Below are 115,343 nucleotides of genomic sequence, written 5' to 3'. Positions count from 1 at the left end.
AGCTGATGCGCGGTAACCTGGCCTTAAAAACCGCACCGGGTCAGGGCAGTACCTTTACCGTAACCTTACGGACGAATCAGCTCAGTCAGCGTTACTCGCTTTCACCACTGCCTGAATGGCAGAATAAACGGGTCTTGTTGTTTGACCCTCACCCTGTGAGTCGTCGCGCCAGCGCGCATATGATGAAAAGCCTGGGGGCCCGGGTATATTGCGTGGAAACCCTGGATTATCTGCAAACCCTTAACGACCATTTTGATTATTTGTTTGCCGTGTTACCTGCTTTTAAAGCCACCAGGCGTGAACAAATGCTCGAAGCGCTATGCGTATTTAACGCCGACAAACGGGTTTTGTGGTACTCCGGTGACGAGCCCCTTAGCCATTTTCCTGCTTATATGAATGATTTCGAAGCGCAAATCAGAATGCCGCTGACCATATCGAAACTGGATGGGCTACTGCACGGCAATATCAAAGAGAAAGTGTCGCCACAACAAAGCAAACTGAATGCGTTACCCAAAGCCCGCATCCTGGCAGTGGATGATATGGATATGAACCTTAAACTGCTCGACACCTGGCTGGCAGATTCACCGGTTCAGCTTACCCTGTGCAGCGGTGGTCAGGAAGCGGTAAACCGGTGTAAAAACAACGAATACGACCTGATTTTAATGGATGTACAAATGCCCGGCATGGATGGCTTGCAAGCTACCCGGCATATTCGTAAAACCACCTTGAATGGCGGTACCCCCATCATTGCGGTAACCGCTCATGCCTTCAAAGAGGAGCAGGAACGACTGTTATCATCGGGGATGGACGATTATCTGCCCAAGCCTATCGAGTTCTCAACCTTACTCAACCTGATTAAGCGCTGGTGTCAGGGGGTTGATAACAGTCCCATGGCACTGCCTTCGCTGGATTGGCAGCAAGCCTTAAAACGGGCAAATCAAAATCGCGAGCTGGCGATGGAGCTACTGAGCGAGTTCGTTCGCCACCTGCCTCTGTCCACAGAAGCGATTCGACGGGAATGGGATGCCCGCAATTTTAAAGGCGTGCAGGATGAAATCCATAAATTGCATGGCGCCTGTTGTTACACTGGCGTACCAAAGTTACAGCAGTTGGCCAACGAAATGGAAAGCGCACTTAAGTTAGGCAATCACTATGAAGCATCAGAACTGTTGCCTACGATTATTCTGGAGTGCGAAATAGCCGCAGCGCAGGCCAATAAGTTTATTCAGGACAATAAGAGCGCCTGAGCTTCGGCCTACTCCCCTGACTGCGCTTGCAGCCGCGCTTGCTGACACTGGCGCAGCAGTCCAACAAATTCGCCGGGCTCGCGGTCCAGATCGCTGGCCGAAATAAACACGTCGTAGCCAAGTATTTCGCGAACTGCCATCATACGATTTGCCAGAATAGCTTTTATCCCGGTTAGGGTCTGGCCACTCTCCAGCACATAGGGTTTATCTTCAAACAAGCTGTTGCTGTAGCATCCGCCCGTGGTACAGGAAGTATCCTGACTGTGAAGTAACAGCGGGCGCTGCTCAATAATAATATGTGATGCCAACCGCGGTGAAATAGTAAGCAGGAAATCGTCGTAACGCTTAAGCTTAAATCCAACCATATCGAGGGTAGCGAGCTCAAGGCCACGGTTAACACGCGGACAATCAACCCGCTGAATGTCGTCCCAGGCGATCTTCCACTGCCCGCAGCGGTGCTGATAGCTCACTTTGTCGCGACCAATCGCCAGGCTGTGTTCGGGTTCGCGCAGTTTAAACCAGCCAATCAACAGCGTTACAATACCTGCACTTACTGCAAACATCAGCGGCAGGAACAGCCACTTAGGCGCAACGGCCAGCACCACGGACGCAAAGAGCACCACACCAATTCCTAGCAACAAAGTCGTCAGGCCATTACGTTTGGCGGTGGATCGAATCAGAATGTGTTCATCGCTGGAAGACATAGAAATACACCAGAAACATTAAAATTGTCCAGATGACATAAAGTCGCATGCGGCGACACACCGGACAGGTGGTTGACCACCAACCCGGTTTAGTCTGCTTTTCACTCGTCAAAGATGACGTTTTGCCGGATGTCTTACCCTCAAACTTCTGCATCGTTTAACGCTCTCTTTAAACGGTCGGCTCTGATAAATAGTTTATCATGGGCCGCCAACTATCTATTGGCAATATTTACGCACGGCGATATGATCCGGCGCAACGATAATCCGCACGGTAGTGAGCGATTTTTGCTACACTAGCCACAAATAAACAAGGCCTCAGCGAAATCTATGTCGATTTTCACCGGAAATCATATCCTTTCAGTTTCTCAGTTTGATCGCGATGCGATTGAACGGGTCTTCAGCGTCGCCGAAAGCATGGAACCCTACGCTAAACGTCAAAAAAGAACCACGGTTCTTGATGGAGCCATTCTGGGTAACCTGTTCTTTGAACCCAGTACCCGAACCCGTGTGAGCTTTGGCACCGCCTTTAACCTGCTGGGAGGTGAAGTACGTGAAACCACCGGTATGGCAAACTCGGCATTAGCCAAAGGTGAATCGCTATATGACACCGCCCGGGTTTTAAGTGGTTATTCCGACATTATTGCCATGCGTCACCCGGCCGCAGGTTCGGTAGCTGAATTTGCCGAAGGCAGCCGCGTACCGGTGCTAAACGGCGGCGACGGTGCTAATGAGCACCCTACCCAGGCATTACTGGATCTGTTTACCATTAAGCGTGAACTGCAGTTTAACAATAAAACCATAGATGGCCTGCACATCGCCATGATCGGTGACTTACGTTATGGCCGAACCGTTCATTCACTGTCTAAACTGCTGTGTTTATTTAAGAACGTTCGTTTTACCCTGATATCACCGAAAGAGTTGGCAATGCCCGACTATATTCTGAGCGCCATTGAAGATGCGGGCCATTCATTAAAAGTGACCGATCAGCTGGAAGGCAACATGGATGCAGATATCTGCTACCAGACCCGAATTCAGGAAGAACGCTTTCCGTCTCAGGACGAAGCCAATAAATACCGCGGTAAATTCAGACTCAACCAGTCAATTTATACCCGGCATTTTCAGTCAAAAACCGTTATCATGCATCCATTACCCAGGGATTCCCGGATGGAAGCCAACGAACTGGATAACGACCTTAACCTCAACCCTAATCTGGCAATTTTCAGACAAACCGATAACGGCGTGTTAGTCCGTATGGCCTTATTTGCCCTCACGCTTGGCGTGGAAGATCTGGTAAGTCAGTACGAAAAGCCTGTCATCTGGTATAGCAATAAGAGCTAAAACACTATGCAACGATCTGAACAACTATTTGAACGCGCCCAACTTTCTATTCCAGGCGGCGTAAATTCACCGGTGCGCGCATTTAAAGCGGTTGGTGGTACACCACGCTTTATCGAAAAAGCGGATGGTCCCTACATTTATGACGTTGATGGCAAACAGTACATCGATTATGTGCAGTCCTGGGGCCCCATGGTTCTGGGTCACAACAATGACAAAATTCGCGAAGCCGTCATTCATGCTGCCGCTTCAGGTTTAAGCTTTGGTGCCCCTACCGAAGCCGAAATCATAATGGCCGAAAAAGTCCGTGAACTGGTACCATCAATGGAAATGGTCCGCATGGTTAACTCCGGCACCGAAGCAACTATGTCGGCCATCCGCCTGGCACGAGGCTACACCGGCAGAAATAAACTGGTTAAGTTTGAAGGTTGTTACCACGGTCATGCTGACTCCTTGCTAGTAAAAGCAGGTTCTGGCGCACTGACACTGGGCGTGCCCAGTTCACCCGGTGTCCCCGCTGATGTAGCCCAGCATACGCTGACAGTTGAATACAACAACCTGGCCAGTGTAAAGGAAGTCTTCGCCGAAGTGGGCGATGACATAGCCTGTATTATCGTTGAACCGGTAGCCGGTAACATGAACTGTATTCCGCCGGTAGAAGGTTTTCTGCAAGGTTTACGCGATATCTGTGATGAATATGGTGCCGTGTTGATTTTTGATGAGGTCATGACCGGTTTTCGGGTCAGTCGCGGTGGCGCTCAGGAACGCTATGGCATTACGCCGGACCTCACCTGTCTTGGCAAAGTCATCGGCGGTGGTATGCCAGTGGGGGCTTTCGGTGGTAAAAAGGCTATCCTCACTCATATTGCGCCTACCGGTCCTATCTATCAGGCGGGTACGCTGTCGGGTAACCCAATCGCCATGGCCGCCGGTCTGGCTGCGCTGGAACAAATTGCCCAACCAGGCTTGTATGAACCCATTTTTGCCAGCACCAAAGCGTTAGTAGACGGTTTTCAGGCTATCGCAGATGAGCACAATATCCCGTTCACCACTAACCATGCCGGCTCCATGTTTGGTTTATTCTTCACTGATGTCGAAAAAGTGGTGAATTATCAGCAAGCGATTAACTGTAATCAGGAAATGTTTAAACAATTCTATCACGGCATGCTTGATGAAGGTGTGTATCTGGCGCCGGCGTCTTACGAAGCGGGCTTTGTGTCCAAGCTGCATGATGCTGAGATTGTTAACGCCACCTTAGCGGCAGCGCGCAAGGTATTTGCCAATTTATAAGGCCCTGATGGGCCCGGGAACATACTGATAATGACCATTGCATTGGCAATATTGCTGGCGGCCCTGGTGCTGTACGGCGGTATTGTCACTCTGATGCTGCTGCGGCAGCGCCGAAAGATGCTGCGAATAGCTCGTGCAGCCAGTCGCGTTATACCCGAAACGGTTATTCGCAACGACGACAGTGAGCAGCGCTTTTTAGAGAAAGCCGACGAAGCAATGCGCCTCAATCAGACGTTTCAGAAGTTTGTTCCCAGGCAATTTGTCGACCATTTTGCAAAACACGGGCTGGACACCCTGGAACTGGGCCGCGCAGATGAAGATGAAGTAGCGATTTTATTTTGCGACATTCGCGGATTTACCGGTTTATCTGAGAAAATGAAACCCCAGGAGCTGATGAATTTTCTCAACTCCTATTTTCTGCGTATGAACGATCCAATCCATCAGAATGGCGGCTTTATCGACAAGTTTATCGGTGACGCCATTATGGCGTTATTTGATCATCCCGGCGGCGCCGGTCCCGATAAAGCAAACGATGCTGTCAATGCTGCGCTGGACTTACAGGAAGCCCTGAACATCTATAATCACCATCGGGCCAATTGCGGCTATGAAGGGATAAAAGTTGGCGTGGGTGTCCATTTTGGCCCGGTTATTCTGGGCACCGTTGGCAGTGATGACCGCATGGACACCACGGTAATAGGCGACAGCGTTAATATCGCTTTCCGCCTGGAAGGCCTGGCGCCGAAATATAATGCCGACATTGTTATTAGCGCGCAAACGCTGAAAGCGGTTAGTCAGAAACAGAAAATTGATTGTCGGGTGCTGGATTTGGTCCGCGTTAAAGGCCGACAGGCGCCCATTCGTATCTATGAAGTGTTAAATCATCTGGACGATAAAACCCGCAAGCAAAAGCTTGCCGTGGCGCCTTATATTCGCGACGGTCTGGCGTGTCGGATGACCCGGGACTGGGATGAAGCACTAGGTCATTTTAATACGGCGCGATTAATTTCGCCTGATGACAGCTTGATTCAACACCATATCCAGATTTGTAAAACGATGATGCACAGTGATCTCCCGCCAGACTGGGATGGCGCTGTCGCGCACTAACAAGGAAATCATTATGGCAGGTGTGAATATTTCACTCATTTTACAGTGGTTAGTGCTGGCAGCAGTTATTCTGGCCGTGGTGGGATTTGTTTTAGGCAAACGCAAAACCGGCAAGCCTGTGCTTACCGCTTTGTCGCTGGGCATTTCTGCCTTTGTACCTATCGTCGCTGTGGTTTACCTTATTTTTCTGCTCAACAAACCGGATATCAATCCGGCCGGCTAAACAGAGCCACAAACAAAAAAGCCGAACGGGCAAGTGGAAACCCGTTCGGCGCTCGTCACCTAAACCCGATTATGCATGCTCAGTAGTGCGAAGAGCCTGGATCCGTTGTTCCAGCGGTGGGTGACTCATAAACAGTTCAGACATACTGCGTTTACCAGCAATACCAAAAGCCATCATGCTGCCTTCCAGCTCACTTTCCCGATTCGTTTTTAACCGCTCGAGCGCAGCAATCATTTTTTGTTTACCGACCAGTGCGGCAGACCCGCTGTCAGCTCTGAACTCTCGCTGACGAGAAAACCAGAACACGACGGTGCTGGCCAGGAAGCCAAATAACAACTCAAGCACAACCACCGTCATCATGTAGGCAAAACCACCAACGGTTTCGCCATCTTCCTCGTTTTGCATCAGGTTGCTAATCAGCCCTGCTACAACACGGGCGAGGAAGATAACAAAGGTGTTAACCACTCCCTGAATCAGGGCAAGGGTGATCATATCGCCATTGGCAATGTGCGAAACCTCATGAGCCAGTACCGCTTCCGCTTCATCCTGGGTCATGTTTTGCAATAAGCCGGTTGATACTGCAACCAGCGCATTATTGCGGCTGGCACCAGTAGCAAAGGCATTGATTTCGGGCGAGTCATACACGGCCACCTCGGGCATGCCAATACCCGCAAGATTTGCCTGGCGCTTAACGGTCTCGACTAACCACTGCTCGGTGGCATTTACCGGACGGTCAATGACTACCGCTCGGGTAGAACGCTTTGCCAGCCACTTGGACATAAGCAAAGAAATAAAAGAACCGCCAAAACCAAACACAGCCGCAAATATCAGCAGTCCCCCCAGACTCTGGCTATTTATCCCCAGCACGCTAAAAACTACGCTGAGCACAATGCCAGCCACCAGCACAACAGCCAGGTTTGTTATCAAAAACAGCACTATACGTTTCATTACAAGCCTCTTCACTCAGAAACAAAAGACATACTAACCCGCATAAAAGGTGGCTATTCTGCAGAGCAACCTTGTATGCGGGTTTGTATCACCATAAGTGCATTATATAAGGACTAATCATGTAAGTTAAAATCGTATATAACTTACATATGATCAGGTTATTCCTGATCTAATAGAGGGCGAGTTGTGCTAATCACGCAACGCTTTGACCAGTTGCAATACGGCGGGGTGGGTTAATTTACGTTCCGGAGAAATCGCGTAAAGCTGCTCGGTTACCCGGTTAATTACGCCAACCTTATGTAATCCGAATTGTTTTTCCAGTTGGGTAGCCAGCAGTAATGGTGCAGCAAAGGCACCAAGTCCTTCCTGTGCAAACGCCAGCATCAGCGCGCTGTCGTCAAACTCGGCAGTAAAGTCCGGTTGGATGTCCTGGGCGCTGAACCAGCCTAACAACTGCTGCCGAATGAGGGACTTTTTGCCTTGCAGAAGAAAAGGCGCGCTATTTAACGAGGCTGGAAAATTCTCGCTTAACCCTGCGACTTTATCGGCGGCCGCAAAAACCGCCATAGGAGACTCGGTGATCTGGTGACTGTAAGCCTTAACCCGACTGCCGGTTTGAATAGGTTGGTCCGATAACACCATATCCAGTCGGTTAACCGCCAGATCGCTTAGCAACGATGTCAGTTCACCCTCACGACAAATTAGCTTTACCGGTAATTGCAGTACGGGTTTAAGCATTTCGTACACCAGTGTTTTAGGTAATACATCCGTAATCCCTACGGTAAAACTCTGCCATTGATTGTGCTGCTGACTTAGAACAGATTTTAATTCTTCACCCAGGCTAAAGATGTCTGCGGCGTAGCCTTGCACCAGAATCCCCAGTTCCGTTGGCACCAGCCGCCGGGACTGGCGGTTAAACAGAGGAGAACCGATAGTATCCTCCAGCGCGCTTATCTGACCACTGATGGTTTGTGGCGTAATATGCAAAAGCTCACTGACCCGGGCGATAGAGCCGTGCTCTGCCACCATAAAGAAATAATACAACTGGTTATAATTGATAGGTGTCATCAGAGATACGGGCGCTTATAGCTTTGCCTGCTGCTTTATAAATGCAATGGAAGGGGCGAAAAACGCACCTCCGGTTTCAGCCGCGGTATAGTCCAGCCAGCGATCGTATTCGCCGTCGCCCGAGCCGTATATCTGACTGTCGAGCATGCGTTTAAAAGGTTTTGAGCTGGCCGCACATATTACCGAAAACAGCCCCTGGGTATTCATATCGCCATAGGGCATACCCTGCTTAAGCAATTCTGCATTGCCTTGATCGGATATTGATGCACGCACACTATGGGAGGAAGGATTGCATTCTACACTGGGCAAATTATGCTCCCTGGTTGTTCCCATAATTTGCTCTTGCTGACGTTCGGATAAGCTTTGCCAGCGGCGTAGATCATGCCGGAAACGCTGAACGTGGACATAACTGCCGCCATTAAACTCGTTTTCTTCATCGTTGATAACCGCCACCTTGGCTCGTTGCAGGCCACGGGGATTGTCCTGTGCGTACAGGAAGCCGTTCAGGTCGCGGCCATCCAGATAACGAAAGCCCTGGATTTGCTCCACCAGCTCCACATGTATCCGTAACAGCTCCATTATTTCCAGCCCCATGGCGTAACAAATATCGATGCGGTCAGCACGGATTTGAATAAATAAATCGCAGGGCGTACTCGGCGCTACGCGATCTTCACTTTGCATGTCGGGAAAAGGGGTTAGCTCGACAGGAATTGCGCCCGGATAAACCTCGCTCCAATAATGACTGCCAACCGCAATAACACCAGACACCATAGCTTCGTAGTGTTCGTTATCGTAGTAATCAATCACCTCAAGTACGCGACCTAGTTTTGCCCGAACAGCCTGGGGATCGTCGTCAATCACATTCAACAGCAAATACTGAGCATGCAGATTAGGTTCGGCACAAATCCCCTTTTGTGGTTGCGACATATATCGTATTCCTGCTGTTGTTTTTAAACCGGCCGCTAATAACCGGCAGCCTGGCCATCTTTGCGACTTTCTGATGCACCAATGTATATCTGTTTATCGGCATCATAGAGTATGGCTTGATAGCCACCGTAAATCCCTAACTTATCTTCAATGCGATGCCCTCTTTCCTGTAATTCACGTATTGAGGTTCGCGGTATACCACTTTCCAGGCTCACCGAGCCACCGTCTTTCATTAAAGCACCGGTCGGGCTGCTGGAGCCGGTATGGATGAATCGCGGCGCGTCCCCGGCTTCCTGCAGATTCATACCAAAGTCGATCAGATTAACAATGATTTGTGCATGCATTTGCGGCTGCGTAGCGCCGCCCATCACGCCAAAGCTAAGCCATGGCTTTCCATTGCGTGTCACCATAGCCGGAATGATAGTATGGAAAGGTCGTTTAGCAGGTTTGTATTCGTTATTATGGCCCGGCTCCAGGGTAAATAACTCGCCACGGTTTTGCAGAATAAAGCCCAGTTCAGGCGGTGTCATGCCAGAGCCCATTCCACGATAATTGCTTTGAATTAGTGACACCATATTACCTTCACTATCGGCAACAGTGAGGTAAACAGTATCACCATCAATTACCCCTGCATCATAGCGCTTAGCCGCCTTCTTCGGATCAATCAGCTGACGGCGCTGTTGCGCATAGTCTTTACTGATTAAACCGTTGACCGGCAACGTATTAAACGCCGGATCGGCGTAATACCGGGCTCTGTCCTCGAAGGCGAGCTTTTTAGCTTCGACAAAGGTATGAATGTAATCGGCTGAGCCAAACCCCATGCCTTCGATATCGTATTGCTCCAGAATATTCAGAATTTGTAGCGCTGCGATACCCTGCCCGTTAGGAGGCAGTTCCCATATGTCATAGCCCCGATAATTGGCCGCCACCGGCGTCACCCATTCTGAGGTATGAGCCGCTAAATCGTCATAGCTCAGGTAACCGCCTTGCTCTTTCATATAGGCGCCTATGACACGGGCGATATCCCCTTTGTAAAACGCGTCGCGGCCGCCAGTAGCAATTTTTTCGTAAGTCGCTGCCAGACCGAGATTTTTGAAAATATCGCCCTTTTTAGGGACTTTGCCCGACGGCAGAAAAATATCAGCAAAGCCCTGATAATGGCCGATACGTTCAGCGTTCATTTGCCAGTAATACGCCACAACTTCACTTACCGGAAACCCTTTTCGGGCATATTCAATAGCCGGCGACAACAGAGTGGTCATTGGCAATCGGCCAAATTTTTCGTGCAGTTCAAACCAGCCGTCGACAGCGCCAGGCACCGAGACTGGCAAAGGGCCGAACGAGGGAATTTTAGTCATCCCTTGTTGCTTAAAGACGTCGGCCGTTAATGACCGCGGTGAACGGCCGGAAGCGTTCAGACCATACAATTGCTTCGTTTCTGCGTCCCAAACCAACGCAAACAAATCGCCACCGATACCGCTGCCGGTTGGCTCAACCAAACCCAGCATGGCATTGGCCGCAATGGCTGCGTCTGTGGCGGTGCCTCCTTGCTTAAGAATATCCAGCGCAACCTGGGTGGCCAGTGGCTGACTGGTCGCCGCCATGCCCTGAGTGGCAATCACTTCGGAGCGTGTGGCAAATGGCGCACCGGTAATGCGATCGTAAGCCAGCGCCTGAAAGCCCGGCAGACATAAAAGGAAGAGGATTAGACAGACTGATTTCATTGGATTTATTAGGGGTCTGTTAAATATGTTCAGCATACCTGCTAAATCGGTTACTGAGAAGTGCTTTGCCCGATAAGAAAAACCCCGCAAATGCGGGGTTAGAGTCGAAGTGATGTAGGCTTATTATTATTAGGTTTAGCTGCCTAATCTATAATGTGTCCGAAGAATATTAACGGCCACCAGTGAAGTCAGGATAAGCTTCCAGACCACATTCACTGATATCAACACCTTCAAATTCTTCTTCTTCGCTAACACGTACACCGATAACCGCTTTGATAATTAACCAAACTACCAGGCTGGTTACGAATACCCATACGAAGATAGTCAGAGCACCGATGATTTGACCAGAGAAAGTCGCGCCGCCAGTTACAGGAACCAGTAACAGACCTAACAGACCAACAACACCGTGAACAGAAATCGCACCTACCGGATCATCGATTTTCAGTTTATCCAGAGTGATGATGCTGAATACTACCAGGATACCACCCAGGCCACCGAACAGAGTCGCAGTCAGAGGAGTAGGAGTAGAAGGCTCAGCAGTAATTGCTACCAGGCCAGCCAGAGCACCGTTAAGCGCCATAGTCAGGTCAGCTTTACCGAACATGATGCGAGCAACGATAAGTGCAGCGATACAACCACCAGCAGCAGCAGCGTTGGTGTTCATAAATACCACAGCAACCGCGTTAGCGCTTTCTACAGTAGCAGTAGCCAGTACAGAACCACCGTTGAAACCAAACCAACCCATCCACAGGATGAATGTACCTAAAGTTGCCAGCGGCAGGTTTGCACCTGGGATAGCGTTTACTTTGCCATCTGCAGTGTATTTACCTTTACGAGCACCCAGTACCAGTACGCCAGCTAATGCAGCAGCGGCACCAGCCATGTGAACGATACCAGAACCAGCGAAGTCAGAGAAACCCAGGTCGCCCAGCGTATACATACCGAATACCGCTTCGCCACCCCAGGTCCATGCACCTTCCATTGGGTAGATGAAACCAGTCATTACTATTGAGAAAGCCAGGAAAGCCCACAGCTTCATACGCTCAGCAACCGCACCAGATACGATTGACATAGCAGTTGCTACGAATACTACCTGGAAGAAGAAGTCAGCAGCCGGAGCATAAGTCGCTGGCTCTTCAGCTACACCAGTTGCACCGTCAGCCATGATGCCGCCCAGGAAAGGAGCCCAGTCGCCACCGCCGTACATGATGCCGTAACCGCAAATCATGTACATGGTACAAGCAATCGCAAACAGTGCGATGTTCTTAGTTAAGATTTCAGTTGTGTTTTTAGCACGAACAAGGCCAGCTTCCAGCATAGCAAAACCTGCAGCCATCCACATTACCAGTGCGCCACAGATCAAAAAGTAAAAGGTATCTAACGCGTACCCTAATTCAAAAGTTGTTTCCATTATGCTTATCTCCGCAAATTTCTCGTCGACTGCTCTTACAGTGCGTCAGTATCTGTTTCGCCAGTACGAATCCGGACAGCGCCTTCAAGATCGTAAACAAAGACCTTGCCGTCACCGATTTTGCCGGTTTTCGCTGCACCTACGATGGCTTCTACCAAACGTTCTACCTGATCATCCAGAACAGCTATTTCCAGTTTGACTTTAGGCAGGAAGTCGACCTGATACTCGGCTCCGCGGTATAATTCAGTATGTCCTTTTTGACGTCCGAAACCTTTCACTTCGGTAACGGTCAGGCCGTCAATACCGATTTCTGAAATGGCTTCACGAACATCATCCAGCTTGAATGGCTTGATGATTGCTGTGACTAGTTTCATGTGTTGCTCCCAAAAAAATAGTGGTTTGCTACCAGTGTTCATGTTGTGCGAGATTGACTATAACAAGCCCTATGCCACAAATTAAAAACCTTATAAATCAATAATAAGGGAATTTTTTGTTATATTTTCTTACATTTTTTCGCACCATTTTGATGCGCACCAAACGCTTCGCACCATTTTGGTGCTAATGCTATTTATCTTGCATACCTTTTCTTTTATCGCATTGAACTCACGTACAAAACCCCGGTCTATCACGCATGGAAAAACTGGATTTTGCCTGCGCCGGGCCCACACGTTTTACCCCAGCACAACCAGCCCGTAAGCAGGCTGGCGGTTTGCTGTGGTTAATAGCCGGTTCAGTAGTAATCCACCTCATGGTACTGGCCTTTTTGTCTTTTTCATCGCCCGTTGAACAACCGCATCGGGACAAACCGATTAACGCCGTTTTGTATGTACCCGCCCCGAGGATCATACAATCCAGGGGATCAGACTCACTCTCCGAGCCTTCGCCGCAAAAAGACCAGGCAGCCATGGCTGAGACAGCAGCTAAGGAACAGGCTGAGATAACCGTAACGTCAGACAATACCCTGGCAGACCCGGCAACAGTGACTGAACAGAAATTTACTGAATCGGTTCCTACATTGCCTCCGGTAACAGAAGGGCAAATACTAACGCAGGCAGAAAACAGCCCGGCTCAGGCGTCAGGACGCATATCCAGCGCGATAAGCAAAGCAATTAGCGGCCGACAATTACAGCAGCACAATGAAATGGCGACTCAAGCCGCACGGGAACGTCGTCAGCAATTGATTTCACCGGACCTTAAAATTGGCGAGTACACAGCGCCGAAAAAAGAAGTCGGCGAACATCAGATTAATTGTGATAAAGGATTAAACAGCACTTTCGCTTTTATCGCGAGGGGCTTCGGGGGTAAGATTACCTGCACTCGTCGCAATGAATTTCAACAATTTATTGATAAACGACAATACAAACAAAACGACCAATAAGGAAATACCTGTGGCCGCAGCCAATTTACTAGCTCTAATAGACGATATTGCCACCCTGCTGGACGATGTTGCCATGATGTCGAAAATGGCTGCCAAAAAAACCGCCGGGGTACTGGGCGATGACCTGGCGCTTAACGCCAATCAGGTGCAGGGGGTAAAACCCGACAGAGAAATTCCGGTAGTGCTGGCGGTCGCCAAAGGCTCCTTTATTAACAAACTTATTCTGGTACCAGCAGCACTGCTTATCAGTGCTTTTATTCCCGTGCTGATCACCGTTTTATTAGTGTTAGGAGGCTTGTATCTGTGTTTTGAAGGCGCAGAAAAGCTGTTACATAAGTTACTTCATCAGGATGAGGAAGTCCCGGACACAGCAGAGCGTCTGAATAACTTAGCCGACACTTCGCTGGATTTAGTCCAGCTGGAAAAAGACAAAATTAAGGGGGCTATTCGTACCGATTTTATTTTGTCGGCAGAAATTGTTGTGATTACCCTGGGCAGTTTGCAAGGGGCCGATCTCACTACCCAAATACTGGTACTTAGCGGCCTGAGTATCGCTTTTACTATCGGCGTTTACGGCATTGTGGCTGGCATTGTTAAAATGGATGACCTGGGCCTGTATCTGCTGCGTAAGTCATTAACCGGTTCTTACAATACCAGCCAACGGATAGCCGGGCGCTTTTTGCTGACCGCAGCACCGATACTCATGAAAGTGTTATCGGTGGTGGGTACCATAGCCATGTTTTTGGTTGGTGGTGGTATCCTGACCCATAGCATTCCGTTTTTACATCATATTGCCGAAGCCGTAACACAGTGGGTGCCCAGCCTGTCGCTTCTGCTAAGCATTACTTTTGATGGCGTTGCCGGCGTGATTGCGGGTGCAATCATTGCGCTTGCCATCACTGGCATCAGCAAAATTCGCCAGAGCGCATAGCTTTCATTTTCAGGCAAAGGTGGCTTTAGTCAAAAAAGCCACTTTATTGCTAATAACACTACTTTTTAGCTTTTATTCCTTTCTACCGAAATAATCCTCTTTCCGCAAAACCATAAAATTATCAAAAATTTCATATAGTTAATAAAAATTCGACCGAGTGGCACAACTATCGCTAACTAATCTTCGACTTAGTTAAACAGATGGCCTGCTCGGTGAGCATGTTCAGGCCGGGACAGGGTACAGGGCAGTTAGCAAAGCGCTTTCTGGTGTGCCCTCAATGAACAGCGAGGTTCAAGGATATGATCACTTACAGTTTTTTAATTTGGCTTTTGTTGGGTCCGGTACTGGCGTACATCGTTGCGCTGGGCATTGTTAACGGCATCCGTTACCTGTTTACTTCTGACTCATTTAGTCACTAGAGCTTCCCTGGACACTCCCGTAGTGCCACTTCTCAGGAATTGCAGATAACTGCAATTTCCTGAGTTTTTTATTTTGTAATTTCCAATTACTTTAAGTTACCCGTCTGATACCACCAAGTAGATGGTGTGCTCCGCAAGCTGATTTGTTCGTGTGATAGTAGGCTTAGAAATTTGCTTTAAATAAGATAGGTGTTTCAGCATTTTGTCGGGGTGCCGACAGCACCAAGGGGCGTAATGCGACGCCCCTTGACCCCCGCAGTTCTTACTCACGAGAAAACATACTGTCATCGGGCAGGTAAAACCTATCGTCCAGAGAGGGCTCCCTGCCCTCGCTGGACGGAGGCGTCGTCCATGACGCCTCTACGCTTTTACTTTATCTGCCCAATAACAGTATCTCGCTCAATAAGAACCAAATACAAAGCTGCTTTACACACCTGCCGTACACTTCAGGGAGTTAAGTAGTGCAGATTCCACTAAACCTGACTAACCAATTACCCACCAAACAACCGTTCCCACCAGGACTTTTCCCTGGCCTTTTCGGCCGGTGCTTTTTCTCCCGGTTGACCCGCGCAGCCCTGAGCAGGCGGCAGCGCTTCAAGCACGGCAGGCACACTCATACTGCCCTGACATCCGGCCGTAACTACCACACCGGTTTGAGCATCAAAATGGGCTATACCGAGACCGTTAGGGAAACGCCGGGATAAAGACTTGGGCTCCTGCAATTTCTGATAGGCAATAAACACCGGCAACGCACCGGATGAACCGGTTAATCCGGTAGACTTATTATCATCATTACCCACCCAGACAGTAACCAGATTATTGCGGTCGAATCCGGCAAACCAACTGTCCCGGTAGTCATCGGTGGTACCGGTTTTACCCGCCATATTAATGTTAGGAAAGGTTTTTCCAACGGCTTTAGCGGTGCCCTCTGTGGTCACCTTATACAACGCATAATTTAGCAGGTAGGCATATTCTTCGTTAATCCGCTGCTCGCCGTATTCGGCTTTTCGCCACATCAGCCGGTCATTTACACTAACTATCGCGGTTACCGTATGAAGTGGCCGGTAAGCCCCGTTATTAGCGATGGTCTGATACATCTGATTGGTCTCAAAGGGCGTTAACGCGACAGCCCCAAGCGTAAGAGCAGGCACCTCTGGTATCGTCCGCTTTACGCCCAGATTACGTAACGTAGCGGCGACATTATCGATGCCCAGCTCAAGTCCCAGATTCACCGTGGGCACGTTGAGCGACAGACTCAACGCATCAACCAGCGGCACCGTTCCACGATATTTTTTATCGAAGTTTTTCGGTTGCCAGTCGTCTCCTCGCTCATCACTAAGAGATAACGGTTTGTCCTCAAGCGGCGTAGCCAGATTATACTGCGCAGGTTGTTCCAGTGCCGTTAAATAAACGGCGGGCTTAACCAGTGAGCCAATGGGTCGCACCGCATCCAGCGCCCGGTTAAAACCAGCAAAACTGACCTGACGTCCGCCTATCAGCGCACGCACTTCACCACTGCCTATATCAGTAACAACCATCCCGCCTTCTAACTCAGCCTCCCGGCCTTGCTGCAACGCATCCAGAGTACCTGTTAACGCCTGTTCGGCTCGGCGTTGGGCGTTAATATCCAGTGTGGTAAAGACCTTTACACCAGATTCGCGAATATTCGGATCGGCCAGAATCGACTGTAGCTCTCGGCGTACCTGCGCCATAAATGCCGGATGTTTGCCCGTCGCCAGACTATCACCACTGGCTATTCCAACCGGGCGAGAGACCGCTAACTCATATTGTTCGGGAGAAATTTCGTTACCTTCCAGCAGCAAACGCAGCACCAGGTTACGCCTTTCCACTGCCCGTTCAGGATATTTGCGAGGGTTGTAATAGGATGGGCCTTTAATCATTCCCACCAGCATGGCAATTTCGGTCTCGTCGAGTTCATACACCGGGCGATCAAAATAAAAGTAACTGGCAAGCCCAAAACCATGTACTGCCATGTCGCCACTTTGGCCAAGAAACACTTCGTTTAAGTAAGCCTGAATAATTTCATCTTTGCTGTACCGGGCATCGATAATGACGGCCATTAACGCTTCTTTGATTTTACGTTCCAGTGAACGTTCTCTGGAAAGATAGAGGTTTTTCACCAGTTGCTGAGTAAGGGTACTGCCGCCCTGAACCGTACGCCCGGCGGCAATATTAGCCAGCAACGCACGAATGATCGATAATGGTGCAACACCATGATGACTGTAAAAATCGCGGTCTTCGGTCAGGGTAAGTGCTTTTACCAGTAACTGCGGCACTTCTTTAAGGTTTACCAGCATCCGGTCTTCCTGGCTGCCGCTGGCCAGTCGCGTTACCAGCCAGGATTCCAGACGGACCTGCTCTAGCTGTTGCGCGGTTTGCATGTCCTTTATGGCGGCAATACGCGAGCCGTTCCAGCGAATTTCCAGTTGGCGTAATGGCTGAAAACCATCAGGGAAGTGAAAGGCACGGCGATAAATGTGAATCGCCGCGGTTCCTACGCTGTATTCGCCACTGCCCTGAATGCGGCTTACGCGCCGATAACCAAGCAGGGTTAATTCGTCGAGCACCTCTTTGCGGGTAATTTCTTCACCCGTTTGCAACTGTAAAGGACGCGCATAAATTTGCGCTGGCACCTGCCATTTATTGCCGGAGAAATGGTGCTTAATCTGGGCATCCAGATAAATAACATAGGCGCCCAACAACACCAGAGCGATAAAGATCAGTTTCCACAATAACCGCCACAGCCAGCGTTTGCGAATAGGTTTCGTGGTTGATTCTGTTTTTTTTGAGGTCACGACACTTCCTGTTATTACGGTGTGGCTAACTGGTCTTACACACTACGGCAAAGGCAAATTATTTGCGTTATATCAAACACCATTATGCAACTTTTGGCTCATCCGACTGGACAAGTCATTGTTCGCTTTTTACTCTGTAAGTCTAACTGCCCTTAAAAGCGTGTTACCGACCAACGAAAGGAGTTTACCATGAAAATCTCTGTGGATATCGATCTGACACCGGCTGAAGCACGCGAACTTCTGGGCTGGCCAGATATGACCAAAGTCCATGAAACCACCATAGCGATGTTTACCGAACAACTGAAAAACGGTAATCAGGAAACTATGATGACCCTATTAAAACCCTACCTTGATGGCAGTCAGCAGGCTTTCTCTTTTTACCAGAAAATGATGGAAGGGATCGCTACCAGCCCCGCCTCAGGCAAAAAATAACAACTTCAAGGAGCCCTTGTGGAGCAACAGGATAAGCAGGAAATTCTGGACACGCTGAACCAATATGCTGAGCAGTTTAATAGCATGGTGCAGAAAATTCTTACCCGTCAGGGTGATGCAAACGATGCCGCGGCAATGTTTGATCCGCAACATTTGCAAAAATTACTGACAACCAAACTGGCCGACAAAGTAGAGGTCGATACCGCTAAGCTTATCGACAACCAGATGGAATTTATGCGCCAGCAAACCGAACTCTGGCAACAGGCAACCAAGGCCATGTTTGGCGAGAAAGCCGAAGCAGTAGTCACCGAACCCAGAAGCGACCGTCGCTTTAGTCATTCAGACTGGGAAGAGAACCCGGTATTTAACTATTTAAAACAGGCTTACCTGATCAATTCAAAAATGCTGACCGGCATGATGGATTCCATGACCTTTGCTGATCCTAAGTCCGCCGAACAGGTCAAATTTTATACCCGTCAGTATATTAATTCGGTCGCACCGACCAATTACTTATTTTCGAACCCGGAAGTCTGCGCAGAAATACTTAAATCCAAAGGCCAGAGCATGCTTAAGGGCATCGAAAACTTCATGCACGATCTGGAACAAAGCCCGCTTGAGGCCTTTAAGATCACGCAAACTGATATGTCCGCCTTTGAATTGGGCGAAAACCTGGCTACTACTGAAGGTAAGGTCGTGTATCAGAACGACATTATTCAGTTAATCCACTACACCCCAAAACAAGCAAAAACCTACGCCCCGCCTATCCTGTTTGTTCCGCCGTTTATTAACAAGTACTACATTCTGGACCTGGAAGAGAAAAAGTCAGCCGTTAAAGGCCTGCTGGAAAATGGTTTTAGCGTGTTTATGATCTCCTGGGTCAATCCCGACAAATCACTGGCAGACCACGACTTCGTAAGTTACATGAAACAGGGGCCACTGGCTGCGCTGGATGTAGTGTGTGAAATCACTAAACAGCCCAAGGTAAATATGGTTGGTTTTTGTGTGGGTGGCACGCTGTCGGCCGTTACTAGCGCGTATTTACGTGCCCAGGGTGATGAACGCATTCAGTCGTTAACGCTGTTAACCACCCTGACCGATTTTAGTGAGCCGGGTGAGATTGGTAATTACCTGACCGAAGAAAGCTTAAATGCCATGGAACAAAATGCCGATATCAAGGGCGTTTACGATGGCCGTATTCTGGGGCTGAGTTTTAGTCTGCTGCGCGAGAACAACCTGTTCTGGTCTTACTTTATCAATAATTACCTGAAAGGTGAGGATCCTGCCGCCTTTGATATTTTATACTGGAACAGCGATGCAACCAATATTACCGCGGCTTGCTTTAAACAGTATGTAAGAACCATGTACTGGGAAAACAAATTGCGTGAGCCCGGAGGAATGGTTATCGATGGCGTACCGATTGATTTAGGAAAAATCGACATTCCGGTTTACTTTTTAGCGACCATCGCCGATCACATTGTGCTATGGCAGGCCGCTTACAAAGGTACCCAGCTGATGGGCGGCGATACGCGCTTTGTACTAGCCGGATCGGGCCATCTGGCCGGTGTTATTAATCCGCCAGGCACTGGCAAATATCCGCATTGGATAAACGAAGATCTCCCGCCGGACGCCGCTGCCTGGTTTGACGGTGCCACTCAGCATGAAGGCTCATGGTGGCCAGACTGGCACAACTGGTTACAGTCTCACAACAGCAAACAAGTCGTCGCGCCGAAACCTGGCAAGCATAAGTCTTATCCGATCATCGAAGATGCGCCCGGCAGTTACGTAAAACGCCGTCTTAGCTAACCAAACAGGACACTACATTTGCTCTGCCGCCCTATTCTGCGCTACATTGCAGAATAGGCGGTGGAAATTTCTGCGTTTTTTACTTTTTACAGCTAAAAAACATCTGCACTTTTCTTCCCCCGTGCGCAGTACAGCACGTAATGACGCTGGCAACCGCAACAATTAAGTGTTCAACCGGATAAAGCACAGGCCCCAATGGTTACTATTAAGAAATATCCAAATCGCAGACTCTACGATACGTCACGCAGTCAGTATGTGAACATGGATTACATCAAAACCCTGGTAAAAGAACGCACCGACTTTAATGTGGTGGATTCCAAATCCGGTGACGATGTAACTAAAACCATTCTGCTGCAAATTATTTCGGAGTCAGAAACTAACGAGCATCAATCATTACTCACTAACAAATTGCTTAAACAGCTGATTCGTTTTTATGATTCAGACATGCAATTGTTTTTGCGTGAGTACCTGGAACAAAGCCTGATCAGTTTTATGGAACAACAGGACAGTTTGCAGGGAATGATGAAAAATATGGTCGATACCAGCCCCCTTGGCATGTTTAGCAAGATTATGGAACAGAATCTTGATGCCTGGACCAAGACCACAAGAGATCAGAAGAAATAGCCACTTGCTGCATTGCAGCATAAAAAGTTGTATGGTTATTCTATATTGATATAGCAGTTTTGCTGCATTGCAACAAAAATCCTCTTGACCTCCCGGACTTCTACTGTCTAATATATAACCAACGAATGCTGCAACGCAGCAAGTATAAACTTCGAGTGGGAGTGTTATATGTTTGGCAAGTTTTCAGAACAACTCAAAAAGTCTTCTAAACCGGTTAATTCCTGGATGGCGGTAAACGCCAAAATGATGGAAGACTTATCGCAAAATCAAACCGAGCTGTTTACTGGTTTATTAAGCGACAGCGTTAAATATTTAGAAACGGTGTCGGTGCAAACCGAAGCAAAAGGCGTTTTTGCCGCCAATTCTGAATTTGCTGAAGCCATGCGCGATCGCTTTGCCGTTGCTTCCAAAGGGGCTTACTCAACACTGAGTCATCTGCAGGCTGACATGAAAGACGTGGTTAAATCTTCAATTGAAGACAGTACCGAAGTCGCCAAGGAGATGACCAAAGAAGTGACTAAAGCGGTTGAAAAGCCAGTTGCCAAGGCTGCACCGGTTAAAAAGGCAGCGCCTAAACCTGCAGCAAAAGCTGAGCCAGCACCAGAGTCTGCTCCGGTAGAGGCTCCAAAGGCAGAAGAGGTAGCTCCAGTAAAGGAAGCAGTAGCGGCAGCCAAACCAGCTGAAGCCGCACCTAAGCCAGCAGCTAAACCAGCTGCAAAGAAAACAACGCGCACGCGCAGAACCACTTCTACAGCTAAAAAGCCGGCAACTAAAGCGGCCGAAACTAAATCTACAAATTAATTAACGACTCTTTAAGGAGAGACAAATGCTAGAGCAAATGACTGAAAAATTTCAAACTGCAATGAAGCCAGTAACTGAACTTGCAACCTTGAACATGAACACCATGCAGGAATTAGCTGAAAAGCAAAATTCTCTGTTCTCTACTCTGATGTCTGACGGTATGGCTTTTGCTGAAACTGCCAGCCAACAGAAAGATCTGATGAGCCTGGCTGAAGCGCAAAAAGCGTATTTAGAAGGCGTTCAGGAAAAAATGACTGAGTCAGCTAAAAGCAGCTACACGCTGCTCACTGAAACTCAGCAAAAAGCTGGCGAAATGCTGAAAGGCATGAGCGAAGAGTTTACTACTAAGTTTACTGCTAAGTAAGACTCCAAAGTTACATCGTCTGCGCTACTCTAGGCATAATATTGACCGAAAGTGGTATGCGGACTCAGAAAAAGGGCTGTTATACTTAATGGCCCTTTTTTAATATCTGTATTACAATTTTTTGACATTTATGGAACCTCCGGACTTTTAGCCTGTCCATAATGTCACTTAAGTAGTACCTCCGGGAGTGAAACAATGAATTACCAAGCATATGACTACATGGCTCGCGGTGCGCAAATAATGCATGAAGGGTTTAGTCTGCTAAACGATATTGCCAGCCACCCGTCAAATCCGTTCTCTCATACCATTCCAGGCAGAGTAAGCCGTGCCAGTCTTGAGACAGCAATGCGTCTGACCCGACGTTACGAGAAAGTCGGTTTTAATATTGACGAGATAACCATTGATGGCAAATACCATGCTGTGAAAGAAGAAGTCGCCCTGGCTAAACCATTCTGCGACCTGATTCACTTTAATCGCGTGGGTGTACACGATGATCATAAAGTATTGCTTGTTGCGCCACTTTCCGGGCACTTTGCCACACTGCTAAAAGGCACGGTTGAAGCGTTACTGCCAGATCACGAAGTGTATATCACTGACTGGGCCGATGCCCGTGAAGTCCCGTTATCTGAAGGTCCATTCAGCTTTGATTGTTATGTGGAATACCTGATTAGCTTTATGGAATACCTTGGTCCCAATACGCATCTGATGGCCATTTGTCAGCCAACGGTACAGGCATTGATTGCGACTGCGGTTATGGCAGAACAAAAGAATCCGGCCACGCCACACACCCTGACATTAATGGCGGGTCCTATTGATACCAGCAAAAACCCGACCCGGGTAAATGAATTTTCTAAAAAGCATCCTATGTCATGGTTCCGCAATGTTGCTATTATGAGCGTTCCCCATGGCTATCCGGGCGAAGGACGTAAAGTGTATCCTGGTTTTATGCAGCTTGGCGGCTTTATCAGCATGAACCAAAAGGCACACATGCAGAAATACATCGACTTCTATCAAAACCTGTTTATGGGTGAGGAAGAAGATGCTGACCGTTTCCGTGCGTTTTACGACGAGTACTTGGCGGTACTGGATATGCCTGCCGAGTTTTATCTGGAAACTATCGAGCGCGTATTTAAGAACAACGAAATTGCCCGTGGTGCCATTACGTACAAAGGTCAACCGGTTAACTTTGAAGCTATTGAAAATACGCCGTTATTAACGGTAGAAGGTGCTAACGATGATATTTGTGGCCTGGGGCAAACCGAGGCGGCTCAGCACTTGTGTAAGAACATTCCTAAGTCAAAACGCAAACATCATGTTCAGCAAGGCGCCGGTCATTACGGTATTTTTAGCGGCTCGCAATTCCGCAAACATATCCGTCCGTTAATTACCGATTTTATTCATAAATTTGCCTGAGCTTAACTCGCCCATGCTGACACTTTAGGTTAGCATGGGTGTTCTTATTTTCAGGGAGATATCTATGCGCTTAGTCCCAGGTCGCTTGTCTGCAAAAGGTCAGCGTCTGTTTTCACGATTAACCTCCTGTACAATCCTTTCTATAGCCGCGTTAGCCAGTTTGCCTGGAGCCATGGCCCAGCAAGGCGATGATGAAACCTCAGTAGCCACGGCTGACCCTAAACAGGTTTTTGCAACCTGCAAGCAAGGCTTACAACAGTCTGCCGTGGAATATGGCATAACGCCGGAAACTGCGGTACAGGTGTTTGCCAATATCAAATATCAGCCCAGAGTCATCGAATTAGATCGCAGCCAGCCTGAATTTGTTCAGACCTTTCCAGGCTACTTTAGTAAGCGGGTGAATGACTGGCGAATTAACAAAGGTCGGGCTCTGGCAGGAGAGCACAAAGCGCTCCTGAAAAAACTGGTTAAACAGTACGGCATTCCAGCCCAGTATTTACTGGCTTTTTGGGGCCTGGAAACCAATTTTGGCGGCTACAAAGGCAAAATGCCAGTACTAGACTCACTGGCAACACTGGCCTGCGACCCTCGACGCAGCAAGTTTTTTACCAAAGAGCTATTAACCGCAGTTAAGCTACTGGAAGAGCAATCCCTTGAACAGGACAAAATGCTTGGCTCTTGGGCTGGTGCCATGGGACACACCCAGTTTATGCCATCAGCTTACGCTAACTATGCTGTAGATGGTGACGGTGACGGCCAGATCAACCTGTGGGAAAGCGAGGCCGACGCTCTGACCTCAGCCGCTAACTTTCTCTCTCAGTTAGGATGGCAGCCCGGCTTTCGCTGGGGCCGCGAAGTAAAGCTTCCAGCAGGATTTGACTATTCCTTGTTAGGCTACAATAAGCGCCGCACGGTTACCCAATGGAATGAAGCCGGCGTGACCCGGGCCGACGGACAACCTCTTGGTAGCAGTGATATCAATGCTTATCTGGTGATGCCAGCCGGTCACGAAGGGCCTACCTTTTTGGCCTACCCTAACTTCAGGGTCATCATGCGTTGGAATAACTCTGAATTCTACGCCATTGCCGTAGGCAGACTGGCGGATCGCATAGCCGGCGACGGTCCAATGCTCGCATCGTTGCCACCATTGCCCAATTATCGCCGTGACGATATTAAAGCAATGCAACAACAGCTTAATGCGAAGGGCATAGAAGTGGGCGGTGCAGATGGCATATTAGGGCCAGCAACACGGGAAGGGATCCGTGAATATCAACGCCGCAACGACATGATAGCCGATGGCTTTCCTTCTATTGCTGTAATGGAGTCGCTGGGTATTAGCATCACTCCCACGTCGTGAGCCAATTTCTTTTCTAAAAAAAACAAAGCCGGGCATTTCCCGGCTTTGTTGTTATATACCTGGTTTAGTACATGTGTTGGCCGCCATTAATCGACAGCGTTGAACCAGTGATAAAGCTGGATTCGTCTTTTATCAGAAACAGTACACCATCAGCGATATCTTCTGGTTTACCTAAGCGGCCTACCGGGATCTTCGCAACGATCTTTTTCAGTACATCTTCTGGTACAGCGCGAACCATATCTGTATCGATGTAGCCAGGAGCAATAGCGTTAACGGTAATACCTTTACCCGCACCTTCCTGAGCCAATGCCTTGGTAAAACCATGAATACCAGATTTAGCGGCAGCATAGTTTACCTGACCATACTGACCCGCCTGTCCGTTAATCGAACCGATGTTAACAATTCGACCAAAAGAGCGTTCCCGCATTCCTTCAATCACAGCGCGACAGGTATTAAAACAAGACGCTAAATTGGTTTGAATAACCGCATTCCATTGTTCAAATGTCATACGGTGCATAGTACCGTCACGAGTAATACCAGCGTTATTGATTAATACGTCAACCGGACCAAAGTCTGACTCGATTTGCTCAATAGCGGCTTTTGTTTTCTCAAAATCTGATACATCGAACTTCATCGCAGCGATACCGGTTCGTTCGGTAAACTCCTGTGCTGCCTGATCATTTCCACCGTAGTTTGCGACAACGGTATATCCCGCATCCTTCAGTGTCGTACAGATTGCTTCACCAATCCCTCTCGTTCCACCAGTTACGAGTGCTACTCTGCTCATGCTAATGCTTCCTCTTTGCTATTGCTCACTATACAACTGTTTACTATATAACCATCTATAAACTGATAATGCCAATCAGAAAATCAGACGTTGGTCTATAACCTATCCATAATGTCAATAGACCATTAGGTCTAAGTGACATTTTAAATATAGTATTCAATTACTTATTTTTCGTAGTTTTCGCAGAAGGAATTGCAGTGGTCGGATCTTCAGGCCAAAAATGTTTTGGATATCGCCCTTTCATATCCTTGCGCACGTCATTGTAGCTACCCCGCCAGAAGCCTGGCAGGTCATTGGTTGTCTGTATAGGTCGTCCAGCCGGAGACAGTAATTCAACAGTAACCGGCTGACGTCCCCGCCCGACGGTTACCGGGGTATTACAGCCATACATTTCCTGCATTTTTACCGACAGTACCACCCGTGAATCACTTTCATAGCGCAGCCGACGGGAAGAACCACTGGGAACAGACAACTTAGCTGGCAATAGCTGTTCGATTAACTGCCGTTGAGACCAGCTTAAACATTGCAGAATCACGTCTGACCAAGCCACTTTTGTGAGCTGCGCGATGGATGAACTATTAGCAAGAACGGCTAAAACCGATTCCTGGCTGAGCATCCAATCAGCCTTAATCTCGGGCCAGATCTCTTCATCGCCAAAGCCATCAGGAGTCAGGCCAAGAGCAATAGCCATGTTGATTCGCTGGATCGTTTCTTCCATCTCATTAAAGAATGGCCAGTCTTTAACAGCTTTCTTGATTAACCAATCCCGCCAACAGGCCGCTCGCTGGCCGCCATTGAGTTTAGCCAGCGGTTTTGAGGACATCAGTATCTGACCAAGATAACGCTGCTCTTCGGCCCGCATAGCGTCGCTCTGAACATCATAGAAAGCTCGCTGCACGGTGTTAATTTGGCCGCTAAAGTGGTCAATAATCACCTGCTCATCAATAGGTTCAGCTAACCGAATCAGTAAGTTAGCCTCTTTTCGCTGGCCGCTTAGCACAGCCAGCCAGCTAGCAGACCGGGTCATCGGTTGGGTTAATTCGGCACCGGTCCCCATGGCCAGTTTAAATTCCTGCTGATTTCTTGCCTGAGCCAGCCAGGCTGGCTGCGCATAAGCGATAGCCAAAGCGATACTGGCAGGCGATATTCTGAAAATATCGTCCCGGTCAGCTTTAGCACCCAGCATGGCAGCATAACGTAAAGCCTGACGGGATATGCTCTGCCTTACCGGCCCCGGCAAACCACTGAGTACTTCACTGACGATCCAGTTATCAGTCCGGGGGGACTCCTCGGCCAGAGCCGTTATCAAACAACCGGCTAATAAAAGCTCTGCATCATCGGTAAGCTCGGCTTCCTCGCGCAGACGCAACAGCATGCTGGCGTAGCGTGGGTCAACCGGCAGCCTGAGACTATCTTTACCCAGACGAGTAATGCGTTCCTGATCATCAATGAGTGCCAGCGACCGTAATGTCCCGCTGGCAGAGTCCAGCTGCGCGCTACTCGGGTAATCCAGCAGTGGCAATGCATCCAGGGCCGTCCCCCAGTCAGCACTATGCAATACCAATGGCGTGATGTCCTGGGTTCTGATCGCAGGTAACGAAAACTCGGCAAGCCTGCTATGCGATTCTTTACTCCACAAGCGGTAACAAATACCAGTCTGTAGCCTGCCCGCACGGCCTTTGCGTTGTTCTGCGGAAGCCTGGGAGATCATTTTTAATGACAGTTCTGTCATTTGGGTAGAAGGGTGGAATTGGGCGATCTGCTCACGTCCGCTGTCAATTACCAGTCTGATACCCTCAATGGTCAGACTGGTTTCAGCAATATTGGTAGCCAGGATAACCTTCCGCAAATTATCTATTTGAGGTTTAAGAGCTAACTGCTGTTGCTCCAGCGGTAAATTTCCATGTAGTGGAAGGACTACGACGTTAGTTTTCTCTACACCTGAAAGAAGCGAAGCAACCTGATTAATATGTTTTACGGTGGGCAGAAAAACCAGAATATCGCCCCTTTCTTCTTTCAGCACCTGCGCCGTCAATGCTGCCATACGCTGACTAAGCTGCGAAATGTGGCACTCACCTGCATAGATTTCTTCTACGGCGAAACGCCGGCCCTCGCTGGCCAGCACAATAGCGTTTGGCAGCAACTTTGTTAAAGGCGTCACGTCCAGAGTGGCCGACATAACCACCAGGCGTAAATCATCCCGCAGCGTTTGCCTGACTTCGGTTGCCAGCGCCAGACTAAAGTCACTGTGTAAACTGCGTTCGTGGAATTCATCAAACAGAACAATGTCCACACCGGCAAGTTCCGGATCCTGCTGTAACCGCCGGGTCAGGATACCCTCGGTAATAATCTCCAACCGGGTATCCGCACTAACTTTTTGCTCGCCCCGAATACGATAACCGACGGTCTGACCAACCGCTTCGCCTAATTGCCCGGCCAGGTACATTGCCAGTTGCTTAACCACCACCCGGCGAGGTTGTAACAATAAAATACGACTGGACGTTGCTTTTAGCAGTGCCAGCGGTATTGCCGTAGATTTCCCCGCTCCGGGCGGTGCACTTAACAGCACATCATCAGTGCTTAGTGATGCAATGAGGTCGGGAATGATGCTTTCGACAGGAAGTGATACAGACATGAAAATACAAACTATTAAAGTAAAGAATAATTGTTCTTTATAAAAATCGGGTTAGTTCGGCTAGTCGGCAACGAATCAGAGCCTTACCCGTAAACCAATTTGCTTTATATGCAGTAAGCAGGGATAAGGAGCCTTGTTATGCTTCAGTTAAGGTGCCAACATAGCAATGACAAAACATGACTTAAGATTATCAGGCTCTGGCATAAGATGCGTTATTTTATTGGACTGGATTTGGCCCCGGCTGAAAAACTGGGGCTGGAAAGTTGGCGGGAAAAAAGCCTGCCAGAATTGCCTCGTGTAAAACAGCCCGGCAATAGCAAAGCCCCCGTTCGTCAGGCCAGACCGGTGCCGGTCGCCAATTTTCATATTACCCTTTGTTTTTTAGGTTCAATTACCGCTCGTCAGTTAGAGTCGATTAGCCAGTGTTTAGACGACATAGCAGTCCGCCCCTTTTCACTTGAGCTTGACTCAACGGGTTACTGGTCCGGCCCCAAAATTTTTTATGCCGCGCCCACCATTGTACCCGAGCCTCTGCAACAGCTGGCCAGTGCTACAGAAAGTGCGGCCCGGCGAGCTGATATCGCGGTGGAGAGACGTGACTATCAACCACATGTCACCCTTATCCGTAACGTGAAGGAGGATTTTCCACCGCCGTTATTTTTGCCTGCGCAGCAATGCCAGTTTAATCAGTTTCATTTATTCGAATCCGTCTCTACAAAATCCGGCGTGACCTATCCAATCCGTCAAAGCTGGAAGTTAAGGGCGGACAATTCGGTCAGAGAGCGCCTGCTGCGTGGTAATTTATGATCAATTGCCCCTTTACAGCAGGGTTCCTGCTCGGTACAAAGACACATCACTTTAGAGAACACCAGTAACATGCACCAAACCTTCAGACTTATTATTGATTGCCCGGACCAGGTTGGCCTGGTTGCCGGCGTTTCACAGTTTCTTGCCGACCACGGCGCGTCAATTCTGGAAGCAAGCCACCATACCGACGTACAGACCGGGCGTTTTTACATGCGTCACGAAATCAGCACCGATTCGCTGACCCTGTCTTACGACCGCTTTATAGAAGAATTCACGCCGCTGGCTAACGAATTTCAAATGCAATGGAAGGTAACCGACTCCTCCAAACGCCAACGGGTAGCGTTGCTAACCAGCGTTGACTCCCATTGCCTGGTTGATTTACTGCACCGTTGGCACACGGGGGAATTGCCTTGTGATATTCCCTGCATTATTGGCAACCACCCACAAATGAAGCAGTTTGCCGACTGGTACAAGGTACCGTTTCACTGGGTAGATTTTAAAACATTGGGTAAGGAAAACGCGTTTAAGCAGATCGAAGTGTTGCTTGATGAATATGCAATCGACCTCACGGTGCTTGCGCGCTTTATGCAGATTTTACCCGATAGCCTGTGCAGTAAGCTCGCCGGCCGTGCGATTAACATTCATCACAGCTTTTTACCTTCTTTTGCCGGTGCCAAGCCTTATCAGCAAGCCTACGACCGTGGCGTAAAACTGATTGGGGCTACCTGCCACTATGTTACAAAAGATCTCGACGAAGGCCCGATTATCGAGCAGGTCGTTAAACGTATCAGCCACAGTGACACCGTGGCAGATATGGTTCGTAAAGGTAAAGACTGCGAAGTAAATGCCCTGGCAACGGGCGTACGTTGCCACCTCGAAGACAGAGTTATTATTCATCATAATAAAACCGTGGTATTCGCCTGATCCATTCAGCCCGCTGGTAATTCAGGTTACCAGCGCCTTCAGACTGCCACCCAATATATACAACAACAATCGACAGGAAAAATCATGTTTAAACTGACAAAGACGCTCACCGCAGCAGCTGTGGTTCTGGCTCTGGCCGGTTGCGCTGATGCCCCCGCACCGGATAACGATTCAACCAGGGTAACGGCACCAGCGGCAGCCACAGAAAATGTCCTTCTGCAGCCGTTTACAGGCCCCTATGGCGGTGTACCGGCATTTGAAGATATGCGGCTGAGCGACCTGGCCCCGGCAATGGAAACTGCCATGGCAGAGCACCTCGCGGAAATTGATGCCATTGCCAATAATCCCGACGCACCGACCTTTGCAAACACTATCGTTGCCATGGAAAAGGCCGGCGACACTATCGGTCGGGTATTTACCTACTATGGCATCTGGAGATCCAATGTATCGAGTGCAGAATTTCGTGAAATTCAGCGCGAGCTATCGCCGAAGCTCTCAGCCTATCGCTCTGAAATCAGTCAGAACACGAAACTTTTTGAACGCATCAAAGCAGTTTATGAAAGCCCGGAACTCGCGACCTTAGCCGGTGAAGAACAGCGCATCACCTGGCTTATTTACAATAACTTTGCCCGTAACGGTGCCACGCTGGAAGGTGAAGCAAAAGCACGCTACGCCGAAATCAACAAGGAACTGGCTGGCCTGTATACGCAGTTTTCTAACAACGTGCTGGCTGACGAAGAAAACTATGTTACCTACATCACGGCCGAACAGCTCGATGGCTTACCCGAAAGTTTTGTAAAAGCGTCAGCTGCAGCCGCAGCAGAGCGCGGCAAAGAAGGCATGTATGCCATTACCAACACCCGTTCGTCGATGGATCCCTTTCTGACCTATTCGACCCAACGGGATTTACGTGAAAAAGTATGGCGCACCTATTACGACCGTGGCGATAACGGCGACGAGTTTGATAACAACGATATCATCAAGCAAATTCTTACGCTGCGTCACCAACGTATAAAGCTGTTAGGTTACGACAACTACGCACAGTGGCGACTTGAAGATCGCATGGCTAAAAACCCGGACAACGCCATGGCGCTGATGATGAAAGTCTGGCCGGCGGCCCTTGCCAGGGTAGAGGAAGAAGTGGCTGATATGCAGGCCATTGCAGATAAGGAAGGGGCCAACATTACCATTGCGCCATGGGACTATCGTTTCTACGCCGAAAAAGTGCGTATTGCAAAATACGATTTAGACTCAAACGAAGTTAAACAATATCTGCAGCTGGATAAACTGCGCGAAGCCATGTTCTATGTTGCGGGCCGTTTGTTTAACTTTGATTTTAAACCGGTACCGGCAGGCTCAGTACCCGTATTTCACCCGGATGTGAAAGTATGGGAAGTGTCGGACAAGGATTCTGGCGAACTGATTGGTCTGTGGTATCTCGATCCTTTTGCCCGCAAAGGCAAACGCTCCGGTGCCTGGGCAACAACCTATCGTAGCCATACCACCTTTGATGGCGATAAAACGGTGTTGTCATCCAACAACTCTAACTTTGTAAAAGGACCTGAGGGTGAACCAACGCTGATTTCCTGGGATGATGCAGAAACCTATTTCCATGAATTCGGTCATGCACTGCATTTCTTATCGGCCCAGGTGAAATACCCTACATCTCATTCTGGTGTGCGCGATTACACCGAGTTTCAGTCGCAACTATTGGAGCGTTGGCTGACCACCGATGAAGTGGTTAATCAGTTTCTGGTACATTATCAGACCGGAGAGCCAATTCCCGCCAGCCTGATAGCCAAAATAAACAAAGCGTCAACCTTTAACGAAGGCTTCAAGACCACAGAGTACATGGCGTCAGCGATAATGGATCTGCTCTACCATACCACTGATCCTGCCACCATAGACCCTGACAGCTTTGAACGTGAACAGCTGAAAGCGCTGGGAATGCCAGAAGAAATCGTGATGCGTCACCGCACGCCGCACTTTGGGCACGTGTTCTCAGGTGAAGGGTATTCCGCTGGCTACTACGGTTATATGTGGGCTGAAGTACTCACCGCAGACGCTGCCGAAGCATTTGAAGAAGCACCGGGCGGATTTTACGACAAAGACGTATCGAAAAAACTGGTGGACTACCTGTTCTCAGTACGAAACGCTATGGATCCTGCTGAGGCCTATCGCTTATTCCGTGGCCGCGATGCCAATGTCGAGGCACTGATGCGCGCTCGTGGTTTTCCGGTAACCTCAGAAAAACAATAAACCGGCGTCATCGGTTTAAAAAAGGCCGGCCCGGGGAGTAATCCCATGGGCCGGCCTTTTTGTTTACTTGCAAAAAAATCAGAGGCCTGACGGCAACTTAATTTTAAATAATTTAGCCGCACTAAACGGCGAGTTTTCCTGCGTCAGCCAGATATCGTTATCGCCCATAACACAAAGCCCTTCGACCTGAGCAAAACCATCCAGCTTGTAGGTTTCAAGCAGTTCAAACTGCTCAGACAGGGTAGCAATAAAAGGTTTAAAAATACCCAGAGCATTGCTGGAGTAACCCACTACGATAAAGCGCTTGTTATAGCTGTCCCAGTCGGCTCCGGTTATTACGCCGGGAATACCTGATACTTCAAATTTTGCTGATAACACCTGCTCTTTGGCACTCTTATCAACAAAATAAATCTTTAATTTCCGCGTTAACCAGCTTTTGGAAAATAAAATCAGATGTGACCCGTGAGCGACCATCGCTTCTGCATCGTAATCGTGAGCGTAGTATTCGTTTTTACGCACATCGTAACCTTCGTAGCTAATGCTTAACCGCTCATACTGTTCCGGATTGGTACGACTCACTTTTACTATACTCAGATTAGTGCGCTTACCGCCATTGTTACCAAAATCCCCGATATAGAAGTACTCACTATCAGCGGTAACCGCTTCCCAGTCGCTATTTTTCTTAGCAACTTGCTGACTATCGATAACGGTGCCACTGGCATCAAGGGTGAATAACGTGGGGCTGTTACCGGAATCATTGATAGTGTAGGTCTGCATGTTTTCGCAAAACAAACCGGAAGTTTCTACCAGGTCCTGACTGAGCAGTTGCGTTTCGACCACCTCAATTTTGGCGGATTCTGAGCTACCCGTGGTACTGCATGCTGCTGGTAACATGCACAAGCCCACTATCACCGACTGACTGACAACTCTGACTGTCTGTTTCAATCCCTGTAAACATAAATGCATTTTCCGGTTAACCGCACTGGTAGCCGGAACAAAAAAATCAATCATAGTGATAAGGCTTTATTTAAGGTTTTAATTATCTATAGCCGCAACAGGCCAGACTATCGCCTGACCAGCGCGACTACGCAGCCAGCATAGATTATCTGAATTGGCGTCGTGAAACTAGCAACAAACCTAAAGAAAACAATAAAATACCCGCAGGTGCTGGTACTGGCTGGCCACCACTACAGGCCGGATGACCCGGGTTTTCATCGCAAAAGTCGATGGTTTCCTGAATTTTAACTGCGGCAAAATCAGCCACAAAATCAGCTACCACGCCTGCGTCTGGCGAATTAAGCAGATTAAGGTCAAAGCTGTTACCGCCGTTGTTTTTAGCTAACGTTTCCAGTTCAGCAAAGTTACCGCCGAGCACTACGTTAAATAGTGCGGAGTTTTGTTTAAGCAGCCCGTCTATGTCTGCCGCGTCAAAATGCACATCATTGTTACTCGACTCATCGGCAAACACGATAAGGTTTTTCACCGCATCGTCGCGATAATCAAGCTCTTCGGTTTCATCCGGATGCGCTTCCAGCGCAAAAGCAGTCGCATCGTAAATCTTTTCGGTGGAACCCCACGCCTCCAGCAGACCGAGCGGTGCACTGAAATCAGCTAATTCGATAAGGGGTGACAGCAGACGCAATTTATCGCCGGCAAAGCCAAAACCGATAAGCGCAAAACGGGCATCAAGGCCGCCGCTTTGTAATAGCCCGGCAAAGGTACCAATGCTGTCGATCAGGTTATTGTGGACAGCTTCCATTGAGCCGCTTTCATCAACCAGCATAACAATGTCGGTCTTAATGATGGAGGCATTAACCGAAGCGGTAAACGTGAACAAACCAAAGCCTAACAGCAATGTATTTAAAAGCGCCGTCCATGATTTATTGAGTTGTTTTTTCATAACCGAAACCATCTTACTGCGTTGTTCTAAAAGGAAAAATGCAATATTTATTCCACTAAGAAAAACTGCATTAGATCATATGGTTAGTGTCCGGCAATTTGATCATTTTTTGCAAATTGTAAAAAAGCCTGACAACTCCAGTGACCAACCGGCGATGGGATTACTGATTAAAATGAACACATACTGTGTTTTTGCTGTATAAATCTGTTTATAAAAAATAAGTATAAACGCACTGCCTGTCAGTCAGACTAAAAGGATTATGATAGTGTCAGACCCAACCATTGCTTTGGTTTCCGTTGGTTTGCTGTCTATAGCATGCCAGTATTTTGCCCATAAAATCCGTTTGCCTGCCATTTTACCCTTATTGGTGGTTGGTATTCTGGTAGGACCGGTATTCCAGCTACTTGATGCTGATACTTTATTTGGCGATTTGCTATTTCCGGTTGTGTCCTTGTCCGTGGCTATCATTCTGTTTGAAGGTGCTCTGACCCTCAGGTACAGCGACATTGCCGGCCATGGCAACATGGTGCGTAATTTGTGTAGCGTAGGCGTGCTGGTTACCTGGGTGATAGCAGCATCGGTGACTCACTTTGTGCTGGATGTCAGCTGGCAGCTTTCGTTTTTGTTTGGTGCCATTGTTACAGTGACCGGCCCTACGGTAATAGTACCCATGCTTCGCACAGTTCGGCCACAAACCAATCTGGGTAATATTTTACGCTGGGAAGGTATCATCATCGATCCGATTGGTGCTTTGCTGGCAGTGCTGGTGTATGAATACATCATCTCGTCGCAGAGCGCGGTCTCTCACACCCTGGTGGCGTTTGGTAAAACCCTGGGGCTGGGTCTTGGGCTTGGCGTTGCCATTGGCTATTTTTTAGGGGTGACGCTGCGCAACCATCTGGTCCCTCATTACCTGCGCAATACCGCCGTGTTAACCATTATTCTGGCTGCCTTTGCCGGCTCCAACTATTTTGCCCACGAATCCGGCTTACTTACCGTTACCGTTATTGGCGTGATGATGGCAAATATGCGCGATGTAGACGTTGAGGATATTCTGGAGTTTAAAGAAACTTTAAGTGTACTGCTTATTTCGGGTTTATTTATTTTACTCGCTACCCGACTCGACCTGAACGCAGTTGCCGACGTTGGCTGGGGCGCAGCTATTGTGTTGGTTTCGATTATCTTTATTGCACGACCACTGGCGGTATTTATCTCTTCCATCGGTACCGGACTCAACCTCAGGGAGCTCGCGTTACTTAGCTGGCTTGCGCCGCGAGGTATAGTGGCAGCCGCCGTGTCAGCGCTGTTTTCGTTAAAACTGGAAGCGCTGGGATATGCTCAGGCAGAGATAATCGTGCCCTTGGTATTTCTGGTTATCATAACCACGGTAGTTTTGCAGGGGCTGACCGCTAAACCGGTAGCCGCTTTATTGAAAGTCCGGGCGCCTGTCCCTAACGGCTTTTTACTGTTCGGTGCCAGTCAGTTCAGCCGCATGCTCGCCAAGGAATTGATCAAGCATAAAATTCCGGTCAGGGTGGCAGACACCAACTGGGATGCAATAAAAGAAGCAAGAATGCAGGACATTCCGGTTTATTTTGGTAACCCTATGTCTGAACACGCGGCAATTCACCTGGACCTCAACACCGTTGGCACTGTGTTACTGCTATCGCCATATAAGCAGCTTAATCCTATGATTGGTTATCACTTTGAGTACACGCTGGGTAAAGACAAGGTGTGGGGCTTAACCAACAATGAACTGGCTACCCGGCCCAGCCATCAGGTGTCAAAAGACTATGCTAAAAAACTATCGCTATTTGGCGAAGGGGTAACCTACGGCTACCTGGCCAGCGCAGTGAGTCGGGGCGCACGAATTAAAACAACCCCTCTGACACCAGAGTTTACCTTTAAGGACTATCTGGAAAAATACAGCGATAAAGCAACGCCGCTGATGTACCTGAATGAAAATAATCGTCTTCATGTGATGCTGAGTTCAGATGAGACAATTCCTCGCGCCGGCAGCAAACTGATTAGTCTGGTTGAAGCGGAAATGCTGGAGAGTGAAAAGGAACTGACGAAAGACGCCGAAGAAAAGTAACGGAACAGCACCCTGTCTAAGACAGGGTGCCTCTCCCTGGAAAAAACGAGCAATTAGATGGTGCGTTAGGTGCAACCTTTTAAATTTTTGTTTTGCCTAATTACAGCGTCGCTTATAGTTAGCAATCAGCAGGCCAACTTTAGTATAAAATATAAATTATTGATATTTATAAAATTTTATGAACCTGGCCAGCCGTAAACGCTGGACGGTGGAAATCAGAGCACCAGAATAACGCACCACATTCAGGCAACGCACTGTTTTGGTTAGCATTTTTGACCAGAGTTTAACCAACACACTGACGAATCACTTGCAGTGTTTTATCCAGCGCACCGCTATTTTTTACTAACACCTCATAACCGGAATAACCTGCACGTTCTGCTATTTCAGGTGCAGAACACCAGCTGTGGAGAAGTTCTGCTATGGCCTGACTGTCTTGTTTAATAAACAACGCACCAGACTCAGCTAATTTCGCGCAGATTACAGGGTTATTATAGGTATTCGGTCCCATGATCACGGGGAGCTTATTGGCCGCAGGCTCCAGAGCATTGTGCCCGCCGCGATCGGCGATACTGCCCCCTACAAAAGCAAAGTCAGCCACAGTATAAACCGCATTAAGCTTGCCCATTTCGTTTACTAATACGACATCGCAATCTGATGGAATCTCAGTGATATCGGTGGTTTTGACCATGGACAATCCCGTTTTACCGATCAGTTTTGCTACCGTATCAAAACGTTCCGGATGACGAGGAACCAGTATTAGCATTAGCTCGGGAAAATCTGCTTTAAGTGACTGGTAGCTGTTTAACAGAACCTGCTCTTCCGGCTCATGAGTGCTGCCACCGACCAGAATTTTACGCGCGCTGTTTTCCAACCCGAGAAAACCCGACTCCCCCGACTCTATGGCTGACGCCTGATCAAACTTAATGTTGTTGGTGAGTGTCAGCTTCGTTTCGGGCAGGCCTAAAAAGCGATAGTTGGCATAGTCCCGCTCCCCCTGCGCACAAACATGTGAGAGCTTATGCAGCATAGGCTCAAATAAAACGGGGAATTTCGCATACCGACGGGCGGAGCGGTCGGTCATCCGCGCGTTGATAACCAGAATCGGAATATCCCGTTTCCAGCAGGCATGGATCATATTAGGCCAGAGCTCTACCTCTGTAATAAACACTGCGCTGGGTCGGATCCGTTTTAGCATTCCGGCCATTGCCATGTGTAAATCATAAGGCAGGTAAAAATGGTGAACCTTGTCGCCAAAAATCGCCCGCACTCTGGCAGAACCTGTTGGCGTAGTGGTGGTAACGATGATTTGGCGGTCAGGTTGCTCCTGCATAATACGTTTAATTAACACCGATGCGGCAACGACCTCACCCACAGAAACACAGTGAAACAGATAACCATCGGCTTTTGGGGCGTGCGCAACATAGCCAAAACGTTCAAACCGACGTCGGTTATAATCCTGTTGCCGCGTCAGGCCACGTTTTACCAGGTTTAAAAACGCAAAGGGAATAATCAGCGCAAGTACGCAAGAGTAAAACCAACGAAAGGCATCCTGATACCACTTAGGGGAATATGTTGTGTCTTTCTTACTCATGCTGCCTTTTGTACCATTGTGCTTACCGTCATCAAAATGTCGTGAAAGTTTGTTTAGCTAACCGCCAGGTTTTTCTTTTTGTTTTTGTTGCATGTCTTCACACACGTCTGCTGCCACCCAACCCGCTGTGCTGATTGTCAGGTTAAGTGCAATGGGCGATATTGTAATGGCCTCAGGCCTGCCGTCCAGCTTAAAACAGCATTTTGACAACCGTGTGACCATTAGCTGGCTGGTTGAAGCCCCCTATGCCTCGCTGGTTGCCAATCATCCGGACGTTGACAATGTGATTACCTGGCCTAAGCAAGAGTGGCGTAAACTAGCGCAAGCAGGGCGTTACCTGGCACTGATAAAAGCCATTTTACGCTTCAGAAAAATGCTGAAAAGCTATCATTTTGACATGGTGGTAGACGCCCAGGGATTGCTAAAAAGTGCACTGCTAGCCATATTTACCGGCGCCCGTCGGCGTGTTGGTTTTAACAGTAAGGAGCGCAGCCAATGGCTGTTAACCGAAGTTTATGACAAACCCCTGTCCAATGACATCAGTAGCGAATACAAGTTTCTGGCCAGCCAATTCAGTGATACGCCTTTTCAACTAACACTAAACCTTAGCAACGAAGACCGTGTCGCGGCGAAAGCACAACTCGAAAAATCAGGTATAGAGTCACCCTATCTGGTCATAGCACCATTCACTACCCGTCCGCAAAAGCACTGGTTACTGCCTCACTGGCACGAACTGCTGACAACACTGGGAAAAGCCGGCCATAAAATAGTCGTACTGGGCGGGCCTGCGGATAAACATCAAGCAGCACAGTTAACCCAAAATTATGCTCATTGCGTTAGCCTGGCTGGTTCACTCAGCATTACTGAAAGTGCGGCGGTGATTGCCCAATGCCAGGCGCTAATCGGGGTCGATACGGGTTTAACACACATTGGTATGGTCTACCAACGCCCTACTATCGCGATTTTCGGTTCCACCCGACCGTACACGCAAACGCAAAACCCGGCAGCCAGAATCCTCTACGCTGATATAGCCTGTGCACCTTGTAAACGCCGCCCTACCTGTGACGGCAGATTTGATTGCATGCAGGCGGTGACCCCGCAAATGGTGCAGCAAACACTTGAGGGCTTACTGTAACTATGCGTATTTTACATATAGAACTTGGCAGGCATTTATATGGCGGTGCCAAGCAGGTGGTTTACTTAATCAACGCCATTTACCAACAAGACCCATCAATCGAGCAACTGCTGGTATGCGCCGAAGGCAGCGAAATTGCCAGGCAAAATTTACCCGGCTGTACAATCCACGCGCTGCCCTATGCCGGCGAGCTCGACATCAGTATTTTATGGCGATTAGGCGGGCTTATTCGGGCAACCAGACCCCGTATTCTGCATGCACACAGCCGTAGAGGTGCAGATCTATGGACTGCAATCATGGCTAAACGCTCGGGTATCCCGGCAGTCTGTACCAGACGTGTGGATAATCCTGAAGCTGGCATCGCCAGCGCTAAATATGCGCAGTACAGCGCAGTGGTAAGTATTTCCGAAGGGGTCAGAAAGGTTGTTTCGCAACGCTGTCCTGAAAAAGTATTTCAGCAGGTGATTCATTCATCCGTAGACCTCACGGAGTTTGCACATAAACCGGATAGAGCGTGGTTTAACAACCAGTTTGACATCCCCCCCGGCTTTCTCGTGGTGGCTAACTTCGCCCAGTTGATCGGCCGGAAAGGACAAACAGAAATCATCAGTGCAATGCAGGACGTGGTGAAATTGCATCCGAACACGATTTGCCTACTATTTGGTAAAGGCAGCCTGGCCCAGGAATATGAACGTCAGATTGAGCATGCCGGCTTGCAACACAACGTGCGCTTGTGTGGGTTTACTAACGACGTCGCCAGAATTCTACCTAATATCGATCTCATGGTACATCCAGCGCATGCAGAGGGGCTCGGCGTTATTCTGTTACAGGCCGGTGCGTGTAATGTGCCGGTGATTGCCAGCCCATCGGGTGGCATTCCTGAGATTATTATCAACGGGCAAACAGGTTGGCTCACGCCGGCGGGAGAATCCAAACTGCTGGCAAATGTCATTTTTGAAGCCCTAGAGGATCCGCATAAACGACAGAAATATGCAGCCAACCTGTTCCACCACGTAAGCACGCACTTTTCCACAGCAGCTATGGCTGCTGACTATATAAGATTATATTCACAACTAAGCAGATAGACTGGCTGGAGAGCACGGATAAACCTCTTTATACTGGCTTTTGTTTATGCCGGCTAGGAGTTACCGTGAGTCAGCCACTTCGTTCTGTCACCCAGCTTATTATTACAACCGTCTGCTTTCTGTTTAGCCTTAATGCACAAAGTGCTACCAAGCCCTATGCAGCAGCTGAAAAAGAGCTGATGGTGCCGGTGGAAGGTGGCAGGATTTATGTTCGGCTAAATGGCGTGGCAAAGACTGACAAAGCGCCGGTAATATTTATTCATGGCGGGCCTGGCGGCACCCACAATGGCTTCGCGGGAATGACCGGGCTGGCAGACGAGCGCATGGTCGTTATGTACGACCAGCTCGATAGCGGTAAATCAGAACAACCCAACGACCCAGCAAACTGGCGGGTAGAACGCTTCGTCGAGTCCATTGAAACCATTCGACAGCAGTTAGGGGTTGAGCGCTGGCATGTGGTAGGGTATAGCTGGGGTTCGGCTCTGGCGCTGGAGTACAGCGCTAAATACCCACAACACACGGTATCGACCGTACTGGGTGGTACTTTTATCTCAACACCACACTGGATCATGGATGCGAATCTGTTAGTAAAAGCAGCGCCTGAAGCAGTTCAGGAAACCTTACGTATGTGTGAATCTTCACAGCCACCAACAGGCAATGTTTGCCGTACCGCCTATACCAGACTGTATTCAGCACACTATACCCCGGGCACGCCGAGTCAGGCAAAACTGGAATATTATAAAAATGTCGGCGGCAACGGATTTAACCCGCTTATTTATCAAAAAATGTGGGGGCCCAGTGAGTTCTCATCTACCGGCGTGTTAAAGCATTATGATGCCACACATTTGCTCGCGGACATCGACGCTAACAAAACCCTGTTTATGATTGGCCAGTATGACTCTGCCCGGATCGATACCGTTCAGAATTACCTTAAACTAACTCCAGGTGCAGAATTAGCCGTTGTGCCTGGAGGCGCACACGGTTTTTACACTGACAGGCCGGTCATAACTGAAGCCATTTTAACCAGCTGGCTTAGCAGACATGATCCTGAATAAGTAAGCGCTACGGCAATGGTATTTGTTCCGGAAGCGGGTTATGCAAGAAAAAAGAAAATTTACCTGCTGTTTATTTTTGACACAATCTTAAATTTTCGTAGAAAGACAAAATAAAACCATAATATTCAGTAAGATAAAAAAAATTATCAAACTCACTAACAATTAAACTCCAGAGATAAACTAATCTCAGAGGCTTAGACCAACTCATCCACCATAAACAGCCAAACACCAACTTAAAGTATAGCTTAAAGCTGCCTGAAGCATGCTTTAATTTATATAGGTAAATTCAATACACCTTTATATTCAATACATTAGATTAACCTAATTAAGATTAGGCAAACTTAATCTATTATTAAACTTTAGACCAATAAAATATAAGTTTACCTACATTTCAGGCACAAAAAAGCCGCTCTAATGAGCGGCTTTTTTTAAACGCTTAGAAAGTAGCGATTAAACGCCAGCTTTCTCAACAACGTCAACCAACATCCAAGATTTGTTCTTAGAGATTGGTGCACATTCGCGAACAGTAACTGTATCGCCTTCGTTGCACACGTTGCTTTCGTCGTGAGCGTGCAGTTTAGTAGTTCGCTTGATGAACTTCCCGTAGATAGGGTGCTTAACAAAACGTTCTACCGCAACAGTAATGGTTTTATCCATTTTGTTGCTAACCACACGACCTTGTACTGTACGAATTTTTTGCTCAGTCATTACGCATCAGCCTTTTGAGTCAGAATGGTTTTAACACGCGCGATGCTGCGACGCACTTTCTTCAACTGGTCGGTTTTTTCAAGCTGGCCAGTTGAATGCTGCATGCGTAAGTTGAACTGCTCGCGTAGCAGGTTTAATAACTCTGCATTCAGCTCTTCTACGCTTTTTTCTTTCAGTTCAGCTGCTTTCATTACATCACCGTCCGAGTTACAAAGGTTGTTTTAAATGGCAGTTTTGCCGCAGCCAAAGAAAACGCTTCGCGTGCCAGAGCTTCAGGAACACCTTCCATCTCATAAAGAACACGACCAGGTTGAATTTGGCATACCCAGTACTCAACGTTACCCTTACCTTTACCTTGACGAACCTCAAGAGGCTTCTCAGTAATTGGCTTGTCAGGGAAAACCCGAATCCAGATTTTACCTTGACGCTTAACGTGACGAGTCATGGCACGACGTGCAGCCTCAATTTGGCGCGCAGTCATTCGACCACGACCAACCGCTTTAAGACCGTAAGTACCAAAGGCAACAGTAGCTCCCGCAGCTGTACCGCGGTTGCGGCCTTTGTGCATTTTACGGAATTTCATGCGTTTTGGTTGTAACATGATTAGCCCTCTCGCTTAGCGTTGCGGCCTTTCTTCTTAGGTTGAGCTGGCGCTGCCGGCTCTTGAGTTGTAGGTAAACCACCTAGAACTTCACCTTTGAAGATCCATACTTTAACGCCGATGATACCGTAAGTAGTAGACGCTTCAGAAGTCGCGTAATCGATATCCGCACGGAAAGTGTGCAGAGGAACACGACCTTCACGGTACCATTCAGAACGTGCAATCTCTGCACCGCCTAAACGACCGCTAACTTCTACTTTGATACCTTTTGCGCCAAGGCGCATTGCGTTTTGAACCGCACGCTTCATAGCGCGACGGAACATTACACGGCGTTCCAGCTGGCTTGAAATGCTGTCAGCAACTAACTGACCATCCAGCTCTGGCTTGCGTACTTCAGCAATGTTGATCTGAGCAGGCACACCGGCCAGCTTAGACACATAGTTACGCAGCTTTTCAACGTCTTCGCCTTTCTTACCGATAACCACGCCTGGACGAGCAGTGTGAATTGTCACACGGATGCTCTTAGCAGGACGCTCGATCACGATTTTAGACAGTGAAGCGTTTTTCAGTTGTTTTGTCAGGTACTGACGTACCTGATGGTCATTGTACAGGTTATCTGCATAATCTGCGGTATTAGCGTACCAGGTAGAAGTCCATGGTTTACTGATACCCAGGCGTATACCTGTAGGATGTACCTTCTGTCCCATTATCTACTCCTAGTTATCCGCTACAACCACAGTGATGTGACTGCTACGCTTAAAGATACGATCCGCACGGCCTTTAGCACGTGGCTTGATACGTTTCATAGTTGGGCCTTCGTCAACGTAGATCTTAGCGACGCGCAGTTCATCAATGTCTGCACCTTCGTTATGTTCTGCGTTAGCGATTGCTGATTCCAGAACTTTCTTGATCAGCGTAGCGCTTTTCTTAGGGCTGTACGTTAAAAGCTCAAGTGCTTTTTCTACGTGCATACCGCGAACTTGATCCGCAACCAAGCGTGCTTTTTGAGCCGACGTGCGGGCAAAACGGTGTTTAGCTAATGCTTCCATCTTCCTACCCCTTAACGTTTAGCTTTCTTATCCGCGACATGGCCGCGGTAAGTACGCGTTGGCGCAAATTCGCCCAACTTGTGGCCGACCATTTCGTCACTTACGATGACAGGTACATGTTGGCGGCCGTTATGGACTGCAATGGTCAACCCAATCATATCTGGGATGATGATAGAACGACGTGACCAGGTTTTAATTGGTTTACGTTCGTTCTTTTCCACTGCAGCCTCTACCTTCTTCAGCAAGTGAAGGTCGATAAATGGACCTTTCTTGAGAGAACGTGGCATGGTGAATCCTCGCTATTATTTATTACGACGACGTACGATAAGCTTATCGGTACGCTTGTTGCTTCGGGTTTTCTTACCTTTAGTAGGAACACCCCAAGGAGTTACTGGGTGACGACCGCCAGAAGTACGACCTTCACCACCACCGTGTGGGTGGTCAACCGGGTTCATTACAACACCACGAACGGTTGGACGAACACCACGCCAGCGGCTTGCACCAGCTTTACCTAATGAACGAAGCATGTGCTCTGCGTTGCCCACTTCACCAATGGTGGCGCGGCAATCAGATAATACTTTGCGCATTTCGCCTGAACGCAGACGTAAAGTAACGTAGTTACCGTCACGAGCCAGGATCTGTGCGTTAGCACCAGCAGAACGTGCAATCTGTGCACCTTTGCCAGGCTTCATTTCAATCGCGTGTACAACGGTACCAACTGGCATGCTGCGCATAGCCATAGCGTTACCCGCTTTGATAGGCGCATTTGGACCAGATTGGATTGCGTCACCAGCCTGGATACCTTTAGGTGCCAGGATGTATTTACGCTCACCGTCTGCATACAGTACTAATGCAATGTTTGCAGAACGGTTAGGATCATATTCTAAACGCTCAACTTTCGCTGGGATGCCGTCTTTATTACGTTTAAAGTCAATTACACGGTAATGTTGCTTGTGACCACCACCGATATGACGTGTAGTAATACGACCATTGTTGTTACGGCCGCCAGACTTGCTGTTTTTTTCCAGCAGAGGTGCATAAGGTGCACCTTTGTGCAGATCAGGGTTTACAACCTGAACTACGTGACGACGACCGGCAGAAGTTGGCTTAGCTTTCATTAATGGCATTTCTAATCCCCTTCTTACTCAGCACCACCGACGAAGTCGATGTCCTGACCTTCTTTAAGCGAAACGTACGCTTTTTTCCAGTCGCTGCGTTTACCGAAAGACATACCGTGACGCTTGGTTTTACCCTTAACGAGTACAGTACGAACCGCTGCTACTTCAACTTCAAACAGTTTTTCAACTGCTGCTTTGATTTCAGCTTTGTTCGCGTCTTTAGCTACTTTAAATACAACTGTGTTACCCGCTTCAGCAGCCATAGTAGACTTTTCTGAAACGTGTGGTGCCTTAAGCACTTTTAGTAGACGTTCTTCACTCATGCTAACGCCTCCTCAAGTTGTTTCACTGCATCAGCAGTGATAAGTACTTTTTCAAATGCAATCAGGCTGACCGGGTCGATACCTGCTGCGTCGCGTACGTCAACCTTGTACAGGTTACGAGCGGCCAGGAACAGGTTTTCTTCAACTTCTGGAGTTACGATAAGAACATCGTTTAATTCCAGTTCGTTCAGCTTAGCAACCAGAGCTTTAGTCTTAGGTGTGTCAACACCGAACTTCTCAACCACTACCAGACGATCTTGGCGAACCAGTTCAGACAGGATGCTCTTAATCGCACCACGATACATTTTTTTGTTAACTTTTTGGTCAAAGTCACGAGGCTTGGCAGCAAATGCACGGCCACCACCAACCCAGATTGGGCTGCGGATAGTACCTGCACGAGCACGACCAGTACCTTTTTGACGCCATGGCTTCTTACCACCACCACGTACTTCAGAACGTGTCTTTTGTGCTTTAGTACCCTGACGAGCACCATTGCCGTAAGCTACAACTACCTGGTGAACCAGGGCTTCGTTGAATTCACGTCCAAAGGTCGCTTCGGATACTTCAAGAGCGCTTTGCGCGTCTTTCAATGTTAATTCCATCAGTTCAACTCCCAGACGTTACGCTTTAACAGCTGGTTTAACGACAACGTCGCCACCAGTTGCGCCAGGTACGGCACCTTTAACCAGGATCAGGCTGTTTTCTACGTCAATGCGTACAACTTCCAAAGACTGAGTGGTGACTTGCTTGTTACCAAGCTGGCCAGCCATTTTCTTGCCTTTGAATACTTTACCTGGTGATTGGTTTTGACCAATTGAACCAGGTGCACGGTGTGACAGAGAGTTACCGTGAGTCATACGCTGTGAACTAAAGTTCCAACGTTTGATAGCACCGGCAAAACCTTTACCTTTAGACGTACCAGTTACGTCAATTTTCTTGGTGTCGTTGAAGATTTCAACAGTGATTTCACTGCCTACTTCAATGTCGGCACCTTCGTTATCTTCCAGGCGGAATTCCCAAAGACCACGGCCAGCTTCAACACCAGCTTTAGCAAAGTGACCTGCTGCAGCTTTGTTTACGCGGTTCGCTTTTTTGGTACCTGCAGTAACTTGCAGTGCGCGATAACCGTCAGTTTCATCAGTGCGTAACTGAGTAACACGGTTAGGGGTCGCTTCAATAACAGTCACAGGGATAGACGTGCCATCTTCAGTGAAGATGCGAGTCATACCCACTTTACGACCGACTAGACCAATCGCCATTGTTATTACCCTCTCTTGTTAGCCCAGGCTGATTTGAACATCAACACCAGCAGCCAAGTCCAGACGCATCAGCGCGTCAACGGTCTTGTCAGTTGGTTCAATGATGTCTACCAAACGCTTATGAGTACGGATTTCATATTGATCACGCGCGTCTTTATTAACGTGCGGAGAAATCAGAACTGTATAGCGTTCTTTGCGAGTAGGCAGTGGAATTGGACCGCTGACCTGAGCACCAGTACGTTTCGCCGTTTCAACGATTTCAGCCGTAGACTGATCGATCAACTTGTGATCAAACGCTTTTAAACGAATACGAATTCTTTGATTTGGCATCGATTAAGCTCCAATCGAAAGAACAAAAAAATCATCTCCTCACTCCCTTTTATTCTTGGGACGAAAAGATGTGCGTATAAACCAGTGATTCCCAATTGGAATCTTGTTCTTGTCTCTGACACGCCCGCTACGTCTTAACGACGTTGCTTTGGCGACCACCCTAAAAGCAGTGTGGCTGCGGCCGAAACCATGCACCTTATGTTCTAGACACAGGGCAAGTGGGCGCGAATTATACAGATTTAATGGGGGTATGCAACTGTTAGTTTGTCTTTTCTTTAGACAACAGGTTTTTTCGTGGCTCAGTCACACAATAAAAGCCTGAGTTTACTGATATCTTCACAAAACCCGTTATTTTTCTAGTCAGTAGGACAGTTATATCTGTCGCTCCACTTATTTAAGCTTGTAGACCCAATTCGGGATTCAATTAAACGGAGAATACTATGTACGAACTTTCTATTGCGGAAACTCATGAGGTAAACGGCGGTGTAATTCCTTTAATCATTGCGGCTGTTGAAATTACTAGCGGCCTTATTGGCCTTTATGAAGGCGGTAAGGCTCTCGGTCATTATCTTTATAAATAGGAAACGGAATTATGCGTGAATTAAATACAAAAGACGTTGAGACAATTTACGGCGGTCACCCTGTACTGATACTAGCGGCCTCTGTTCTGGGTAGAGCTGGAGCTGTTGCTGGTACAGCAGCATTTATCTATTGGCTTCTTGAAGAGTAAGGAAAATCTTATGACTTTGATTAAAAACAGTGAGTTAGAGGCCGTTACTGGGGGCATATTGCCCGTAGTAGCATACGGCGTTTACTTTGGTTCTGCAGCACTAGGTAGTTTCGCAGCGTCCGTCGGTTTCGCTGTAGGAGCGGAAATGGCGTTACGAGAAAAGAAATAGAAAAAATGCACTGCTTTAGCAGTGCATTATCTCTAATCTGTCAAAAGGATTTATCATGAACCCCATAATAACAGTCATCCTCACCATTGCAGTTTTATTAGTCTCATGGTCAGCGAAGATGACTTTAGACGAGTTTGACCATAAAACGCTACTGGCGGCAGCATTATGTTTTTTATACCTCTCAAATCTTTACAGGTTGATAAAAAACCCTACAAGAAAAATTGAACTTGCACTTTCAGGCACCGGTGGCCTTATTGCACTTCTTTTTTTGATAATCATTTAGGAAAGTAAACTTTTTCGAAATGCAACGAAGAGGAAGTAAAGATGAGTAAGTTCGACACCTTACAGATATCTCCAACGCTAGAGATAACTGCTTTTACGGTGTCACTTGCAGCAATGACCAGTTATTTTTTGTTGGCTCTGGCAGTTTTAGAACGCCACCAGATTTTTTACCGAAGTTTATTTGGCCACAATGCTTTCTCTGGTGATGATATTCCTTAACTCATCTTTGCTGGTGTGTAATTCAGACCAAGTTTCCGGCATTTCTCACAAAAACTATGACGATACTTAAGAACCTCAATTTCTTTATGAGTATTATCCAGAAACTGTACTCCCAGCATATTTTTTGGCTCATAAACATTACAGCACAAGGCGACACTACCATCATAGTTAATTACGGTCTGGTTAAACCGTAACTCACAATCATAGTCTTTTCGTCTTGAAGCACTTAACTTCGCTGCGGTATCTCTTGGATGAGTTAACAGTTCAGACACGATTGCTTTATCTTTTTCAGATTCTCCATATTCGATAACCTCAAATGCTTTTTCCAATGGTTGTAAATAAGCAGCAATAGGATGGTGTTCGTAACCCAACTCCCGGCATATATTTACGGCCGCTTCAATCTCATGCTGGTTGTGCTTGTAGATATGCTGGCCCATCCATACCCGTATTCCGGTCTGCTTATATTTATCTATCAGATAGCGAATCTTATACAAATTCGATTTCACCAGATTGATGTCGCCCCGTTGGTGAGAAAAACTATAGGTTTTTGGGGACATGCCGGAAATAGAGATTTTTAGTTCGTCTGGCCCAGCCTTTATTACTTGCTCCAGGTTTTGCGTTACGTTCAGGTTTGTTGAAATATGCGCCGACATTTTGTATTGATGAATTAGATCAATAAATTCTGCCAATTTGGGGTGTAGCAACGGCTCGCCCCAGTTATATAACCAAATCTGAGGATGTTCGCAGGGGCTTTCCTGATTTATTTTTGCCAGTATTTTTTTAAACAATTCAACATTCATCATGCCGACAGTGCGGCCTGTTCCGGATATATTTCCCACCGGACAACTGGGGCACCTCAGGTTACATGTACCGGCAATATCAATAGTGTAAACGTATTTCTCAGCTTCACGTGGACTTGCTCGCAATAGCGTTTCACCAAGCAATGGGTCAAATACTTCCGGCGCTATATAATCACGGGGTTTTATACGGTTTAGGATCCATGCCAGTTTTTTATCCTTGGGAAAGTAGCCCAATGCAATCCTTATCCAGGGCTCAGCCTCAATCCAGTAACCTTTTTCATAAAAAAGCAGCGCCATATCGAAACAAGTTTTATCTAAATAGGGCGTTTGTGGGGCAATACTATGTAATTCGGTAAGCAAAACATTTGCCGCAGCATATTTTTCGGTGGCCAGTAATAACGTAACCAGGTTCAAAGAGATTTCACTTCGCAACAGCGGTTGAGTCATCAAGTTACGATACATAATCTCTGCCTGGGCATATTCACCTGCACGATGTAATGTTGCGGCCTGCTGAAATGCATTGTTGACTTCCTGATGATCCATGTAGTCTATTCTCCAACTTATCCCGCCCTATACGCTAACGGCGTTTAAATACACTTGCAATGCCACTTGATGTCAGACCACCCGACAAACTGTTTGATATTTAACCAGCAATGTTCATAATGTTAATGATATGTGCATTCTGGCAATAGAGTAGTAGGAGCAAAACATGGAAGTATCTCATCAGGCACGGAATGGATTAAAACTCTCTGCCATAACACTCGCCTTATTAGCCTCACCAGCTTTCGCAGATAGCAACTGTTCTGCAGGCTATTACGGCCCAGACGGCGCCTCAGGGGCTGACTGCATTATTGCGCCAGTAGGTACTTATGTAGCCTTAAATGGAGCAACCGCACCAACACCGGCTCCTATAGGAAGATTCGTCGCTACGGAAGGTGCCACATCTGCAACCCTGGCCCCTTTAGGTTTTTATGTAAACACTACCGGTGCCTCGGCAGCTACGCCTGCATCAGCAGGGTATTATGTAGATATTTTAGGGGCGTCCGCTGCTAAACCAGCGCCAATTGGCTCATATGTATCTACTGAAGGCGCTGCAGCACCAACGCTGGCTGAGCCTGGTACCTATGTCGATCAGGTTGGTCAATCCTCTGCTACCCCAGCCGCCGCAGGCTATTTTGTGCCTAATGAAGGCGCTTCCACGGCACAGATTGCAGGAATGGGCACTTATGTACCTGGCGAGGGCTATAGTGCAGCGCTACAAGCCGCACCAGGCTCATACGTTAATACCACCGGTGCTACAGCAACCACCCCTGCACCTGTCGGCTATTACGTTGATACCTCTGGTGCGACTGCTGCTAAACAAGCGCCAGTTGGCTCATATGTACCGACTGAAGGCGCTGAAGCACCAACGCTGGCCGCGCCTGGCACCTATGTCGATCAGGTTGGTCAATCCTCTGCTACCCCAGCCGCCGCAGGCTATTTTGTGCCTAATGAAGGCGCTTCCACGGCACAGATTGCAGGAATGGGCACTTATGTACCTGGCGAGGGCTATAGTGCAGCGCTACAAGCCGCACCAGGCTCATACGTTAATACCACCGGTGCCACGGAAACCACGCCCGCACCTGTTGGCTATTATGTAGATACTGCTGGCTCCTCGGCTGCTAAAGCAGCCCCAGTGGGTTCGTACGTTCCAACTGAAGGCGCTATAGCGCCAACACTGGCAGCCCCTGGCACCTATGTCGATCAGGTTGGTCAAGCGTCTGCTACGCCAGCCCCGGCGGGCTATTTTGTACCCAACGCTGGCGCAACGTCCTCACTGATTGCAGGAATGGGGACCTATGTACCTGGAGAAGGTTACAGCGCTGCCTTACCAGCTGAGCCGGGCTCATACGTAAATACTACAGGTGCGACCGAATCTACACTCGCGCCAGCGGGATTCTTTGTCGATAGTTACGGGGCTACCAATGCTCAACAAGCCCCTGCAGGTAGCTATGTTCCAACTGAAGGCGCATCTGCACCTACGCTGGCTGAGCCTGGCAGCTATGTAGCCCAGCCAGGACAAACTGCATCCACTCCGGCGGCAGCGGGTTATTATGTTCCAAATGAAGGCGCAACCTCCGCACAGATTGCAGGAATGGGGACCTATGTGCCTGGAGAAGGTTATAGCACTGCTTTACCAGCTGAGCCGGGCTCATACGTAAATACTACAGGGGCAACCGAATCTACCCTCGCGCCAGCAGGTTACTTTGTCGATAGTTACGGGGCTACCTATGCTCAACAAGCCCCTGCAGGTAGCTATGTTCCAGCTGAAGGCGCTTCAGCAGCCACGCTGGCTGAGCCTGGCAGCTATGTAGCCCAACCAGGACAAACTGCATCCACTCCGGCGGCAGCGGGTTATTATGTTCCAAATGAAGGCGCAATTGCTGCCCAGCCAGCCCCAGCGGGTAGCTATGTTCCAACAGCGGGGGCATCGGCGCCTACCCTGGCAGAAGTTGGCACCTATGTAGAACAGCCAGGGCAAACATCATCCACACCTGCTCCGGCTGGTTATTACGTGCCAAATGCGGGAGCAACCACTGCACAGCAAGCTCCTGCAGGAAGCTATGTGCCGGGCGAGGGTTATTCAGCGGCGATTCCTGCAGAGCCCGGTTATTATGTGGATACCAACGGCGCCACTGCCGCTAAGGCAGCACCAGTTGGGTATTTCGTGCCGATGGAAGGTGCTATCGCCCCCTTCGCTGCACCGCCAGGAACTTATGTTGATGCTGAGGGAGCTTCTGCTGCAACGCCCGCACAACCGGGCTATTACGTGGCAACGGCAGGGCAATCATCGGCTACACCAGCGCCTCCGGGCACGTTTGTTGCGTTCAGTGGCGCAACCGCGGCTAACACCTGCCCGGCGGGGCTTTATGCCGTGGCAGGCTCATCCAGTTGCCAATCTTCTTATGAAAGAAACGTTGAAGTGGGTCCGATTTACAGTTCCATTTATACAGCCGGGCAAACAATGGATATGGGTCAAATAGACCTTGCTAACCCATGGCAGATAAACTTTAACATCGCAAACCAGTCAACTGACCTGGCGGTGGACAATCCGTTCACCGGAATGACGCTGCTTGATGTGACTTTTGGCGGCTTACACGGAGATCTGTTCAGTCTGTTCGGCTTTAACGGCGGCATGGTGTTGTACGAGCAGGATATTTTCGATAGCTATTTTACGCTGGACGACTATTTAACCGGTAACTTTGAATTTACTTTACTGCTCACTACTGATGTTGGGGCCGCTTTTGGTGAAGCGGGGGAACAATATTCCTACCGGTTTATCGGTACATTTATCGACTCTGCCGCTACAACGGTATCGTCGCCTTCTGGCCTGCTGTTGATGTTAGGCGGTCTGACATTTGCAGGATTACGCCGCAAACAATTACAGAGTAAATAGCGTTAGGGCCATAGTTAACTGAGCCAGGCGGTCGTATCCGATTTAACAATGGCGAGCAATGAGTTCGCCATTGTTTTATAATCCATCAAAGGGCTTTGTTCCATCCTGCCTCGCAAGCTTTGTCGAAGATAATCTCTGCGCTTTGTGTCTGCGGCCAAGGCCACCGCCTTCTGTACATAGCAACGCTCAGTAGTCACCACTAAATCAGATAAGCCGATGGCGTCAAGGATGCCTTTTGACTGTCTTGATACAGGTTTAACACCAGCCAGAGATATCACCGGAACCCCCATCCAAAGCGCTTCACAGGTGGTTAGGCCACCATTAAACGGGAACGGATCTAAACAAATATCAACGTCGTTATATTCGTTTAGCATGGCGTAATGTTCGGAGGAAGCGCGGCATATAATTACGTCTTTACTCACCCCTCGGATTTCAAACGCCCTGGTAACTTCCTCAATTACACCCGCATCAATGAACGTTGACCACTTCAGAATTAACCGGCTATTGGGGACGGCAAGCAGTATCTTACTCCAGGTATCTAACAGCCTTTCATTGAGCTTTGCCAGATTATTGAACGACCCAAAAGTGACTCCAGGCTGCTCTATTGCTGGGCGCTGAGCTATGTCCGGACAATGTTCTGGCGGTGTATAGGTAAAATGACTGCCTTTCATAACAGCTATTGCTTCGCTATAGAACTTTTCAACGCCGTTCACATACTGGAACTCTCCCAGAATCACCGCATCTATGGCCGTTAATCCGGTGCTGGCAAAGTAGCCCAGCCAACTAAATTGTTTTGGACAGGGTTTATATAATAATGCCCCTAATCGGTTTCCTTTCGAGTGTCCAGACAAATCGATAAGACACGTTAATTCATCCGCCATGATCATCTCGGCTAACTGCCTGTCTGATATCCCAATAACGTTGGTGACTTTCGATGCGTGTGAGACCAGCTTATCGGTGAGACCATCCTGGTTCCTTTGATTCATGTACAGCACCAGCTCTATCCCCTGCGCCGCCAGTTCTGCTAGCACTCCAATCAAAAAGTAACCCACCGGATGACGATAAAAATCCGCAGAGATTAATCCGATTTTTACTGTATTTGCTGTGCGAGGCTTTACAGCCAGATGACTCACAGGCGGATAGGCTCTGGCAATAACAGCGCAGGTTTGTTGTACTTCCTGCTCACTGTTACCGTTCAATACATATTGTCTGAACATTAAATAGTTCTGCGCCAACGTTCTGTCTTCGGGAGCCATGCTTAAAGCTTTTTGTGCCCAGAATAGCGCACTTTCGCTATGCCCCAGCTTTTGCAGCAACAAGCCGTAATTCATGGCCGCATTGGCATTTTCAGGCGCGATGGTGATGGCTTTACGTAAACTTTGCAACGCTTCAACAAACCGCCCTGCCTGTTGCTGCCCCAGACTTAGACAATCCCATATATCGCTGTTGTTCGGCGCGAGTTTAGCGGCGCGTAATAGCAGGGCTTCAGCGTCATCAAGTTCGCCCAAAGCCTGCAACGCTACACTGGTATTAATCAGCGCAGGAACCGACTCAGGCGCCAGAGCCAGTGCATTAAGACCAGCCATTTTTGCTTCAGGAAACAAGCCAAGTCGCCCTAGCACTAAACACAGGTTCGTTGCTGCCAAAGTATTTTTGGCATCGGTTGCTAAACATCGCCGCAAAAGTTCAACAGCGTTAGTCAGCTCCCCCTGACCAAATGCTGACTGCGCTTGTTGTAGCAGCGCTTCACTGCTGATTGGTTTCATCATCTACCACCCTGCGCTTCCCCTGTGCCTTGGCCTGATAAAGCAGGTTATCGGCGTTAGTCATTGAAGCCATTAATTCCCGACGGGTATCTACATTGGTTAAGCCTATGGAAAAGGTAACGCTCAGCCCATCATACTGCGATAGCTTAGATGGCAGCTTTCCACAAGCTTGTATAAACGATTCAAGAGAAGCCTTCACCGCCTGTTTCTCACCGGCCGGGAAAACCAGTAAGAACTCTTCACCGCCGATACGGCCAATAATATCCGTGTCTCAGAAGCACTGGCGCATGGTTTCACCCACAAAAGCCAGCACCGCGCTCACCATTTCTATAACCTGCTTAGGGTTTCGTGCTGTTTTATCGAGCAACTGCAGTTTATCGGGGGCAAGCTCTATCGCTAAACACCAGGATGACCATAAGCACAATAAAAAGGCGCTTACGCTGCTGGCAACACATCGCATATTCATACTTTATTTGTCCTTTCTCCAAACCAGTTGATGAAACGCTTCCCGTTAGTTATTGGGTATACGGTCACCCGCTCTGAAAAGCATTGAAACAGCTTTTGGATTAGTCTGAATTTAGTCCAGATAGGTGGTCATTTCGTCCCGAATTTGTTCGCGCATGGCCATTAATTTGAGTGCTGAATCCCTTTGACGCTTGTCCTGCTCAGTTTGGGGTACCCAGTCGGGTACAGATGAAGGCTTCCCGTTCTCATCCATGGCTACCATCACAGCGATACAATGTGTGCAGAGTTCCCGTTCGCTGCTTTTCGGATCGCCAGCACGCACCAGAATACGAATATGCATTGAGCTTTTGCCGGTATAAATCACCTTGGCTTCCACTTCCACGATATTGCCTACCAGAATAGGCTTAACAAAGTGCATGCCGCCAACGTACGCTGTAATACAGTATTTCCCGCTCCAGCCGGCAGCACATCCATAGGCACTTAAGTCGATCCATTTCATTACCGCACCGCCGTGCACTTTACCACCGAAGTTGACATCCGCAGGCTCTGCCAGAAAGCGCAACGTTAATGAACGCTCAGTACCGGGCATAAGTTCTTCTCTTTATTTAATTTTCACCAATTCATAAAACTACTGTAGTTTAGTAAGTAAAACAATCAGGCGACGATATTTATGGAAGAACTGCGTTATCCTACCCGGCTGATGCTACTTGTTGCCCTGCTACAGGGGCTCGCTCTATTACTATTACATCAGTCCATCGACTTTGAGTTCTGGCCGGCCACGGCGCCGCAGTGGCTATTTGCGGCTTATGCTCTGGTCATTATCGGGCCTGGCATGTATCTGTTGGGGGTTAACGACCGCAATAAGATCAGGCTGGTTACCTACATCGCCCCTTTTGCCGCGCTTTGTGCGCTGCTTGCCTTTTACACCGGTGGCCAGGCAATCCCTTCTTCGCCTTCACGCCTCGACACCCTGCTCGCCCCCATGACATTTACTCTGGCTTTACTGACCTTTAAAGCGCTGATGTATGTGCAGGTAAAAACGGCCGATGAGCCTTTCGTTTATCCTCAGTTGTTTCACTATTCGTGGCGCAACCTGCTTACGCTGGGTCTGGCACTGGCGTTTACTCTGGTTACCTGGGGGGTGTTGATGCTGTGGGCCGGGCTTTTCTCGGTTATCAATATCGATTTTTTTGGCGAACTATTTGAACAAAAGTGGTTTTATTACCCGGCGCTCAATCTTGCTCTGGCACTGGGCGTAATTCTTATTCGCCGGCTCAGCGTTATCGTCGATACCATTAAACAGTTGCAGCAAGCGCTGTTGAAATACCTTCTGGTATTACTGGTGTTTGTCTCTGTGATCTTCCTGCTCGCTTTACCGTTTACCGGTTTATCGCCGCTATGGGAAGAAGGCCCGGGCAGTTATCTCATCCTGTGGATGCAGGCCTGCCTGCTGTTTGCGCTGAACAGCGTATATCAGGGTAATGCAGATGAACGCCCTTACTCACCTTTTATACACCGGTTTATCTATCTCGGCATACTCTTGTTACCCGTTTACAGCGGGCTGGTATTTTATGGCCTGTCCCTAAGGGTGGAGCAGTATGGCTGGTCAGTAAGTCGTTACTGGGGGATGATAGTATGGATGTTCCTGGCGCTTTTTTCCCTTGGCTATGTAACTTGTATAGCACGCTACAGAGATGACTGGATTGCCGGTCTCGGCCGCATTAATGTCGCGATGGGCTGGCTACTGATGCTGGTGATGGTATTGGTAAACAGCCCTTTTGCAGACTTACGAAAATTAACAGCTGATAGCCAGTTGGCCCGTATCGAATCCGGACAAACCGATCTGCAGGACATAGACATACCGTATTTTGCCAATCAGCTTGCTTTGCCTGGTTACCTTGCCATTGAACATCTAAAGCAAACCTATGGCGACAGTCACCCGACACTGGCACTAAGACTTTCCCGGGCCTATCAGGAAAATGCTATAGAGCCTGAGCAGGACAGGCTGATGGTGGTCAATAGCATTGAATGTCTCAACGACTGCGAAATGCCCTCGGAGCTCGCCGATGTTATTTACGATAACCTGACCAAAAGTAACTACCTGCTGCGACAGGCAGAGCATATTTATCTGCTGGCGGTCGACCCTGATGGCGATAACCAAACCGACTACCTGCTAATGCTGGAAACTAACTACCTGGTAGACGCCACCCTGTATATACGCAGAAACAGTAATTGGTATCCGATAGATATAGAAGATTTGGGCCCGGCCGGCAAAAATAAAACGATGACTCTGCGCGAGTATCTTCAGGCACTGGAGGTAAACTACAGACAACCTCAGTACCGTATAATGCAAATCGGTGATTTTCACTTTAACGTGACGCTGAAAGAACAATTAAAATCATCACCGGAGCAGGGGCAGTAAACAGCCCGACATGCACCGACTTTTACCACCTGCACCTTTTGCAGTATTGCTGCATTAGGTCAGAGGGTATAAGGTGATATATATTAATACTATACTTCATCACAGCCAGATATGTTTCCTGCCCTGTGAGTAACAGCTTACTAATTTGTAGTAGAATATGTCAGAGATAAATGAAAACCAGTTGGTGTTCGATAAAATCAACACAGTGCTTGAGAAAAAGCCGACGTTGTTAGATGCCTATAAAGAGCTAGAACCCCTTGTACTCGGTTTATTTGACGCCCAGCGTATGAGTATTTTTCAGCGCCGCAGGCAGCATCAGGATTTGGTCGCACGGTTTAAAACAGGTAAAGAAACCCTGGAAATTAAGGTACCGATCAGCCCTCTCTCTATAGCTGGTTATGTCGCACTTTCTCAGCGCCCGCTGATTATCTCTAACCCCTACGATACGCAGGAACTTGCTGCCATACATCCGCGGTTAAGATTTGCCGACAGATTTGATAAAAGCAGCGACTTTCGTACGCGCAACATTTTGTGCGTGCCGATCCTTAATGCCGGGGTCATCATGGGCATTCTGCAGATTATTAATAAAAACAGTGGCCCGTTTACCAATAAGGACATGGCGGTAGCCCGCGAACTAAACGAGATCCTTGGTAATAAATTCCGTTACGAACTGGGTGGCACACAAAACCCATTCGACTTACTGCTGCACGAAAACCTGATTAGCGAAAAAGCACTCGCAGACCTACAGGAGAGCAGCAACGATACCCGTCAGATGGTTCAACGCCTGATGTCGGAATACCGCATTAACGAAGCCAAACTGGGCACCTCTTTATCCATTCACTATCAGGTCCCTTTTATCCATTTTGATCCCGAAAAGTATCATCTGTATCAAAGTGAAAGTCGCCTCAACAGCTCTTACCTGAAACGCAACTTTGTGGCCGTTATTGCAGATGCCCATGACAAGCCTATTGTACTGATGGCTGAGCCAAATAACGCCTCGTTGCTCATGGAAATAGAAAGCGCGCTGGGCATAGACAGCTACGATATTGCCGTGGGTTTACCTACCCATATTTTACAATATCTGGGTGACTCAGTAGGGGGCAGCGGCCCCGGAGAAATGAGTGAAATCCTTGATGAAATCGGTACTTCAGCAGAAGAGTCCGATGAAACTGTCGACGAACTTTCTGACGATGCGCCTGCGGTAGTCCGTTTGGTAAGCCGGATCCTGCACGATGCTAAACGCCTTAACGCTTCTGATATTCATATCGATCCGGAGAAAAATGGCCCTACCCGCGTAAGAATGCGGATAGATGGCGTGTGCCGTGACATCAACCAGGTCCCGGCATCGCACCATAGTGCGGTGATTGCGCGCATAAAAATTATGTCAAACCTGAATATCGCAGAAAAGCGCGTTCCTCAGGACGGTAAACTGGCATTCAGAATGAGTGGTCAGCTGGTAGAGGTGCGGGTAGCAACCATTCCTACGGTAGCTGGCGAAGGCGTTGTTATGCGTATTCTTGCCTCTGGTGGCGCTATGCCCATTGGCAAGATGAACGTTGCGCCTAGTAATATGTCCCGCCTCGAGGATATGATTAAAAAACCCCACGGGATTTTGCTGGTAGTAGGGCCCACGGGTTCAGGTAAAACCACGACGTTGCATGCCATCCTTGGTTACCTGAATACCCCCGAAAAGAAAATATGGACGGCTGAGGATCCGGTGGAAATCACCCAGCCTGGTCTGCAGCAGGTGCAGGTGAGTCCTAAAATTGGCTTTACCTTTGCTAATGCGTTACGCGCCTTTTTGCGGGCCGACCCGGACATCATTCTGATTGGTGAAATGCGGGATAAAGAAACTGCCCACGCGGGTATTGAAGCCTCGCTTACTGGTCACTTAGTACTTTCGACTCTGCATACTAACTCTGCGCCCGAAACTATCACCCGTTTGCTGGATTTAGGCCTCGATCCGGTTAACTTTTCAGATGCCTGTGTGGGTATTCTGGCGCAACGTCTTATTCGTACATTGTGCGGCAGCTGTAAGGAAAAACGTCCTGCCAGCGAAACCGACTGGGCGTTTATCAAACGCCAGTATGGAGAAGAGTACCTCCACGAGCTCAACCTGCCGGACAACCTGGAGCTTTATCACGCCAAAGGCTGTGAGGAGTGCGGGGACACCGGCTATCGCGGTCGTACCGGCGTGCATGAGCTTCTTGGCATGACACCGGCATTGCGCTCCATGGTTTACAAAGAGGCCTCGGTTGCCGACATGAAAGCCCAGGCTATGCAGGACGGCATGCGGACCCTGGTGCAGGATGCTATCTATAAGGTCATCAAAGGCGATACCGATCTGGCTCAGGTACAAATTGTTGGTGGCGATTAAAGCCACCACATTGCTCATAAAAAATGCAAATACAAACAGCATCTTATTCACATTCGCTGAAGAAAAGCGTAAATTAAGAATGCTTATTCTACGTTACGTAAAGACGTGGGATAATCCCCATGGATGTCATTAATTACACGTTGTAGCAGGTTGTCTCGCTGTGGAAATGGATATTTTACGCAATAAATACGCTTACCTCGTCGCCTTACTGATGATGCTATTCTCGTCGCTGAGTTATGCTGACTGCCAGTTGATAGCGCCACAGCACCAGACTCTCGAACAACCGGTTGAGGTTGCACCGGGAATTATCGATTTACAGTTTCGCTGTCAGCTTCCCCACGCGAAGGTCCTCAGCTTTCCACTCGATGCACTGAGCAGACCCGAAATTTACGCCGATGACTCGGTGGATATCACTGTTTTATCCAGCGCCCGGGCAGCTTATCTTCTGCCTGAAGGGCTCTATCAGTTTACGCTGACTGTGGAGTCTGATCACGATAGCGCTGTATCGATGGCACTCAGAGATTTGCATGTTTTCCAACAGGAAAACAACCTGCATATATTAACCATCAGTGCGTTTGGCGGGTTTTGTATTGCACTGTGTATCTACGTTGGCGTATTAGGCCGCAGCTTACATAATGCCGGATTCTATGCGTATAGCGGCTACATATTAAGCGCCGGATTTTTCTTTATTTTACAGGAAAGTCTGCTGCGCTTACTAATGCCGGATGTGCACTGGCTACACAGCCACGAGTTAAAATCTATCTTTGCCGGAGCCACGGTATTTACCGCTGTCAGATTTATTTGTTTATTACTGGATTTAAGACTCATTCTAAAGCAGTGGGAATACCAGACCATTATAAATTGTGGTCTGTTGGTCTTGGTTTTAGGCTTTATTTCGGCCTTGCCGGTAGAGCCGCTGCACCTGTTGGCCAGTCAGCTTATGGGGCCAATAACCCTGATTGGCATGGTTGCCATTACGGTAGCAACCGCCTACGCCGCGCTGCGTAAAATTCACGGTGCCGGATGGGTGCTGATAGCGCTGATTGTGCTTCTTGCCGCCATGCTGTTTAGGGTCTACCTCCCGCATGTCAGTGAGTTTTTAACCCGCTATGCATTAATCATTGCCGTAACGGCCGAAGCATTACTGTTGGCAATCGCGGCTTCAGAGCGTGTTAAGCGACTTCAGGCAGACAAAATGCAGGCTTATCTTGCGGCCTCAAGCGATCCACTTTGTCCGGTGCTTAACCGCAGGGGATGGGAAGCATCTGCCAACGAAATGCTCTCTGCGCATAAAAAACGGGGCGGCGTAATTCTGTTACTGTTTATCGATCTCGATGGCTTTAAACACATTAATGACACTTACGGCCACCGGGTTGGGGATGAAGCGCTGATTATTCTGGCCAAGATACTCAACAGTCAGTCCCGTGCTCAGGACATCGTAGGCCGCTTGGGCGGCGATGAATTTGTTGTGATGAGTCACTGCCATAACCGCAGCATTGCTGAACGCGTCACCAAGCGTATCAGCGAACGTCTGACAGATTTAAGCCTGAAAATAGACGAAAAGATCATTGAAGTATCGGCCAGTGTGGGAGCACAGATAATCGATGCCCCACACTCTGATTTATCGCTGTTACTGCATGAGGCTGACATGTTGATGTACGAAAAAAAGCACGCCACAGCCAGCCTGTAAGACAGGCTAATCAACCAGTTTGATTTTACCAAATACCGAGGCGTCAATGTAACCCAGGTTACGATCGCCATTAACGGGTTCAACCTCGTGAGAGCCCACAAAGTGCTCCCGTTCTTCACTGCCATCGTTATCACAATAGGCCAGCATAAAGCCCAGAACCTGCTCCGCTGACAGGCTCTCAGGCGGCACTGGCTTATTGTGATGGAAGGTATCAGGATAAACCCTGAAGCTGACTTCCCAGGTAATCTGATAAGGGGCGCTATCGGCTCGTGTCCAGCGGCTGGTGGCATGATCATTTAATAACACAAACTCCTGACCACCATTGTCTGTTGGACCAATATCAACCACATTACCATCCAGCGCAATGTGATAAGCAAAAGCGTTGTAGGATTTTAAGTGATTACCGCCTGAGGCGTCTGCATCGATAAAGATTTCCAGGCAGTCATCGTCCCAGTAAGTCAGTAACGGGTTCGGATGACTATCAATCAGCACATCGTCGATGATTTCGACCTGCAAATAAAGCTGATCATTATCCCATAACATTTTAAAACGCCCGCTAAAATCCGCAGGAATTGGCATTGTGCCCACCATCAGGTGCTCAAGCGGGTGCCATTGCGCTTTATCCCAGGCGGCTTCATCGGCGATGCCGTCAATCACAATAGGGGAAATGGCTTTGGTTACCTCGGTGGGTGCAGCCAGTGACTGACCAGATAAAGCGACGCCTAATCCGGCAGCCAATAAGACTTTTTTCAGCTTGCTCATGCTAATTTGCTTATCTCAGTAAGTAATAAAAGTACGTAGCTTAACAACAAATTTACACTAGCTGTACTACTTTGTTTTAGCTACAAAAAAGGCCTGTAGAAACAGGCCTTTTGCCACATGGGCTAACAACACCTTACAGGTTGTAACCACGTTCTTCGTGGCTGCTGATATCCAGCCCTTGCTGTTCCTGCTCTGGCGTAACGCGAATGCCTTTGGTCAGCATATCCACGATCTTCAGCAACACCAGGCTTACCACTGCGGTATACACGAAGGTGGCAAAAATCCCCACCATCTGCACACCCAGTTGCTCACCAATAGAGGTATTGTCGCCACCAAATCCGTAGCCACTAAAAATACCCAGATCTGGCGAACAGAAAATACCCGCTAAAAACGTGCCTAAAATACCGCCGATACCGTGCACCGGAAACACATCCAGTGAATCATCAATTTTCCATTTTTGCTTGACCAGATTGGTAAAATAGAAACAAACACAACCAGCGGTTAAACCAATAACCAGGGCGGCAGCCGGGCCAACATACCCCGATGCTGGCGTGATGGTACCCAAACCTGCAACCATACCGGTAACAATACCCAGTACAGATGGCTTGCCGTACTTAACCCACTCAATGGTCATCCAGGCCAGTGCCCCCGCAGCGGCTGAGACATGCGTTACCAGCATCGCCATAGCGGCATCACCGTTAGCGGCCACGGCACTGCCACCATTAAAGCCAAACCAACCTACCCACAGCATACCGGCTCCGCCGACTGTCATGGTGAGGTTGTGTGGAATCATCGATGCACTGCCGTAGCCGTGACGGTTTTTAATGTACATTGCTGCCACTAATGCGCCTACACCCGCGGTAATGTGCACCACGGTTCCACCAGCAAAATCGAGCAGGCCAATCTGAGCAAGCCAGCCGCCGCCCCAAACCCAGTGACACACCGGCAAGTAAACCAGTACCAGCCAGGCTAGTGAAAATACTAACACCGAGGAGAACTTCATGCGCTCAGCAAAACCACCCACCATAAGTGCCGGTGTAATAATCGCAAAAGTCATTTGAAACATAAAAAACAGCGGTTCGGGTAATGTACCTGACAACGATGTCTTATCGGTATTAGCCAGGAACATATTGGTGAGGTCGCCAATAAACGCGTTGCCTTCACCAAACGCCAGACTGTAGCCAGCGATTAACCAAATCAGTGAAGCGCCACAGGCAATAGCAAAACATTGCATTAATACCGAAAGTACGTTTTTGCTGCGGACCAGACCGCCGTAAAAGAACGCCAGTCCGGGTAAGGTCATAAAGAGTACAAGGGCTGTGGCAGTTAAGATCCAGGCGGTGTCGCCGCTGTCTGCGCCAGATTCAGCCAATGCAAAGCCTGGCAAAAACGCCAGGCCGATAAGCCAGTTTCGCATAAGTGTGTCCTGTTGTTTCTCAAATGTGTTTTATTAAATCGCGTCGGAATTGGTTTCTGATGTTCTTATTCGTATGACTTTTTCGACATCTGTTATAAATATTTTTCCGTCGCCTACCTTGCCGGTCCTGGCACTCTGGGTAATAGCTTCACAAACACGCTCAACGTCTTCATCGGCTAACACCAGCTCTATCCTGGTTTTGGGTACATAATCGATTTGGTACTCGGCACCGCGATATAATTCGCTGTGGCCTCGCTGTCGCCCAAACCCTTTTACTTCGCTGACGGTAAGGCCATTAATACCAACGTCAGCCAACGCCTGACGTACTTCTTCTATGCGAAATGGTTTTATAATCGCAGTGACTTTTTTCATTATTATTGGCTTCTCTCAGGCAAGGAGAACTGCATTTTCTCTGAAGCGTGGTATTTTTACCACTTTTTTTAACAAATCCTAATTAGTCAAAAGTAGTGTTACCTGACTTGTTGTCTTGCCTTTTCGTCGCAATATATAGCGTTAATTCGGGCTTAACCGTGTAATGATCCCGTTTATTAACGGGCGCTTTGCTGGTTTTTCCAGCCTGTAAGCCCGGCTCAGATTAATAGAGGAAGTGCATATGAAAAAATGGTTTACCGCATTAGCTGTCGTGTCTGTTGGATTGTTATCAGGTTGTACATCGCTACCTTCCGAACAACAAATTAGTGATGCTGACTATGGTCCGTATCCACAAGATTATGAAAACATAGTCAAAACCTATTACGGCTATCATCTGACTCACCCTGACTCTGCAGAATTTGCCAAAATAGAAAAGCCAAAACGCTACTGGTTGGGTAACGAACTCGATGACGTGTATTATGGTTACCTGGTATGCGCAACCCTTAACTACCGCAATATGGTGGGCCGCGACACCGGTTTTAATACGCACGCCCTGTTGATTCATGACGGACTTGTGGTCAAATATGTAGAGGATGCAGAGTGGTGGGGCAAACCACTGTGTAAATAAATTTAAAAGGACATAAAGGATTATGTGGCGCAGTGTCTGGCTAGTTTGCTTTATTTTGATTTCGTTACCGGCTTCAGCAGCTGCGCCAAACCTCAACTCTGCCGTATCCGGCGACTTCCCCGAAGGTTTACAAACCCAGTTTATTCGCTACTTGAGTGCTAAGCTAAACGCTGAAGCCGTTATCTCCACCATGCCCTATGCCCGGCGATTGATAGAACTTGATGATGGCTCACTCGATTTAATGGTAGGCGTATCAACCAGTGCGCCTATTGGCGGGCATACTGTATTAATTTATCCCGCTTACGACTCGCTACAGCTGGGTATTTATGTGTTAAAGGGTAATGAAAACTCGATTAATCAAGCTCAGGATTTGCGCCAGCATATATTAAGTCTGACCCGCTACGCCGACAGCGACGCCGTTTTACAGGATATCCCCGAGTCGCATATTGTACCGGCCCGTTCGCTGGAGCAAAAAATTGAAATGCTGCTGAAAGGCAGACTCGATGCGTTTATTCACGTTGCTCCGAGCACCAACCTGCGACTACAGCAAATGGGGCTCGCAACACAGATTGTGCCCGCCGCCTATCAGCCTTCGCTTGAGCTTAAGCAATATGTGGCTGTCAGCAAAAAGTCGTGGCTGTACCAGCACATCGCAAAACTGGAAAGCATTATCAGTCAGGGCGTGGCGAATGGCGACTTTGCTGCCATTCGCCGTGAGTATTACGCAAAGCCGCGCTAACCGGCGCTTTTCATTCCAATTGTACTCCCTGTATCGACAGCTCGCCCGCGGATAAGTTATGCTAACCACAAGGGACAGAAACTAGCATAATTATAAGGAATAACAATGAAGTACCTCTTTGCTTTGGTTATTTTGCTTACTCCGTTACGCCTGTTTGCCGCCGCAACGCAGTGGGCTGACTTTACGCTAATAAACGGCCATATTTATCTTCCCGTCACCGTGGAAGGTGTCGAAACAAAGGTCATGCTCGACTCCGGAGCGCAAATCCACGCCATCAATAAGGCTTTTATCGGCAAACACAATTTAGCGTTATCCAAAGGGTCGCTAATGCGGATAAGAGGTGTCAATGGCACAGAAAATCGCACCGCGTATAACAACGTTAACGTGAATCTGTTCGGCGTGGATTTTGAATTAGACAAAGTGGTGGAATTTAGCATGGGCAGACACACCACCGGTATGCTGTTAGGGGCTTCGTTTTTCTATCCATTTATTGTGCAAATTAACTATCCGGATCAAAAAATTCGCCTAATCACCCGCGATTCGGTAGACATGAGTGAAGTGGCTAACGTGCGATCGATGGATGACAGAGGCAGCGGTATGCCCATTGCTGAAATAGAAATTAACGGTAAACCCTTCTGGTTTTTAGTCGATACCGGCAGTAACGCTGGCATTTTGATGGAGCGACGTTATGCCGCTCAGGCAGGTTTATTAGATGAGGTAGATGGTTCAACAATCACCAGAGGAGTAAACCGCGCCGCAGTACAGGATTATGCAACTGCGAAAACCGTTCAATTTGGTCCTTTTGAAATCACCGATGTAAAAGTGCTGTTTCCGGCAGAAGGGGAAACATCCAATTTAGAAAATCAGTTTTCTGCGACAGGCACCCGCATAAAGGGTAAGAAAGTGGTAGGCATACTCGGCTATGGGTTATTTAAGCATTTCTTACTCACCCTGGATTACAAACCTGGCAAACTACACGTTGATTTACCACCAGAATAATAAAACCGTCGACGCCGGGCTTTACCGGCGTTACATTTAATAAACAGCGTTACCAGGGTAACCGGTCCCCGTTGCTGTGCCAAAAACCACCGTTGTTCTCCAGATTCAAAGCATCCAGCCGCGCCTGAATACCAGCAGCAGCCTCTTCTGGTTCAATCAGTCCGTTAAAGTTAACCATGTCAGTGTTGACCCACCCTGGGTGCAGAAGCGCCACTGCCACGCCTTGGTCTTTTAAATCAATCGCTAGTGACTTACCCGCCGCATTGAGCGCTGTTTTTGACATGCGGTAACCATAACTGCCACCAGAATCGTTATCCTCGATAGAGCCCATACGGCTGGTGACCAAGCCGATTTTGCTTCCTTCAACCAGATTGTCTCTTAAGGCTGCTACCACCAGCAGCGGCGCAAGGGCGTTAACGTTAAATTGATCTTTTATTTGCGCTACATCGAGATTATCCAGGCTGTTTTTACGCATAATGCCGGCATTGTTAATCAAAATATCAATCTTTCTGCCAAGCAGATTTTGTTGCAGCTTTTCAAGCCCCTGCGACTGGCTGACATCAACACCCTCAATGATTTCCGCGCCACTTTGCGTAAGCGCCTCAGATGTTTGACGACAAACCGCAATAACGTTGTCTTTTCGAGCCAGATACGCTTTTGTCAGCGCCAGGCCAATGCCTCGGTTAGCTCCGGTAATTACCACAGTTGACAAAATAAACCTCCATTAGATAACGTCATATACCTGACTATAAAACATGGGGAGAAAGCGTTAATTTAAAAGGGTAATTTACCGATGAATTAGAACAGCCCAACGGAAAAACCGATACACTGCAATGTATTACAGATGATCCACCTGATATCCTAGCTCGTTTCCCCAAGCACTATGATTCTTCTTCGACCACCTGCTCTGCCTGGGTAAAAGACATCTCACTGGGTAAGCAACCGTACACCTGTTTAAAGCTGCGACTGTAGTAAGCCGCAGAACCAAAACCAACCTCGAGTGCGATTTGTGTTATCTGCAAGCCGCTGGCTAACATGGGCATGCTTTTTTCGAGCCGGTACTTTTTCAGAAACATCGTAAAGTTATCAGGTAACAGTTTGGACAACAGGCGATTTAGCTGTCTCTCACTTATTGCCAGACGTAGCGCTGCAGCGCTACGGCTAAAGTGTTCATCTTTGTAGTTTGCTTCAACAATCGACAAGAACTTCATTACAAATTTTCGTTCTTTTTCGTTACTGCAATGTGGCAGAATAGTTTTCACATAGGCTGGCACATTTTCTGAGTGAGCCTGCTCTGGGGCATCTGAGCGACGCAGGTGGGCGAGGCGCGAGAACGTCAGATTACTTTCAATTCTTGACACCAACTCTTCGCGCTCTACGGGTTTTATCAGGTAATCATTTACCGTCGCTTTAAAACTATCCAGTTTGGCAGTGTGATCACTGGTAGCGGTTAAAATCATCACGGGAAGATCAGCAAACTCGGCTTCTTCCCTGAGTTTTTCGGTAAAGGCAATACCAGACATATCCGGCACATTTAACTCACTGATGATAATATCAGGACGCAAAACCGGTATGATCTCCAGCGCTTTGGCACCACTTTGCAGCGCATAGCAGTTGTAGCGCTGCCCCACCAAATCAATCAGGTATTCACTGGCCTCCTGACTCCGCTCAATAACAAGTACTACCGGTAACTCATTGGTTTCATAGCTTGCCCGCTTGTCGGCCACCTGCCGTATGATGGTTTCTGACTCGGCCCCGTTTTCTGCTTCGGTTGCATCCACTGCGGTATTCAGAGGTAAATGTAAAGTTACCTCTGTTCCGCTGTCTTTTTGACTTTTAATTTCGAGCCAGCCTTCATTTGCCAGCACCAGCTCATTGGTAAGATTCAGCCCGATACCAATGCCCGATTTACCATTATGATTAGCGCCATGAGCAAAGCGCGAGATAACAAATTCGAGTTCCTCCTGGCTCATGCCAGGCCCGTTATCACTCACCCTAATATGCATCCTATCCGCATCGGCAGACGCCTTTACTCTGATGGTGCCCCGTGGCTGGGTAAATGTAATGGCGTTTAGCAACAGATTGTTGACCATGGCTTCCAAAGAATCCTGAACTAACAACACGCGGCTTTTTATCTGACACTCATAACTCAGAATTTGCTGCTTTTGGATTGCCTGAGGGCGCAGCGTTTCTACCAGATAATCAAGTGTTTTACCCACACTGTAACTCTGAAGAATCTGGCTGCTGATATGCTCTATCCGCTGCACTGCGGTTAACTGGTCCATCAGCACTCGTAAACGACCAGCATGAGAATACACAGCATCAAGTTTTTGCCGCATTTTAGAAGTCAGGTGGTCGTTACGTAACTCCGCCAATGGGTTAATAATTTGCATTACTGGCTGCTTAATTTCTGCCGCCAGGTTACTGAAAATACGTTCTTTCTTGTTGAGTAATTCAGTTATAGAACGATTACTCTCCATAAGTGCTGACTGCTTCTGTTGAATAATCTCCGCCAGCATTAGGCTTTTCAGTGCCAGATGTCTTTTTATCAGTAAAATTACCAGCCAAATAGCCAACCCTACCGCTACCAGATAGAGAATATACGCTTGCCAGGTATACCAAAAAGGCGTGGCAATACTAAATGGATAACGACTTACCGGTTGGGTGACTTTACTTTTGCTATCAACCACACGCACCTGAAAATCAAACTGGCCAAAATCCAATCCGGAGTAAGCCACAGTTCCCATGTTATCAGGCAAGGATTGCCATTCTTCATGAAAACCCATAAGCCGGTACTCTAATTTATGCAGGTGAGAATAAAGATAATCTGCGGACGCAAACTCAAAGATGATTTCTTCTGGGGAGGATTTAAGCTCGATTTCACCGTGGGGAGAGAGCATCGCTTCCGTTCCTGCTTCAGGAAGCACTCTAACTTTAAAGATACTAGCTTGAGCCTGGTGATTTCTTCTGCGTTCAACAAAAGCCTTCACCCGATGAGTGTCTATGAGATAGGAAAGCTGATCTCCAACCAATATAAATTTTTGACGATTGAGAGGAAATATCCCCTGATAATTAAAATCGATATCTATAACACCATCGCTGTTATCAAATTCAAAAATCTCTCCTTCATCAATTAACACCAAACCTTTATTAGTGGCCAACCAATGACTCCCTTCTCGATCAATGAAACCAGCTCTGATAAATCGGGGAGATTCTATTCCTGTATATGCATCTGATAGTTTCTTTGATTTAAGATCCATTTGTTTCATACCTTTCCCGGAGGTACAAAAATAAATACTGCTCGCATTAGCATACATACAATAGACATATACACCGCCAAGCTCCGCTAATTCATGCTTAACCCATACTCCCTTTGCTTCCATTAAGTAAAGTGAATTATGCCTATCAAGAATAGCTACAGGAATTTCACCTGAACTCAATAGAAATCGAATATCTTTGGGCGCATTAACATATTGAACCAATCGATTATCGGTAAGAGTAGCCAAACCAGAATGAGTTGAAGTTTGATAGTATATGTATAGCTTGTCATCTCGTACAAAATGGTGTTTTGTTAGGAATGGACATAATCCATTTGGATCACCTATTTGGGTTTCAACATCCGAGGTTCCTGAAAACGTTCTGACTTTACAAAGAGAGGGTTCGAATATGGTTTGAGCGTTGACCTGGATAACCTTTGGATCAATTGTTAGGCCGGGCTTACTGGTCAGTTTCGCTGAATCATAGTCCAACGAAAGCCATCGTTCAGAAGTCATAACGAGGGATTCTCCTTGTCCAACATTCACCGCTGAATAAATGTCTTTTCTAAAAGGAAAGCTCGTCTCATGTAAATAATTTACTGCCGGAGCCTCGGGCTCAAGAGCAGTTAATCCCAACTGTGTCGACGCTACCAGAAGCTGGCCATTGTCAAGCTGGTGTACCGCTTGAACAGCCCTGATTTGATCAAAGCTGTAACGTGGTTTTCCGAAAGTTAACTCGTTTAATGTCGCATCAAGCTCATTCAATAGAAGTAAGCCTCCCGCTGCGACCCAGATTCTCCCATCTCTGTCTTTAATTATGCTCTCAACTTCTTTGTGTTTATCACCGGATAGCGCATTAGAGAAAAACTTCCAGGACTTACCTTTCAATCGATACAATCCGCCGACGCCACCAACGTATAGCTCATCGTCGATAGCCTTTACAAAAGTTATTAGCGAAAGTAAGGGAAAATGTTCAGATCGTTTTAGGACGGACTTTTCGTTGCCTGCATAATCTAAGAATAAAAGGTTATTGTCTTCAGAGGCGACTATTTGATTTTGATACTCTGTTAAAGCAAATATACCTCTCATTGACCTCCCATCATTGAAAGTCTCTATTATTCGTAAGGGGTCATTAGTGAAGGGGAGTACCACTATCTTGGAAATAGTGCTAACAAATAGAGCATTTTGGGTTGAAATAACAGTCCAAGCTTTTTTCGCCAGAATTGGAGGTAAGTCAAGCCGGGAAAATTTATCTTCAGATAGTGAGTATTTAAAAACGCCATTACCAAATTCTGTAATGTAGAGAGTGTCTTGCTGAGGGTATATATCAGTTATGTAACCTTCGCCAAGAGGGCTATTTAAGTGCGAATACTGCTTAGCATTATCGCCTATTACCCTGAAGAGACCGTTTTCAGCTCCGATGAAAACAGCATGATCAATAGATACAATGTCTCTTATTATACCTGTCGCTTCACCATCAAACTTTTGTTTGCCCATCCATGTAGGTTCTACAGAATAAGCACTTCCACTGCATAATAACCAAATAAGGACCACTGCGACCATAGTCCCAATAGTATACATCCCTGTCTCTTTCATCAGCGTGTCTCCAACTTTATTGGTTTAGCTTTATTACCTCTTCTTGACCTAATTAAAAGCGAGTGACCTAAAATGAATATAGTACAAAATTCAACCAAACACGAGATTTCACCAGAAGATTGTTTAATGGTACAAGGGGGGACGTATGGACCTTGGTGTTATCAGGAAGTACAGCTCTGTGCTAAAGCAATGTCTGAGCAAAAGGCGGAACAAGCTGAAAAGCCAAGAGAGCCACTCTAACAAACCACCTTTGGCAGATGCTGCCAGTTGGTAGTGTATTGCGGCGACAGGTATTCGCGTTTCATCCCCCATTCCGGATGAATACCTTTAGCCGCTGCGCCTATGGTCTGACTGCCGTAGCGGCTGTTAATTGCATCCATGCACTGCATGAGTTTGGGGTTGTGTGAGAGCTCAGCAAACATATCTCCCTGTTCCTGCTCGGTATCGACTATCTCAATAGCGCCTACACCGCACTTATGTAATTTGATGTTTGCTTTATAAAGTGTGTCACTCGCACTTGAAGCAGCCTGCACCAAGGCTCTGGTGTCGTTGGTCGGCTGGGAAAACCGGTGTTGTACGGCTTTATGGTACTGCTCGGTATCGGCGAAAGGATTGGCGTGGGTAAACAAGGTAAGCAGCTTGGTTTTACTTTGCTGCCGGCGCAGTTTCTCTGCCACTTTTTCTGCATGCCAACACAAACTTTCCCGTAAAAATTGTGCGCTTGTCACTGGCTTGCCAAAGGCTCTGGTGGAATATATCTGCTGCTTTTTGGCTCTTTCCTCGTCCCACTGGATACAGGCGATTCCGTTAAGCTCTCTAACCGTACGTTCAACTTCTACAGAAAACTGCTTACGCAGTGTTTTAGGGTCAAATTGTGCAAGCTGCCACGCATCATTAATGCCCTGATTTCTTAGTCTTACAGCGATTCTTTTACCTATTCCCCAAACATCCTGTACGTCCATCTGCGCCAGAACATGCTTACAAGCCGCAGCGGAGTCCAGTACCGCAATGCCTGATTTATCTCCCAATTTTTTACCCGCAAAACTGGCTACTTTCGCCAGGGTGGGTGTTGGACCTATTCCTACGCCTACGGGTAATCTGAGCTGCTGCCATACATCCTGCTGAATTCTTGTGGCATAAGTATGCCAGTCTTCTGCTGGCCGCCAGCGATCAAAAAACAAGAAACATTCGTCAATCGAGTAAATGTGCTGGTTTGGCGCATAGCGGCCAACAACCTGCATCATCTTGTTTGAAAGATAATCGTACAGTTCGTAATTAGAAGAACGAATGACCGCATTGTGCTGGGCCAGCAGCTTTTTTACCTTGTAATAAGGCCCAAATTTTTTAATTCCCAGTTGTTTAGCGTATTCACACAGTGCACAAATACACCCATCATTATTGGTTAACACCACTACCGGGCGCTGACGAATGGCCGGGTCGAACACTTTTTCTGCCGAGGCATAAAAGCTATTAGCATCCACTAACGCATACATTGGCTTAGCCACCTTACATACCTGTGCATGCGTACCGAACGCACCACAATACCTTCTACCTCGAAGAGATCGCCTTCGCCCAGAGCGTAGGGCTGATGATCAAGGCCCGGCGATAGCAGTACCTGCGCTTTGCGGTCATACAGCTTGCACACAAAATTACCATTTAAATTGGCCACAATAACATCAAGGGAAGTGGGGTGAGCTGCGCGATCCACAATAAGCAAGTCACCATCGAAAATACCTACGCCCGTCATGGAATCGCCTTGAGCCTGACCTATAAACGTTGCGGTGGGATGCTCAATAAGCAGCTCGTCCAGATCCAGAGCCAGCTGTTTATACTCGGCTGCGGGTGACTCAAACCCACTGATACCAGCTTGCGCCGCAACGGGGATAATCTGAAGCATAATTAACTTTACCACGGGTTAAAATTACCTGTTTATTTATACAGTATTTTGCGATAAAGTGGCAAGGAATTTAACAACAGCGGAGTTACACCATGGCTATCACAACACAATATGTGGTTTCTCACAAAGGGGTAGAAAAGTTGGTTACTACCGATAAAAAAGCAGCCGATCAGTACGATAAAATGCTCGATGTAGCAGATAACCTGGCGCAATATATTGAGGCAAAAGGCATTAAACTGGACGAGTCTGTTGCCGAAGAACTGTCGATTATGCTGGCAAAAAACAAAGACAACGTGGGCAAACTGCTAAAGGGTACAGATGCCGATTCGATATTGTCGAGTGAAAGCGCCGAAGTGGTTAAGTTACAGGCCAACGGCTAAACGCAGAGCCGGTAAGCTTAGGCAAAGTAAAACAGGTTATCCGCGGTACAGCATAACCTGTTTTGTCCTTGTTTAAGCTTAACCGATTTCTTTTTCGATGTTGAAGCGTTTAATAACGCTGTTAACCTCGGAGATTGTAGAGTGCAAGTGATCACTGGCCTCCAGTGAGCGTTCGGAGCTACGTTGCGTGTCGGCGGCCCCGTCTGCAATTTCTACAATTTGTTGATTAATGTGTTCGGCTACAGCGCTTTGCTCCTCTACCGCTGCCGACATCTCAATGGTCATCTCTGAGATACCGTGTACAGCGGCGTTAATTTCGGATAATGCCTGGCGAGTATCCTGCACAATATTGGCTCCCCGTTCGGCCGACTCCAGACCATTCTTAGACACTTTTACCGCGCGTTCACTGCGAGTAGCAAGCACCTGAATAATGTTGTGGATCCTGTCAGTAGACTCTCGGGTTTTGGAAGCCAGCGCCCGCACTTCATCGGCCACCACAGCAAAGCCCCGCCCTTGTTCTCCGGCCCGGGCAGCTTCGATAGCCGCGTTTAAGGCCAGCAGATTCGTTTGTTCTGCAATCGAAGAGATGATAGAGGCTGCTTCGCCAATATCGCTGGTGCTTTGGTCAAGTTCAGACACGGTTTCTGAAATAGACACAACCACCTCTTTTAACTCGTCTATGGCGGCGGCAGCAGACTGCGCTGTTTTATTACCCGTCTCAACATTCATAGCGGCTGACCGTGCAGTATCGGCATTTTGCTCAACCCGCTCGGCAACTTCCTGAATGGATTGGGACATTTCGGTAACCGCAGATGCAATCTGCTGGGTAGCCTGATTTTGCTGCACTATGGCCGTCGACGTGAGCGCTGCCTGCTCGTGTGTCGTGTTGGCGATATGTTCTAAAGACGATGAAGCGTCTTTGATTCTTGTCAGTGCGGTACGGCTTCTGGCCAGTTCACAGCCCAGCACCAGTTTTGCCCGGGCGGAAGCGCCAAAATCATCAAAGTAGGTTTGCGCCACCACTGCGCTGTCATAAGAATCAGGGCTAAGACTGATAAGTTCTCCCCAGCGCTTTTCGCTAAGATTATGTTGCCACACCGCCATAGCCAGCAGCGCCACAGAAGTAACCACCGTAGGGATTAGTCCGGCGGACAGTCCCAGGTAAACCACTAAGGGGATCCCTACTCCCCAAAAAACACTCAGTTTTTTAGCCATATAGAGATAGATTTCGCTGGCTTTAGCGGCGGATTGGCCGTTGCGAATGCGTTTATAACGCGCACTCGCCCGGGCTATCTCATGCTCCAGTGCAGGCACACGAACAGATTCATAGCCGATGACTTCGTTGTTTTCATACACCGGCGTCACAAATGCAGATACCCAGTAATGATCGCCGTTTTTCCTGCGGTTTTTTACCAATCCCATCCAGATGCGGCCAGACTGCAAGGTTTGCCACATTTCTTTAAATACCCCCTCGGGCATATCCGGATGCCTTACCAGATTATGGTTTTTATTGATTAATTCTTCCCTGTCAAAACCACTCACTTCGATAAATGCATCGTTGCAATAAGTGATAATTCCCCGCTTATCGGTAGAGGAAATCAGCCGGTAATGCTTTGGAAACTTATATTCTTTTTGAGTGACTGGCTGGTTGTTACGCATTGCGCAGGTCTCTCCCTTATTGCTCTTAAACTGGTTTCTATAGCGCACCGCCAAAGCAAAACAACGAATAAAGCAGCGGACAAATGCACTACAACTATTTAGTAAAATAGACCATTAGTCTAACAACCTCCAATAATTCGGAATGAGTTAGAAACTAACAATGTACACAGAATAATGAGTAACGGCATAAAGACGTGGAGTGCCCATTTCAAATAAGGAAGCGTTCAGAAGCTTCCGTTATGAGAAATGTTATCGAGCAGGGTAGTAACTTCCTGACTGGCAGCTTCCATCTCTGTAAGTAAATGCTTGCACTGTGCCAGATCGCCATTTTGACTGGCTGCAATAGCACTCACCCCAGCCTTATGCACTGCTGCGTGAGGACGATCGAGACGTTTAAAGGCATCCAGTCTGCCCATCTCTGTGCTGGCATTTTTGCTGTACCACTTACCCAGACGACAAGAGGTATGGTCGGCAAAATCGCTAACTGACTTAGAAGAACGACCACTAAGCACCGCATAAACCTCTGATTTCCATACCACATGATCAAGTTTTACGGTTTGCACGAAGGTTTGCAGACTGGCTGTACGAATCGCACTTTCCATTAAATCGCAATGCCCTACCATTTGCGCGTAGTTGCCGTCCAATGAGCTGACACCTTCGGCCAGGCGAGCATTATTGGTCTGCAAATCCGCCACCGACGACACGGCTACCTGCGTTGACTGAATGATACTTTTAACCAGTTCAGAAACTTCACTGGCCGACTTATTGGTCTCGTTAGCCAACGAGCGCACCTCATCAGCCACCACGCTGAAACCCCGTCCTGCATCACCAGCACGGGCAGCTTCTATCGCCGCATTAAGCGCCAACAGGTTGGTTTGATCAGAAATGCTGGTAATGGTGGTAACAAACTTATTGATATTATCAGCCGTTTCCGAGAGCCCTTCGATACTCTCACTCATCGCGCTCATCATCGCACTCAGGCCGGTCATGTCGCTTACAATTTGCTTCAGTGACTCACTGGATTCGGTGAACAAGCGTTGATTATTCGACAATTCATCAGCCTGCTGGCTAATACTCTCAAATGAAGTCTGCACCGTTTGTCGGATACCCTCAACCTGGTTTAACGAGTCCAGCACATTTTCAGTCAGGTCAAAGCTATTGCTGCCAGACTGTTGAGATTCGGCCGCCTGAGCGGCAAGCACCCGGTTTTCAGCCTCGAGTAACTCAAGTTGTTGCGTGAGTCGGTTATTTTCTCTTTGTAATGCCGCCACCTCTTTTTGAGCACTGGCATAAGTTGAACTGAGTACAAACAAAGATTTTCTCCCTAAAAATCAAGTAAACCGATAAAGCAACGTTAAATAGTTATATAGAGTCTAAAAACAATCGGCAGATAATCCAGAAACTAAATCAATGCGGACTACTGGTCGTACCTCTAAGGATAAGGCGGGGGGCAAGGATATGCTCAAAATCATGTCTGACATGCCCATAAACTTGTTCTAGTACCCAATGCGCGGCCATGCGACCAATTTTTTGCACGGGGTAATCAATAGTGGTTAAGCCCGGCGATAAGTAACTGGCAAAATCAACGTTATCGAAGCCAATCACAGAGACATCTTCGGGTACCCGGCGGCCCAATTCACGCAGCGCAATCATAGCGCCAGAGGCCATTTCGTCATTGGCACAAGCCACTGCGGTAAACGAGGCACCTTGTTCCACCAGAGTACGAATCCCCTCGGTACCGGAACGGGCCTGAAAGTTACCTTCAAAGGTCAGGTTTTCATCATACCCGATACCCCACTCAGCCAGGGCTTGCTGATGTCCGAGCAGTCGGTTCTTACCATCGTCCTTAAACAGCGAACCGGCAACATAGGCAATTTTGGTATGGCCTATTTCCAGTAAATGACGGGTAGCCAGATAGCCGCCTTTGATATTATCAAGGCTAATACAATGCTCGCCTATCGCCTCAATAAAGCGGTTAACCACAACCAACTGAACGCCCTGCTTAACCAGGTTTACCAGATAATCATCACTCACTGCCTCAACATGCAGGATAAGCGCGTCACAGCGGCGGCTGAGTAAGGCGTCGATCTGCTCTTTTTCGATCTCGGCATCAGAGTGACCAGTGGCAATCAGCATGTGCTTTTTAGCCTGGCGAAGTGCCTGTTCGGTGCCTCCCATCATGGCACCAAAAAACGAGCCATGAAGCTCGGGAACCACATAACCAATGGTATGGGTTTTATTTGACGCTAACGACGCTGCCACCACGTTATGCCGATAGCCTAATTCGGCCATCGCAGCCATTACCAGCTCGCGGGTTTTTTCTTTTACCGTGTCTGGATTATTGATAACCCTGGAAACGGTAGCAGAGGAAACCCCCGCTTTTTCGCTGACTTGTTTAATGGTAACCATGGTGTGTTCGCTATGCTATACAGTGCCGTTTAATTGTTGCCGGTTTTGATTCAAGGCCTGATGCGCCTCGTTTACTTTTTGATTATCAAGCTTATACCAGCGCATCACCAACACTACAAGTAATGACATAGCAGCAGGTAGTAAACAAAACGACAGGGTAATACCGTTACTTACCCGTTCGTCCATCACGTTGGCCTGGTAACCATAAAACGCCAGCAACCACCCGGCCATTGCACTGCCAAGTGCAATACCAAGCTTAATAAAAAAGACAATAGTGGAAAAGGTAATAGCTGTTAGCCGCTTACCCGTTTTAACTTCACCATAATCGGCCACATCGCCCATTTTTGCCCACAGCAGAGGTGAGGTCATTTGTAACAGAAAGCCCCAGACAAAATGCAAACACAAAGCAGCGTACCACTGGCCTGCAGGCAGCAAAAAGTTAATTACGCACACGCCGGCACAGCCAAGTTGAAGGACTTTATAGAGGGTTACCTTGTCGGTGCGTCGCGCCAGAGGATAAGCCAGCGCACTGCCCAGAATTCCCCCAACCATCGCCAACGACACAAACAACGTGACATCATCCGGCCGCTGCATGACATATTTTACATAGTAGATGGCCAGCGCATGCCGTAACACGATGCCCGTTAGCAAAATCACGCTGATAAGACACAATATCCGGCATTGATCATTCTGCCACACAGCGTTTAACTGCTCCCTTACCGGCCACGGTGAATCAGGCGACGGCGTCACTCGTTCCTTGGTTCCGGCAAAACAAATTAAAAACAATATCATGCCCAGAAACCCCATCAGCATCATGGTGTGCTGATAGCCTTTTGCATCGTTACCGTCACCAAACCAGCTCACCATAGGCAAGGTACAAACCGAAACCAGCAGGCCTCCCAGCATGGCAAAAACAAAGCGGTACGACTGTACAGAAACACGCTCCAGGGGATTAGCAGTAATTACCCCGCCCAGCGCAGAATAGGGAATATTAATCGCGGTATACATCAGCATTAACAGCACATAACTGCCAATCGCATAAGCCAGCTTGCCGTTGTAGCTGGTGTCGGGTGTAGTAAAGGCTAATACGCTGATGACTGCGAAGGGAATTGCCATCCATAACAGGTAAGGCCGGTAAGCTCCCCAGCGGGTGCGGGTTTTGTCTGCTAAAGCGCCCATAAGCGGGTCGGTGACCGCATCAATCAGTCGCACCAGTAAGAACAGACTGCCAACCGTGGCCGGATTAAGACCAACCACGTCAGTGTAATAAAACGTGAGAAACAACATAACCGTTTGAAAAACAAAGTTGCTTGCGGTGTCGCCGAGCCCGTAGGCAACTTTCTCTTTTACACTTATCATATTGTTCCCGAACAACTTACAGGGGTTTGTGGCGCTGCGTCAGCCAGTCTTGTAGCATGAGCGCGCTTTGCTTTGGCACGCGCTGCTGGGTTGCAAAATCTACGTAAACTATGCCAAATCGCTTTAAATAGCCTTCTGCCCATTCAAAATTATCGAGCAAACTCCACACAAAATACCCTTTAATCTCCACGCCCTTGTTGATTGCATTAGCAACCGCTTCAAGGTGGCTTTGTAAGTAATCCGCTCTGACCACGTCTTTTATCTGCCCCTGTTGTACCACATCATCACTCGCCATCCCATTCTCAGTAATAAAAAGAGGCGGTAAATCATACTCCTGGTTTAACTGCAGCAGTAAATCATATAAACCTTCGGGATAAATTTCCCAGTTCATCGCGGTTATCTCTACGTCGGGAGCAGGCGGCAGGATCTCAAAGTGACCACCGGGTTGCGCTCTGACCAATGCCCGGGTGTAATAATTCACCCCCAGATAATCCATGGGCGTGGCGATAATAGCCATATCACCGGGGGCTATAAGCGGTTTTTCAGCATCAGGTAAATTTTCCAGTAGCGCCGGATACTGGCCGGTTAAGGCGGGCTTTATGTACCAGTCACTAAAATGCGCCTTGGCTTTTAATGCTGCCTGGCTATCTTCTGTGCTTTTGGATGCAGGATAATAGGTGGTAAAATTAAGCACCAGCCCACTGGGTATATCAGGGCAAACCTCACGCAAAACCTGCATTGCCAGACCATGAGCTAACAGCAAATGATGAGCGGCTTTTTTACCGTACTGCTTACCAATTTTACCCGGCGCGTGTATTCCTATTTCGTAGCCCAGAAAAGCGCTGCAATAGGGTTCATTCAGCGTTGTGTAAGCACTTACTTTATTACCAAAAGCGCGGGCTACAACACCAGCATAGTCGGCAAAGGCATAGGCAGTATGCCGGTTAAGCCAACCGCCTTTATCTTCAAGGTACTGCGGCAACTCCCAGTGATAAAGCGTTACATAAGCCTTAAGACCGCGGCGTTCAAGCTCATCAAGGATCTGAAGATAAAAGGCTAAACCCGATTCATTAATACTGCCATCGGCGCGGATGATACGCGGCCAGCACACCGAAAAACGATAAGCATCAAAGCCCAATTCGTCGATAAGTGCGATGTCCTGTTGCCACAGGTCATAATGGTTACAGGCCTGCATTCCATTAGAACCATCTTTAATAGCCCCGGGAACCCGACAGAATGTGTCCCAGATACAGGGCTCGCGATGCTCGCTCCCACCTTCAATCTGAAAAGATGAAGTTGCCACGCCCATCACAAAGTCAGGCTGACTGAGCACAGAATTAAATGAAAAAAACTTAGTCATGTTAACTTGCCAAACCGTGAGCTAACCACACGCGAGTCAGCATTACCTTACTTAACGCATTTCGAATTCGATTGTAAGCGCTTTCATTTTTTATACAAGTTATTTACAATTATTTTGATCACCGTATCATTTAAAATTCTTCCGAGCTTTAAACATAAAATATTGATTATATTGTATTATTAACATTTATACTGATATAAAATTAATTAAACCCCAAACTGTAAACGCTTTCATTATTAATAGTGAAGTTACTTTCAATTACTCAACATCGCGATAAACCTCCCGCTCAGCACTTAAAATTACGCCATTCCAGGCTAACAAACACGCTTTAAATCTCGAACCACTAGCATTGGTTTACATAAAAATGTAAGCGCTTGCATTTTTAGATAATCCTCTTATACTCTCACAACAAATTATTAACATTCACGCATAAATTAATGCTATGCGACGGTGCCTGCCAGCGCACTAATCCGGAGAATAATAATGAAATCGTTTACGTTGTCGGTCGCAGCCGCTGCAGTGAGCTTATTCACTTTAACAGCATGCAGCACATCACAAACCAAAGAGGTTACCGGCCATAAATCTGTGCCGGATTTTTGGCCGGAGATTCAATCGCCAATCAATGATCAGCAGGAAGTCGAAAAGAAAGTCACGGCGCTGTTGGCTCAGATGACCATCGAACAAAAGGTCGCGCAAATTATTCAGCCAGAAATTCGTGATGTCACAGTAGAAGATATGCGCCGCTATGGTTTTGGCTCATACCTCAATGGCGGTGGGTCTTTTCCCGGCGCCAACAAGCATGCAACCCCGAAAGAATGGATAGCACTGGCTGAGGCCATGTATCAGGCATCGGTAGATGACAGCCTGGATGGCAGCAATATACCCACTATGTGGGGCACCGATGCCGTGCATGGTCACAACAATGTTATTGGTGCGACCTTGTTTCCTCATAACATTGGTCTGGGAGCAATGCGCGACCCAGCACTGGTTGAGAAAATAGCCACCGCAACCGCCCGCGAAGTCAGAGCCACAGGAATAGACTGGATTTTTGCACCCACCGTAGCGGTAGTTCGCGACGATCGCTGGGGACGAACCTACGAAAGTTACTCTGAGGACCCGGCTATCGTCGGCGATTATGCCCGCGCTATTGTTACCGGTTTGCAGGGTGACATCAGTGACGGCAATATTGATGACCAGCACGTTATCTCAACGGTAAAGCACTTTGTTGGGGATGGCGGCACCAACAAGGGTGATGATCAGGGCGATAATCTGGCCAGTGAAAAAGAACTGTTCGACATTCACGCTCAGGGCTATGTGCATGGCCTGAATGCCGGTTCGCAATCTGTAATGGCGTCTTTTAATAGCTGGCATGGCGAGAAAATCCATGGCAGCAAATACCTGCTAACAGATGTGTTAAAAGACAAGATGGGATTCGACGGTTTTGTGGTTGGCGATTGGAATGGTCATGGCCAGATCCCAGGCTGTAGCAACGACAACTGCCCTCAGGCATTACTGGCTGGGCTGGATGTCTATATGGCGCCTACTCCCACCTGGAAGCCCTTATTTGAAAATCTGGTTGCCCAGGTGCAAAGCGGCGAAATCCCCATGGCGCGTCTCGATGATGCGGTCAGCCGCGTACTACGGGTAAAAATTCGGGTAGGCTTGTTTGACCTTCCTTCGCCAGCTAACCGCAGTTTATCCGGCGACACCTCTGTTATTGGTGCTAAAGCACACCGGGATATAGCCCGCGAAGCGGTACGCAAGTCTTTGGTAATGCTTAAGAATAATCAGCAAATTCTGCCGCTCAAACCAGCTGCAAGAGTTCTGGTAGCCGGCGATGCTGCCCATAATATCGGTCAGCAATCTGGCGGCTGGACGATTACCTGGCAGGGTACAGGTAATCAAAACAGTGATTTTCCGGGAGCTACATCCATCTACTCTGGTATTGAGCAAACCGTCAGGGCCGCAGGTGGCAGTGTAGAGCTAAGTGAAAATGGTCAGTACACCACCCAACCCGATGTGGCCATCGTGGTGTTTGGCGAAACGCCTTATGCGGAAGGCAATGGCGATATCGCCAATGTCGAATACCAGCGCGGCGCCAAACAGGATTTAGCTTTGCTTAAATCATTAAAAGCACAGGGGATCCCGGTAGTTTCGGTGTTTATTACTGGCCGTCCACTGTGGATCACACCAGAGTTGAATGCCTCCGATGCGTTTGTTGTGGCCTGGCTACCCGGCTCAGAAGGCGGCGGTGTTGCCGATGTATTGTTTAGCAAGGCAGACGGTACGGTTAATTACCCAATGCATGGCAAATTGTCGTTCTCGTGGCCAGCCGATCCCTATCAGAATCCGGTAAACAAAGGCGATGGCAAGCAGCCTTTGTTCCCATATGGTTACGGCTTAGCCTATGGCGACACAACTTCAGTGGGGATGCTCGACGAAACGGTAAACAGCCAGCTAAATTCTGCTGGCGATGTCCTGCTGTTCCAGCAAAGCGTACAGCAGCCCTGGTCTTTAGTAGCCACTAGCAATGGCAGCCAAAAATCCATGAACAGCAACACGCTATCGGTTAACACGTTAAACATTCGCACGGCGGACCGGCTTGTGCAGGAAGATACGTTACAGATTGATTTTGGTAATGCCGGCGACAGTATTCGTTTTTTCTCGCCATTCCCGGAAGATTTACTCGATTTTGGCTCGGCAGGCAGCGCGCTGGCCTTTGATTTTCAGCAGCAGTCACCTTCCGACATATCCGTTACCATGGAATGCGGCGAAGGGTGCAAAGCTAAACTTAAACTAAATGATTTCATCACTGGTAACGCTGACTGGCAAAAAGTCGTGATCCCCATGTCATGCCTTGTTGAACAAGGCCTGAACCTGCGGGAAATCTATGTGCCGCTGGCGATGACCAGTGGCGCACCAACCACGTTCAGGATCTCTGATATTCGTCTGACCCACACAGATGCAGAGCTAACCTGTCCGGCACATTAACGGGCGAGTACAGCGGGGCCTTTACCGGTCCCGCCCTCTTAAAAGTCCAGTTTATTTATCCCGACAGTGCTCACCAGGCATCTCAAACTCGATAGTGGTATGTTCAAGATTAAACGGTGCCAAAGCCCTGGCAACCTGCTGCTTTAAGTTGATCAGGCTGGGCACTTCAAGTGATTCATCGAGCACCAGATGCGCCGTTAACACATGGCTGGCACCATCCAGCGACCAGAAGTGCACATGATGCATTTCCTCAACATGCTCAAGGTCCAGCAGGGCCTTGCGAATAGCAATTTGTTTATCGCTGTCAGGATTAGCTTGCAAAAATAGTTTTACGGTATGAATCACGTGCTTTACCACATTAAATAAAATAAACAGGGTAAACACCACCGATAACAACGGATCCAGTATTGGCCAGTCGACAAATTGCAGCACAATCGCCACAATCAGCACCGCTACCCAGCCCAGTAAATCCTCCAGTAAATGCCAGTTAAGCACCTTTTCGTTCAGCGTTTCTCCGCCGTGAAGCTTATATGCTGCATATCCGTTGGCACCAATGCCCAGTATTGCCAGCACAATCATCCCCTCTGCTACTGGCATTTCAGGTGACCACAACCTGGGGATAGCTTCGGTTAGCACCCATACAGAGCCGACCACCAGAATTAAGCCATTAATGAGTGCTCCCAGTAAGCTCAGGCGTTTAAAACCATAGGAGTATTGCTCCGTGGCATCGCGCTTGCCCACTTTGTTAAGGTACCAGGCAAGACCGATAGATAAAGAGTCACCCAGGTCATGCACCGCATCAGCCATAATGGCCACACTGTTGGTTAACCACCCGCCGATAAATTCAATAATGGTGAACGAAAAATTAAGCCAGAATGCCCAACTGATCCTATTTTCGGCAATATCATGATGATGATGATGGTGGCCATGGTGATGCCCATGCTCGTGAGCGTGGGCATGATTGTGGCTGTGACCATGAGAGTGGTCGTGCTCCGACATAAATCAATACTCTAAACAACGATAACCAGTCGTCAGAATATCGGCTTTTTGTCTATTTGATCAATGGGTTTATCGGCACATAACGGAAGGTGTCGGGGGTAAATTCCGGCCGCTGACATTGCCCCAGCATCGCTTGCGGGCCTAATAACAACCAATCTTCACGATGAGCTGTCCCCACAGACTGACCCTTACTCAGGTCAAAACAGGGCGATTGTTTTGTCGAAGGGAGCAAAACATAACCATCTTTATGAGCTTCAAGCCACTTCCAGGCGGCATACATTTCGGCTTCCGGCGGCGTATGATAACCAAAATGCACAATCGGCCTGCGGGCAAACAGCATAAATTGTTCGCCAGTATCAAGTAAGGCTATTTCGGCATTCACCGGCACCGCCGAATCGATATTTTGCCACACCGAAGACGGCGTACGTACCGGATTTAACAAACTGGCAAAAGCAACGCTGTAACTGCACCAGACAACCAGCATGGTTATTCCCCATGCCTGCCATCCACTGCGATGGCGCAGCATAAACAAAGCAAGCAGCACCGCAGCACCTGTGGCAAAAACCACACCACTGCCATCAATGGCGTACCGCAGATTCATTTTAGCCAAAGGCCCTTTATCAACAAATCCTAACAGGCCAACTACCAACAAACCCAGGCCAATCAACAGCGGTAACGCCCACAAAATACGTGAAACCCCTTTTTTATCAGCGATATGTGGCATAGCGGGTGCCATGGCCAGGGCTAACATGGGTAAAGCAGGCAGAATATACACACCGCGCTTGCCGGGACTCAGGCTGAAAAATAACAACACCAAAAGCACAAACCCCAGTGGCATCAGTATCCGGGCGTCGTTCGCCTTCCACGCCGCGCTCCAGTGACGCCACTGCCACGGAATAAGCACCACCAACGGCAGCCAGGCCCAGGGCACAACGCTTGCCACAAAATACCAAAACGGTTTAATGTGATGCCATGAGTTGGCATAACGTGTCACCGTTTGCTTCATCATGATGTTATCCCGGTATGCACTGTAAGCGGGATCCATAGCACTATCCACGGCGTTCAGCATCGGCCATAGCCACAGCAACAAGGCCAACAACATAACTACGATTCCGGTCGGCCACCAAAGCCAGCCATATTGTTGCGGCAGCGACTGTTCGGGACGTTTGCGCCAGCAGGCAATAGCGTAAGGCACTAACATCAGCAAAGGCAAAAAACCCACGCCTTTGGTCATGATACCAAGGCCCATGGCTACGCATCCTGCCAGCCACCAGCCAGCATGTGCGTTGTGGCATAGCGTAGCACGCAACAGGCCATAACAACCCAGCGTCACCCACATGCAAACGCTCGCATCGATCTGAGCACTCTTTGCCTGCAGCACAAACTGTACACTAGCGAGCAGCAAACCAGCCGCCCACCAGGCTTCACGGCTCCCCCACAAACGCCGACAAATATCAAACACCGCTAATACGGTTACGGTACCGGCAATGGCAGATGGCAGCAAAAATGCAACGTACAGAGAGCCCGTCAGGGCATAAAATACCGCGATGGACCACATAAACAGCGGCGGTTTATCCGGATATAGTTCATTACCCCGCATGGGAAACAGCCACTGCCCGGATTCAACCATGTCTTTGGCAATTAAAGCAAAACGCGGCTCATCCGCAGGCCAGGGGGCGCGAAAACCAATTCCCAACGCCAGCAGTGCAAAGGTAATCAGAGCGAGCCAAATCATATCAGCACGCTGATATCGACTAAAATCAGGCAGCATAATCATTCCGAATTAAGGTGCAGAAACAGAATTGGCAGGTTGTTGCTGATACCAGCGATAAAGATGGGCACCCAGTAATACCGAGCACACCAGCAGACTCAGACTGACGCTTATCTGCCATGAAGACATTTGCTCCATGCCTTGCCCCATCAGGGCAAACGTCAGCATTTGCGGCACATAACCCAGTGCAGAAGCGCTCACAAAGGCGCGGCCACGAATAGTGCTGGCACCGGCCACAATATTAGTAATGGCGTTACTGCCTACCGGCAACAAGCGAATTGCCAGCGTTGTGCTGTAAGGCTTTGCGGCCAGCAGCGGATGCAATTTAGCGATCACTCGTGGAAAACGGCGATTTACCCAATCCTGCAAAAAATAACGCGAGAGGATAAAAGTAATGGCACAGGCCAGTGCCGCCATAGCGGTAGCAATCAGCGTTCCGGCGGATACACCCAGCAAACCACCACCCACAAATGCCACGATTTGGCGAGGAAATCCCACCAGCATCAGAGTAATCCCTGAAACCAGTAACAGTACCCAGCCCCATTGCCCCTGCACTCTCAGCCAGTGCTCTATGGCAACCGGATCGGCGTAATGGCCAAGGCTGGCCACTTTAAAAATCAGCGCAATCACGGCACAAGCCAACAATGGCTTTACCGCCGCCCGAATACTGGTCAGCAGGCGATTTTTACCGGCGTTATTATTCATAGTCCGTCACTTCCTGGGGCTGCGGACATTTGGCCCGGCGCAACAACCAGATAACCCCAAACAAATCAACTATGCCAACGCCCAGTCTGCTTAACATGGTGTAATTGGATGCGCCGCAGTGGCGATCACGATGATTGACCTCAACCACAAAAATACGACCACCCAGTCGTTTAACCAGCGCTGGTAAAAACCGATGCATATGATCAAAGTAGGGCAGTGCCAGAAAGGTACTGCGAGGTATCAGTTTTAATCCACAGCCGGTATCCGGTGTGTCATCGTGCAGCAGGCGTTGGCGCACGCGGTTGGCAATACGCGATTGCAAACGTTTCCACGCGTTGTCTTTGCGGTTTTTGCGATAGCCCGCAATACAAAAGTCGGTGCCCATGGGCTGTTGAGCAGCCAGATTAATAAACGACGGGATATCAGACGGATCGTTCTGTCCATCAGCATCCAGGGTTACTATCCATTCATAACGGGCGTATCGTACGCCGGTCATAATGGCCGTCGACTGCCCCTGGGAACTATTATGCTCCACCACACGTAAACATACTGGTAATTCCTGAGCCAGACCGCGTAACTCGTTCTGGGTACCATCGGTACTACCATCATCGACATAAATAATCTCAAACGTAATGCCATTGGGTACATTTTGCGTAATTTCCGTGACCAAAGGCCGGATATTGCCCTGCTCGTTTTTAGCCGGAATGACAAAAGAAATGTCCACGTCTCACCAAAGATAATTATTTTGCCGAAGTTTATTAATATAACCTTAAGAAAACCTTAAGATATATCGACAATAAGGCTAAATTGTTCCAACCGCCAATGCAGGTGTTACCCAGTAACGAATCTTATGCTGCAACGCCAGTTCAGCCAGCGCCACCGTTAAATCATCCACTTCACTGACAAGTAACTGAATATCAATTCGACAAACCGAGCGGTAGCCAGCCACCTGCTCGCTCACCGAATACGAGGCGTGCTCTTTACTGTAGCCCTCTATTTTTTGGGTCGAAAAACCACTTACATATTCCAGGCACAATAAACAATCAAGCACGTTATCAACCGTTTCAGGATCAACAAAACAGCTAAAGATACAACGATCAGTCATGATGTTTACGCTCCATGGTGAAATACAGTATAGGCAGGATTATTAATGTCACCAGGGTCGACGACAGTAAACCGCCAATAACCACAATGGCCAGCGGCTTTTGAATCTCTGACCCCGGACCACTGGCAAAGGCCAGCGGCATCAAACCAAAAATGGCCGTTGTCGCCGTCATCAGGATGGGGCGTAAGCGGTCGATTGCCCCCTGAATAATATGTTCTTTAAAATCACCGGATAATTTCGCCAGTAACTGAAAGTGCGACAGCATTACCACACCATTTAACACGGCAACCCCAAGCAAAGCGATAAAGCCTACAGACGCCGGCACCGAGAGGTATTCGCCGGTAAGCCAGAGCGCAAAAACCCCGCCCACCAGAGCAAAGGGGATATTGCCGATAATCAGCAGCGCCAGTTTCAGCTCTTTTAACTGAGTAAACAAAATAATCAGGATAACGCCCAACACCACCGGGATAATGGTCAACAGGTTATTGGTCGCGCGGATTTGGTTTTCAAATTCACCGCCATAACTTACGGTGTAACCCGTTGGCAATTGCACAGTGGCAGCAACCTGTTCAGCAACTTCCTCCACAAAAGAAGCAAGGTCACGGTTTTCTACGTTCGCGCTAACCATTACATAACGCAAGGCATCCTCCCGCTCGATAACAGCAGGCCCTTCCACGCGTTCCAGATCGGCCACCTGAGTCAACGCCAGTAACGTGCCATCCGGCATTTGTACCAACAGGTTAGCCAACTCAGCATCACTACCGATCGATGCCACGCCACTTCGCTGATTAGAGAAAGTCACCGGAGTTACAATGCGGCCATTAATCATCTCTGTTACCTGAACACCGTTAACCTGCATCTGCAGGTAATCAGATAACTCAGCGAGCGACATGTCATAGGCCAGGGCCACTGCCATTTTGGGCTGAATACGCAGGTAATCACCGCCTTCCATCAGGGTTTTATTAACATCCACAGCCCCCTGCACTTTTTCCGTTACACTGGCAACCTCACCGGCCAAATCGGTAAGCGTGACGATATCATCACCAAAAATCTTAATACTCACCATTCCCGTGCTCCCGGTAAGCATTTCTGACACCCGCATTTGAATAGGCTGGGTAAAGCCATAATTAATGCCCGGAAACGTTTTAAGTACGTCACGTATGGCGTTAGCTAGTTCAGCCTTGGTAGCAAAGCGCCATTCATCCACCGGTGCCAGTTGCATAAACACATCGGTTTCGTTCAGGCTCATGGGATCCAAACCCAGCTCGTCAGAACCGGTTCGCGCTACAATTTGCATAATCTCCGGCACCTCTGCCAACAAGGCTTCTTCTATCTGCTTGTCCAGTGCCAGGGATGCCGATAAGGAGAGCGTTGGGGACTTTTCCAGTTGTACAATGAGGTCACCTTCATCCAGCGTTGGCATAAAGGTTTTACCCAGTTGAGTAAATGCACCAACGGTAAGAATCAGGGTAACTACCATAATGATGAACATGGTTTTTGGTACGGTGATAGCCTTGCGTAACACGCCTTCAAAGCCATCTTGCAAAGCTTGCAGATAACCCGGTAACTGCGGCGGCGCTTTTCTAACAAAAAAGGACGCCAGAACCGGAATAATGGTAAAAGCACTCACCAGCGCCACCGCCATGGCAAACATGATGGTCTTTGCTACCGGGCTAAATAATTTACCTTCCAGACCGGTTAGGGTCAGTAGTGGCGTAAACACCACCAGCACAATTAAGGTACCGGCAATCACCGGCATAGCAACCGCTTTGGTTGCACGGTAAATAATATGCAAGCGAGGGAGCGGCACACCACGGGATAACTGCGAGACGATATTTTCCACTACCACCACAGAGGCATCCACCAGCATGCCAATGGCAATTACCAATCCGCCAAGGCTCATCAGGTTGGCCGTCAGGTTGGCCATACTCATCAGATAAAACGTCACCAGTACAGCTACCGGAATCACGCAGGCAACCACAAAAGAGGCTCCCAGCTGCCCCAGAAACACGGCCAGCAGGATCACTACGATTATTATGGCCTGCCCCAATGCGCTGGTGATGGTACCAACCGCCGTATCTATCAAAGCTTTGCGGTTATAGAATACATTCACCTCGGTACCTTCAGGCAACCCTGGTTTAATTTGGGCTAATTTGTCCTGCACGGCGTCAACAACTTCAGCGGTATTACTGTTTTTAAGTGCCACAATTAACGCTTCGGTGGTTTCTTCACCGTCTTTGGTTACGCCACCATAACGGGCGAGACTTCCCACCTCAAGCAAGCCAATATCACCGAGTCTGATAGCGCTGCCATCAACAATGGCCACCACACGTTGGGCAACATCTTCCAGTTGAGCGAAGCGCCCCTCGCTGCGCACAATGAGTGTGTCGTTGCCCACTTCAATCCGTCCGATACTGCCATTGACGTTAGAACGTCGCAGGGTTTCGGCCACCTCGGTTAGGGTAAGTCCCATAGCCGACATGCGCTGAATATCCGGCGTAAACTGCACAGTGCGGGTGAAACCGCCCAGCACGTTAACCTCAGCCACACCAGCTACGGTGCGCAGTGCGGGCCTGACCTGCCAGTCGAGTAAGTGCTTTCTTTCCATCAACGACAGATTAGGATTCTCCAGCGTAAGCATAAACATTTCACTGAGCGGCGTACTCATGGGGGCAATGCCACCTTCCACAGTCGCTGGCAACTCACTCCACAGGTTGTTGAGTCGCTCTGCTACCTGTTGGCGCGCCCAGTAAATGTCAGTACCTTCGATAAAATCCAGGGTAATGGACGTAATCGCATACTTAGTGGTAGAACGCAGAATATCCTTGTTGGGAATACCGAGTAATTCGGTCTCCAGTGGCTGCGTGATTTGCGCCTCTATTTCTTCGGCGGTCATCCCTGGCGCTTTAATGATGATACTCACCTGGGTGGGTGAAATATCCGGGAACGCGTCTACCGGCAGCTTCAACCATGCCGACACCCCGGCAGCAATGGCTACCGTAAATATTGCCAGCACAAAAATGCGCTGGCTAAGAGAAAACTGAATCCAACGGGCAATCATCTATTCGCCACCTAAACCTAAAAGTATTCCCTGTACCGCGCTGACAGAAGTCGTGAGCACCTCGGCATTACGCAGTATTTGCTTGTCTGCAACTAACAGCTGACCGTCGTAACGACCTATCACGCTTACCGCCAGTGGATTAAGCTCAGCGCCTTGTTTCACCAGCACATAATACTGGCCGTCAAGAAAATACACGCTGCTGGCAGGCAGGCTCAGCGCCGTCTGATCGCTTACCGGCGTCACACTTAACGCCTCAGCAAAAGACAAGGTGCAGTCACTTTGCTGTGGCAGCGGCGAACTCCACAAGCGTGACACCAGACCGTTGCCAAGCCGTTCCCGATAGGCTACCGGCAACTGGCAGGCGTCAGAGACTAAACCGGTTATCTGCGCGGCAACAGAGGAGGGTACCTGCACTTTTATGCGCAGCGCGTCAGGCTCAATCACTTCGCCATAAAGAAAGGCTTCGCCGTCCAGTTGTTCACCTTTGGGCTTAAAGAAGCCGTTTACCGGTGAAATCAGGTAAGCGGAGTCCTCACTGCCGTTAGTTTGCAGCAATTCCTCAGCATGTTGCAGATGGCCCAGCTCCAGTTTGGAAGCGTAGTAATGGTCGGCAATTGCCTGCCATGACTGTTGATTAATAGCCTGCTTTTTAAACAACGGTAAATTTTGCTTATAACGGGATTCAGCCTGCGCAAATATCGCTTTTTGCGCACTCAGCATTTCATAAAAATGATGAACCTCACTGCCGGTCAGCTTTACTAACGGAGTGTTGGCAGTAATAAAGCTTTGTGGTGCAACCAGGTACTGTTGCTGTAATACCCGAAAAGGCAGAATAAGCTGATAACCATTCCCTGGCAGGTAACTTACTTCACCGGTAACCGTCTGCAGGGGGGCTGAAGGCACAATCTGTGGCTGAGCAAATTTAACGGTTAAGCGCCCCAAAGATTCGATACTGATACGAGGTGTCCCGGCTGCTGCGGTAGCAACCAAAACGAGTGAAAGCATAATAGAGAAAAACAGCTTCATAGCACTTGCCCTGCTAATTGATTAATTTGTGCAACCAGTTGTTGCTGAGAAAGTTTCTGTAGATCCAGCGCATAAGTGCGGTCTCGCTGCTCCAGTAGCGATTGCAACCAGTTGCTTTGCTCAAGCTCACTGTTTTGCTTCAACTGCTCGAGCTGTTCGACAATTTGTTCACCCAGAGCGACCTGCTGCTCTGCTATGGCAATTTGCGCCGATAAGGATGCCAAGCGGGCCGTCAGTAATCGCAGCTGTTGCTGCAGACTGAGGCGTAAATTCATCAGACTTTGCGATAAAGCCTGATCAGTTTGTTGCCAGGCCTGTAGATCCTGAGGATTAGCCGGGGCTTCAACAGACAAAGGGATCCCCACTGCAACGCCCAGCAGGTTTTCATTTCCCAGCACACTTTGTAAGCGTCGGGCTACCAGCGCAACATCCCAGTTATTCTGTGACTGCCGGCTGTACTCATAAGCCGCGGCGGTATATTTTTGCTGTAAACTGAGCAACTTAAATTCCGGGTGCCCGTTCAGGGCCATGTCCAGATTGGCAACCGGCTGTTCGTTTATCGTTGCCGGTAAGCTTTGTGCCCCGGTCAGTTCAGAATAAGCCTGCATTGATGCGGTTAACTCCCCCTCGGCACTGAGTAATGCCTGCTCAACGTCAAGTTGCTGCTGTTGCCACTGCAGATAAGCCAGTCTGGAGAGTTCACCAGCATTAAATCGTTGTGTAAGCTGGCTGCCGAGTCTTTGCAGCCAGACCCGTTTATCTCTGAGTGAAATAACCCGCTGATGAGCCAGCAGCGCATCCCAGCTACGCTGTCTTACCAGCCCCGACACAAGCAGTGACTGCTGTTGCTGTTGAGCACTAAGAATGGCATCACTCATGTCAGCCATCTGGTCGAATAAATCGACGTTGTCAGGGCGCTGAAGCTGCACACCCAGCCGCACTTCAATTTCATCAGTGCCCATCGCCTGATTTGATTGCAGAGCGGAAATTTCCAGCGTTGGCGCCCCAATCAGCCAGCGACTCAGGGACGTACTTTGATGATTCATCCAGTCTGAAGAAAAGTGGCTCGCTATTCGTTGCTCCGCACTTATCCTGAGCTGGGTGAGATTATCGGCAGGTGTCGATTCCGCCGCAAAAGAAGATAAAGAAACAAGACAGCAGCAAGCTAGCAGCATCCTGTTGGCATAACTCGATAGATAACGTAGAAGATACATGGTCAATTCCCTTAAAGAGGGCTTAACCCTGCCAGAAATCCACCATCAGGACTATCAGACATCCGCCCCATAAAGCGTTACATTATTGATAAATATATATTTTATTAATGGACATCGAGCGACTTCTGGAAACAACTCTGATACTCGGTTATCACCGTTTCTAACGCCACGCCGATATTTTTACCGGTCTGAATAATGTCTGCCACTGCCACTCCCTGCACCAGTTTGGCCAACGCCCACAAATGAACAACCCGGGTACCGGTTCGGCACATGGCGTGTACGGGCTCAGGAGCCGACAATAAAATGTGACCAAACTCAGCCACCGCCTGCGGCGAGTAATCACCACTTTTAACCGGCACAAAATAATAGTTAAGGCCGGCATTACTGGCCTGGATCCGCAACACCGCATCCGGCACCTGGCCGGGCTCTTCATTGTCAGGCCGACAATTAACCAGACTTTTCACGCCGCTCCTGGCAAGTTGCTTAAGTTCATCCTGAGTAAGCGGACCCGATACACTCAACAATTGATTCACTTTACGAATATTCATGCGACAACCTCCGTAGTAAACATGGCGTAAAGCGACGAAACAAAAATAAAACTGCCCATTACAATCAGCATCACGCCAAAGCCGCGCTTAAGTTGCTGCTGTGGTAAACGCCCTCCCATCGCAGCACCAAATACAGAACCCGCAGCCCCTACAGCTACCATTAAAGCGATAAGCTTATAATCGAAAGGTAAGGCTCCCTGCTGACTAAACAGCCAGTAGTATTTGCTAAACCCAACGATGGACTGCATAACGATAATTGCCAGACTGGTACCCACTGCTTCGCGCATGGACACACCGCCAAACGCCAGTAACGCGGGGACAATCAAAAATCCACCGCCTACGCCAACCAAACCAGCTACCGCACCCACTATCAATGCAGCAGGGATTAAACGGATCAGCGACACGTGTGTGGAGGTTGTGACCTGCATGGGTTTGAGCATAAAGCGACTGGCCAGCAACATGATCACGGCAAACAGTGCCAGCTGAAACAAGCCGCTCAGATACTGCGACAGCAAGGCGCCAACGTAAGTACCCAGCATGCTGGGTAATCCAAAGCTAACGACTTTTGCCCACGCCACCTGGGCCGCCCTGTGTTGTCGCCACACACCCACCAGCGCAATGCCGCCCACTATTACCAGTGATTCAGCAATAGCGACCTTTGGCGGGCGCTCTACGATATAAGTCAGCAGAGGAACCGTAAGAATCGACCCGCCTGAGCCCAGCAGTCCCAGGCTCAGACCAATTACAATGGCGCCTGCAAGCGTTAAAATCATAGCTATTGCTTAACCGTAAGCGGAATTTTCAGATAACTGCGGCCATTTTCCTCAGGCGGAGGCAGCTGACCTGCCCGGACATTTATCTGAATGGCGGGCAGCAGTAATTTCGGCACGGCCAGCGTCGCATCACGGGCTTCACGCATCGCCACAAAATCGCTCTGACTTACCCCATCCCTGACGTGGATATTGTTCCGGCGCTGTTCGATAACCGACGTTTCCCAGGCAAACTCGTCCCGGGATGGACTTTTATAATCGTGCCCCACAAACATGCGCGTTGATTCCGGCAAGGCCAGCAGTTTACGGATTGACTGATACAAGGTTTGTGCACTGCCGTTAGGAAAATCCGCCCGTGCAGTACCGTAATCGGGCATAAACAGGGTATCCCCAACAAATACGGCATCTTCAATCAGATAGGACACACAGGCAGGCGTATGCCCCGGTGTATGTAAAATCTCAATATCGAGGTGACCCAGCGTAATAACCTCACCATCTACAAACAGCTGGTCAAACTGGCTACCGTCGGTCATAAACTCGCTTTCAAGGTTATAAATGGCCTTAAATGTAGACTGTACGCGGCGAATATGGTCACCGACTCCAATTAATCCACCCAGTTTTTCTTTCACATAAGGCGCTGCCGTCAAATGGTCAGCATGGGCATGGGTTTCCAGGATCCACTCAAGGGTTAAGCCATTTTTGTCAACGTAACTGACAACTTTGTCAGCAAACTCATGGGAAATCTGACCTGACGCGGCATCATAATCCAGTACCGGGTCGATAATAGCGCAGCTGCTACTAGCCCGGTCTGTAACCACGTAGGTCACGGTAAACGTGGGCTCATGGAAGAATGGCGTAATCTCAATTTTGCTCATTTGCCGGCTCTCTGCTTAAAAATAAAATCGGGTACTACCCCGGTTACAGCAAAAGCTCTGCCAGCTCTGGCAGCGATTAAGCCAGGCGCAATAAACCCAGCCACCAAAAACAGAATAAGCAACTGATAAAATTAGATTTATTTTATTTTTTAATTTTTAAATTCAGTGCCATAATTTGCGCTATTGAGTGAGTGCGGGTACCCCCTGCCAGCATGCATCACTCAGTTCATTTTTTGTGTGCGTTAGTTCGCAAACCCCGCAATAAACGGGTTGTTTTGCACAGTGTGTGGAGCAGTTTGTCAATGAATTGTGTAAGTTGTGGCGCGTGTTGCGCTACCTTTAGAGTGTCTTTTTATTGGACCGAAGCCGATCCGTTTACCGGCGGTACGGTGCCAGAGGAACTCACCGCAAAAATATCGCCCTATATTGTGGCCATGGAAGGAACCAATCAGCCCGTCCCGCGCTGCGTAGCGTTAACGGGGAAAATAGGCCAGCAGGTAAGCTGTGATATCTATGAAAATCGGTCTTCGACCTGCCGCGAATTTGCCGCCGGCTCCGCCGATTGCCTTAAAGCCCGGTTAAAACATGGGATCACCGACGATGTGATCCCCATACAGGTGGCTTAAGACAACACCAGCTTGTTGGTGAACTTTAACGCTTGTGGATAAAGGTGGCTGGCAATAATGATCAGGCGTTGCTGCGCCTCTGCTTGCAGCAACGTCACCAGGTGACTTACAGCGTCAGCATCCAGCCCTTCAAAAGGCTCGTCCAGTAACCACACTGGCGAATCAACCAGTAGCGCCCTGGCGATACCCAGGCGCTTACGCTCGCCGCCAGACAACACGCGGCCGCCTGGTCCAAGCCATTCATTAAGCTGGGTAAGCTGGGCTAGTCCAACTTTTGCGAGTGCGTCATATAAGCGGGCGTCGGTATATTCCCGTCCCAGAGTCAGATTATGCTTTAGCGTGGCAGCCAGAATAATCGGCTGCTGCTCAAGGTATAACCACCCTTCTACCAGGCCAGGGCCTGTGGGCCTGCCATCACAGACCCGCTCGCCGTGCCCGGGTACAAGGCCACTGATAGCTTGCAACAACTGAGACTTACCAACACCACTTGGTCCGCTGACCAGATAGACCCCCTGGCTGGCAAAGTCAGCCGTGACCTGTTGGGCAGACAGGTTGGATGAACCAAAAGCGGTCAGCGTCAGGTTGGTGTTTAACGGTAAGGGTGGTAATAAGGTTAACGATTCTACGGGCAATTCACGCAATGCCCGCTGGCCTTGAACGTAACGATTAAGCGCTCCCTGACCGGTAAACGAACGCCCCAGCCAGTCACCGGCACTCAGCAGTAACATCGGTACCACCAGCAACAAGGGATTACCTGCATTAGCGGCTGACGAGGTATGAATAGCCAGATAAATTATTGCCAGCATCAGCCCCCAGGCCAGGCCCTGAAACAGCCACTGACTTTGTAGCGTTAACTGCTGCTGTCTGGTTTCCACCTGCCACAAAGACTGGGCAGAGGGAAGCTGTGCAAACTGCCCGGTAACGGTTTTCAGGTGCCAGAGCGCTACGCTGCGCAAAGCTACATCTGACTCGTCTCTAAATTCCCGCTCTTTTAAAACCTGCTCTTTAGCCAGAGTAAGCCCTTGCCAACACAAAATTGCAATGGTTAGCAACCAAAGGCCGCCCAACACGACTGTCCAGCCAGCAAAGGGAATATCCAGCACCAGTAGACTAATCGCACTCGCCAGTAGCATTAACACGGCAGAAGCTTGCTGAGACACCCAGCCAACCCATATAGCAGCAATGGCTTCGGTATGACTGGCCAGCGCTTCCACTTCTTCACTGCGCTGGCGGATCCGCCCGGCAAACAACCGGTCGAATAAGCGCATGCGCAACACTGAGGTTAGTTGCAGCAAATGCTGATGCCCTACCCACATATGCGCGTAGCCGCTACCAATGCGCAGTAGTGCCAGCGCCCTGATCACTACAGCTGGCAGCATGTAATTAAAATTCACCGGCGCTACGGCACAAGCCGCGATAAACCAGGATGACACAATTAGAATTGCCAGCCCTGCGCCACCGTGTAATACCGCCAAAAGCACTGTTATAAAAGCTTTCATGGCGCATTCGCTCCCAGAGACTCTGTGACTTCCCGGTTGATTACCTGCCATTGGCGGTTAAACCAGCTTTCAGGTAGGGGTTTATGAGACACCCACAGAACCGTTCTCTCCCCGGCTAACTCATGGATCAGGGCACTAATACTATGATGCTGCTCTTCGGGTAAATGTGCCGTGGGTTCGTCAAGCAGCCATACCGGCGCGTCGCTCAGTAACAAACGAGCCAACGCCAGGCGCTGTGCCTGCCCGCCCGAAATTGCCGGTACTTCTGCCAGTGGCGTATCCAGACCCGCAGGTAAAGCTGACACCCAGTCATACAACGCCACCGCTTTGAGGGATTTCTCTAACTGCGCGGTGGTATAAGACTGCTGATAGTTAAGATTTTCGCGAATGGTGGCCGGTAGCAATACCGGATGCTGAGTTAACATGGCCACGCGACAAGGCAAACGATATTCAGCCAGACGATGCCCGGCTAACGCCTCCAGGAATAATGTTTTGCCGCTGCCGGAGGGGCCGGTTACCGCTACCCAGTCGCCGGGACAAAGTGTCAGTGTCTGCGTGGTCAGCAACCCTTCCGCTAAATTCACGGTAAAGGTTTGCGCCTCGGTAAATTCGTTGGATGGTTCGGCTAGCTGCTCGGGATCCACCGCTTCAAGCCACTGACCAGTAGCGTCCCGGGCTGCTTCTGCCTCGGCTTTCTGATGGTAATACTGACCCAGCGCTTTCAGTTCAGAAAACAGTAAAGGCGCAGTCAGTAACAGCCATAAACCGCTATGCAGTGTGAGCTGAGGGCCAATATCAAATTCGCCCAACAAGCTAAAACCAATAAAGACGGCTATCAGAGCCACCGCTACGGTAGAAAAAAAATCCAGTACGGTATTAGATAAAAAGGCCACGCCAACCACCTTCATGGTGCGCTCATTCAAGTCATCACTGGCGCTTTTTAAGATGTCCTGTTCAATTTTGTGGGTACGAAAGCTGGCCAGCAGAGGCAATGCCGAGAGACGATCGACAAACAGGCTGCCAAGCCTGGTCAGGGCAACAAAGTGCTTGCGTTGCAGTGCCGCCGCCCCTTTTCCAACAATAATCATAAACAGCGGAATGATGGGCAAAGTTAACAATAAACTCCCGCCGACCACAGGGTTAACCACCAAAATAAACAGCAACGCAAAAAACGGTACCAACACCGCAACATATTGCTGCACCTGATAGTCATAACGCCAGTGGGTCAGGGCCGGAATGTGGCGGGTCCATACGGCCTGCCAGAAATAGTTAGAATGGGTGTTTACTAATGCCGTCTGTTCGGCAATCAGGCGCTCTGCATAACGCAGCTCAAGGCCTGCCAGTAACTCAGATTTGGCTTGCAGAGTTCGTCGGTTAGCTTCGCCTTGCAGCACCCACGCCAGCGCCAGTGCGGCACTTAAGCCAAACCAGTCGCTCATTTCCGGTTGCTGCGACAGCACAACCCAGTCATGCATCATGGCCGCAAACAGCCAGTAACCCGCTATTAAAAACAATAGCCGGGCGGTTTTTAAGGCAACTAATACAAACAAGGTGCTGCGCGAGGCAACACCCTGTGTGATAACGGTGGCGTTAAACCACCGTGGTAAGGACTGACTGGTGTTCACTACTGATCTTCTGGGTCTTCTGGACGGTCCAGGTTTTCAGTTGATTCTAACCACATGGCATTGATAATGCCAAATGAACAAGCCAGTAACACACCTAATATCCAGGTAAAATACCACATGTTCTGTTCTCCTTAGTAAATCGCGTGAGACGAGTTAAGGTCACTGTTTTTAATGCGACCACGCATCACGTAAAAGCCGTAAGCTGTGTAACTCAGTACGATGGGTACAAATACGCAGGCCACACCAAACATAATTTTCAGCGTCATTTCACTGGAGGTAGCGTCCCAAACAGTCAGACTGGCCACCGGCATACTGGTGCTGGGCATCAGGAATGGGAACATAGAGAAACCTGCTGTCAGGATAATCCCTGTCATCATCAGTGAACTGCTGACAAACGCCCAGCCGCCGCGACCCGCTTTAGAGAAGAAGGCACAAGCCAGACCCGCAACAATACCTAATACCGGCGCTATCACCATCCACGGATATTTACCATAGTTGGCCATCCAGGCGCCGGCTTCAATTGCCACTTCTTTTTTCAGCGGGTTAGAGGTTGCCATGGTATCCACTGCAGAGGTCACCACAAAACCATCCAGACCAAATGCGACCCATAAACCGGCCAGTACAAACAGCACTACCGTAACTAATGATAAAATCACCGACACAGCGCGGGCACGAACCTGAATAAAGCTATCGGTTTTCATTTGCAGCCAGGTTGCGCCGTGGTTAAGGATCATGGCCACAGAAACCAGACCAGCGACCAGCGCAAACGGTGTTAACAGGCCAAAGAATGAGCCGGTGTAAGTTGCTTTAAGATTAGTATCAAACTCAAAGGGCACACCCAGTAACAGGTTGCCAAAAGCCACACCAAAAATAAGCGAAGGGACAAAGCCAGACACAAATAACGCCCAGTCCCAGCTGGTACGCCAGCGCTTATCAGGCAGCTTGCTGCGGAAGTCAAAGCCCAGCGGACGCATCCACAAGGCAATCAACACCAGCGCTAGCGCCAGATAGAAACCGGAGAACGCAGTAGCGTAAATCATTGGCCAGGCCGCAAAAATAGCGCCGCCTGCGGTAATAAACCAAACCTGATTACCATCCCAGTGAGGACCAACGGTGTTGATCATCACGCGACGTTCGTCGTCGGTTTTACCAATCAGAGTCAGCAGTGCGCCTACCCCTAAATCGAATCCATCAGTGATGGCAAAGCCAATCAGCAGTACGCCTATCAGCACCCACCAAATCACTCGTAGTACTTCATAATCAATCATGCGTTTGCTCCTTGAGTGTCCAGACCAATAGTGTCATCCAGTTTTTTAGTATCTTCTGGTGGAACAGGCCCTTTCTTGGCGTATTTCTTCATCAGGTAGAAACCAATCACAAACATAGTGGCGTAGAACAATGTGTAAGCGACCAGTGTTATCACAACATCGGATACAGACAGGTTAGACACCGCAGTATGTACCGGCAGTACTTCCGCAATTGACCAGGGCTGGCGACCGTATTCAGCTACGAACCAACCAGCTTCAGAAGCAATCCACGGCAGTGGCAGTGCAAACAGAGCAGATTTAAGTAACCAGCGAGGCTTGGTGATCTGGTGTTTGGTGCTGTAGTAAAACGCAGTAATAAACAGTGCCAGCATTAAGAAACCGGCCAGAACCATCAAACGGAAACCGTAAAATAATGGTGCTACAGGTGGAATACTGTAGTTAACCGCTTTTTCCAGCGCTTCAGGAGTAGGCTGGGTAATATCGTCGGTGAAAGGCTCAAGCAACAGGGCATAACCTAAGTCATCTTTATTGCGCTCAAACATTTCCAGTTCGGCTTTGGTCGCTGTGCCGTTTTTCACTTTTTCAAGCTGTTGATGTGCCTGTACACCAGACAGAATACGCACCCGGTGGATCTCTTTTAGATCTTTAATACCTGTCACTTCTTCATCCAGTGAGCGGGTGGCGATGATCCCCATCAGCCATGGAATTTGCAGGGCATAATCCATTTTTTCGCCTTCGTCATCCGGAATACCCAAAATAGTAAACGGCGCAGGTGCATGGTGAGTTTCGTATTCGGCTTCAACGGCAGCCAGTTTTACTTTTTGTACGTCACCGATTTCATAACCACTTTCATCACCCAGGATAATCACCGACAGCGTCGCCGCTAAACCAAAGCTTGCAGCAATCGCAAAGGAGCGACGGGCAAACGCGATGTGCTTATGCTGCAACAGATAGTAACTTGAAATCGCCAGCACAAAGATAGCACCAGTAACATAACCAGCAGACACGGTGTGTACAAACTTAACCTGAGCAACAGGGTTAAAAATCACTTCAGCAAAGCTGCTCATTTCCATCCGCATGGATTCGGTGTTAAAGGTTGCGCCAACCGGGTTTTGCATCCATCCGTTGGCAATCAGGATCCACAGTGCCGAAAAGTTAGACCCAATCGCCACCAGCCAGGTCGCCATTAAGTGCTTAACCTTGGACATTTTATCCCAGCCAAAGAAGAACAAACCAACAAAGGTGGATTCCAGGAAGAATGCCATTAAGCCTTCAATCGCCAGCGGTGCGCCAAAAATGTCACCCACGTAGTGAGAATAGTATGACCAGTTCATGCCGAACTGGAATTCCATGGTTAACCCGGTAGCCACACCAATGGCAAAGTTAATCCCAAACAGCTTGCCCCAGAACTGGGTCATCTGTTTGTAAATTTCCTTGCCGGTCATGACATAGACCGATTCCATTATCGCTAACAGAAAGGTCATACCAAGGGTTAAAGGAACAAAGATAAAGTGGAACATTGCTGTTAAAGCAAATTGTAACCGCGATAGTTCTATCAACGTATCGCTCATGGGACTCTCCTTCGATATTACTAAATAAAAAACCGGATTGACGGTCAGCGCGCTTACAGACGAAGGGCTGAGGGTCGGAATTTTTCACCACGCTCAAAGCGTCAGACTTTGAATAACTGGCTTATTGCATAAGTCGCGCCAATATAGAAAAATAAAATAAACTATTGATTTTTATAAATTAACTATTTTACAGAGATCGAGTAACTGGAAATTAAATATTCAACTTGTCACGTGTATGTCAAATATGACAATCGCGCGACAGAACTGGCAAGCCAGTCACAAGCGCCCACCGGGCAGAAATTAAACAATATTTTTGCGCATGATTTAATAGCGCGCACGGGGTCATTTTTTACAACTTTAGAGGGTGAACCAAAGGTCAAAGAAAGGCTTTTTCCGGGGCTTAACATCCCCACCGTAAACAAAAATTCCATCTTTCGCGCCATAAGTGATTGCGCCGCGCTCACCATGATAAGAAGACGAGAGACCTCGGGTGAGTTTACGCAGCACAGACTGACTGATGGCTGTTCACTATACGCTTGTTGGCCTGTCGACGCAAAAGACGGCTCAATACTCACTCTGACTTCTGCAATCTCACTACTGAACAGCGAAGGTGCGATGGCAGGCGTTACACACCCGCATTAAATCCACCATATGCTGACGCACCTCAGACTCGGGTGTAGCAGGATTTTTAATGGCCTGCCAGTGGGGTCGCATACTTTGTGCCATGGCACGAAAAGCCGGTGGGATCTGTTGTCCCATGCCTTTGGGTCTGCTGGCCTGCTCATGGGACTGCAACCGGGTAATACGGGATTGCAGTTCATCGCGGTCACCGGCCAGCAGCAGTTGCTGAGCATCGGTTAACGCTTCCAGCATGTCGCGCATGTGCCCCAGCACAAAGCCCTTTTGTTCCTCGTTAAGATCAATAGCCATGCGGGTATCGGCGGCCTGAGCCAAACCGCTCAGCAGCACCAGGCACAGCGCGGCGATCATCTTCCTTGTCATGCTTATTCCTCGCTGTTGTAGGTCACTGTAAACGCACCCCGTAAATCGCCGGCTGCAAAGCCGGTAGCCTGATCATGGGGATATTGCTGGTTAATTTCGGCCTGCACGGCTGGTGCCAGCTCTGCGCCGTGGCAATTAAGGCACAAACTGTCGGTCATAATGGGAGCCATAAAGCGATACTGACCGGCTTCATCGTCCATACTAACCTGTGTCAGCGAACCCGGTTTGAGGCCTTCTTCAAGTCCTTTAACCATGGTCATCAGCGACGTCTGCTCCCAGCTATCAGGCTGGTTTGAGGGATTCCGGACCTTCAGAGCGGTGCGCCCTACCTGCCAGCCATCGGTGCTTAATTCGGCTGCAACCGCCGGTGCAATATCCTTACAAACGTTGACTCCGTTGGTTAAACCGCCTTCTTTTACCGCGGCTTGCAGATTCATTTTCAGGGTTTTACCCAGCTGCATGGCTTTTTGTTTAGCCTGTGAGGTAAATTCAGCCTGCGTCAGTTGGCCTGCCACTGTGGTAAGTGCTGGTAATAAACAAGCTACCGCTATCCACACTTTGCTTAATTTTGTCATTTGTCGTCCTGTTCTAATCGTTCAATGCCAAGTGCTTTAAGCACGTATTTTTCGTACACAGGCTCGCTGGTACCGGTTTTCATCTTACGCATAAAGTATTTTTCAAAGGCAATTTTGGCCAGGTGAACCCACTTGCCCTTTTTAAACCAGGTCACGTTTCGCGGCGGGATCTGCGGCATGGCCACAAACGCAGCACCAGTATCGCCCATATCTGCTAAACAAATAGCGTGCCAGGTGCCTTTGGTTGATGGTGCTTTACCATCAATGATGATCGATTTCATGTTGTGGGCAATGGCCGTCATCATGGTCTCGATCATATAGCCGGTTTTCGGCGTACCCGTAGGAACCGGTGTCGCTTCCACTGGCGGGATAGCCACACAAACACCACCAGAGAAGATGTTGGGATATTTGGGTGAGCGCTGGAATTCATCGGTTACCACAAACCCTTTTGGATTACACAACCCTTCCACATTGGCTACCGCTGGTACGCCACCAAAAGGCGGAATCAACATCGAATGGTTAAACGGCTCCTGATAAGTAAACTCAACCTCGCCTTTTCGGTTCAGCTCAGACACATGCATTATGCCATCTTCCACTTTGTCGACCCGGGCGTTACAAATCCACTTAATATTGCGGTTGCGTAACTCAGACTCGAGCATAGACTTGGAGTCGCCCACGCCGCCAAGGCCCAGATGGCCGATGTATGGTTCGCTGGTAACAAAGGTCATGGGCACTTTATGGCGAATTTTGGCATCACGCAGTGCTTTATCCAGAATAAAAGCATACTCGTAGGCCGGGCCAAAGCAGCTCGCGCCCTGGAACGAGCCCACCACCACCGGACCGGGATTCGCCACCAGCTTTTCAAAATCTGCATAGCAGTGTTCGGCGTGATCCAGTGTACAGACTGACTGGGTAAAGCCATCCGGACCAGCACCTTCAATCTGATCAAAGGCAAGACGGGGACCGGTTGCAATAATCAGATAATCGTAGTCGATGGTCTCACCCTCTGCCGTGACCAGTTGGTTTGCCTCAGCGTTGATTTCGTCGACCCTGGCACATTTAAAACCGATTTTCTTTTTGGCCAGATATTTCTCGATGGGCATGGTCACAGCGCCCGCTTCGCGCCAGCCTACTGCGACCCAGGGGTTAGAGGGAACAAAGCGGAATTCTTCACGTTCGTTAACCACCATAACCTCATGCTCTGCGCCTAAAGCTTCCTTCACTTCATAAGCGGCAGGCATGCCACCGGTACCTGCACCTAACACCACTATTTTTGCCATCATCGTTCTCTTTATGGTTATTGGTATCACTCGCCCTGCCACATTTCAGGCTAGCGGACACCATTTATTAACAAGTAATTTACTTTTATTTACCAATATTCGTGCCATCGTGATGAAATCGTAGTAGGATCATGTTTTATATTAGATTTTTATTATATTAATGAGAGTTAAGGCTTGTGATCAGCTTCTCGCTGTGCCAAATTTGGCACAGCGTAACGGCCTGAAAACTGTCAGATTTGTCTTAAGGGAGAGTTGGTAATGAACGCGTCGCTTATCCAGTCAATGATTAATGCTATCGATAAACCGGCGATATTTATTACTCATGATTACGTTATTCAGGCGGTTAACGATGCCTACCGCGAAACTTATGACATAGAAGTCATTGTCGGCACCAGCACCTGCCATGCGATATCTCATCGCAGCGACGCCCCCTGCGACAAACACGGTGAGGACTGCCCGTTAAGCCAGTGCCAGAAAACCCAGCGCCCCAGCAGCGTGGTACATATTCATAATACCAACGATGGTAAAAGCTACTGCGACATTCTTATGAAGCCAGTACGGGACGAAGACGGCATGACCATAGGCTTTCTGGAAATTCTTGATCGCATCAGTTACGCCGCAGCCGACTCCCAGCGCAATAAAATGATAGGCAGCTCGGATGCGTTTAAACAAATGCTTAACCGTATCAATCGGGCTGCTCAGTCTGAAATCGCCGTGTTATTGCAAGGCGAGACAGGCGCCGGTAAAGAGCTGGTCGCGCAGGCCGTACATGAGTCGAGTCGGCGTAAAGAGAAACCCTTTGTCGTGATTGAGTGTACCGGGCTGAATGAAAGCCTGTTTGAATCTGAACTGTTTGGTTACGAAAAAGGCGCATTCACTGGTGCCACCAACAGCAAAAAAGGGCTTATCGAAGTAGCCAATGGCGGTACCGTGTTTTTTGATGAAATTGGTGATGTACCGCTGAATATGCAGGTAAAATTGCTGCGCTTGCTGGAAACCCAGTGCTATCGCCCGGTCGGCGGGCTAAAACAGAAAAAAGCCGATTTCCGGCTGGTGTGCGCCAGTCACAAAAACTTACTTAACATGGTAGAAAAAGGCGAGTTTCGCCAGGATCTATATTTCCGCATTGCCGGTTTCCCTATCTATCTCCCGGCCTTGCGCGAACGTAAGGAAGACATCCCTTTATTGTGCCGCCATTTTCTGGTGACCGGCGAACACCGGCACAAACACTTCAGCGAGCAGGCTTTACAAACTCTGCAGAATTACGCTTTCCCCGGCAACATACGCGAACTGAAAAGCATTGTGGAACAGTCGGCGCTGATGTCTAACGACGATGACATTATGGTTAGCGATTTACCACCGCAAATACTGGGGATGCGCTCATCAGAAAGTGAAGCGATCCCGGACGAAGTCATGCCATTAGAACAGGCAGAGCAGGCCTATCTCGAAAAAATATGTAAGCACTTTGAGGGCAGCCCGGATGAACTGGCCAACAAGCTCGATGTAAGTACTCGCACACTGTACAGAAAGCTACAGCGGTATAATATTAAGCTTAAAAGCTCATAATACCCTGATACAGTAAGCGCACTGCAAGCACCGAAAGGATCAGTTTAAACGCCAGCTTAAACTTGTCGGCGGGAATTTTATTGAGCAACTGCAACCCCAGCCAGGTGCCTATTGCGCCACTGACTATCATCGCCACCACTAACGGCAACCACTGCCAGAATGAAAACCCCACCATGGTAAATACAATGGCCTTTAAGCTGTGCTGAAATGTCATGCAGTTGGCAAAAGTGGAAGTATGGGTCATTTTGTTGTAGCCGTTGCGGTAAACCACCGAAGCCACCATCGGTCCGCTCGCGCCCACAAACATACTCAGAAAGGTCGTTAGCGCTCCGGCGATGATGCGCCCTGGTCGCGACATCTCGCGCGGACTGGGTTTCAGGCCCCACACCATCAGCAATAAAAATACCGCAATAGCCAGCTGAATAATGGCCAGCGGTAATTGCACCACCACAAAGGAAGCCGCCACCGCACCGAGAACCGTTCCCACCGCAAAATATTTAAACATCGCGCGATCGAGATGCTTAAAGGTCATGATCGCCCGGCTGGCATTAGAGCCCAGCTGAACTAGCCCGTGCACCGGGATCAGCGCTGCAATTGGCATCACCGAGGCCATCACTACCAGTAACAACATACCGCCGCCCAGGCCCATGGTGCCGGTAACAAAGGACGTAAAACCAGCCAGCAGGATCAGGCCCAGCGCCGTGTAAATATCCAGAACGCCAGCCGTTAGCAGTGCTTCCATCAAAAATATCCCTTGCACAGTGAAAGTCACAATTCTTACTAGCCCGGACATACTTTGCAACTAAATATGCCAGCATATGCGCTGACACCAGGTGTCAAAAAATGCCGATTGCTGGTAACGTAAGACTCTCTTATACAACAATAACGATAGAATAAAGATCCATTACAATGAAAAAACTGCTTCTTCCCCTGCCAGTGGCCACTTTGCTGGTTGCGGCTTGCAGCGACAATAAAATCCCCGAACCACAATCTGAAAATGCGACGCCCATGAACCTATCTACCTCCGTTACACCACCGGTAGCCAAAAAGGTCCCCTACGAGCTCACTGCCCATGGCGATGTGCGCGTGGACGATTATTACTGGATGCGCGATGACAGCCGAACCAATACTGAAGTGCTGACCCATCTCGAAAAAGAAAACAGCTATGCTGACGCCGTGCTGGCGCCCTTGGAAAAGCAAACCACAGCGCTTTATGAGGAAATGGTAGCCAGGATCCCGAAAGATGATTCCTCCGTACCAGTTTATGAAAATGGCTATTGGTATGTCACCCATTATGTTGGCGACGGGGAATACCCTGTTCATGTGCGTAAAGCCGAACGCAACGGCGACGAAGAAGTAGTATTGCTGGATGGCAACAAAATGGCCGAAGGTGAAAGTTATTTTAGTATCGCCAGTTTTGCAGCCAGCCAGGATAACACGCTGCTGGCATACACAGTGGATACCGTAAGCCGCCGCTTATACACGCTGTATGTTAAGAATATCGCGACCGGCGAAATGCTGGCTGATACCCTGGTTAACACCAATGGTCAGGTGTTCTGGGCAAACGATAATAAAACCCTCTATTACATAAAACGCGATACCCAAACCTTACTGGGCTCGCAGGTGTATCGTCATACACTGGGTACCGATCAGGCCGACGACGAGCTGGTATACGAGCAAACCGATCCGACTTTTTATACCTCACTCAGCAAAAGTAAAGACGGCGAGGTGCTTTACATTTATCACAGTAACACCGATAAGTCCGGTGTTACGCTGATAGATGCTAACGACCCTGAAGCAGTGCCCACACCCTTTTATGCCATCGAAGATGACCATGAATATTCAATTAAAAAACATGGCGATGATTACTTTATCCTGACCAACTGGCAGGCTAAAAACTATCGGATTATGAAGGTCAGTGCAGAGCAGACACAAGACCGAAGTGCGTGGCAGGAAGTGGTTGCCCATAACCCTGATATCTATCTCAGCAGCTTTGAGGTTCTCAAGGATTATCTGGTCTTTAAGGCCAAAGAAAATGGCTACCTGCGCCTGGAAGCCTTATCTCTGACTGACGATTCAATTCAGACTATTCCCACCGAAGATCCAATTTACACCTCAGGCTTTACTGGTAATACCCAAAACGATACCAATACGGTACGTATTTATTATGCCTCGCTGACCACACCCGCGAGTACCTTTGAAATTGACCTGGACACCATGCAAAGCCAGTTGCTCAAGCAAACCGAGGTTGGTGACGACTTTGACAGCAGCAACTATCAGTCAGAGCGGGTGATGATCACAGCCCGGGATGGTAAAAAAGTGCCAGTATCACTGGTTTACCGCAAATCCCTGTTTAAGAAAGACGGTTCAAACCCTTTATTCCAGTATGCCTATGGCTCATACGGTTCAACCATTGATCCCTCCTTTGTCTCTTCCCGGTTGTCCCTGATTGATCGTGGCTTTGTGATGGCTATCGCTCACATTCGCGGCGGTCAGATGCTCGGCACCGAATGGTACGAAGATGGCAAAATGGGCAATAAGATGAATACCTTCACCGACTATATTGATGTCACTAAAGGGTTGATTGAGCAGGGTTATGCCGATCCAAGTCGCATCTTTGCCGAAGGCGGCAGCGCCGGCGGTTTGTTAATGGGCGCAGTGGCAAATATGGCGCCTGAGCTGTATACCGCGATTGCCGCACACGTTCCTTTTGTGGATGTGGTAACCACCATGAGTGATGCCAGCATTCCTTTAACCACCGGCGAATACACCGAGTGGGGTAACCCGGCCAATAAAGAAGAATATGACTACATGCTGTCTTATTCGCCTTATGATCAGGTTAAAAAGCAAGCCTATCCAAACCTGTTTGTTACCACCGGTCTGCACGATTCGCAGGTGCAGTATTTTGAACCAATGAAATGGGTCGCCAAACTCCGGGACTATAAAACCGATGACAACCTGTTGTTGTTTATCACCAACATGGAAGCGGGCCACGGCGGTGCGTCCGGCCGCTTTAAGCGTTACGAGCAACGTGCTAAAGAGTACGCTTTCTTCTTCCATCTGGCAGGGATAGAACTTTAAAGCCCAACCCCGGCTCGCCTGAGCCGGGGCATTCTTGCTGATCCACGGTTAATCGCTACACCCGCTTCTGCTTTCACAAACGAAATTCTGGTCATCTGTCTTTAACTTTAGTCTGCAATAATGCTTTCCGGACTACCCAAATCGCTGAATGTGCGTACAATGTGCGCTTTTTGTTAACCACGATAGCAGCATATTATGACCGTAGACTCCGATCCGTATCACGATATTCGCCCCTACAACGACGCCGAAGTACCTGCGTCTATCGAGCGGCTGATCAACGATCAGGAGTTTATCGATGCTATCGTTAATCATCGTTTTGAACACAGCCCGCGGTGGCTGTCCTCACTGTTAAGTCCGCTGGTTAAGATATTTTTGCGTTTTAAATGGCGTAAATTTAAAACCGTAGCGCAGATACAAAACGAAGTCGGCGTGTTTATGGAATCCTTGCTGCAACGCACCAGTCAGGGTATCACTGTCACCGGTCTCGACAAACTCGACCCGTCCAGGGCTTATATTTTTATTTCCAATCACCGCGATATCGCCATGGATCCGGCGCTGGTTAACTTTGCCCTGCACCGGGCCGGCCATGAAACAGCGTTGATCGCCTTTGGCGACAACCTGCTTAAAAAGCCCAGCGCAACCGAGCTGTTGAAGCTGAATAAAGGCTTTGTGGTTAACCGTTCAGCCAAAGCCCCAAGGCAATTACTCAAAGCACTCACGCAGCTTTCAAACTTTATTAAGGATAGCCTGACAAGCAATCAGTCTATCTGGATTGCTCAGCGTGAGGGCCGCGCTAAAGACGGAATGGACAAGACCGATCCGGCCATTCTGAAAATGTTTTACATGGCGGGTAAACAGCAAAAGCTGGAATTTTCTGAGTACATGAAGTCGCTGAATATCGTGCCGGTGGCCATCTCTTACGAAAATGATCCCTGCGACCTGGCAAAAGCCAATGAGCTTTATCAACGCCAGGAGCTCGGCAGTTATAACAAAAGCGAATTTGAGGATATCGACAGTATTATTCAGGGCATCATTGGCAATAAATGCCGGATTACCGTTGGTTTTGGTGAGGTGATCACCGCCGACTTTGCGACCCCGGAAGCGCTGGCTGCCCATATCGACGAGCAGATTTACGCTAATTATCAGCTTTACCCGGTTAATTACCTGGCCGCTAAAGAGGATTGTGCCGACATTACTCAGGCTTGCCGCGACCGTTTTGCCGCCAAACTGGCAGAGTTGCCCGAATCAGCGCATCCCTACCTGATAGCAAATTACGCTAATCCGGTAAAAAACGCCCGATAGCCGCCATCAGAACGGCATTAAACTGCTTTGCCATTGCGGTGTCCGGCGCCACTGATTCAAAAGCATGAAATGCGCCGGGTACTTCATTTATTTCCACGCTGATGCCGCATTGCCTGAGTCGTTCAGCAAACGCGTGGTTTTCATTGAAAAACAAATCCAGCTCTCCCACCCCGATATAAGTTGGCGGCAGGCCGGTAACAGATTCCGCTCTGGCGGGTACGTGATGGGCGGGAATTTTAGCGCTGCCTGGCGCTTTGCCTAAAAAGGTTTGCCAGCCGTAACGGTTTTGCTCTGCTGTCCACAAATAGCGGCCTTGATGCTCCGGCGGTATCACGGTACTGCCGGTCCGATCATCCAGCATCGGGTAAAGCAGCGCGAGGCCTGCCAGTTCAACATCGCTTGTCTGCGCACAGCGCAACGCCAGGTTTGTTGCGTGACAACCACCAGCACTGACGCCCAGCAGGACTATTTTTGCCGCATCCAGCCCTAATTGACCAGCCTGACTAATCACCCATTTAAGCGCAGCAAGATGCTGTAACTGGGCTTCTTCTGCCAGGACTTCCGGGGCAAGCCCATACTCAACCGACACTACCACTGCATTCAGCGATTTCGCCAGCGCCTGCATGCGCGGCAATGAATTCTGGCAATTACCCATTACCAGGCCACCGCCATGAAAATGCAGTATGACCGGTTTGGCTGAGTCGCCGGTATTGTGATTAATCAACCACAACCTGAATCCCCGGTAGCCGTCTCCCGCGGCAACATCAGCAATCTCATAAAACACATCAGGCAGAGGCTTTGCACCGCCAAACTTGGCCCGTTTACGGTAAAAGCCCAGGTTAGCGCCATTGAGTGGGGGCGACTGCTCGGTAAGTTGCATTAACGCATTTAGTGAAGGGAGAAGTTCAGGGGCAACCAGCGGGTCTTTGCTATCCATAGGGCGGCGATTGGTGGAGAAAGCGATAGCCCATACTAGCTAAAAAAAAGCCCCGAAACTACCGGGGCAAAGATTGGATGGAAACATCCTGCAATGAGATATGGTTATAAAGTAAGCATTTACTTACACAACTTACTCTTAATAAATCATAATGTTACTGATTTAACGCCAGCTCTTTTTCGGTTTTAAAGCCAAATACCTTGCGAAGCACAATGGTGGCCGGGCAAAAGCCGGTAAAGCTTTGCTGGAACAGGTTGGCGCCAATAAACACGGTAAACCATAAAAAGTTTTCGTGAACAAACCAGGTGAGTGCCACAGACAGTAACACCATAAATCCGGCAAACGCGGTTAACGCTCGTTCTGCAGACATAATCAGCTCCTAATAAAAGTATCTAAAAGACGCATACACATTGCTGGCGTCCTGAAATTGTGAGTAAAAAGTATGGGGTTCATCGCCATAGAACAGGTTAAAACCGCCATTCACCTGCCAGTCGTCCACCGGTGAGTACGTTGCACGGAATTTCATGTAACCATCATCGTCGGTAGGCGAATAAAAGTTAAACCAGTTGAGCGTTAGCGTTTGACGCAGCGCCCGGTACATTAGCTGGGTTGTAACCACATGACGTGATTCTTCCTGCTCGTATTGCGGCCAGTAAGAATTCGCCATCATGGCATCATGATCCACCATCTGCTCGGCATACCACTGCACGCTACCGGTCAGGTTGGCAATCAATTCCTGCTCGTAACCAACCAGGAATCGATGCTGACTGTTAGGCACCAGAGGATTAGTACCATCACTGTCTTCAATCGCATCATGGTAAGCGTATTCCGCTTTTGCCAAACCCGGTCCGAATGGTTTTACCGCACTGGCCCCCCACACATTTAACCGGCTGTAGCGCGGCAGGCCCTGCTCATCTGCAGCCATGGGCGTCTTGTTGTAACCACGATAGCCATAAAACGCGAATTCGGTCTGCCCGACCGTTTTGTAGACCCGTAGCGCCCATTCCGCATTGTCCGGCTCGTTTTTATCCAGTACGTCAAACTCCGGGGCCACGTTCATGCCGAATTGCGGGTTAAAAAACGAGAAATACTCGCCGTTAATGCCGTTATCCGGCTCAAACTGCGGCGTGACGACGATATCCACATTGGCCCAGTCAAAGTAACCGGACAGCTTGGCTGACAAACTTGGCGCTTTTAAATACTCATCATCGCGACCAGCAAAAAACGACTGGTAATCTTTCGGGAACATATCGTTAAGAAACACATAGTCGCCGGTGCCCCAGGTCAGTACCTGCTGGCCAATTTTGGCATCAAACTTACTGCCCCACTCGCCAAGAAAGGCCAGGTTGCCTTGCCAGGCGGCCTCGCGGATTTGCACTTTTACGCTATCGAGTACGCCGTCGTAATAGAGATCACCGCGAAATGCCAGGGTAGAGGCTTCCAGGGTGTAATCGGCCTGCAACTGCACACGCAAATCGCGCAGGGTTTTATCAGCCGCCAGCGCCGGATCATCCTGCAAACGCTGCCCTAAGGCGATTTCACCAAAGCCGGCCCAGGTAAATGGCGAGACTTCTTCGACCTCTTCAAAGTCATCCCAGGCATCCCATTCATCACCGGTTGTCTGGGCTTCCTGCGCCAGTACTGAGGCAGGAATGCTTGCTGCGGCCAGCGCCGTAACCAGCGCAATTTTAAGCAATGAGCGGCGCATTATTTGATCCACTTAACCGGCGGGCTACGCAGGCTGCGTTCAGTAAAGACGTCATCCGGCAAGCCGATGTTATATTCAGAACCGCGGAATTCCATCAGGGTGTAACCACCGTTAGTCAGATCAGACACCTTTGAGCGCAATACAGTTGGGAAACCCTGTACGTCACTGACTTCCACAGACTCTACCCGACGATAGTTAGTATCGTCGCTTTTATAGAAATTGATCAGCACCGGCAGTGAGGTCGCTTTATCAATTTCCACCACGTAATAAGCAAACTCGACGGAGCCGGGGTCTTTGGGCACGGCTTTAAGCACGTAACGTTCGGCGTTTTCTTCTACCAGTGAGAAATCATCCTGCGACACCGCCCGGCCGGACACGTCTTCATAGAAGAAGTGCGAACCCACAAAAGACGTACGTTTATCACCTGCGGAGATACGTTTTACCAAATCCAGCGCAGGCAGATACAACCAACGGTCGTCATCCACATTGGTATCGGCGTGTTTTTCTACGCGGAATACTGTGTCTTTCACATCCGTAGGGCGGGAAAAGAACACCATCATTTTCTGGTCGCCGTTATCTTCCACGTCTTTACGCAAAATGGTGAACTGGCGTAATTGTTTACGGCCCTGACTGTCCACAATCATCATGCGCGCATCAGAACGGCCATCTTCGCCCGCGTAATAAGCGGCTTTTTCCGCTTGCTTAATCAGTTGATTCACATCCACCTCCGCCATCGCGGATGACATAATTGTCAGACTGGTGGCTGCCATAATTGTCGCTGCAAGGGTGGTTTTAGCAAATTGAATTAATTTCATCACTACTCCTTAATTCGCCGACTTAAATACAATTTTACGGCCCAGGCTCATTACCGCCGGTAACAACAGAAGCGTTACCAGTGCGGAGATAGCCATAATACTCGCAAGAAATACACCAACAGTGATGTACGGTACGAGTGGTGCAAACAGCAGCGGCGTAAAGCCTAGCGCAATAACCAGAGCATTGCGGGAAATAGCCGTTGCCGGTTCTTCAAACATAATAGCCATTGTTTGCTGAACGCTACCTGTCTGCTTGTAGGTAGCACGGGCGCGCTCCAGAAAGTGGATGGCAAAATCCACCGACAGCCCAAGGGTTAACGCAGAAAGAACGGCAATCGGCATATCGTAGTCTTTGCCGACGATACCAATCAGGCCATAAATAAAGGTAATGGTGATGGTGAGTGGCAGCATCGCCAGAATGCCGTAAACCAGTGAGCGGAACAGCACAATCATCATCACAAACACAATAACAAAGGCACCCATCAGACTATCGAGCATGCCGGCCACCATGTTTTCCTGCCACACCACGTTTAAGTAGGCTTTACCGGCCCAGTCAGCCTCGATACCAGCTGGTAACGGGTGTGTCTCGATATAGTCTGCTACCAGTTGCACTACGGCGGTCATGTCCTGGTTGTCGCCACTGGTTAACTGTAACCATACCAGCGCAGCACGGTAATCCGGGGTAACAAAATGCCATAAATCATTAGGACGGTGAGAAGACTGGTACTGCAACAATGTCTGCGCTACGGCGCTACTGGAGTCAGGCAGCTGATAATCCGCCTGTTCGCCAGAGCGCAGTTCACGATTCACTACTTTCACGACATCCGGCAGGGCGTTGGATTTACCCACCAGACCAGAGTCTTGCAGCGCCTGCTGTAACCCTTCAATGTAAGTCAGTACTGCCGGATCCTGGAAGGTTTTACCCTGGCTATTGGCCGCTTCTACCTTAGCCATCACGCCATCCAGATAATCCGTTTCGGCACTGGTTACGTCATCAAAAAGCTTATCGTCTATGGCAAAAATCAGATTCTGTAATGCCTCAGCCTGTGCGCCATCTTTCACCGCAGCAAGGGTTTCATCGCGCCATTGCGCCAGCGACTCAGGCATATCACCAGAGGACAACATAGACTCGGCGGTAGCTTGTTCAGTGCGATCGGTTAACACCAGGTAGGCATTATAAGTACCAGCAAAGTTTTCATTCAGAACGCGGTCGGCGACCCGAATCTCATGATCAGATTTAAACCAGCGAACCGGGTTATCATTAATCTTAATTTGAGTAACACCCCAGGCAGAAATGGCAAAAATCACGCCAAAGGCCACCAGCAACGTGCCTTTGTAACCAGTTGCAATTTTACCTAATCCACGTGCTATCCGGGCAATGCGCGAACCGTCTCCGTTTTCGTCCTGATGTAAGGCTTCCTGCAGATTGTTCAGCGCTTTATCGCTCATGCGCGACAGATATGCCGGAATAAACACAATAGTCACCAAAAACGCAAACAGAATGCCGAAGCCCACAAAAGCACCAAAGATTTGTACTGGTGGAATAGGCGTTAGCATCAGTGAAAAGAAGCCCACAGACGAGGTAATTGAGGTATACAACATTGGCGTAAACAGGTGACCCACTACTTCTTTGACCACTGCCTTTAAGTCTTCCCCGGGTTTATAGCGGTCGGAAAACTCCGACAGGATATGCACCGAGTCCACTACCGCTATGGGCATCAGGAAAATAGCAATCATTGAAGACATGATGTGCACGGTAAAACCAAAGCCTATCAGCAGGCCCATAGTCACAATAACCGTGGCCATCGCCACAACCATGGGCGCAATAATCAGCGGAATATTACGGAAGAAGATGAACAGCAGAATAAAGATTGTCAGGCCGGCTAAGGGCGCGGAAATCCCCATTTGCACAAACATCTCAAAACCAAACTGATCCTCTGCTACCGGCAAACCGGTGATATACCACTGCTCGGTACCTTCAAACTGATTGATAGTGGCGCGGATCTCTTCGGCAATACGATAGCTTTCGTTTTTATCCAGAATCGGGACGTAGATGGCGGCCGCCTTGCCGTTTTGCGATACCAGCGTGTCATACAATAACGGCAGGCGTTCTATATTGGTTTGAATTTGTTCAGCCGCCGCATCAGAAACCGGTGGATTTGGCATCATCCATTCAAATCGAATAGTGCCCGGACCGGCCTGAGAAATATTATCTACCGTGGAAATCGACATTAAATCGGCATCGACCACCCC

Annotated in this window: 104 protein-coding genes (2 of these 104 cut by a window edge); 38 read left to right on the top strand and 66 right to left on the bottom strand. The window is 48.7% G+C overall.

Going from position 1 to position 115,343, the window contains the following annotated elements:
* A protein-coding gene (locus BFC17_RS16590) for a hybrid sensor histidine kinase/response regulator (RefSeq protein ID WP_229680920.1) crosses the window boundary here: on the top strand, positions 1-1,247 show its 3' end. It extends 1,846 nt beyond the left edge of the window; only the last 1,247 of its 3,093 coding nucleotides appear in the window; its start codon lies off the left edge, out of view; its stop codon occupies positions 1,245-1,247.
* Between the two features lie 8 nt (positions 1,248-1,255).
* Here the strand turns inward: BFC17_RS16590 and BFC17_RS16585 are convergent, their stop codons facing one another.
* Positions 1,256-1,951, bottom strand: coding sequence for a DUF2982 domain-containing protein (locus tag BFC17_RS16585; protein WP_070177594.1), 696 nt, complete (start codon positions 1,949-1,951; stop codon positions 1,256-1,258).
* A gap of 327 nt (positions 1,952-2,278) precedes the next feature.
* Between BFC17_RS16585 and BFC17_RS16580 the strand changes: the two genes are divergently transcribed.
* From BFC17_RS16580 to BFC17_RS16565, 4 genes are read left to right on the top strand one after another with little or no spacing between them, the layout of a single operon-like run.
* Positions 2,279-3,289 (top strand): aspartate carbamoyltransferase, encoded by a 1,011-nt coding sequence (locus BFC17_RS16580; protein WP_070177593.1) that lies wholly within the window; start codon positions 2,279-2,281, stop codon positions 3,287-3,289.
* Between the two features lie 6 nt (positions 3,290-3,295).
* Positions 3,296-4,576, top strand: coding sequence for a glutamate-1-semialdehyde 2,1-aminomutase (gene hemL / locus BFC17_RS16575; RefSeq protein ID WP_070177592.1), 1,281 nt, complete (start codon positions 3,296-3,298; stop codon positions 4,574-4,576).
* 30 nt (positions 4,577-4,606) lie between these two features.
* On the top strand, positions 4,607-5,680 hold the full coding sequence (locus BFC17_RS16570) for an adenylate/guanylate cyclase domain-containing protein (protein WP_070177591.1): 1,074 nt from the start codon (positions 4,607-4,609) through the stop codon (positions 5,678-5,680).
* 13 nt (positions 5,681-5,693) lie between these two features.
* Positions 5,694-5,903 carry a hypothetical protein gene (locus tag BFC17_RS16565; protein WP_070177974.1) on the top strand — a complete coding sequence of 70 codons (210 nt, stop codon included), beginning with the start codon at positions 5,694-5,696 and terminating at the stop codon, positions 5,901-5,903.
* 69 nt (positions 5,904-5,972) lie between these two features.
* Here BFC17_RS16565 and htpX read toward each other — a convergent pair whose 3' ends face one another.
* The 6 genes from htpX to glnK form a co-directional block, all read right to left on the bottom strand.
* Positions 5,973-6,851, bottom strand: coding sequence for a protease HtpX (gene htpX / locus BFC17_RS16560; protein ID WP_070177590.1), 879 nt, complete (start codon positions 6,849-6,851; stop codon positions 5,973-5,975).
* Positions 6,852-7,040: 189 nt separating this feature from the next.
* Positions 7,041-7,919, bottom strand: a complete 879-nt coding sequence (nhaR, locus tag BFC17_RS16555) for a transcriptional activator NhaR (protein WP_070177589.1) — start codon at positions 7,917-7,919, stop codon at positions 7,041-7,043.
* 15 nt (positions 7,920-7,934) lie between these two features.
* The gene (locus tag BFC17_RS16550) at positions 7,935-8,846 is read right to left on the bottom strand and encodes a Dyp-type peroxidase (protein WP_070177588.1); all 912 of its coding nucleotides are present in this window, start codon (positions 8,844-8,846) and stop codon (positions 7,935-7,937) included.
* Between the two features lie 35 nt (positions 8,847-8,881).
* The gene (ggt, locus tag BFC17_RS16545; RefSeq protein ID WP_070177587.1) at positions 8,882-10,570 is read right to left on the bottom strand and encodes a gamma-glutamyltransferase; all 1,689 of its coding nucleotides are present in this window, start codon (positions 10,568-10,570) and stop codon (positions 8,882-8,884) included.
* A gap of 169 nt (positions 10,571-10,739) precedes the next feature.
* Entirely contained in the window at positions 10,740-11,981 is a 1,242-nt protein-coding gene (locus BFC17_RS16540) for an ammonium transporter (protein WP_070177586.1), read from the bottom strand.
* A 35-nt stretch (positions 11,982-12,016) separates the two neighbouring features.
* Positions 12,017-12,355: a P-II family nitrogen regulator gene (glnK, locus tag BFC17_RS16535; protein ID WP_070177585.1), complete on the bottom strand. Its 339-nt coding sequence runs from the start codon at positions 12,353-12,355 to the stop codon at positions 12,017-12,019.
* A 257-nt stretch (positions 12,356-12,612) separates the two neighbouring features.
* Here glnK and BFC17_RS16530 point away from each other — a divergent pair, with 257 nt between their 5' ends.
* On the top strand, positions 12,613-13,359 hold the full coding sequence (locus BFC17_RS16530; RefSeq protein WP_070177584.1) for a hypothetical protein: 747 nt from the start codon (positions 12,613-12,615) through the stop codon (positions 13,357-13,359).
* A gap of 10 nt (positions 13,360-13,369) precedes the next feature.
* The gene (locus BFC17_RS16525) at positions 13,370-14,290 is read left to right on the top strand and encodes a DUF808 domain-containing protein (protein ID WP_070177583.1); all 921 of its coding nucleotides are present in this window, start codon (positions 13,370-13,372) and stop codon (positions 14,288-14,290) included.
* 910 nt (positions 14,291-15,200) lie between these two features.
* Here the strand turns inward: BFC17_RS16525 and mrcB are convergent.
* Positions 15,201-17,525 carry a penicillin-binding protein 1B gene (gene mrcB, locus BFC17_RS16520; RefSeq protein WP_070177582.1) on the bottom strand — a complete coding sequence of 775 codons (2,325 nt, stop codon included), beginning with the start codon at positions 17,523-17,525 and terminating at the stop codon, positions 15,201-15,203.
* 189 nt (positions 17,526-17,714) lie between these two features.
* Here mrcB and BFC17_RS16515 point away from each other — a divergent pair, with 189 nt between their 5' ends.
* From BFC17_RS16515 to BFC17_RS16485, 7 genes are all read left to right on the top strand, one after another.
* Positions 17,715-17,957 carry a DUF6489 family protein gene (locus BFC17_RS16515; RefSeq protein WP_070177581.1) on the top strand — a complete coding sequence of 81 codons (243 nt, stop codon included), beginning with the start codon at positions 17,715-17,717 and terminating at the stop codon, positions 17,955-17,957.
* Between the two features lie 18 nt (positions 17,958-17,975).
* Positions 17,976-19,760, top strand: coding sequence for a PHA/PHB synthase family protein (locus tag BFC17_RS16510; RefSeq protein WP_070177580.1), 1,785 nt, complete (start codon positions 17,976-17,978; stop codon positions 19,758-19,760).
* Positions 19,761-19,955: 195 nt separating this feature from the next.
* Positions 19,956-20,384: a polyhydroxyalkanoate synthesis repressor PhaR gene (phaR, locus tag BFC17_RS16505; RefSeq protein WP_070177579.1), complete on the top strand. Its 429-nt coding sequence runs from the start codon at positions 19,956-19,958 to the stop codon at positions 20,382-20,384.
* A 168-nt stretch (positions 20,385-20,552) separates the two neighbouring features.
* Positions 20,553-21,185 (top strand): phasin family protein, encoded by a 633-nt coding sequence (locus tag BFC17_RS16500; RefSeq protein WP_070177578.1) that lies wholly within the window; start codon positions 20,553-20,555, stop codon positions 21,183-21,185.
* A 25-nt stretch (positions 21,186-21,210) separates the two neighbouring features.
* Positions 21,211-21,549 (top strand): phasin family protein, encoded by a 339-nt coding sequence (locus BFC17_RS16495; protein ID WP_070177577.1) that lies wholly within the window; start codon positions 21,211-21,213, stop codon positions 21,547-21,549.
* A gap of 195 nt (positions 21,550-21,744) precedes the next feature.
* A complete protein-coding gene (locus BFC17_RS16490; protein ID WP_070177576.1) occupies positions 21,745-22,962 on the top strand; it encodes a polyhydroxyalkanoate depolymerase in 1,218 nt (405 codons plus the stop codon).
* Positions 22,963-23,134: 172 nt separating this feature from the next.
* Complete coding sequence (locus BFC17_RS16485) at positions 23,135-24,319, top strand: lytic murein transglycosylase (RefSeq protein ID WP_139142133.1); 1,185 nt, start codon at positions 23,135-23,137, stop codon at positions 24,317-24,319.
* 64 nt (positions 24,320-24,383) lie between these two features.
* Here the strand turns inward: BFC17_RS16485 and phbB are convergent, their stop codons facing one another.
* On the bottom strand, positions 24,384-25,106 hold the full coding sequence (gene phbB / locus BFC17_RS16480) for an acetoacetyl-CoA reductase (RefSeq protein ID WP_070177574.1): 723 nt from the start codon (positions 25,104-25,106) through the stop codon (positions 24,384-24,386).
* Positions 25,107-25,266: 160 nt separating this feature from the next.
* On the bottom strand, positions 25,267-27,741 hold the full coding sequence (gene hrpB, locus BFC17_RS16475) for an ATP-dependent helicase HrpB (protein ID WP_070177573.1): 2,475 nt from the start codon (positions 27,739-27,741) through the stop codon (positions 25,267-25,269).
* A 207-nt stretch (positions 27,742-27,948) separates the two neighbouring features.
* On the opposite strand from hrpB, the gene thpR reads away from it, so the two are divergent.
* From thpR to BFC17_RS16460, 3 genes are all read left to right on the top strand, one after another.
* Complete coding sequence (thpR, locus tag BFC17_RS16470; protein ID WP_070177572.1) at positions 27,949-28,548, top strand: RNA 2',3'-cyclic phosphodiesterase; 600 nt, start codon at positions 27,949-27,951, stop codon at positions 28,546-28,548.
* 69 nt (positions 28,549-28,617) lie between these two features.
* On the top strand, positions 28,618-29,472 hold the full coding sequence (gene purU / locus BFC17_RS16465; RefSeq protein WP_070177571.1) for a formyltetrahydrofolate deformylase: 855 nt from the start codon (positions 28,618-28,620) through the stop codon (positions 29,470-29,472).
* An 84-nt stretch (positions 29,473-29,556) separates the two neighbouring features.
* The gene (locus BFC17_RS16460; protein WP_070177570.1) at positions 29,557-31,731 is read left to right on the top strand and encodes a M3 family metallopeptidase; all 2,175 of its coding nucleotides are present in this window, start codon (positions 29,557-29,559) and stop codon (positions 31,729-31,731) included.
* Between the two features lie 78 nt (positions 31,732-31,809).
* Here BFC17_RS16460 and BFC17_RS16455 read toward each other — a convergent pair whose 3' ends face one another.
* Both BFC17_RS16455 and BFC17_RS16450 read right to left on the bottom strand, forming a co-directional pair.
* Complete coding sequence (locus BFC17_RS16455) at positions 31,810-32,742, bottom strand: SdiA-regulated/phytase-like domain-containing protein (RefSeq protein WP_083271789.1); 933 nt, start codon at positions 32,740-32,742, stop codon at positions 31,810-31,812.
* A gap of 91 nt (positions 32,743-32,833) precedes the next feature.
* Positions 32,834-33,631 carry a vWA domain-containing protein gene (locus BFC17_RS16450; protein WP_175439589.1) on the bottom strand — a complete coding sequence of 266 codons (798 nt, stop codon included), beginning with the start codon at positions 33,629-33,631 and terminating at the stop codon, positions 32,834-32,836.
* 265 nt (positions 33,632-33,896) lie between these two features.
* Between BFC17_RS16450 and BFC17_RS16445 the strand changes: the two genes are divergently transcribed.
* Positions 33,897-35,726: a cation:proton antiporter gene (locus BFC17_RS16445; protein WP_070177568.1), complete on the top strand. Its 1,830-nt coding sequence runs from the start codon at positions 33,897-33,899 to the stop codon at positions 35,724-35,726.
* Between the two features lie 283 nt (positions 35,727-36,009).
* Here BFC17_RS16445 and waaA read toward each other — a convergent pair whose 3' ends face one another.
* Positions 36,010-37,317 (bottom strand): lipid IV(A) 3-deoxy-D-manno-octulosonic acid transferase, encoded by a 1,308-nt coding sequence (gene waaA / locus BFC17_RS16440; RefSeq protein ID WP_070177567.1) that lies wholly within the window; start codon positions 37,315-37,317, stop codon positions 36,010-36,012.
* Positions 37,318-37,408: 91 nt separating this feature from the next.
* Here waaA and BFC17_RS16435 point away from each other — a divergent pair, with 91 nt between their 5' ends.
* The 3 genes from BFC17_RS16435 (at position 37,409) to BFC17_RS16425 (ending at position 40,592) form a co-directional block, all read left to right on the top strand.
* Positions 37,409-38,452, top strand: coding sequence for a glycosyltransferase family 9 protein (locus tag BFC17_RS16435; RefSeq protein ID WP_070177566.1), 1,044 nt, complete (start codon positions 37,409-37,411; stop codon positions 38,450-38,452).
* Between the two features lie 2 nt (positions 38,453-38,454).
* Complete coding sequence (locus tag BFC17_RS16430) at positions 38,455-39,537, top strand: glycosyltransferase family 4 protein (RefSeq protein ID WP_070177565.1); 1,083 nt, start codon at positions 38,455-38,457, stop codon at positions 39,535-39,537.
* A 65-nt stretch (positions 39,538-39,602) separates the two neighbouring features.
* Positions 39,603-40,592, top strand: a complete 990-nt coding sequence (locus tag BFC17_RS16425) for a proline iminopeptidase-family hydrolase (RefSeq protein ID WP_070177564.1) — start codon at positions 39,603-39,605, stop codon at positions 40,590-40,592.
* Positions 40,593-41,042: 450 nt separating this feature from the next.
* Here the strand turns inward: BFC17_RS16425 and rpsQ are convergent, their stop codons facing one another.
* Genes rpsQ through rpsJ form a run of 11 tightly spaced genes read right to left on the bottom strand, consistent with a single transcriptional unit; the run spans position 41,043 to position 45,980 of the window.
* Positions 41,043-41,300 (bottom strand): 30S ribosomal protein S17, encoded by a 258-nt coding sequence (gene rpsQ / locus BFC17_RS16420; protein ID WP_070177563.1) that lies wholly within the window; start codon positions 41,298-41,300, stop codon positions 41,043-41,045.
* The gene (gene rpmC, locus BFC17_RS16415; RefSeq protein ID WP_070177562.1) at positions 41,300-41,491 is read right to left on the bottom strand and encodes a 50S ribosomal protein L29; all 192 of its coding nucleotides are present in this window, start codon (positions 41,489-41,491) and stop codon (positions 41,300-41,302) included. Before rpmC ends, rpsQ begins: the two co-directional genes overlap by 1 nt.
* Positions 41,491-41,901, bottom strand: coding sequence for a 50S ribosomal protein L16 (gene rplP / locus BFC17_RS16410; protein ID WP_070177561.1), 411 nt, complete (start codon positions 41,899-41,901; stop codon positions 41,491-41,493). Before rplP ends, rpmC begins: the two co-directional genes overlap by 1 nt.
* 2 nt (positions 41,902-41,903) lie before the next feature.
* On the bottom strand, positions 41,904-42,608 hold the full coding sequence (rpsC, locus tag BFC17_RS16405; RefSeq protein ID WP_070177560.1) for a 30S ribosomal protein S3: 705 nt from the start codon (positions 42,606-42,608) through the stop codon (positions 41,904-41,906).
* Positions 42,609-42,617: 9 nt separating this feature from the next.
* The gene (gene rplV / locus BFC17_RS16400) at positions 42,618-42,950 is read right to left on the bottom strand and encodes a 50S ribosomal protein L22 (protein ID WP_070177559.1); all 333 of its coding nucleotides are present in this window, start codon (positions 42,948-42,950) and stop codon (positions 42,618-42,620) included.
* An 11-nt stretch (positions 42,951-42,961) separates the two neighbouring features.
* Positions 42,962-43,237 (bottom strand): 30S ribosomal protein S19, encoded by a 276-nt coding sequence (gene rpsS, locus BFC17_RS16395; RefSeq protein ID WP_070177558.1) that lies wholly within the window; start codon positions 43,235-43,237, stop codon positions 42,962-42,964.
* A gap of 15 nt (positions 43,238-43,252) precedes the next feature.
* Positions 43,253-44,077 carry a 50S ribosomal protein L2 gene (gene rplB / locus BFC17_RS16390; protein ID WP_070177557.1) on the bottom strand — a complete coding sequence of 275 codons (825 nt, stop codon included), beginning with the start codon at positions 44,075-44,077 and terminating at the stop codon, positions 43,253-43,255.
* Between the two features lie 14 nt (positions 44,078-44,091).
* Entirely contained in the window at positions 44,092-44,391 is a 300-nt protein-coding gene (gene rplW, locus BFC17_RS16385) for a 50S ribosomal protein L23 (RefSeq protein WP_070177556.1), read from the bottom strand.
* The gene (gene rplD / locus BFC17_RS16380) at positions 44,388-44,993 is read right to left on the bottom strand and encodes a 50S ribosomal protein L4 (protein WP_070177555.1); all 606 of its coding nucleotides are present in this window, start codon (positions 44,991-44,993) and stop codon (positions 44,388-44,390) included. Before rplD ends, rplW begins: the two co-directional genes overlap by 4 nt.
* A gap of 18 nt (positions 44,994-45,011) precedes the next feature.
* Positions 45,012-45,650, bottom strand: coding sequence for a 50S ribosomal protein L3 (gene rplC, locus BFC17_RS16375; RefSeq protein WP_070177554.1), 639 nt, complete (start codon positions 45,648-45,650; stop codon positions 45,012-45,014).
* An 18-nt stretch (positions 45,651-45,668) separates the two neighbouring features.
* Positions 45,669-45,980, bottom strand: a complete 312-nt coding sequence (gene rpsJ / locus BFC17_RS16370; protein WP_010179497.1) for a 30S ribosomal protein S10 — start codon at positions 45,978-45,980, stop codon at positions 45,669-45,671.
* 440 nt (positions 45,981-46,420) lie between these two features.
* Here rpsJ and BFC17_RS22630 point away from each other — a divergent pair, with 440 nt between their 5' ends.
* The 4 genes from BFC17_RS22630 (at position 46,421) to BFC17_RS22620 (ending at position 47,380) form a co-directional block, all read left to right on the top strand.
* On the top strand, positions 46,421-46,561 hold the full coding sequence (locus BFC17_RS22630; RefSeq protein WP_175439588.1) for a hypothetical protein: 141 nt from the start codon (positions 46,421-46,423) through the stop codon (positions 46,559-46,561).
* A gap of 11 nt (positions 46,562-46,572) precedes the next feature.
* Positions 46,573-46,710: a hypothetical protein gene (locus BFC17_RS22625; protein ID WP_175439587.1), complete on the top strand. Its 138-nt coding sequence runs from the start codon at positions 46,573-46,575 to the stop codon at positions 46,708-46,710.
* A 224-nt stretch (positions 46,711-46,934) separates the two neighbouring features.
* Positions 46,935-47,162: a hypothetical protein gene (locus BFC17_RS16365; protein WP_070177553.1), complete on the top strand. Its 228-nt coding sequence runs from the start codon at positions 46,935-46,937 to the stop codon at positions 47,160-47,162.
* A 41-nt stretch (positions 47,163-47,203) separates the two neighbouring features.
* Positions 47,204-47,380, top strand: coding sequence for a hypothetical protein (locus BFC17_RS22620; RefSeq protein ID WP_175439586.1), 177 nt, complete (start codon positions 47,204-47,206; stop codon positions 47,378-47,380).
* On the opposite strand, the gene BFC17_RS16360 is transcribed toward BFC17_RS22620, so the two are convergent.
* Positions 47,377-48,723 carry a radical SAM protein gene (locus BFC17_RS16360; protein WP_070177552.1) on the bottom strand — a complete coding sequence of 449 codons (1,347 nt, stop codon included), beginning with the start codon at positions 48,721-48,723 and terminating at the stop codon, positions 47,377-47,379. The two genes, BFC17_RS22620 and BFC17_RS16360, sit on opposite strands and share 4 nt — an antisense overlap.
* Positions 48,724-48,889: 166 nt before the next feature.
* Here BFC17_RS16360 and BFC17_RS16355 point away from each other — a divergent pair, with 166 nt between their 5' ends.
* Positions 48,890-51,616: a hypothetical protein gene (locus BFC17_RS16355; protein ID WP_070177551.1), complete on the top strand. Its 2,727-nt coding sequence runs from the start codon at positions 48,890-48,892 to the stop codon at positions 51,614-51,616.
* A 14-nt stretch (positions 51,617-51,630) separates the two neighbouring features.
* Here BFC17_RS16355 and BFC17_RS16350 read toward each other — a convergent pair whose 3' ends face one another.
* The 4 genes from BFC17_RS16350 to BFC17_RS16335 all read right to left on the bottom strand — a co-directional run bounded on the left by BFC17_RS16350 (position 51,631) and on the right by BFC17_RS16335 (position 54,436).
* A complete protein-coding gene (locus tag BFC17_RS16350) occupies positions 51,631-53,385 on the bottom strand; it encodes an O-linked N-acetylglucosamine transferase, SPINDLY family protein (RefSeq protein ID WP_083271788.1) in 1,755 nt (584 codons plus the stop codon).
* A complete protein-coding gene (locus BFC17_RS16345) occupies positions 53,363-53,641 on the bottom strand; it encodes a diguanylate cyclase (RefSeq protein WP_268235988.1) in 279 nt (92 codons plus the stop codon). The genes BFC17_RS16350 and BFC17_RS16345 overlap by 23 nt, the downstream gene beginning before the upstream one ends.
* 12 nt (positions 53,642-53,653) lie before the next feature.
* Entirely contained in the window at positions 53,654-53,848 is a 195-nt protein-coding gene (locus BFC17_RS16340) for a hypothetical protein (protein ID WP_070177548.1), read from the bottom strand.
* A gap of 111 nt (positions 53,849-53,959) precedes the next feature.
* The gene (locus BFC17_RS16335; protein WP_070177547.1) at positions 53,960-54,436 is read right to left on the bottom strand and encodes an acyl-CoA thioesterase; all 477 of its coding nucleotides are present in this window, start codon (positions 54,434-54,436) and stop codon (positions 53,960-53,962) included.
* Positions 54,437-54,517: 81 nt separating this feature from the next.
* Here BFC17_RS16335 and BFC17_RS16330 point away from each other — a divergent pair, with 81 nt between their 5' ends.
* From BFC17_RS16330 to BFC17_RS16320, 3 genes are all read left to right on the top strand, one after another.
* Entirely contained in the window at positions 54,518-56,269 is a 1,752-nt protein-coding gene (locus tag BFC17_RS16330; protein ID WP_070177546.1) for a DUF4153 domain-containing protein, read from the top strand.
* A 157-nt stretch (positions 56,270-56,426) separates the two neighbouring features.
* Positions 56,427-58,646, top strand: coding sequence for a GspE/PulE family protein (locus BFC17_RS16325; protein ID WP_083271786.1), 2,220 nt, complete (start codon positions 56,427-56,429; stop codon positions 58,644-58,646).
* A gap of 166 nt (positions 58,647-58,812) precedes the next feature.
* Entirely contained in the window at positions 58,813-60,336 is a 1,524-nt protein-coding gene (locus tag BFC17_RS16320) for a sensor domain-containing diguanylate cyclase (protein WP_229680930.1), read from the top strand.
* A 6-nt stretch (positions 60,337-60,342) separates the two neighbouring features.
* Here BFC17_RS16320 and BFC17_RS16315 read toward each other — a convergent pair whose 3' ends face one another.
* The 3 genes from BFC17_RS16315 to BFC17_RS16305 form a co-directional block, all read right to left on the bottom strand.
* On the bottom strand, positions 60,343-61,089 hold the full coding sequence (locus BFC17_RS16315) for a sugar-binding protein (protein ID WP_175439598.1): 747 nt from the start codon (positions 61,087-61,089) through the stop codon (positions 60,343-60,345).
* 142 nt (positions 61,090-61,231) lie between these two features.
* Positions 61,232-62,515 (bottom strand): ammonium transporter, encoded by a 1,284-nt coding sequence (locus BFC17_RS16310; protein WP_070177543.1) that lies wholly within the window; start codon positions 62,513-62,515, stop codon positions 61,232-61,234.
* A gap of 33 nt (positions 62,516-62,548) precedes the next feature.
* Positions 62,549-62,887 carry a P-II family nitrogen regulator gene (locus BFC17_RS16305; RefSeq protein ID WP_070177542.1) on the bottom strand — a complete coding sequence of 113 codons (339 nt, stop codon included), beginning with the start codon at positions 62,885-62,887 and terminating at the stop codon, positions 62,549-62,551.
* Positions 62,888-63,128: 241 nt separating this feature from the next.
* On the opposite strand from BFC17_RS16305, the gene BFC17_RS16300 reads away from it, so the two are divergent.
* The 3 genes from BFC17_RS16300 (at position 63,129) to BFC17_RS16290 (ending at position 65,253) form a co-directional block, all read left to right on the top strand.
* Positions 63,129-63,515 carry a hypothetical protein gene (locus tag BFC17_RS16300; protein ID WP_070177541.1) on the top strand — a complete coding sequence of 129 codons (387 nt, stop codon included), beginning with the start codon at positions 63,129-63,131 and terminating at the stop codon, positions 63,513-63,515.
* A gap of 22 nt (positions 63,516-63,537) precedes the next feature.
* Positions 63,538-64,254 carry a substrate-binding periplasmic protein gene (locus BFC17_RS16295; protein ID WP_070177540.1) on the top strand — a complete coding sequence of 239 codons (717 nt, stop codon included), beginning with the start codon at positions 63,538-63,540 and terminating at the stop codon, positions 64,252-64,254.
* A gap of 105 nt (positions 64,255-64,359) precedes the next feature.
* The gene (locus BFC17_RS16290; protein ID WP_070177539.1) at positions 64,360-65,253 is read left to right on the top strand and encodes a pepsin/retropepsin-like aspartic protease family protein; all 894 of its coding nucleotides are present in this window, start codon (positions 64,360-64,362) and stop codon (positions 65,251-65,253) included.
* Positions 65,254-65,302: 49 nt separating this feature from the next.
* Here BFC17_RS16290 and BFC17_RS16285 read toward each other — a convergent pair whose 3' ends face one another.
* The 4 genes from BFC17_RS16285 to BFC17_RS16270 all read right to left on the bottom strand — a co-directional run bounded on the left by BFC17_RS16285 (position 65,303) and on the right by BFC17_RS16270 (position 72,003).
* Positions 65,303-65,965 carry an SDR family oxidoreductase gene (locus BFC17_RS16285; protein ID WP_217494034.1) on the bottom strand — a complete coding sequence of 221 codons (663 nt, stop codon included), beginning with the start codon at positions 65,963-65,965 and terminating at the stop codon, positions 65,303-65,305.
* Between the two features lie 169 nt (positions 65,966-66,134).
* A complete protein-coding gene (locus tag BFC17_RS22320; RefSeq protein ID WP_083271785.1) occupies positions 66,135-70,106 on the bottom strand; it encodes an ATP-binding protein in 3,972 nt (1,323 codons plus the stop codon).
* 236 nt (positions 70,107-70,342) lie between these two features.
* Positions 70,343-71,599: a Y-family DNA polymerase gene (locus tag BFC17_RS16275; RefSeq protein WP_070177536.1), complete on the bottom strand. Its 1,257-nt coding sequence runs from the start codon at positions 71,597-71,599 to the stop codon at positions 70,343-70,345.
* Entirely contained in the window at positions 71,587-72,003 is a 417-nt protein-coding gene (locus BFC17_RS16270) for a S24 family peptidase (RefSeq protein WP_070177971.1), read from the bottom strand. Before BFC17_RS16270 ends, BFC17_RS16275 begins: the two co-directional genes overlap by 13 nt.
* 92 nt (positions 72,004-72,095) lie before the next feature.
* Between BFC17_RS16270 and BFC17_RS16265 the strand changes: the two genes are divergently transcribed.
* A complete protein-coding gene (locus BFC17_RS16265) occupies positions 72,096-72,383 on the top strand; it encodes a YebG family protein (RefSeq protein ID WP_070177535.1) in 288 nt (95 codons plus the stop codon).
* Between the two features lie 78 nt (positions 72,384-72,461).
* Here the strand turns inward: BFC17_RS16265 and BFC17_RS16260 are convergent, their stop codons facing one another.
* From BFC17_RS16260 to BFC17_RS16240, 5 genes are all read right to left on the bottom strand, one after another.
* Positions 72,462-74,042, bottom strand: a complete 1,581-nt coding sequence (locus BFC17_RS16260) for a methyl-accepting chemotaxis protein (protein ID WP_070177534.1) — start codon at positions 74,040-74,042, stop codon at positions 72,462-72,464.
* 224 nt (positions 74,043-74,266) lie between these two features.
* A complete protein-coding gene (locus tag BFC17_RS16255; RefSeq protein ID WP_070177533.1) occupies positions 74,267-75,355 on the bottom strand; it encodes a methyl-accepting chemotaxis protein in 1,089 nt (362 codons plus the stop codon).
* 94 nt (positions 75,356-75,449) lie between these two features.
* The gene (locus BFC17_RS16250; protein WP_070177532.1) at positions 75,450-76,451 is read right to left on the bottom strand and encodes a LacI family DNA-binding transcriptional regulator; all 1,002 of its coding nucleotides are present in this window, start codon (positions 76,449-76,451) and stop codon (positions 75,450-75,452) included.
* A gap of 15 nt (positions 76,452-76,466) precedes the next feature.
* On the bottom strand, positions 76,467-77,810 hold the full coding sequence (locus BFC17_RS16245; RefSeq protein WP_070177531.1) for a glycoside-pentoside-hexuronide (GPH):cation symporter: 1,344 nt from the start codon (positions 77,808-77,810) through the stop codon (positions 76,467-76,469).
* Positions 77,811-77,826: 16 nt separating this feature from the next.
* Positions 77,827-79,170 (bottom strand): GH1 family beta-glucosidase, encoded by a 1,344-nt coding sequence (locus BFC17_RS16240; protein WP_070177530.1) that lies wholly within the window; start codon positions 79,168-79,170, stop codon positions 77,827-77,829.
* Positions 79,171-79,653: 483 nt separating this feature from the next.
* Between BFC17_RS16240 and BFC17_RS16235 the strand changes: the two genes are divergently transcribed.
* Entirely contained in the window at positions 79,654-82,161 is a 2,508-nt protein-coding gene (locus BFC17_RS16235) for a glycoside hydrolase family 3 protein (protein ID WP_070177529.1), read from the top strand.
* A 51-nt stretch (positions 82,162-82,212) separates the two neighbouring features.
* On the opposite strand, the gene BFC17_RS16230 is transcribed toward BFC17_RS16235, so the two are convergent.
* The 11 genes from BFC17_RS16230 to BFC17_RS16180 form a co-directional block, all read right to left on the bottom strand.
* Positions 82,213-83,160, bottom strand: a complete 948-nt coding sequence (locus BFC17_RS16230) for a cation diffusion facilitator family transporter (protein WP_070177528.1) — start codon at positions 83,158-83,160, stop codon at positions 82,213-82,215.
* A gap of 52 nt (positions 83,161-83,212) precedes the next feature.
* Complete coding sequence (locus BFC17_RS16225) at positions 83,213-84,931, bottom strand: ArnT family glycosyltransferase (protein ID WP_175439585.1); 1,719 nt, start codon at positions 84,929-84,931, stop codon at positions 83,213-83,215.
* Positions 84,932-84,943: 12 nt separating this feature from the next.
* A complete protein-coding gene (locus BFC17_RS16220; RefSeq protein WP_070177526.1) occupies positions 84,944-85,636 on the bottom strand; it encodes a TVP38/TMEM64 family protein in 693 nt (230 codons plus the stop codon).
* Complete coding sequence (locus BFC17_RS16215) at positions 85,629-86,360, bottom strand: glycosyltransferase family 2 protein (protein WP_070177525.1); 732 nt, start codon at positions 86,358-86,360, stop codon at positions 85,629-85,631. Before BFC17_RS16215 ends, BFC17_RS16220 begins: the two co-directional genes overlap by 8 nt.
* Positions 86,361-86,438: 78 nt before the next feature.
* The gene (locus tag BFC17_RS16210) at positions 86,439-86,741 is read right to left on the bottom strand and encodes a DUF3240 family protein (RefSeq protein WP_070177524.1); all 303 of its coding nucleotides are present in this window, start codon (positions 86,739-86,741) and stop codon (positions 86,439-86,441) included.
* Positions 86,734-89,802: an efflux RND transporter permease subunit gene (locus BFC17_RS16205; protein ID WP_070177523.1), complete on the bottom strand. Its 3,069-nt coding sequence runs from the start codon at positions 89,800-89,802 to the stop codon at positions 86,734-86,736. Before BFC17_RS16205 ends, BFC17_RS16210 begins: the two co-directional genes overlap by 8 nt.
* Positions 89,803-90,828, bottom strand: a complete 1,026-nt coding sequence (locus BFC17_RS16200; protein ID WP_070177522.1) for an efflux RND transporter periplasmic adaptor subunit — start codon at positions 90,826-90,828, stop codon at positions 89,803-89,805.
* Positions 90,825-92,042 carry a TolC family protein gene (locus BFC17_RS16195; RefSeq protein WP_139142111.1) on the bottom strand — a complete coding sequence of 406 codons (1,218 nt, stop codon included), beginning with the start codon at positions 92,040-92,042 and terminating at the stop codon, positions 90,825-90,827. The genes BFC17_RS16200 and BFC17_RS16195 overlap by 4 nt, the downstream gene beginning before the upstream one ends.
* Positions 92,043-92,146: 104 nt before the next feature.
* On the bottom strand, positions 92,147-92,590 hold the full coding sequence (locus BFC17_RS16190; protein ID WP_070177520.1) for a protein tyrosine phosphatase family protein: 444 nt from the start codon (positions 92,588-92,590) through the stop codon (positions 92,147-92,149).
* Entirely contained in the window at positions 92,587-93,363 is a 777-nt protein-coding gene (locus tag BFC17_RS16185; RefSeq protein ID WP_070177519.1) for a sulfite exporter TauE/SafE family protein, read from the bottom strand. Before BFC17_RS16185 ends, BFC17_RS16190 begins: the two co-directional genes overlap by 4 nt.
* A gap of 2 nt (positions 93,364-93,365) precedes the next feature.
* On the bottom strand, positions 93,366-94,235 hold the full coding sequence (locus BFC17_RS16180) for an MBL fold metallo-hydrolase (RefSeq protein ID WP_070177518.1): 870 nt from the start codon (positions 94,233-94,235) through the stop codon (positions 93,366-93,368).
* A 302-nt stretch (positions 94,236-94,537) separates the two neighbouring features.
* Here BFC17_RS16180 and BFC17_RS16175 point away from each other — a divergent pair, with 302 nt between their 5' ends.
* Positions 94,538-94,861, top strand: coding sequence for a YkgJ family cysteine cluster protein (locus BFC17_RS16175; RefSeq protein ID WP_070177517.1), 324 nt, complete (start codon positions 94,538-94,540; stop codon positions 94,859-94,861).
* Here BFC17_RS16175 and BFC17_RS16170 read toward each other — a convergent pair.
* The 8 genes from BFC17_RS16170 to BFC17_RS16135 all read right to left on the bottom strand — a co-directional run bounded on the left by BFC17_RS16170 (position 94,858) and on the right by BFC17_RS16135 (position 103,684).
* Positions 94,858-96,360: an ATP-binding cassette domain-containing protein gene (locus tag BFC17_RS16170; RefSeq protein WP_070177516.1), complete on the bottom strand. Its 1,503-nt coding sequence runs from the start codon at positions 96,358-96,360 to the stop codon at positions 94,858-94,860. The two genes, BFC17_RS16175 and BFC17_RS16170, sit on opposite strands and share 4 nt — an antisense overlap.
* Complete coding sequence (locus BFC17_RS16165; RefSeq protein WP_070177515.1) at positions 96,357-97,985, bottom strand: ATP-binding cassette domain-containing protein; 1,629 nt, start codon at positions 97,983-97,985, stop codon at positions 96,357-96,359. Before BFC17_RS16165 ends, BFC17_RS16170 begins: the two co-directional genes overlap by 4 nt.
* The gene (gene cydX / locus BFC17_RS16160; RefSeq protein WP_070177514.1) at positions 97,985-98,104 is read right to left on the bottom strand and encodes a cytochrome bd-I oxidase subunit CydX; all 120 of its coding nucleotides are present in this window, start codon (positions 98,102-98,104) and stop codon (positions 97,985-97,987) included. Before cydX ends, BFC17_RS16165 begins: the two co-directional genes overlap by 1 nt.
* A 12-nt stretch (positions 98,105-98,116) precedes the next feature.
* Positions 98,117-99,253: a cytochrome d ubiquinol oxidase subunit II gene (cydB, locus tag BFC17_RS16155; RefSeq protein WP_070177513.1), complete on the bottom strand. Its 1,137-nt coding sequence runs from the start codon at positions 99,251-99,253 to the stop codon at positions 98,117-98,119.
* A complete protein-coding gene (locus tag BFC17_RS16150) occupies positions 99,250-100,824 on the bottom strand; it encodes a cytochrome ubiquinol oxidase subunit I (protein ID WP_070177512.1) in 1,575 nt (524 codons plus the stop codon). The genes cydB and BFC17_RS16150 overlap by 4 nt, the downstream gene beginning before the upstream one ends.
* A gap of 594 nt (positions 100,825-101,418) precedes the next feature.
* A complete protein-coding gene (locus tag BFC17_RS16145; protein WP_139142110.1) occupies positions 101,419-101,826 on the bottom strand; it encodes a hypothetical protein in 408 nt (135 codons plus the stop codon).
* Positions 101,827-101,828: 2 nt separating this feature from the next.
* Entirely contained in the window at positions 101,829-102,401 is a 573-nt protein-coding gene (locus tag BFC17_RS16140) for a Tll0287-like domain-containing protein (protein WP_070177510.1), read from the bottom strand.
* Positions 102,398-103,684: an NAD(P)/FAD-dependent oxidoreductase gene (locus tag BFC17_RS16135; protein ID WP_229680921.1), complete on the bottom strand. Its 1,287-nt coding sequence runs from the start codon at positions 103,682-103,684 to the stop codon at positions 102,398-102,400. The genes BFC17_RS16140 and BFC17_RS16135 overlap by 4 nt, the downstream gene beginning before the upstream one ends.
* 255 nt (positions 103,685-103,939) lie before the next feature.
* On the opposite strand from BFC17_RS16135, the gene BFC17_RS16130 reads away from it, so the two are divergent.
* Positions 103,940-105,247, top strand: coding sequence for a sigma-54 interaction domain-containing protein (locus tag BFC17_RS16130; RefSeq protein WP_229680922.1), 1,308 nt, complete (start codon positions 103,940-103,942; stop codon positions 105,245-105,247).
* Here BFC17_RS16130 and BFC17_RS16125 read toward each other — a convergent pair.
* Positions 105,234-105,989 carry a sulfite exporter TauE/SafE family protein gene (locus BFC17_RS16125; RefSeq protein ID WP_070177509.1) on the bottom strand — a complete coding sequence of 252 codons (756 nt, stop codon included), beginning with the start codon at positions 105,987-105,989 and terminating at the stop codon, positions 105,234-105,236. The genes BFC17_RS16130 and BFC17_RS16125 overlap by 14 nt on opposite strands.
* Positions 105,990-106,156: 167 nt before the next feature.
* Here BFC17_RS16125 and BFC17_RS16120 point away from each other — a divergent pair, with 167 nt between their 5' ends.
* Both BFC17_RS16120 and BFC17_RS16115 read left to right on the top strand, forming a co-directional pair.
* The gene (locus BFC17_RS16120; RefSeq protein ID WP_070177508.1) at positions 106,157-108,328 is read left to right on the top strand and encodes a S9 family peptidase; all 2,172 of its coding nucleotides are present in this window, start codon (positions 106,157-106,159) and stop codon (positions 108,326-108,328) included.
* Between the two features lie 195 nt (positions 108,329-108,523).
* On the top strand, positions 108,524-109,630 hold the full coding sequence (locus BFC17_RS16115) for a 1-acyl-sn-glycerol-3-phosphate acyltransferase (protein ID WP_070177507.1): 1,107 nt from the start codon (positions 108,524-108,526) through the stop codon (positions 109,628-109,630).
* Here the strand turns inward: BFC17_RS16115 and BFC17_RS16110 are convergent.
* The 5 genes from BFC17_RS16110 to BFC17_RS16090 all read right to left on the bottom strand — a co-directional run.
* A complete protein-coding gene (locus BFC17_RS16110; protein ID WP_070177506.1) occupies positions 109,605-110,567 on the bottom strand; it encodes an alpha/beta hydrolase in 963 nt (320 codons plus the stop codon). The two genes, BFC17_RS16115 and BFC17_RS16110, sit on opposite strands and share 26 nt — an antisense overlap.
* A gap of 154 nt (positions 110,568-110,721) precedes the next feature.
* Positions 110,722-110,937: a YgaP family membrane protein gene (locus tag BFC17_RS16105; RefSeq protein ID WP_070177505.1), complete on the bottom strand. Its 216-nt coding sequence runs from the start codon at positions 110,935-110,937 to the stop codon at positions 110,722-110,724.
* A gap of 9 nt (positions 110,938-110,946) precedes the next feature.
* A complete protein-coding gene (locus BFC17_RS16100; protein ID WP_070177504.1) occupies positions 110,947-112,275 on the bottom strand; it encodes a hypothetical protein in 1,329 nt (442 codons plus the stop codon).
* Positions 112,275-113,090: an outer membrane lipoprotein-sorting protein gene (locus tag BFC17_RS16095; protein ID WP_070177503.1), complete on the bottom strand. Its 816-nt coding sequence runs from the start codon at positions 113,088-113,090 to the stop codon at positions 112,275-112,277. The genes BFC17_RS16100 and BFC17_RS16095 overlap by 1 nt, the downstream gene beginning before the upstream one ends.
* Positions 113,091-113,099: 9 nt before the next feature.
* Positions 113,100-115,343: the 3' portion of an efflux RND transporter permease subunit gene (locus BFC17_RS16090; RefSeq protein ID WP_083271783.1), read on the bottom strand. It continues 309 nt past the right edge of the window; 2,244 of the gene's 2,553 nt are visible here — the last part of the coding sequence; its start codon lies beyond the right edge, outside the window — the gene reads right to left on this strand; its stop codon occupies positions 113,100-113,102.

Source organism: Marisediminitalea lipolytica, from assembly GCF_001758465.1.
Lineage (GTDB): Bacteria > Pseudomonadota > Gammaproteobacteria > Enterobacterales > Alteromonadaceae > Alteromonas > Alteromonas lipolytica.
Note: the sequence above shows the minus strand (reverse complement) of the source record. Positions and strands in the feature narration are given on the sequence as shown.

Excerpts from the sequence above, each read along its gene's own strand:
- BFC17_RS16460 (WP_070177570.1), top strand. The coding sequence starts at position 29,557 with ATGTTTAAACTGACAAAGACGCTCACCGCAGCAGCTGTGGTTCTGGCT.
- BFC17_RS16455 (WP_083271789.1), bottom strand. The coding sequence starts at position 32,742 with ATGATTGATTTTTTTGTTCCGGCTACCAGTGCGGTTAACCGGAAAATG.
- BFC17_RS16265 (WP_070177535.1), top strand. The coding sequence starts at position 72,096 with ATGGCTATCACAACACAATATGTGGTTTCTCACAAAGGGGTAGAAAAG.
- BFC17_RS16340 (WP_070177548.1), bottom strand. The coding sequence starts at position 53,848 with ATGAATATGCGATGTGTTGCCAGCAGCGTAAGCGCCTTTTTATTGTGC.
- BFC17_RS16515 (WP_070177581.1), top strand. The coding sequence starts at position 17,715 with ATGAAAATCTCTGTGGATATCGATCTGACACCGGCTGAAGCACGCGAA.
- BFC17_RS16245 (WP_070177531.1), bottom strand. The coding sequence starts at position 77,810 with ATGATAAGTGTAAAAGAGAAAGTTGCCTACGGGCTCGGCGACACCGCA.
- hemL (WP_070177592.1), top strand. The coding sequence starts at position 3,296 with ATGCAACGATCTGAACAACTATTTGAACGCGCCCAACTTTCTATTCCA.
- BFC17_RS22620 (WP_175439586.1), top strand. The coding sequence starts at position 47,204 with ATGAGTAAGTTCGACACCTTACAGATATCTCCAACGCTAGAGATAACT.
- rpsJ (WP_010179497.1), bottom strand. The coding sequence starts at position 45,980 with ATGCCAAATCAAAGAATTCGTATTCGTTTAAAAGCGTTTGATCACAAG.
- ggt (WP_070177587.1), bottom strand. The coding sequence starts at position 10,570 with ATGAAATCAGTCTGTCTAATCCTCTTCCTTTTATGTCTGCCGGGCTTT.
- BFC17_RS16135 (WP_229680921.1), bottom strand. The coding sequence starts at position 103,684 with ATGATGGCAAAAATAGTGGTGTTAGGTGCAGGTACCGGTGGCATGCCT.
- BFC17_RS16305 (WP_070177542.1), bottom strand. The coding sequence starts at position 62,887 with ATGAAAAAAGTCACTGCGATTATAAAACCATTTCGCATAGAAGAAGTA.
- htpX (WP_070177590.1), bottom strand. The coding sequence starts at position 6,851 with ATGAAACGTATAGTGCTGTTTTTGATAACAAACCTGGCTGTTGTGCTG.
- BFC17_RS16540 (WP_070177586.1), bottom strand. The coding sequence starts at position 11,981 with ATGGAAACAACTTTTGAATTAGGGTACGCGTTAGATACCTTTTACTTT.
- BFC17_RS16360 (WP_070177552.1), bottom strand. The coding sequence starts at position 48,723 with ATGGATCATCAGGAAGTCAACAATGCATTTCAGCAGGCCGCAACATTA.
- BFC17_RS16330 (WP_070177546.1), top strand. The coding sequence starts at position 54,518 with ATGGAAGAACTGCGTTATCCTACCCGGCTGATGCTACTTGTTGCCCTG.
- cydX (WP_070177514.1), bottom strand. The coding sequence starts at position 98,104 with ATGTGGTATTTTACCTGGATATTAGGTGTGTTACTGGCTTGTTCATTT.
- BFC17_RS16210 (WP_070177524.1), bottom strand. The coding sequence starts at position 86,741 with ATGACTGATCGTTGTATCTTTAGCTGTTTTGTTGATCCTGAAACGGTT.
- BFC17_RS16450 (WP_175439589.1), bottom strand. The coding sequence starts at position 33,631 with ATGAAAAAACAACTCAATAAATCATGGACGGCGCTTTTAAATACATTG.
- rplD (WP_070177555.1), bottom strand. The coding sequence starts at position 44,993 with ATGGAATTAACATTGAAAGACGCGCAAAGCGCTCTTGAAGTATCCGAA.
- thpR (WP_070177572.1), top strand. The coding sequence starts at position 27,949 with ATGCGTTATTTTATTGGACTGGATTTGGCCCCGGCTGAAAAACTGGGG.
- BFC17_RS16225 (WP_175439585.1), bottom strand. The coding sequence starts at position 84,931 with ATGCTGCCTGATTTTAGTCGATATCAGCGTGCTGATATGATTTGGCTC.
- BFC17_RS16325 (WP_083271786.1), top strand. The coding sequence starts at position 56,427 with ATGTCAGAGATAAATGAAAACCAGTTGGTGTTCGATAAAATCAACACA.
- cydB (WP_070177513.1), bottom strand. The coding sequence starts at position 99,253 with ATGATTGATTATGAAGTACTACGAGTGATTTGGTGGGTGCTGATAGGC.
- glnK (WP_070177585.1), bottom strand. The coding sequence starts at position 12,355 with ATGAAACTAGTCACAGCAATCATCAAGCCATTCAAGCTGGATGATGTT.
- waaA (WP_070177567.1), bottom strand. The coding sequence starts at position 37,317 with ATGAGTAAGAAAGACACAACATATTCCCCTAAGTGGTATCAGGATGCC.
- BFC17_RS16335 (WP_070177547.1), bottom strand. The coding sequence starts at position 54,436 with ATGCCCGGTACTGAGCGTTCATTAACGTTGCGCTTTCTGGCAGAGCCT.
- rplC (WP_070177554.1), bottom strand. The coding sequence starts at position 45,650 with ATGGCGATTGGTCTAGTCGGTCGTAAAGTGGGTATGACTCGCATCTTC.
- BFC17_RS16435 (WP_070177566.1), top strand. The coding sequence starts at position 37,409 with ATGTCTTCACACACGTCTGCTGCCACCCAACCCGCTGTGCTGATTGTC.
- BFC17_RS16275 (WP_070177536.1), bottom strand. The coding sequence starts at position 71,599 with ATGTATGCGTTAGTGGATGCTAATAGCTTTTATGCCTCGGCAGAAAAA.
- BFC17_RS16350 (WP_083271788.1), bottom strand. The coding sequence starts at position 53,385 with ATGATGAAACCAATCAGCAGTGAAGCGCTGCTACAACAAGCGCAGTCA.
- BFC17_RS16200 (WP_070177522.1), bottom strand. The coding sequence starts at position 90,828 with ATGAAGCTGTTTTTCTCTATTATGCTTTCACTCGTTTTGGTTGCTACC.
- BFC17_RS16485 (WP_139142133.1), top strand. The coding sequence starts at position 23,135 with ATGGCCCAGCAAGGCGATGATGAAACCTCAGTAGCCACGGCTGACCCT.
- BFC17_RS16550 (WP_070177588.1), bottom strand. The coding sequence starts at position 8,846 with ATGTCGCAACCACAAAAGGGGATTTGTGCCGAACCTAATCTGCATGCT.
- BFC17_RS16295 (WP_070177540.1), top strand. The coding sequence starts at position 63,538 with ATGTGGCGCAGTGTCTGGCTAGTTTGCTTTATTTTGATTTCGTTACCG.
- BFC17_RS16170 (WP_070177516.1), bottom strand. The coding sequence starts at position 96,360 with ATGAAAGCTTTTATAACAGTGCTTTTGGCGGTATTACACGGTGGCGCA.
- BFC17_RS22320 (WP_083271785.1), bottom strand. The coding sequence starts at position 70,106 with ATGAAAGAGACAGGGATGTATACTATTGGGACTATGGTCGCAGTGGTC.
- BFC17_RS16115 (WP_070177507.1), top strand. The coding sequence starts at position 108,524 with ATGACCGTAGACTCCGATCCGTATCACGATATTCGCCCCTACAACGAC.
- BFC17_RS16530 (WP_070177584.1), top strand. The coding sequence starts at position 12,613 with ATGGAAAAACTGGATTTTGCCTGCGCCGGGCCCACACGTTTTACCCCA.
- rplB (WP_070177557.1), bottom strand. The coding sequence starts at position 44,077 with ATGCCATTAATGAAAGCTAAGCCAACTTCTGCCGGTCGTCGTCACGTA.
- purU (WP_070177571.1), top strand. The coding sequence starts at position 28,618 with ATGCACCAAACCTTCAGACTTATTATTGATTGCCCGGACCAGGTTGGC.
- hrpB (WP_070177573.1), bottom strand. The coding sequence starts at position 27,741 with ATGTCTGTATCACTTCCTGTCGAAAGCATCATTCCCGACCTCATTGCA.
- BFC17_RS16300 (WP_070177541.1), top strand. The coding sequence starts at position 63,129 with ATGAAAAAATGGTTTACCGCATTAGCTGTCGTGTCTGTTGGATTGTTA.
- BFC17_RS16235 (WP_070177529.1), top strand. The coding sequence starts at position 79,654 with ATGAAATCGTTTACGTTGTCGGTCGCAGCCGCTGCAGTGAGCTTATTC.
- BFC17_RS16230 (WP_070177528.1), bottom strand. The coding sequence starts at position 83,160 with ATGTCGGAGCACGACCACTCTCATGGTCACAGCCACAATCATGCCCAC.
- BFC17_RS16260 (WP_070177534.1), bottom strand. The coding sequence starts at position 74,042 with ATGCGTAACAACCAGCCAGTCACTCAAAAAGAATATAAGTTTCCAAAG.
- BFC17_RS16565 (WP_070177974.1), top strand. The coding sequence starts at position 5,694 with ATGGCAGGTGTGAATATTTCACTCATTTTACAGTGGTTAGTGCTGGCA.
- BFC17_RS22625 (WP_175439587.1), top strand. The coding sequence starts at position 46,573 with ATGCGTGAATTAAATACAAAAGACGTTGAGACAATTTACGGCGGTCAC.
- BFC17_RS16195 (WP_139142111.1), bottom strand. The coding sequence starts at position 92,042 with ATGTATCTTCTACGTTATCTATCGAGTTATGCCAACAGGATGCTGCTA.
- BFC17_RS16140 (WP_070177510.1), bottom strand. The coding sequence starts at position 102,401 with ATGACAAAATTAAGCAAAGTGTGGATAGCGGTAGCTTGTTTATTACCA.
- BFC17_RS16120 (WP_070177508.1), top strand. The coding sequence starts at position 106,157 with ATGAAAAAACTGCTTCTTCCCCTGCCAGTGGCCACTTTGCTGGTTGCG.
- BFC17_RS16310 (WP_070177543.1), bottom strand. The coding sequence starts at position 62,515 with ATGCGAAACTGGCTTATCGGCCTGGCGTTTTTGCCAGGCTTTGCATTG.
- BFC17_RS16270 (WP_070177971.1), bottom strand. The coding sequence starts at position 72,003 with ATGCTTCAGATTATCCCCGTTGCGGCGCAAGCTGGTATCAGTGGGTTT.
- rpmC (WP_070177562.1), bottom strand. The coding sequence starts at position 41,491 with ATGAAAGCAGCTGAACTGAAAGAAAAAAGCGTAGAAGAGCTGAATGCA.
- BFC17_RS16205 (WP_070177523.1), bottom strand. The coding sequence starts at position 89,802 with ATGATTGCCCGTTGGATTCAGTTTTCTCTTAGCCAGCGCATTTTTGTG.
- BFC17_RS16290 (WP_070177539.1), top strand. The coding sequence starts at position 64,360 with ATGAAGTACCTCTTTGCTTTGGTTATTTTGCTTACTCCGTTACGCCTG.
- BFC17_RS16105 (WP_070177505.1), bottom strand. The coding sequence starts at position 110,937 with ATGTCTGCAGAACGAGCGTTAACCGCGTTTGCCGGATTTATGGTGTTA.
- rplV (WP_070177559.1), bottom strand. The coding sequence starts at position 42,950 with ATGGAAGCATTAGCTAAACACCGTTTTGCCCGCACGTCGGCTCAAAAA.
- BFC17_RS16490 (WP_070177576.1), top strand. The coding sequence starts at position 21,745 with ATGAATTACCAAGCATATGACTACATGGCTCGCGGTGCGCAAATAATG.
- BFC17_RS16175 (WP_070177517.1), top strand. The coding sequence starts at position 94,538 with ATGAATTGTGTAAGTTGTGGCGCGTGTTGCGCTACCTTTAGAGTGTCT.
- BFC17_RS16430 (WP_070177565.1), top strand. The coding sequence starts at position 38,455 with ATGCGTATTTTACATATAGAACTTGGCAGGCATTTATATGGCGGTGCC.
- BFC17_RS16585 (WP_070177594.1), bottom strand. The coding sequence starts at position 1,951 with ATGTCTTCCAGCGATGAACACATTCTGATTCGATCCACCGCCAAACGT.
- phaR (WP_070177579.1), top strand. The coding sequence starts at position 19,956 with ATGGTTACTATTAAGAAATATCCAAATCGCAGACTCTACGATACGTCA.
- BFC17_RS16110 (WP_070177506.1), bottom strand. The coding sequence starts at position 110,567 with ATGGATAGCAAAGACCCGCTGGTTGCCCCTGAACTTCTCCCTTCACTA.
- BFC17_RS16125 (WP_070177509.1), bottom strand. The coding sequence starts at position 105,989 with ATGGAAGCACTGCTAACGGCTGGCGTTCTGGATATTTACACGGCGCTG.
- BFC17_RS16365 (WP_070177553.1), top strand. The coding sequence starts at position 46,935 with ATGAACCCCATAATAACAGTCATCCTCACCATTGCAGTTTTATTAGTC.
- BFC17_RS16240 (WP_070177530.1), bottom strand. The coding sequence starts at position 79,170 with ATGACTAAGTTTTTTTCATTTAATTCTGTGCTCAGTCAGCCTGACTTT.
- rplW (WP_070177556.1), bottom strand. The coding sequence starts at position 44,391 with ATGAGTGAAGAACGTCTACTAAAAGTGCTTAAGGCACCACACGTTTCA.
- BFC17_RS16495 (WP_070177577.1), top strand. The coding sequence starts at position 21,211 with ATGCTAGAGCAAATGACTGAAAAATTTCAAACTGCAATGAAGCCAGTA.
- rpsS (WP_070177558.1), bottom strand. The coding sequence starts at position 43,237 with ATGCCACGTTCTCTCAAGAAAGGTCCATTTATCGACCTTCACTTGCTG.
- BFC17_RS16500 (WP_070177578.1), top strand. The coding sequence starts at position 20,553 with ATGTTTGGCAAGTTTTCAGAACAACTCAAAAAGTCTTCTAAACCGGTT.
- BFC17_RS16145 (WP_139142110.1), bottom strand. The coding sequence starts at position 101,826 with ATGACAAGGAAGATGATCGCCGCGCTGTGCCTGGTGCTGCTGAGCGGT.
- BFC17_RS16180 (WP_070177518.1), bottom strand. The coding sequence starts at position 94,235 with ATGAGCAAAATTGAGATTACGCCATTCTTCCATGAGCCCACGTTTACC.
- BFC17_RS16250 (WP_070177532.1), bottom strand. The coding sequence starts at position 76,451 with ATGGTTACCATTAAACAAGTCAGCGAAAAAGCGGGGGTTTCCTCTGCT.
- BFC17_RS16185 (WP_070177519.1), bottom strand. The coding sequence starts at position 93,363 with ATGATTTTAACGCTTGCAGGCGCCATTGTAATTGGTCTGAGCCTGGGA.
- rpsQ (WP_070177563.1), bottom strand. The coding sequence starts at position 41,300 with ATGACTGAGCAAAAAATTCGTACAGTACAAGGTCGTGTGGTTAGCAAC.
- BFC17_RS16570 (WP_070177591.1), top strand. The coding sequence starts at position 4,607 with ATGACCATTGCATTGGCAATATTGCTGGCGGCCCTGGTGCTGTACGGC.
- rpsC (WP_070177560.1), bottom strand. The coding sequence starts at position 42,608 with ATGGGACAGAAGGTACATCCTACAGGTATACGCCTGGGTATCAGTAAA.
- BFC17_RS16190 (WP_070177520.1), bottom strand. The coding sequence starts at position 92,590 with ATGAATATTCGTAAAGTGAATCAATTGTTGAGTGTATCGGGTCCGCTT.
- BFC17_RS16355 (WP_070177551.1), top strand. The coding sequence starts at position 48,890 with ATGGAAGTATCTCATCAGGCACGGAATGGATTAAAACTCTCTGCCATA.
- BFC17_RS16320 (WP_229680930.1), top strand. The coding sequence starts at position 58,813 with ATGGATATTTTACGCAATAAATACGCTTACCTCGTCGCCTTACTGATG.
- BFC17_RS16100 (WP_070177504.1), bottom strand. The coding sequence starts at position 112,275 with ATGCGCCGCTCATTGCTTAAAATTGCGCTGGTTACGGCGCTGGCCGCA.
- phbB (WP_070177574.1), bottom strand. The coding sequence starts at position 25,106 with ATGAGCAGAGTAGCACTCGTAACTGGTGGAACGAGAGGGATTGGTGAA.
- rplP (WP_070177561.1), bottom strand. The coding sequence starts at position 41,901 with ATGTTACAACCAAAACGCATGAAATTCCGTAAAATGCACAAAGGCCGC.
- BFC17_RS16095 (WP_070177503.1), bottom strand. The coding sequence starts at position 113,090 with ATGAAATTAATTCAATTTGCTAAAACCACCCTTGCAGCGACAATTATG.
- BFC17_RS16580 (WP_070177593.1), top strand. The coding sequence starts at position 2,279 with ATGTCGATTTTCACCGGAAATCATATCCTTTCAGTTTCTCAGTTTGAT.
- BFC17_RS16130 (WP_229680922.1), top strand. The coding sequence starts at position 103,940 with ATGAACGCGTCGCTTATCCAGTCAATGATTAATGCTATCGATAAACCG.
- BFC17_RS16150 (WP_070177512.1), bottom strand. The coding sequence starts at position 100,824 with ATGAGCGATACGTTGATAGAACTATCGCGGTTACAATTTGCTTTAACA.
- BFC17_RS16220 (WP_070177526.1), bottom strand. The coding sequence starts at position 85,636 with ATGAATAATAACGCCGGTAAAAATCGCCTGCTGACCAGTATTCGGGCG.
- BFC17_RS22630 (WP_175439588.1), top strand. The coding sequence starts at position 46,421 with ATGTACGAACTTTCTATTGCGGAAACTCATGAGGTAAACGGCGGTGTA.
- nhaR (WP_070177589.1), bottom strand. The coding sequence starts at position 7,919 with ATGACACCTATCAATTATAACCAGTTGTATTATTTCTTTATGGTGGCA.